Below are 113,396 nucleotides of genomic sequence, written 5' to 3'. Positions count from 1 at the left end.
CGGAGACCGGCACGCCGTTCGGTGAGTGGTATTCCTCGGCCAGCATGTCGATCTGGTCGATCGGCGTGCAGAAACGGGAGTTCGGATGCGCGGCCGGGTAACCGGCCTCCGGCGTCCATTCATTGCCCAGCCAGTCGGTCAGGTGCGCCGGGGCGTCGTCCGTCATGCCCTCCCACCAGACACCGCCGTCGTCGGTCAGTGCCACGTTGGTGAAGATGGAGTTGCCCTTGGCGATGGCACGCATGGCGTTGGGGTTGGTGCTCCAGCCGGTACCGGGTGCGACGCCGAACAGGCCCGCCTCGGGGTTGGTGGCGCGCAGTTCGCCGTTGTGGCCGAAGCGCATCCAGGTGATGTCGTCGCCGAGGGTTTCGACGTTCCAGCCCTCGATGGTCGGATCCAGCAGGGCGAGATTGGTCTTGCCGCAGGCGGACGGGAAGGCCGCCGCCACGAAGTAGTCCTTCTTCTCCGGGCTGGTGAGCTTCAGGATGAGCATGTGCTCAGCCAGCCAGCCTTCGTCCCGGGCCATGATGGAGGCGATGCGCAGGGCGTAGCACTTCTTGCCCAGCAGGGCGTTGCCGCCGTAGCCGGAGCCGTAGGACCAGATGGAGCGGTCTTCGGGGAAGTGCACAATCCACTTATCGTCGCTGCAGGGCCAGGGCACGTCCTGCTCGCCTTCGGCCAGCGGAGCGCCGACGGAATGCAGTGCCGGAACGAAGAAGGCGTCCAGTTCTTCCATCTTGCGCAGTACGTCGGTGCCGATACGGGCCATGATCCGCATCGAGGCCACAACGTAGGCACTGTCGGTGATTTCCACGCCGAACTTGGGATCCTCGGCTTCAAGGTGGCCCATGACAAAGGGAATGACGTACATGGTGCGGCCGCGCATGGACCCGGAGAACAGGCCGTCCAGCTTGGCCCGCATCTGCGACGGTTCCATCCAGTTGTTGGTGAAGCCGGCGTCCTGCTTCTTCTCGGAGCAGATAAAGGTCTGCTCCTCGACCCGGGCCACGTCCTTAGGATCGGAGAACGCGGCGAAGGAATTCGGGAAGAGTTCCTCGTTGAGCCTGGTCAGGGTTCCGGCTTCGACCAGCTCGTCGGTGAGGCGCCTGTTTTCCGCCTCGGTACCGTCGACCCAATACACGCGATCGGGCTGCGTCAGCTCGGCCACCTGCTGAACCCACGCAAGCAGGGCCTGGTGAGTGGTGGGTGCTTCCGCAGAGGCCCCCGGGGTGTTGCTGTCCAAATGGCTCGGAGCAGCGTTCTGGCCGCTCTCATCAAGAACTAGCTGACGCGCGTCATCGCCCATGACTCTTCCCTTCGTTGGGTCAGTGGTGTGTTTTTGATGCTAGTTGTCGGCCGGCCGCCGTCTCGGTCCAAAAAGGTAATATCAATAAGCGTGGACGTGCCGGGATCGCCTAGATTTCAAGGAACCTGTGTGGCCCAGCATACTCCGATGTGACGAAGGTCATATAGACCGGTCTAGTGTGTGACGTCACGCCTGCCGATTAGGCAGCTCTCAGAAACTGGGCTATAGTTATTTACGGCCAAACAGCCACGGACAAACTTTGAAGGAAAGGCCTCAACGGGGCCGGAAGTTCAAAAACTCCGAAATGCGTGCGTAGCTCAACGGATAGAGCATCTGACTACGGATCAGAAGGTTGGGGGTTCGAATCCCTTCGCGCGCACCAGCTAAACCCGGTTTGACTAGTAGAAATACTGGTCAAGCCGGGTTTTTTTGCGTCCCGGCACGGACCGGGTCCGGAACCTCCCGCGCCGGGAGCACCCGGTCGGGTCAGCGCGCCAGTTTCCGGAGTTCGACGGCGGGATCGGCAAGCTGGACAGGATCAACGCGGATCCGCCGGTTGATGATGCGGCGGGCGGCGCGCACCGTCAGCCCCCCGTCAACAGCAGCGCAGCCGGCGAGGTACCCGTCGCCGTCGAGCCGGAAACCTGCAACGGGAATGCCGTCCATCACGCGGTCAACAATGCTCCCCGGGCCCGCCATCGACCCCACTCCCTCGACATGCACGCCGTGGCGGTCGGACCAGAACCAGGGTGCGCCGTGCACCGGAAGCTCCTGCCCGAGCAGGGCAGCGGCCGCTGTGGTTCCGCTGTTCCTCGCATGTTCCCAGTGTTCGGCCCGGCGCAGCAGCGTACCGTCCGGCAGCCGGGTCCGCGCGGAATCGCCCACCGCGTAGATGTTGGGGTGGCTGGTGAGCTGGTGGTCGTCCACGAGGATGCCGTCGTCGAGGTCCAGGCCTGCAGAGGCAGCCAGCGAGGTTTCCGGAACGATGCCGATGCCGACCAGCACCACATCGGCGTCCACGGTTTCCCCCTCCAGCAGCTCGATGTGGTGGCCGGTCCGGTCCGCGGTGATGGCTGCGGGAATGCCGGTGATGACGCGGATGCCGCGTTCTGCGTGCATTCGGTGCAGGCGGTGCGCCAGCGCTGTCCCGACTGCCGGCACCAGCGGCGGATCCACCGGATCGATCAGCGTGACCTGCGCCCCCAGGCCCACTGCAGTGGATGCCGTTTCGGCTCCGATCAGCCCCGCCCCCAGGATCACCAGCCGCACGCCGTCATGCAGGGCGCTGCGCAGCCGGTCCGCGTCGGCGCGGTTTCGGAGGTGGTGCACCGAGTCCAGGGTGCCGCCGGGAATGCCGAGCCGGCGCGGTGCTGCGCCGGTGGCCAGCACCACCTTGTCGGCGGCCAGCTCCCGGCCGTCCGCCAGAACCAGGGCGGGAGAGTCTGCGCGCAGCTCCACTGCCGTGCCGGTGACGACCTCGATGTTCCGTTCGGCGTACCAGGCTTCGCCCGCCAGCAGAATGTCCGTGCCGCTGCGGCTGCCGCGCAGGTAGTCCTTGCTCAGCGGCGGCCGGTCGTACGGCAGCCCCTCCGGGTCAACAATCGTCAGCCGGCCTTCGAAGCCGCGCATACGCAATTCGCCGGCAGCGGCAAAGCCAGCCATGCCGCCGCCTGCGATGAGAACCGATTCCAATGCCATGTGTTGTGATTTCCTAGCCGAAGACCATGTGGTGGAGTACCTCAAGCCTAGGCGTGCCGGCGCGGGTTATCGGTACGCCGGCCGACCTGCAGCGACTCAGCGCCGCCGGGGTTCCGCGGGGCAGGCGCCCCGTGCCAAGCTCTCTGCATGACTCAAGACGGTGATATTCCTGGCCCGCAACGGATCGAAACCGACGTCGTCGTCCTCGGCGCCGGCGCCGTGGGTGAAAACGCGGCAGGCCGGGTGGTGCAGGGTGGTTTGGAAGCGGTCCTGGTGGAGCCGGCCCTGATCGGCGGTGAATGTTCCTACTGGGCGTGCATGCCCAGCAAGGCGCTGTTGCGGCCGGGCACCGCACTGCAGTCGGCCCGATCGGTGGCAGGGTCGCGGGAGGCGGTGACCGGCACCCTTGATGCCCGGTCCGTACTGGAGCGCCGCGACAGTTTCACCTCCCACTGGGACGACGCCGGGCAGGAAGAGTGGGTCCGGGCCACCGGGATCGGGCTGGTGCGGGGGCGCGCGGTTCTGCTGGGCCCGCGTGAGCTGCGCGTGGAGACCAACGACGACGGCGGTCCGCTCACCCTGGTGGCGCGCCACGCCGTCGTGCTGGCTACCGGCTCGACTCCCGTGGTTCCGCCGATAAAGGGGCTGGACGGGATGGATTATTGGGGCACCCGGGAGGCCACCTCGGCGCATGAAGTGCCGCAGCGGCTGCTGGTCCTGGGTGGCGGAGTGGCCGGCACCGAACTGTCGCAGGCCTGGGCCCGGATCGGTTCCACGGTGACCCTGGTGGCGCGGCACGACGTGCTGGACAACTATCCGGAACCGGCCCGCGAGCTGGTCAAGGCCGGTCTGGCCGCCGACGGCGTCGATGTCCGCACCTTCATAGGGGCGGATTTTGTGCGCGGCACAGTGGACGGCGGGGTGGAAATGGGGCTGGCCGACGGATCCGTGCTGGCCGCGGACAAACTGCTGGTGTCCACCGGCCGCACCCCCGCACTGTCCGGGTTGGGGTTGGAAGGGCTGGGGTTGGACGCCGTCCGGCTGGCCTCCGATGACACCGGGCTGGTGGAGGGCACCGACTGGCTGTACGTGGTCGGAGATGCCGCCGGAAAGGTGCTGCTGACGCACCAGGGCAAATACGAGGCCCGGGCCACCGGCGCCGCGATCACCGCCCGGGCCCGGGGAAGCCTGTCCGGGGCCGGGGCCCCGGCCCCCTGGAGCCGGGAGGTCTCGACGGCAAACCATTACGCGGTTCCGCAGGTGGTTTTCACCGATCCGGAAATCGCCATGGTCGGCAGGACGCTGGAGCAGGCACGGGCGGACGGCGTGAATGCATCCGAAACCTCGCTGGAGCTCTCGGTGGCCGGGTCCGCCCTGTTTGCCGACGATTACCGCGGATGGGCGCAGATGGTGGTGGATGAAGACCGCAAGGTCCTGGTGGGAGTGACTTTCGCCGGGCCCGGGGTGTCGGAGCTGCTGCATGCGGCCACGATTGCCATTACCGGCGAGGTGCCGCTGGAGCGGCTGTGGCACGCGGTTCCGTCGTATCCAACGATCAGCGAGGTGTGGCTGCGCCTGTTGGAGAAGTACGGGTTGTAATGAGGCGCGGGCTTAGCCGCGGCGGACCACAAAATCCGTGATGCGCGCATCGCGCCCGTCGAGCTCGGCCCAGGGCTTGGCAGTTTCCATGACGGTCAGTCCGGAGGTCGGATAGTCAGTGGCCATCTCCATCACGGCATCCTCGTCGGATTCGACCGAGGCCAGCCGCATGGCCAGGTCCTGGACGCCGGGCAGATGGGTAATGACCAGCAGGCTGGTCACGGTTTCCGGAACATTGTTGATAACACTGAGGATCTGCGCTGCGGTGGCGCTGTAGAGGCCGTCCTCCAGCTTGGGGGTGGGTCCTTTGTCGCCGAGTTCCTCGCAGATCCAGGTGCAGGTCTGCCGGGTGCGCAGCGCCGAGGAGCACAGGATGAAGTCCGGAATGGAACTGTTTTCCACCATCCATCGGCCGGCCAGTGGGGCATCTCGGTGGCCCCTGCTGGACAACGGCCGCTCGTGGTCTGACACGTCCCGGGGCCACGCCGCCTTCGCGTGCCGCAGGAGCATCAGCTTTTTTAGGTGGTGGCCGCTCATGGGGCCAAGTCTATCGGCGGTACCGGCACCGGATTTCCAGTGCCGGCACCGCCTGCCGCATCAGATGCTGTATTCGGGGGCGGCCCAGACGACAACTTCGGGGTGCTCATAGAAGCGGTACCCCTGGCCACGGACCGTCCGCACGGTGTTGGCCAGGCGTCCGAGCTTGGAACGCAGCCGGCGAATGTGGACATCGATGGTGCGCTCGTTGGGCACTTCCTCGGCGTTGCGCCACAGCCCGGCCAGCAGCTCCTCGCGCCCGACCGTCCGGCTGGCGTTCTCCACCAGGTAGTTCAGCAGCTCGAATTCCTTGAAGGTCAGGTTCAGGGTGTCCCCGTCGAGGTGGACCTCGCGCCGGGCCAGATCGATCAGGACGCCGGAGGGCCGCGGTGCGCTCTGGGGCTGCACGGGCGGGGCAGTCTCGGGACGATGGCGGCGCGCGGTCGGATCGCCCAGCGCCTGCCGGACGACGTCGATATCGGCGCCCGCCGCCTCGGCCGGTGCCAACGCAACGGCGGCGTGGCTCTGGGCTCCGGGAACCAGCGTCTGGATATGGGCCCGCATGTCCTGCGCAAGTTTGGTGAGGGACGTGCCGTTGGCTGCGGCTGTGTCCTCATCGAGGCCTACGTAAATGACGAATCCGCGTGCCACCGTGTCATTGCTGACCGACTGGGGTCCGGGAACTCCGTTGCCCGTCACCACGGGCATGGGCGCCGTCATGGGTGACGTCTCGGATACTGACTGCAGCGGGCGGAGCGGCTGCTGGCCGAACCCCTGGATCCCGTACTGCTGCTGGGGGGCGTACATCGGCGCGCCGTACTGGCGGGGGAACTCCCCTGCCGCACCCTGCCGGGCTGCACCGGCGCGATTCTGCGCATTGCGCAGTGAAATGTGGACGTACCCTGATGCTACTGACATGTTGCAACCTCATTGTGAATGACCGTCATCACGGCTCGAATGCTGGGGGTGGGCCCGGTCGAGATGGCGCGGTTTTCGCCCGTCATTGGGCCTGAGTGGTGCCTGAGAAATGGGGGTGGGTAACTCAGGCGTGCATTCGACAACAGCACATCTTCGTCCCGGCGGGGCCGGTGGGAAGGAGTGCGGCAGGTGCTGCCGTGTGGATGTTCACATTACGGATTATTGCATGTAACAAAGGCGTACGCGCAAGTAACAATGCCCACATTGTCTCAGCATGTGGACAAACTGGGCCATTTGTGACCCAGCTCACGCCATAGCCCCCGTCTTACCCGGGCGCGCAGCGGGTGCAGGCAATTTCCCTCTGCGATGCGGAATCACCGGATTACAGGGCCTTAGGGGACAAAAAAGCGCACCCGAAAATAAGTGATCTTATCTTCGGGTGCGCGTCAAGTAATTTCCGGGGTGTCCACATGCTGGACATCCCGGAAACCCTCCCGGTAAGGCTTTTAGTCGACGACGCCGTACAGTCGGTCGCCGGCATCGCCCAGGCCGGGCACAATGTAGGACTTTTCGTCGAGCCGCTCATCAATGGAAGCCAGCACGATCGTGACGTTGGCGTCAGCCAGCTCCTCCTGGAGTACAGCCAGCCCCTCGGGTGCCGCCAGCAGGCAGATGCACGTGATGTCTGCGGCGCCGCGCTTGAAGAGGAACTTCATGGCCTCACGGAGGGTTCCGCCGGTAGCCAGCATCGGGTCCAGGACGAAGACCTGGCGTCCGGTGAGGTCATCGGGAAGCCGTTCCGCATAGGTGATCGCTTCGAGGGTTTCCTCGTTGCGTGCCATGCCCAGGAAGCCCACTTCTGCGGTGGGGACCAGGCGGGTCATGCCTTCGAGCATGCCCAGGCCGGCGCGGAGGATCGGCACCACCAGCGGGGTGGGCTTAACCAGGCCGGTGCCGACCGTTGCCGTGACCGGAGTCTCGATCTGGACGGGCTCAACGCGGACGTTGCGGGTGGCTTCATAGGCCAGAAGGGTTACGAGTTCTTCCGTGAGCTGGCGAAACACCGGTGAAGGGGTGTTTTTGTCACGGAGAACGGTGAGTTTGTGGGCAACTAGGGGGTGATCCACTACGAGTACGCGCATGCTTCAAAACTACCATTGAGCGGCGGGTTCCCTCTGTGCCCGGGCACGGTTCCCGGCCCACTCGCCAACTGCGGGAAGATGGGACCATGATGCCCCCCACAAAGCAGCACGAGGCGTGGATGGACCTGGCCCTGGCCGAGGCGCGCAGCGCCTTGGATACCGGCGATGTGCCCATCGGGGCCGTCGTCGTCGGTCCGGACGGCACGGTGATCGGCACCGGACGCAACGAGCGCGAAGCCACCGGTGACCCCACGGCCCACGCCGAGGTGGTGGCGATCCGACAGGCCGCGGCCGCGGTGGGCGAATGGCGGCTGGCCGGCTGCACCCTGGTTGTCACGCTGGAGCCCTGTGCCATGTGTGCCGGCGCCATAGTGCTGGCACGGGTTCCCAAAGTGGTGTTCGGCGCCTGGGACGAGAAGGCCGGGGCTTCGGGATCCGTTTTTGACATCCTGCGCGAACGCCGGCTGAACCATTGGGTCGAGGTTTTTCCGGAGGTCCGTGAGGCAGAGTGCGCCACGCTGCTCACCGACTTTTTCGCTGTCCGGAGGCAGAGCTGACTGCTGACAGGGCCGGACACCCTCAGTAGGCTTGCTATCTCAGAGCCCGATACCTAAGGAGTTCACCCATGAGTTCATCCATCGGTTCAGAGTCGGACGGACTGGATACTGTCATCAAGATCCTCGAAAAAGCGGACATTGCCCAGCTCACCACGGAGGACCTCAAGGGGAACCTGGTGAGCCGGCCCCTGCAGCTGCAGGAAACGGATTCCGACGGCAATCTGTGGTTCTTCACCCAGGACCCTTCCCCCAAGGCGGAGGAAATCAGGGCAAACCCCAACGTGAACGTCTCCGTGCACGATTCCAAGGGCTACCTGTCGATCAGCGGTACGGCATCCCTGACCAAGGATGAGGCCAAGATCGACGAGCTGTGGAAGACCTCCGCAGCGGCCTGGTTTGAAGAGGGCCGGGAGGATCCGTCGATCGCCTTGATCAAGGTGGATGCCCACACGGCCGAATACTGGGCATCGGACGAGCCGCGGGTGGCCACCATGTTCAAGATCGCCAAGAGCGCCGCTACCGGGGACACCCCAAATATCGGCAAGACCGGCATCGTCGACCTCTGATCCAGGCGGCTGGTTCGCCGTCGGCCGCCGGCTGGGACCATTCCAGGCAGTGGCCTGAGCCGTGCGGACGGCTGCCACTGCGGCCGTTTTGGGTTGCAGGCCCTTTAGCCGGTAAGGTTGACGAGTTGGTGACGTGTCCGAGCGGCCGAAGGTGCAACACTCGAAATGTTGTTTGGTGAAAGCCAACGTGGGTTCAAATCCCACCGTCACCGCCAGCGAAAACCCCCGGGAAACCGGGGGTTTTCTGCATTTCCAAGGTCTTTTTGGTGCGACATGCGCTCCCAACGTCCTATCCAGAGAGTGTGCAGCTGGAAGGGATCGTATCTGTCGAGAGGTGGTGTTACTCGTTGGGGGCTCTATCAGTCCATACGCCGAAGGACACCCCACATGAATCCAGGAACGTTGCGAACCAGCGGTCATCGCCGCCGAGGTCAGTTCTGCTTCGTTCGACTTGGCCGCCGAACTCCCGGACTCGTGAAAGGAAGCTTTCGAGACCATCAGTTTCGAAATAGACCCGGGTTCCGGCCGTAGGCGCTGTTCCTTCGGTTGCGCGCTGAAGACCTCCAATTCCCGACTCGCCACTACTGATGATCCAATAGCTCGCGTCGAACTCTGAATCCTCGAACGCGGGGGCGAACGTCCAACCGTGGAGATCGCGATGGAACGACATGAACTTCTCGGGGGCTTCGGTTTCGACTTCCCACCAGACGATGTTCATGTTCATCATGGGGGCAGCCTAACGGACGGCCAGAGGTCTTGGTACCGAGGTCTTCCGGCTCATTGGAGGTACTCGGAAGCCCACACCCGATGAAGTGTTGCTAACAGACAAGCAGATCGAAGCCTTGACTCAGTCGATCTTCCGGTATGACAGAACTTCTGGCTTCATGCCGACGGAATCAAAAAATCCCTGCAATGCCCGGGTCGCCGCCCCCATCTCAAACTCGAACTTTCCCCCCTGTGCCAGCTCCTCGGCCATAGCATCATTGGCCGTCTTGCCAGAGCCATGCACCAGCGATAAAGTCCCGCAGTCAGACGTGCTGATCATTACGTCTGGTGTGGCCCAGGAACGACGACCCCTGGGATTGTCGTCCTCCGCTATGGCATCGGTTACATTGCATTCGATTCGATCCCGGTGACTGTCGTCGTACGCACCGAGGGTCAACGGAAAAACCGTGACCAATAAGAGGAATACCACAAGCGTTGACATCGATCCCCAAAAAACCAAATTACTCAAAAACGATCGTTGTCGTTTCTTTGGCCGATCCGCTGACAGCTCACCCTCGGTTGGGCCTTCCAATGCATTCCTCTTTCGATCGCTCAATTTTCGTGTTCCCCTCCCATACTAATTTGATGCTTCATGGCGCCGGACTACGGGTCCTCCAGAGCCATTTATCACACCTCCAACAACGGCTGGCATAGCGCTAGGGAATTCCAGACTGCCACCTGCATCGTCCCCCTCCTCAACTGCCGTTTAGACAACCCCACTATGCGCCCTACAGTCACCAACCTGCAGAGGGGGAGCCGATTCGCGATCGTCATCGAAAACTGGGACAACGCGTTCGATATGGAGAACACGTACGGCATCACCTTCAACGACGTTTCGACGCTTAAAACGGACGAGTCAAACATCTGGTCCCGCGAACCCGGATTCCCGCTGACGGGCGAGGTGACAACTGGGGTTTGGACTCATGTCCGAGGCTCCTGGGACCTAACTAAGAGCGACACCAACAAGCTTCCCACCACCAACCAGAATTGCATACGCGAAGGCCAACTGACCGGTACACAAAGGCCGGGACCAGCGTTGTTCCGAGCACATACAAAAAGCGACGACGCTTTTTTCCCATACGATCCGGCTCAGGCTTCCTGCCCGTCCGCCACATAAAAAGAAGGAAGGAATAGGAAGCAGAGCGAGCGCAACCGCAGAAGTAGTGCTCACATACTTAGTGGCCTTTTTCCCCAGTCGGAGATCCAACTCAGTCAATCCACTCTGCTCTGCTTTATTCCCACTATTGGACCCCGCACCATTATTTACCACGGCACCAATCCGTATCTTCTAGCTCGGGTTTTGTTTCATCGATAGCACCGGTTCATGACCGAGATGTTATTGCATGGAACAGTGCATCCCGTGTGTACGCACGCCCCTTCCTAGTTGCCCGAGCGGCGGAGAAGTATCGGGGGTGTGTAAATCGATTGGATGCACGTTATGGAACTAAGAAAAATGCCACATCTCACTGCCCGCAGGAGTACCGCAGTTCTCGCGCTGGCCCTGTCGTCCCTGCTTGCATTTTCTGCCTGCGCGAGTCCCGCTGAGGAGGAACCTAAGACGGAATCCACTGCAGCAGCGGCGGAAGCACCCACGCCGGAAGCGGTATGGCCGGAAGGTGATGAGAAGGGAACGCTGGCGAATTCCTACAGTATCGGTGAGGAAATGGTCGACGGCGACTGGTCACTCACGATCGACAGCGTCAACTTGGACGCAAACGCCGAGATTGCCGCCATGGACAGCATTATCGCCGAGGTGGCCCCTGACGCCGGCAATACATGGGTGACTCTTACCGCGACGTGGAAATACAACGGCGATGAACCTGCGGAAGGAGGAACCAGTTTCAAGGTGGTAAACAAGAATTGGAAGGACGTCTTCGATAACGACAACAGTTACCTCACGACGTTTAACGACATTTCAACACTTAAGCCGACCGAGTCCAAGGCAGGACCCGCGGAGCCCGGTTCCTCCGTGACCGCCGACGCGATCCTGCAGATGCCGGTGGGAACATGCGAACACGTCGAGTATGATCGTGGCGCAATTCGGTCAGGAAAATTCTCATGATTTCCTGGTGGCCCTCGACTAGCTCGAATACAGCCCCCGGGTCTACGGTGCTCTGCGCAGTGCTCTACGCACCAGGACCATGAGATATGGCAACGCCCCGACCTAATGGCCGGGGCGTTGCCCATAACCGCGCGAAATTCAGGCCGTAGATGATCCTGCACAGGTAGCTTGTCCCGAAAGGTAGCAATTTATGTTCATGGAAAAAGTTTCAGAATTGGCCCAGCAGGACACTGAACCCGGCGGCTCATTCCTGCTTTGGCTGGGGGTAGCTGCAGGCGTGGTGGCGTTGATTTTCGTGCTCTCAAAGACGATGAAATCCAAGGGAGCCTCCGGCACCAAATCGGGGGCCGAATTCCGGCCTTCCCTGACCGCCGAAGACGTCGAGGCAGTCAGATTCCAGCCCCCGAAATTGGGGGAACGAGGGTACGAACCGGAGCAGGTCGGGCAACTGCTGGATCAAGCAGTGCGTGAACTGCGGCGACTCGCCGACGAAAACCGACGCCTTCAGCTGAAGAGATCCGATCCCCTGAGTCAGCCGGTCCTGTTAGGCAATCCTGTTCTCACGCCTGATCAGGTAGTGAACCAGAAGTTCTCGACAATGAGATTCCCGAAAGGTTGTTCACCGAGCAAAGTGGATGATTTTCTGGACCGGATTGTGGTGGGCCTTCGGCAATGGAACGCCGCCAACGAGCAGCTCAGGTCCGAGATTTCCGGTAACACCTTGGGAGGTTTTTCCTCAACCGGCCGGAACTGACATGCGCCGATAGGGGCAACCGGCCTATGTCTGGCCAGAATCCAGCGAACCCGATGCACTCCGCTGCGCCGTGCTGCGAGACACCGCTGAAGAGGAAGGGTCCACCCGAACGGGTGGACCCTTCCTCGAAGCTGGATGCTGCACCCTGAAACGGCCTTCGGGGAGCCGGATTTATATACAGCCTGCCTGGACTAGGCCGGCGGCGTCACCTCACACACAGCTGCTGGCTGATTCAGCCGATCTTCTCGTACGAAAAGACAGTTGGGTTCATGCCCACGGCATGAAAAAGTCCCTGCAATGCCCGGGTCGCCTGCCCCATCTCAAACTCGAACTTTCCTCCCTGTGCCAGCTCCTCGGCCATAGCATCATTGGTGGCCTGGTCAAATCCGTGCAGCAATGACAACCTCCCGCAGTCAGACGTGCTGATTGTTAGATCTGGCCTGGACCCGACAGTACGACCGGCTGGACTATAGGTGCCACCTGTGGCATCGGTTACATTGCATTCGATTCGATCCCGGTGGCTGTCATCGTACGCACCGATGAGCCACGTACCAACCGTGACCGATAAGAGGAATACCGCAAGTGTTGACACCGATCCCCAAAAAACCAAATTCGATATCAACGATCGTGGTGGCTTCCTTGGCAGATCACCTGACGCCGCACTCCCCGGTGGAATACTCATTCAATTCTCCTGTTATTCACTCAATCCCATTGTCCCCTTTTATACTAGTTTGAAGCTGAATGGTGCTGGACTACGGGTCCACCGGAGCCATCCAGTGCACCTCCGATAATGGCTGGAATAAGATCTTCCTTCCTGTGGATGCCACCTTCATCGATCCCCGTCTCAACCACCGCTTGGGCAATCCCCACTGCGCGCCCTGCAACATCTTGCACCACCGGCGCCCAAGGCGAAACGACCGCCTCAGGTAGGGCTATCCCTGCCGGCGGTGCGGGTGGAATAGGCAACCTCGAGGTGGCTGCATCCGCGAGCTTGCCGCCGGCATAACCGAACGCCGCGTTCGTCACAAAGCCTATTCCTGCGGCCTAGATATACCCCCGCGGTCTTTTCTCCCTCGGTGTTGAGGCGGTATTCAGCGGCGCCGGATGTCGCTCCGGACTCGCCCGCTGGGACCACACCACGCGCCCCCGCCCGAGCCGCTATCGGGGCGGCTTTGGCCAGAACTCCTGCCGCGACCCCGCCGGCAAGTCCTCCAATGCCACCGATGACGGCCTCTTCGCCGGCTTGGGCTCCAATCCACTGTCCCGTCCTGGGCCTTCGTAGCCTCGGTCATTCCGGAACCTGGTGTTGCGGTAACCGGTCCGGGTGCTTCCGGGATGTCCGGTGGCTTGCCGGCCGGGATTAGCTTGACCGGTAACGGCGGACTGGATGTTGCCAGCCTGGAATGGTTGGGCGCGCGGGCGTATGACCCGGGTGTCCGCGGTTTCCTTTCCAGTCCCACCAGTCACCTACGGCAGCCCCGGCGTCGGCCAGCGCGCCGCGGTGGGCGACGGCGGGCGGCGTCGTACGCCTTCAGATCCTCATCGGCCAATGGGCGCGCAGGCCCGTCGGGTCGCTGGCGTTCAACGGGTTGTTCCCGGCGTACGCGTAAGGGTTGCCGTCCCAGCCCGCACCCAACACCGGGGCCAACGGATCGAAGCCAAGCGGGTCGGTGATCCGGATCAGCCGGCCCCGGACGTCGTACTCGAACAGGGTCCGCCCGCCCACACCGTTAATGGACTCGGTGAGTTCTCCGGCGGTGTTGTATTTGAACCGGCGGGTCCGGTACCAGGAGTCCTGCGAGAAACTCAGCCGGCCCGCCTTGTCATACCCATAGCGGGCGGCACCGTTGCCAGTTGCCGGGGGCCAGGCGCAGGACCAGGCGGCCACAGGGGTCGTACTCGTCGAAGCTGATGGTCCAGGAGGAGAACGCGTCGGCGACGGTGGCGGTGCTGGTCCTGCGGTCCGTGGCGGCATCAGTGCGGACGCCGGTGGGGTCGACGACGGCGGTGAGCTTGCCAATCTTGTCGTACTCCCGCACCCAGTCGTGACCGGCGGGGTCAGCAATTCCTGCCAGGCAGGAGAGGTGGCTCCGTGGGTGAAACCCCAGCGGGCGCCCTCGGGCAGGACGGCTACGGTCACTTATCGTGCTTGTCGAAGACCAGCTCGGTGCCGGCGGGCTCCGAACCGCACCTAGCCCGCTGACAGCCGCGAGCCTTCTGCCATGTCACCCATCACCCATACCGGCCCCACAGGCTCAACTGCCGGATTCTGGAAGAAATCATCCATTGCCAATTCGACCGTGGCGTAGTCATTGACCAGAGCAACAGGAATCGATCCAGTAACACGTCCCATCGGCACATCCATGACACCATCCACCTCCCTACCGCGATCCCAGGCCGCCAAAATGCACTAGCCCGGAAGAGCCCCACCTTCGACCAGGATCGATTTGGCAAGTACACACTGGCCCCATACAGCCCCGACAATCATCACGGGTGCTAGGACGTAGTAAAGACCGCGGGACACTCTACCCATATGGTGGGCAGTCGGCTTTTTGCCAACACGCCAAAAAATGACCTGACTTAAAATGCACATAGACATGGCGACCTGCATGGGAAGGCCGTTCCTCCCGTATTGCCCTTCATAGGGCAGCCTGGTTTCCCAAGGAACGCTCATAAAGACAAAAACAGTGATGCCGATCGACACGGCTAAAGCAACGGCAGCAAGAATGCTAATAATCTTGACTGCCTTTTTCCCCAGCTCCAAATCCTCTGCCGTTAGTCCACCGACCCCGTCCTTATCGTCGCCGACACTTAAATCACTATTTATCAAGGCGCCCATCCAAGTTCGTACGTATAAAATTCCCGCTGCCAACGATAGCGTCTGCGTGTGCCGCACCATATGCAGCTCTAACATGAGCTCCCCAGCTGGGGGTTTGGACTCATGGCCGAGGCTCCTGGGAACTTCTAGCTGGCGTTTTCTGCCTGAGCGAGTCGCGCTGAGGAGTCGCCTAAGACGGAGGCCACTGCAGCGGAGGAAGCACCCACTCCCGAAGCGGTATGGCCTGATGGTGACATGAAGACGCGGTGAGGGAGTTATCCCTGCAGACCCTTTTCCGGTCGCTTCCTTAGATCTATCAGTGCCGCTCCCGGACCATCGACGTCGGAAAGCTGGATCTCCTGTGCTCGGTCAGGGCGGGGAACACCCCGCTTCTTCCGGATTCTCGAGGCCCGGAACTCATCCCGGCAGAACACGAAGGCCGGGCGCCCCGTGACGATGAAGGCAACAACTCCGATGAGCAACACCCAGTTCAGCGGTTCGCCCCGGACCAGCTGGCCGACAACAAGCCCCGCAATCAGAACCGCAGCACACGCATACCCCACTGCGACAGGAATACCGACTGACAGCGATCTGAGATTATACCGATCGTCACCCGGTGCCACATGCTCATCCTTGGCATAACTGTACGGTTCACCCGTCACCGTCCAACGCAGTGCGCGCTGCTCGCCCCGCGCTATAGCCGCCCTGTGCTCGGCATACACCGCAGCATCATCACGACGCATCCCGGCCTTGTGTGTTGTCGGGTCGTCATCCCCCGGACGGATAACGAAAGGATGAATGCGAGGCGCCAGCCTGGGCCTTGCAGCCGCCAAGAGAACAACGATCCCCAAGCTCAACAGCATGGGGTGGACCCCCTGGTATACGGCTAGCAACGCGCCACCGCACAGGGCCACCCAGAAAGCCCCTATCGCTAACGCCAACGCAGCGAAACCCCTGGCGTTGACCCGCACCCTTGCTCCGGGCACCGCTTCCCGGCGCAGTTGTTGAGTCGTCGCCCGGTGGAGAACCCACAGGAGCAGAACGAACAGTACTACGGCAACAATTGTGAATGTCACCATGCCAGCTACCACAATTAAATCCTCATCGGTTTTTCGTTACTTTCTGGGACTGCATTTATGTGGCGCCTATCCGGTCAGTCCCGCTGCTTCAAACAGGGAATGGGCTACCCCTGCCTGACCGACAACCATCAGCACCGGAATTACGCCGGCGAGGACATACCGTCGGACGAGGGCATTCTTTCCTTGGCGGAGTGGGCGTCGCCTAAACACCCGCCAGATCAACACGGCAACTATCGGGGGCATGCACATGACATAAGGCGCCGGGTTGCCGTTGCTGCCACGCCTTCCGCTGCCCGGCAACACCGTATCCAACGGCACGTTCTGGAAGACATAGACCGCAAGTCCGATGCACATCAATAGGGCAACCGCATAGTAGAAATCACGCACGAGGACAGCCTTTTTCAGGGATCGCCGCTCCGCGTCCGAGCGCCCCTCCAATACACGTACGCGCCTCCCGGACGATTGCTCGCTGTGGCTCATCTTGTTTTTACTCCTGCTCTTCCCAAGGAAGCTAAAGTTCTGCTTTCCCAGACGGGCCACATCACACGTTTACCCGGAAGGCACGCCGCCCTCAACCAGAATGGATTTCGAAAAACCCCACTGGAGAATCACACATTAGCACCGGCATTATGGGAAGGGTCCGTCGATTGCACTTACACGGGATCCCAGTTTTTAGTGACTCGACTGGCTGAACCTGTAGGTACGCACATCCTCACCCGACGTCCACGGAAGCTCCGGATCCGGACCGCGATGGTGGAAGAAGCCCAGCAAGGCCTTTCGAGTGCCTTCCAGATCGGTGAGAATCCCCTTAGGCGCATACGCAGGACCGGACAACAACCGAATCTCGACTACATTCGCATCGTCCGCACCAAGGATCCTCCACTCTCCCTCATCCTCGGAATTGGGCGTGCAGTGCACAATGAAACCCGTCACCGGATTTCCCACCGCCTCAAACACACCACCGTTGCGCTGCACGTAGAACCGACCCGAGTCCCCCTCATCCCATGAATACAGCGCAGAAACAGACTTTTCTTTGGCGATGGCCGTACTTGGAATCTCAACGCCGTTGAGATTCCAAACGTCACGGGGCTTGGGCTTGCTCGCGAGGATTAGCCGATGGGCTGCAGTGCCCACCATTAGGCCCATGCCATTGCTTGGAACGAGCAGAAGCCACATTCCGGACCAAGGCTGGGGAGCTTGGGAAAGCAGAACGACCTCTGCTGCGACGAGAATGACGAAAACAAGGGTCACTCTCTTTTCGCGCACAAAACCCCTGATCAGGCCTCCCCCCAGGATACCGGCGAGCATTAACGCAGCGATTTCTATCCCATGGGAACCGTCAAGTTCTGAATAGATAACCCAAAAAATGACAGCCCCTGAGATCGCTGCGACCCCCAGCATCGCCAGCGCTTCTTGCGCGGCGGGCTTAATTCTCAATGAACCCTTCATCAATTGGCTCCATGTTTGGCCGGTCTTCCCCCCCAGTCCACCAGTCCTTGAACTGCTCCCACCCATTGCGGTCCAAGTATTCCCGGACATACTCATTGTTCTCCCGGCGCCGGCGGTCTTCTTCTCGGGCCAGCGAAATCAAGTCCCGCACCAGCCCCGCCGCGGTCTGCAGCGCCCCCGCAAGGTCTCCCACGCCCTTGGCCGCGATAATGGCGTTAGTCGCGAAAATCTCAGAAAAACGTCCTTCGAAGTCGGCTTTAGCCGCATCCACCAGCTTCGTCCTTGAGGAGGAGAAACTATAAAGCCTGGATGCCTCGGAATCGAGAGTCATGACCAAGTCATCGGCCACGCTGTATTTGAACGGTCCGCCACCGTAACCGCTATCCGACTCCGGCAACAACCGCATTTCGACTAAATTATCCATAGTCAGGGCCCCCACTGAACAAGAACTGGAAAAGAAGAACAGATCAACAACACCGCGCCCCGCCCAGGAAAGAGCCACCAGGACAAGCAACAGCAGGAAATATGGCCCCGCAACCAGGCCGGAATACCAAAGACCGGGCCGGAATACCAAAGACCGGGCCGGAATCCCCGGTCCGAATACCTCGTATTGACCGGGTAGCCGCCCGCTCACCAGAGCGGTGCGGCTACCCGGCTATTTCGCAGAACAACTAAACAGAAAAGCGGATCAGGCGCCGCCACCGGCGGAGAAAATGTTCTGGGAGATCTTCTCCAGCTGCGTGCGCAGCTGTTCCAGTTCTTCCCGGGCCTTATCCAGGGCAGCCTTTGTTTCGGGCCATGTTGAACCCCGGAACTGCGCAGCCAGCGGGCCATCCCAGACGTTCGGATCCGACAAGAGCTTGCCCTGCGCATCAAGCGCTGAGATCTGGTCGGTGAAACCACCGTTGACAATGGACTGCACCTGCTGGATCGCAGACTTGGCCTGCTCGGTAGACAACACACGCGACATAAGAATTCCCCCAATTGAGACTGCTGTTTCTCCGTTGAATGTAGCACTTACGGATAGCGGACGATCGAGAGGCTACCAATGTCGATCCAAAAATCCAACAACAGGCTAAAAACGCTGGGGATTCACCGACCCCCTAAGGTCCGGCGTCTGCTCCATGGAGGTTCAATTGCGGTTGGGGAGATCGCGACAGTGAAAAAGCCCCGTAACCTCTCAGTGGTTTTGCCATCGAAAACAACTCAGGGGACCGGACAATTTAGTTTCGTCGCAGCCGCTTCCTGTACCGGGAATTCTCTCTTGGCTCACTCCGACGGTGCATCGCTGGCGATCCGCCCGCGCGAGCCAACCGGCCAATCAGGTCGGCCGCCGCTGCGGCATGCACTCCTGTGGTTGCGGGTCCGTTGCGCAGCGTCCCTTGCCGCCCCTCTCCATAAACCCGTCACCCGGCGAAAGGTCAGCCGAATTTTAGGTCCAAGACCTGCTCACCTGAGGTCCAATGAAGGTCTGGGTCAGGCCCGCGATAGTGGAAAAAGCGGAGCAGCGCCCTGTTAGTGGTTTGCAGATCGGAGACAACGCCCATGGGTACCAGGACCGGGCCGAAGGGCATCCGGATCTCGGTCTCGTCCCGGCTCGTAAGGCTGCCGAGCACTCGCCACGCGCCGTCGTCGTGGTAGTCGGCGGTGCAGTGCACGATGAATCCCGTCGCCGCGCTTCCGACCGCCTCAAAGAGCCCGCCGTTGCGGCCAACGACAAACCTGCCCGTTGTTGCGCTGTCCCACCCCGCCAGGTCCTCGATCGCGGAGGCTGTGGCCCGGTCTGTCTTTTTCTGCTCGTTGCCGTTGATAACCCAGGCATCCACGATCGCCGGCCGCCGCTTCGCGGCCCGCGCCTCGCCAACGACCTGGCCCAGGATAGCGCCGGCACCGTTGGCCGGGATCAGAAGCGCCGATAGCGAGGACCAGGGTTCGGGGGCCTGGCCAAGGAGGACGTACTCCGCCACGACCAGTACAGCGAGCACTGCCAGTCCCCTGCCGGACGGAAGAAATCCCGTCGCAGCGGTACCGCCGACCAGCCCTGCGGCAAGCAGAATCCAGGCTTGGCCCGGCGGAGGCCCCCCAACAGCGATCGACATGCTGACCAGAAGCACCACTACGGCCAGGGCAACGAGCGTTATCCGCGGCCATGCGAACGGCGCTACATTGCGGAGCCAGGCGGTGTTCTTGCGAGCTCGGCCGCAGCGGACTTTAGGACCCACTTGCCTCACACAACCTCCTCAGTACTGCTGATGAGCCAGACATCAGGAGGGCACCGGCTTGCTAATGCGGAGGCCCTGCCGGGTGACGCTGCCGATCATCACGCCAATGGCGTTGGCCGGAATGAGGACCGCCGACAGGCCAGACCATGGGGCGGGAAGCAACCGGGAAACCAAAGCGCACTCCGCTATGACGAGAAGGAGCAGGAGGACCGTGACCAGGTTTTCACGGACCAAGCCCCGGAGCAGGCTGCCGCCCAGCAGGCCGGCCAGGATCAAAACCACCGTCTCTCCGCCGGATGCGCCCTCCGCGCTGAGGAAAACAGTGAAAAACAGTGCGACCGAGAAAACGATGGCAATCCCCAGCGGAATTGCTGCGTACCGAACAAAGTTCCGGCGCTGGGACAGGCTGTGCATCTTAGTCATTCCCTACCTCTTTGGCGGCTACTTCACGTGGCAGCTACTTCACGGCCAAGCGCGTGCCTTCTGCTTCGACGCCGGTGACCCATTCCGGCCCCAGCTCCGCAGCCCCCGGGTTCCTAAGGAAGTCACCCAAGGCTGCTGACGCGGAGTCAAAATCGTGCACCAGCTTCACCGGTATGTGGCCCACGATCTTTCCCATGGGGACTTCTACCGTCTCGTCCCGCAGCTGTTCTTGACGCGTCAGCACCGCCCACGAGCGCTCGTCGGCCGCATCCCTGCTGCGATGGCACACGAACCCTGTCTCGGGGCCGCCGGCCACCTCCAGGCGAGCCGGGCCCCGGGCAACTGCCAGACGGCACCGGGACTTGCCGTCCAGGGCACGCAGCGCCGTACCCGCCGCCAAGCGGGCCTCGGCAACAGCGCCGAAACCACGCCCGTCGACCTGCCATGCCGCCTTCTTGACGGGCGCCTTTCGGCGCTGCGCCGCTGTCCGCCAGGCGACGCCGATATTCGATCCGCCGACAAGCGCGCCCATCCACGCCACTCCCGCAGACCCGAAGGCCTCCACATTGGCCAGCAGGATGACACACACCACCAGAGCTCCAACCAAGCACACCAGGGTCATCCAGGCATGGCGCGCTCCGAACCGGAACAGCCAGACGCCCAGGACTGTCCCGGCCGCCAGGGCCGCCAATGCGAGCGATGTGACTTCAAGCCGCCCGAGGAACACCATGGCAATGGTGCCGCAGAGAATGGCGCCGCCCAGGACAAGGTAACCCAGCCCTGATTCCTGCTTGGACTTGGATCGCTTAGGTGTGTTGTTCATCAATCCTGCTCATAGTTACCAGCCCATCATGTATCTGACCGCGTCACCGCCACCGACCACGGCGAGACCTCCGGTGACGCAGCTCCACATACCAAGGGTATTGGGCTGGGTGAGGTTGAACGCCCCAGACAGGGTTTGGGGGGCGAAATACGGCATCTGCTTAAGGGTATTGACGCCCGTTTGCTCGAAGAAGCCGCCCACAACCGGAAGTTTGTTAATCGGCATGGCCGTGGTGACGGTGCCAAAGCCGGCGCTGGTAGCAATGTTGACCAGATCGACAGGTTTGCCGGAGACTGCACCGTCCAACGCGGCGCCCCCGCCGGACCCCAGTCCGCCGATGCCGGCAGTCATGGTCGACGCCAGGACACCGGTGGATTTGCTGCCAAAGGCCATGGCCAGCGATCCGCCTGCCGGCACCGCAAGTGCTCCGACAGCACCGGCGAATCCACCACCCACAATAGATCCGGCAAAGTGCCAGCCGTTCTTGATCTGCCAGTCATTTTTCGCCAGATAGGTGATCCCTCCTGCTCCGGAGCCGAGGGTGCCTCCGACGCCGGCTGCGGTCCTGAAGGCTGCCGCGGCCTGCCCGGGCGCTGCTGACACAAGACCCTTGCCCCAAAGCATTGCCCCACCACCGGCAGCACCCGTGATTCCGCCGACGGCCGCATTGCCCAATACCGACCACCAATCGACGGAACCGCTCTGCAAATCCTGGGAGATCATCGAGATGCCGCCCGAGGCCAAGGTCCCTGCGATGGCTCCCGCGGCAATGAGGTTGAGCCCGGGGACAAACATCGCCCCGACCGCGCCGGCCACGGCGACGGCCCCCAGCACCGTCTCCCAGTGGCTCCCGGCAGATTTGTCGTAGCCCTGCAGCTCCTCATCGGTCAGCGGGCTAAGGCCCGTGGGGTCGGTGGCGTTCAACGGGTTGTTGCCCGCATAGGAGTACGGGTTGCCGTCCCAGCCCGCACCCAGGACCGGCGTCAGAGGGTCGGTGGAGAGGAAACCACGGGTCGCCGGATCATACGCACGCGCGCCCAGCCACTCCAGTCCGGCAATGTCCAGCCCGCCGTTGCCCGTCAGGCTGATGTCGGCCAGCGCTCCGGCCGCGCCGGACACCGCGCCCATTCCCGGCGCAGCATGAACGGCGGCCGCGGAGCTGCCCGGCGCAGGAATCACGGTGGCTCCGATGGCGGCCCACGGATCGGTCGCATCCGTGGGGCGGGCGGCCCGCCAGCCCGGTACCGTCCAGGCGTCCCCGATGCCCGTGACGCCGCCGGGCAGGGACAGGACCTGCTCACTGGCAAGGCCGGCCAGAGCGGGGAACGGGCTGGCGGTGTCCCACCACAGCGGAGCGCCGTCGACGGCTGACAGCTCCCCCAGGGCATCTACCCAAAGCCGGTGCCGGGAGGCCTCCACCCCGTCCCAGGTCCGGTCCACGGTTCCCTGCAGGTATCCGGTCTCGCCCCAGGCGTATTCGGTCCAGGTCCCCTCCGGGCGGATCAGGCGGGTGCGCCGTCCGAGCCCGTCATAGACAAACTCGGTCCGGAATCCGTCCGGGTCGGTGACAGCGATCAGCTGCCCGGCGGCGTCATACCCGTACGTCCGGTGCCCCTCCGGTGTGACTTCGCGGACCAGCCGCCCGCCGGCGTCGTAATGCCATTCCGAAACCGAGGCCTGCCCCGGGCCGGTGGTGCCGCTCCTGGTGGAGGCGGCGGCCAGCTGTCCGGCCCCGTCATAGGCGTAGCGGGTCACCGCACCGGCACGGGTCAGGCCCAGGATCCGGCCGTCGTCGTCCCGGCCGATCAGGGTGATGTCGGTGGCGTCCGGGTCTGAGCGGTTGGTGCGGATGTGTTCGGCCAGGTACCCGTCGCGGTAGGACCATTCCTGCACCAGATCCCCGGCGGTGGCGGTGGCCAGGCGGCCGGATGCGTCGTGCGTGAACGCCGCCTCGCCCAGCAGAGGGTTGGCCACGCTTTTCAGCCGGCCGACGGCGTCGCGCGTGTAAGTGGTGGTGGTTCCGTGGGCATCGGTGAAGCCGGTCCGGTTTCCGTCCGCGTCATAGCTCCAGGACAGTCCCTGGGCCCCGCGGGTGCGGGAGGTGAGTTGACCGCGCCGGTTGAAGCCGAGTTCGTGCTCCACCGTCAGCCCGTCGCCGCCGGTGTGATCGGCGATGACGACGCGCCGGGTCAGGGGGTCGCGGCGGGCTGTGGCAAGCAGTTTCCCGTTGTGGGAGGTGCTCTCTTCCCGGCCTGCCGCGTCGTAGGTCCAGGTGGTGGTGTTGCCGTCCGGATCGGTTTGGGACAGCTGCCGTCCCGCCGGGTCATAGGTCGCGGTGGTGACCCGGTCCAGCGGGTCGGTGACGGATTCCACTTTGTCGGTGGCGGTGTAGGTGCGGGTGGTGATGCCGCCGAGCGGATCGGTGATCCGGATCAGCCGGCCGCGGAGGTCGTACTCGAACCGGGTGCGACCGCCGACGCCGTTAAGGGACTCGGTGAGTTCTCCGGCGGTGTTGTATTTGAACCGGCGGGTCCCGTACCAGGAGTCCTGGGAGAAGTTCAGCCGGCCGGCCTTGTCGTATCCGTAACGGGCCGTCCCGTTGCCGGGAGTGAGGCGCAGGACCAGCCGGCCGCAGGGGTCGTATTCGAACGTCTCCACCTCGCCGGTGGGCAGAATCCGTGCGGTAATCCGCTGATCGGCGTCGTAGACCAGTTCCGTGACCGCGCCGAGGGCGTCCATGGTTTTCCACGGCCGGCCACAGAGGTCGTATTCATACCGGGTGACCGCGCCGGAGGGTGAGGTGATGGAGGTGACTTTCCCGGACAGGTGCCGTTCCAGGCGGGTCAGCCCGCCGTCGCCGTCGAGCAGTTCCACCGGGTTCCCGGCGGCGTCATAGGTGACCAGCTCCGAGGAGCCGTCCGCTTCCTCGACCCGGGTGGGGCGGCCATATTCGTCGAAACTGAAGGTCGAGGAGGTGAACGCGTCAGCGACGGTGGCGGTACCGGCCCTGCGGTCCGTGCTGGTGTCGGCACGGACGCCGGTGGGGTCGACGACGGCGGTCAGGTTGCCGATCTTGTCGTACTCGCGGATCCAGTCGTGCCCAGCCGGGTCAGTAATGCCGGTCAGGCGGGAAAGCGTGTCATGGGTAAAGCCCCAGCGGGCCCCGTCGGGCAGCACCGCGGCGGTGATGTTGCCGAGTTCATCGAAAACGCGCTCGATGGCGCGGCCCAGCGGGTCGATGGTGCGGCTCAGTTCGCCGTTGGCCGCGTATTCCAGTTCGGTCCGGCCGCCGTCCGGGGCGATGGAGGCGGTGATCCGGCCCGCGGCGTCGTGTTCGAAGGACCAGAGCGCGCCGTCGGCGTCTTCGCGCCGAATGAGCAGGCCGGCGGTGTTGTAAGTGAAGCGGGTGGTGGCCCCGGACGGGGTGACGGTGGCCGTGGGCCGGCCGGCCTCGTCGCGGAGGATCCGGGCGGTGTCCCCGACTGCGTTGCGGGTGGCGATCAGGTCGCCGAACCCGTCGTAGTCGAACTCGACCGTTACGCCGGCCGGGTCCGTAACGCGGGTCAGGAGCCCGTTATCCCAGACCAGTTCCGTGCGCCCGCCCAGCGGATCCACAATGACCGAGGGGTCGCGGGTGAGCTGGTCGGCGTACTCGTAGCTGACGACGGAGCCGGATTCGGTGACCAGGGTGGTGATGCGGTCCTGTTCGTCCCAGCCGTAGGTCAGGTCTGCGCCTTCCGGGGTGACGGTGCGGGTTTTCCGGCCGCGCTCGTCGTAGGCGTGGACGGTGACGGCGCCGTCGCGCTCAGTGAAGGAGACCAGGTTTCCGTGTTTGTCGTAGGCCATGGACTGGCGCTGGTCATGGGAATCCAGCACGCCGACCAGGCGGCCTTTGGCGTCGGCGATCCAGGAGTTGGAGCGGGTGCCGTCCTCATCGGAGACGGCGGTGACGCGGCCGGGCAGGTAGGCGAAGCGGGTGCGGCGGCCGTGCTGGGTGAGCTGCAGGATCACCCTGCCCTGCTCGTCGTAGGTGTTTTCGGCTTCGAGGACGCCGGCGGCGGAGTAGACGGCGTCGATCAGGCCCTGCTCATTCCACCGGTAGGTCCGGGTTCCGTTCTCGGTGGTGACGGTGATCAGCTGGCCGGCGTCGTCGTACCCGTACTCCACCCGTCGCCCGTCCGCGGACCGGATCACCGCTGCGAGCCCGTCCACATAGTCGATGTCCAGGAACCGGCCGCGCACGTGCGCGAACCGGGTCACGAGGCCCGCGCCGCCGTCGGGCGTGCTTTCCCGGGTCACCGAGACGGTGCGGCCGGGCGCTCCCCCGGAGCCCAGCCAGGTGCCGGCGAGGCTGTAGGCCCACCAGGATCCCTGGTTATCCCGGACGACGAGGACGTCGGAGCCCTCGGGGGCCGATTCCAGCTCCGTGAATACAGCGGCAGTGGCCGGTTCGCGGGTGAGCCAGTAGTTCTCCCCAACCGCCCGGCCCCAGCCTTCACCCTGGCGGGGGAAGTCCACGGCGCGGCCGTCGGCAACGACCCAGCGGCAGCCCTCATCCGAGAGCACCAGATGCTGATCCAGGACGGAGGCCCAGCCGGGGCCGAAAACACCCGGAGTTTCCAGGCCCGAGGCCAGCGAGTTATACATCCGGGAAAGCACCAGGTTCGACGCCGTTCCGGCGAAGCCCAGATCGGTTTCAGGCTCGATGAAGTTTCCGGTCGCGGTGTTCACCGGATCATTCGCGTAGCCCGTGGTGGGCAGCGCACCGGCAGCGGTGGGCGGATCGATCTGCAGGGCGGTCCGGCCCACGCTCACCCCTGCCGCTGCCAGTGAAGCGGCCAGCGCGGCATCAGATACGGTCGACACGGCCCCCTCGCCCCCGGCGGCAGCAAACGCATCGGCGATGGTGGTGGCCCATTTCGCGTCGTTCTCATTGGCCGCCAGGTAGGCCCGGTAGGCGCCGACGACGCCGGATGCCTCGATCTGGCCCCAGTTGCATCGGGAGGCGAACGAGGACAGGTGCCCCTGCAGGACGCCCGGGGCGGCGGCTAGACCGTCGTCCAGGGAGCGCGAGCCGTCAGCGAAGGTCCGCAGGTTTTCCGGCCGCGCCGAGGAGGTCCCGCCCCCGTATCCGCCGCCGGGGGCCGGGTTTTGCCTGGATCCTGTGCCGGGAGCAGTCTGGGGGAACGACGGAGCGGCGCCCCTCTCGGCGTTGGGGCGTGGTTCCTCGCCGCCGAGCCAGTCGCCGATCTGTTCGAGCCAGTTGCGGTTGTTGTGCCGCCAGACCCATTCGTTGTTTTCCCTGCGCCGGGCGTCTTCCTCATGTGCGAGGGTGACCATCTGTCCCACGTAGCCGGCAACGGTCCGCAGCGCCGTCGTCAGCTCTGCTGAGTCCTTTGCTGCGGTGGCGGCGTTCGTGGTGAAGACCTCGGAGAAGCGTCCCTTGAAGTCCTCGCTGCCCTTGGAAACATATAAGGACCGCGAAGAAGATTGCACCTCGAGCCGTGCCGCAGCATTCTCGAACGCGGCCTTCATTTCCGTGGCCACGGCGTAATCAAACCGCCCGCTGGCATCCTCCGGCAACAACGGCACTTCAACGAAACTGGTCATAATCAGCCCCCACTGAATACAAAAAGGGAATGGAAAACCTGCCTACACCCAAAGGTACCCGCACGGGCAGGAACAACCCCGGTGGGAACAACGGCGGGCAGCCGCCCACTCGCCCGGAGTGGTGCGGCTACCCGTCCTTTGGAAAGAGCAACTGCATAAAAAAATAAAGGCTTGGGATCAGGCGCCTCCGCCTGCGGAGAAAATGTCCTGCGAGATCTTCTGCAGCTGTGTGCGCAGCTGTTCGAGTTCTTCGCGGGCCTTGTCCAGGGCAGCCTTGGTTTCGGGCCACGTCGAACCCCGGAACTGCGCCGCCAGTGGGCCGTCCCAGACATTCGGGTCCGACAAGATTTTCCCCTGCGCATCCAGCGCGGCGATCTGGTCGGTGAAACCACCGTTAATGATCGACTGCACCTGCCCAATTGCAGACTTGGCCTGTTCGGTGGACAACACGCGTGACATAAATTCCCCCTTGACTGACAACTGATTCCCTGCCGGGCGCGGGCGCCGGCGACGCTGGAGAGGCTACCAAAAAGCGCCTATGTAAATCCACCAAGAGAAAACACCCTCAGCTCACGCGACCGCCGACTTCCCGGGCGAAACGTTATCAAATTGCGATTGACCGGGTTTATGAGTACTACCCCTTATGATGCTCAAGGCACAGCGAACGGAATGAGGGGGTTCATCCACGATGCCCAGACGAACTAAGACCAATACGAACAACCCGGGACGCCGGTCTGCGTCCGGTCGACGGCTGGGCGCCGTCCTTATTACCGCAGGGTTGATCGCGACGACATCCTGCACCCAGAATTCCGAGCCGGAGCCCGTGTCCAACCCGGTCAAACTTCTCCAGAGCGTGCATGTGGGTCTTTCCCCGGCCGCCGGAGTCCAGACGGTTCAGGGCACCACTATCTCCGTAGCTGCGGATGGCGCTTCCTCCGCAGAAGACACAACATACGACGCCGCCGAGGTGGTGGGGGAGCTGCCGGTGCGGGTGAGCCTGCAGTACCGCGCCGGCGAGAAGTCCGGCTCCGACCTCACCGATCTGCAGGGCCACACCGGGCCTGTCGAGATCAACCTGACGTTGGAGAACCTCACCGTCAAGCCGCAGGTGATTCAGTACGACGCCGCAGGCCAGTCCCGCTCCGAAACCGCCCTCGTCGGTGCTCCGCTGACGATCGCGGCGTCGACCACGCTTCCCGGTGTCCGGGCCGACGACATCACTCCGGGCTCCGCCGACGGCGCCAGCGGCACCAACGGCGTCCTGAGCAGCACCGCAGACGGCGCCACCGTGGTGCAGTGGGCCACGGTTCTGGCCCCGCCGCGTTCCGGTGCCAGCACCACGCTGCGCCTCGTTGCTGATGTCAAGGACTTCCAGGCCCCCTCGTTCGATATGGCTGTCCAGCCGGGCCTCAATACCGATATGAGCGCGGACGGCGTCGTCGCCGGCGCTTTCTCCTCCGGCTCGGGTTCCGAGATGGAACTGCAGCAGCGCACCATCTCCCTGGTGTCGGACGTCAACACCGTGCTGATCAAGGCCGGATCCACCATCACCGAGATCCGCCAGAACCTGCAGGAGGCGTCGCAGACCCTGGGCGTCCGGACAGCGGAGGAGCTCCGCGACAATTCCGAGGCCCTGGCCGCGACCATGTCCTCTCTGAAGGAGCAGCTGACTGCACTCGGCGCCGATTTGGAAGGCGCAACGAACGCCACGCAGTCCACCACGATGTCGCAGCTGCAGCAGACTGTTTCCGCTGTGGATTCGATGCTGGGTGATACGTCGGCTGTGCCGCGGACGGCACAGATCACCGGCGATGGTTGCGAAGCCACAGTGGCCAAGCCCGAGCAGGGCGCCACTGTGTACTCCAACGTCCTGACCATGGCTTCGCAGCTGGATGCTTATGCAACGGTTAGTGAGGATTGCCGCGACTTCGTGGCCGGACAGATCACCGTCGCTATCGGTCCGGAGGCCCCCACTGAGGAGGTTTGCGAAGCCGAGGCAGCAGAGGCAGCACAGGGTTTGGCGGACATCTCGATGACCTGTTCCCTCAAGGGCTCCGAGCTCATCATCGCCGGCGCTTTGGCGGGTTTGGTAGACGAAGGTGAGGAGCTCGTGAAGAACCTGCAGCCAGAGTTGGTAGGTGGCGCTATAGACCTCCAGAACGCCTCTTCCGCGAAACTGTTGACGGCGCAGACCGCCGTGGAGGAGATCCTGGAAGGCGTCGAGACTACAGACGGCTACGATGCGGCCCTCTTGACGGTGACAGACGCGATTACGGCAGGCAGAAAGACCGTCGACGCGACCGGTGATGCCTCAGCGGCGGCCCGCGAAAGCATCGACGGACTGCGGCAGCAGCTGATCGGTATCAAGGAAACTGCGCAGGGTGCCAGCAGCGAGGTGGATAAGGGTTCTCTGCTGAGTGGCTCCCTGAAAGATCAGAACCAGAAGCTCGCCGACGAGCTTTGCGCGATGATCGACAATGGCTCCCCCCAACCTGGCAAGCTCTCCGGCAGGCAGGTGGAGGAGCTTCGCTCATATTTGACAGGCGTTCCGTGCGCGGATGAACTCCCGGATGAAGAGGGCGGCCCGGCCGAGATGCTTGACAGACCATTCGGGTTCCCGGTTCCGCTAGACCGCCGGTTGGATGCCCAATTGACCGCCTGGGACTCGGTCATCACCGCCACCGATACCACAGCCACGGACGCAGCGATCGGCCAGGCCTTTACGACGCTGGACGGGAAAATCAAAGACAGCGATCTCAAACTGCAGGCGATCGAGGCGGCAGTTCTGGCGCTCAACGAGGCAGCGACGTCCGAAGTCTCCGGTACTCAGCGCGAGCTGGTTGAACTGAAGGCCGCACTCAAGGCTGCTATCGACTCCTCCAGCCAGGTCAGCGTGAGCCTTGACGGACTGAAAACGCAGCAGGAGATGCTCGCTGAGCGGATCTCAACCTCGCTCGCCGACATCGAGAAGGAGACAGCAGACAAGGTCCAGGAGGCCATTGACGTGCAGGTGCGCAAGGTTTCCGATATCGGCAACAACAGCTCCGAGTCCGTCGTCACCGCGTTCAACACGTCCATCGCCGGCCTGAAAACCACCTCCGACGAGGTGGTGGTAGACGCCAAGGGCACCGTAGACAAGCAGCGCGGCGAGCTGAACGAGCGAAGCGGCGCCCTGGCAGCAGCCCTGGCCGAGAGCACGGAGTCCTCGCTTGCAGCCATCGCGGCCAACACGTCCGGCTCGACCCAGGATGTCGACGGTGCCAACGCCCTCCTGGCCGCAAGCCTGAACAAGGTGATGCTGGACCTGGGCGACCGGTCCGTGAACGGCTCCGGCCTGCTCGGTTCCATGGCCACCAGCGCCGCCAAGGCCGACACCGCCGACTACCAGCTGGCACTGGCCGCCCAGAACACTGAAGGCTACGGCAACATCCGGTCCCGGGACGTGGCAGGGCTCCTGCTGCGCCAGGCACAGTTCAAGGCATCCCTTGCCGCGATCAACGAGCTGCCCGCCTTCCACCTCGAGGTGCCTGCCGGCGCAACGTCGCAGACCCTGTACACCCTGAAGATCGGCGGCGGCGAATGAACACCCGCACCAGGCTCGTAACCCTGATTGTCTTGGGGGTGGCCGTGGTAGTCGCCGTGGCCATCGTCCTGACCATGACGCTGAACCGTCCCAAGGAAGCCATCAAACCGGATCCGGTCGCCGCTACGGTTCCCGTGGCACTGAGCGCCGAGGGCCTGCCGAAGGACTTCAAAATCGGCGTGATCTTCACCTTCGGCCAGTCCGGCGAGCCCGGCTCCGAGTACAACCGGGCAGTCCAGGGCACGGTGGTCGCAGCCGAGCGCTTCACGCAGGGCGGCGCCGCCGTCGACCTCCGGACCCAGAACGACCGCGGCACGGAAGACGGCGCACGTGCCGCCGTCGCCGCACTCGCCGATCAGGGAGTTTCCGGCATCGTCGTGGCGAGTACCGGCCCGCAGGCCAGCGCCGCAGCGAAGGCCGCCGGTGAGCGTGGCCTCGCGGTGATCCTGCCCTACGCCGACCCGGCAGAACCCGGACCGACCATCTGGACCACCACGCCGTCGGCCGCTTCCGTTGACGCTGCCCTGGCAACCTCGCTGGCAGGGAAGAGCAAAGTGATGCTGGTGAGCGACGGCGGTGCAATCCCCGCCTCCATCCAGGCCACGCAGACCCTGAATCTCCAGGACTTCGAGGACGTGACGGGCCTGGCGCAGGAGGCTGCCATCAGGACCGGCGACCAGCTGCTGCCGTTGGCAGAGAATGCCCCCGCAGGCTCGGAATCCGTGCGGGTCTCCGATCCGGCCGACGCCGTGGTTGTCTCGGCTGCCACACCGCAGCGGCTGGCCCGGCTGGTCCAGGCCCTGCAGTCCCGCGATGTGTCGGTTCCGCTGATTCTTAGCGACGGCGCCACCGCCCCGGCGTTCGCCTCCGCACTGGCTGAGCTCGATGGAAGCGCGTCCGGACAGCTGGTCAGCGTGGCAGCTGCCGGCGGGGACGGCGCAGCCCTCCAGCAGGACGCCCAGGGCCGCGGCATGTCGGCGTTCCTCTCCGCCCTGCGCCTGGCCTCCGGCGACGCGCAGATCAAGAACCTGACCGGTGATGCCCCGTTGTCCACCGACGCGTGGGCCGCGGATGCAGCCAGCCACGACGCCGTCGTCGCGCTCGTCCGGGCGGCAGCCCTGGCCGGCAACGGTGATCCGGCGAAGGTCGCAACGGCTCTGCGCAGCGTCTCCCTTGGCGCCGGCGAAGGCCTTGCCGGTTCCACGCTGGACTTCTCCACCCCCGAGGCCCTGACGTCCAAGGCCATGCCCGTCTACGCATCGGACCAGGACCTTGGCCTGCGCCCGGCGGACGAAAAAGCACCACGGCTGGTTTGGGTAGCTGCGCCGGCAACCCCCTAACCGGCCAGCATCCCCCCCAATTAGGGGAACGTCTAACCATCCTCACCGGCCCGCCCCCTAAGGGGCGGGCCGCCATCTTCACCACGGAAGGTACGCCACGGTGCGTTTGCTGATCGATCTGGACGAGCGTCGTTTTGAGTGCGACGTTTCGCACGCGGCTCCGGCCACCACGTTGACCGATCTGGTGGAAACCGCCGGCGGCCCGCGCCTGGCACCGGATGAGACCGTGTTCGTGGACCAAGCCGAAGTGCGTGGTTCCACCCCCGTCTCGGAGCTGGTGCTCTTGGAAGGCACCCGGATCTCCCGCTCTCCCTGGCAGACCCCGCTCCGCGTGCGCGGCTGGAGCGTGACGCTGGCCGGTGGCGAACGTGCCGGCAGCGTCATCGAGGTGCCGCAGGGGCGCGAGATGCTCATCGGCCGGTCCCCGCACGCCGACCTCACCCTTCCCGCCGAAAGTGCGTCCTGGGACCACTGCCGCCTGCGCCGCGAGGAAGACGGGCTGCGGGTGCTCGACGGCGGCTCGACCAACGGCACGCTGGTGAACGGCGAGAAGGTCGGAGAAGAAGGTGTCCTGATCAGCGACACCGCCACGATCACGGCCGGCGGCACGGTGCTGCTGGTGCGTCCTTCCTTGGACGAGATACCGGCCCCGGCGCCCGGAACCCTGCACAACCTCACCCCGGCCGCCACAGCACCCTTCAACCGGCCGCCGCGGCCCGGCACCGCCCCTCCCGGCGACTCCCTGATCCCGCCGAGCCCCAAGGACGTGCCGCCGGCCAGCAAGTTCAGCTACATCACCGTGCTGGCGCCGCTGGTTATGGCCGGGGCCATGGTGGCGGTCCTGGGCGATATGCGCTTCGCCATGTTCGCCCTGCTCAGCCCGGTCATGGCCGTGGGCATGTGGTTTGAACAGAAACGGCGCTACACCCGCGGCCTGAAGGACGAAGAAGCACGCTTCAGCGCCGCCATCGAAGAATTCGAGCAGCAGATCCGGGCGGCAGCCGAGGCCGAAACCGCCCGCCGCCACCGGATGATCCCGGATCCCGCGACGGTGGTCCGCCGCCCGGCCCTGCCCGCCACCTCGCTGTGGCAGCGCCGCGCCGATGCGGACGACTTCCTGGCCCTGCACGCCGGCACCGGCGACGTCCCGTGGAAGCCCGAAGTGGACCGGGCCGGAAGCAGCCGGCTGGACGAGAAGGTCAAGGAATCCCTGGCCTCCGCACGGCTGCTGGCCGCACCGGTGCTGGTGGACCTGACCGACGCCGGGGTGGTGGGCATGGTCGGCCCCCGCGAAGGAGCCCTCGCCCTGGCCCGGTCCCTGCTGGCCCAGGCCGCAGTCCATGTGGGTCCGGCGGACCTGACCATCGGTGTCTTCTGCGACGCCGGGCGGGCCGAGGAATGGGAATGGGCCTCCTGGCTGCCGCACACGCGCCAGGCCGGCAGCAGCACCGGCCAGCGCTGGATGTCCGCGCACCGGGAAACGAGCCTGGCCATGCTGCGCACACTCAAGGACACGGTCCAGGAACTGCCCACACCGGCCATGCTGGTGGTCCTGGACTCCGAAGTGCTCACCGAAGGCCGGGACGCCCCGGCACGTGCACTGCTCGGCATGGGCCGCTCCATTCCCGGCGTCCACATCAACCCGCAGCAGCGCCCGTCCCGGGTCGCCGCCATCGTCATCGCCACCTCGGAAGAGCAACTGCCGGCGTCGTGCACCACCATCATCCGGGTGGGGACCGACGCCGCCGCCACCGTGGAGCAGCCCGAAGACCTGACCCGGGTGGAGGACGTCATCCTGGCCGGCCTGGACCAGGAGGAAGCCCTGCGCTGCGCGATGCGCCTGGCGCACTTCGACGATCCGGAACTGAGCGTGCCCGGCGCGTCCCTGCCCTCCCTGGTCCGGCTGCCCTCCCTGCTGGGCTACGAACGCCCGGACCCTGCCACCGTCCGCCGCCTCTGGCAGGCGAACACGGGAGTCTCCACACCGATCGGCACCGGCGAGAATGGCGACCTGACCCTCGACCTCGTCAAGGACGGCCCGCACGGCCTGGTCGGCGGCACCACAGGCTCGGGCAAATCGGAGTTCCTCCGCTCGCTGGTGGCCGGCCTAGCGGCGCGCAACGACCCCACCCGGCTGAACTTCATCCTCGTCGACTTCAAGGGCGGCGCAGCCTTCAAGGCCTGCGAGCGCCTTCCACACACCATCGGCACCATCTCCAACCTGGACGAGCAGCTGGCCGACCGCGCCATTGTGGCCCTGGAGGCGGAGATGGAGCGCCGCCAGCGGGTCTTTGCCCAGGCCGGCGAGGGAATCGACAACCTCAACGCCTATCTGGCCACCAACCCCGCCGAGCCCATGCCCCGGCTGCTCCTCGTGATCGACGAGTTCGCCATGCTCGCCAAGGACTTCCCCGACGTCCTCAAGGCCCTGGTCAGCGTGGGAGCGGTGGGCCGAACCCTCGGCGTCCACATGATCCTCGCAACCCAGCGTCCGGCCGGCGTGGTCAGTGAAGACATCCTCGCGAACACCAACCTGCGGGTGGCGCTGCGTGTGCAGAGCCGCGAGGATTCCAGCAACGTCATCGGCGTCCCTGCTGCCTCGGCCATCGGCAGGGCCCAGATGGGCCGGGCCTACGTAAAGCTCGGCCAGGACGACATCACGCCCGTGCAGACAGCCCTGGTCACCGGCCGCGCGCAGCTCGGCAGCGGCCCCGCCGTCGACGTCCGCGAGATCCGCCAGTTCGGCGTCCCCGTCCCCGCGCCGGCCATGCCGCGCTCGGCCGCCACGGACGAGAACGACCTGGACCTGCTGATCGAGGCCATTGTCGAAGCCAACACCGAAGCCGGGCACGCCCCGCCGCGGCAGGTCTGGCCCGAGGCCTTGGGCGAGCGGGTGGAGTTGGACGGTTTCCTGGCCGTGCCCGACGACGCCGGCCTCGCCGCCGTCGTCGGCTCCGCTGCTGCCGAGGCCCTGGATGCACCGACCCTGGCTGCACAGACGCTGGAGGAAGCCCGGTCCCTGCCCACGGTGGGCGGCGTCCGCGGCGACTCCGTCCTGGTGACCCTGATGGACGAACCCGAGCTGCAGCGCCAATCCGCTGCGGGCTGGGACATGTCAGTGGGAAACCTGATGCTGATGGGCGTGGCCGGCTCCGGCACCACCACCGCGCTGACCTCGATTGCGTTGGCGCTGGCCAAGGACACCGACCCGGCAGACCTGGACCTGATGGTCCTGGACATGGGCTCCCGCGGGCTTGAAGCCCTCGAAGGCCTGCCCCACACCGTTGCCTACGTGGGAACGGGGGCCGGCGCCAAGGAACAGCAGGCCCGCTTCCTGCGCCACCTGCACACCGTGCTGGAGAGCCGACGCGCGGACCCCGGAAACCACCGCCGCACCGTGGTGCTGCTGGACGGCCTGGCCTCGCTGCGCGATGAGTTCCAGGACTTCGAAGGACAGCAGCTGCTGGATCTGCTCTACCGCGCGTATGCGGACGGTCCGGCCCTCGGGCTCTCCTTCGCCGTCTCCACCACCCGCGCCAAGGCCATACCCACCGCCATGAATGAGGTGACGCTGCAGCGCTGGCTCTTCCGGCTCGCCGACACGTACGACTACTCCTCCCTCGGCGTCCGGGGCAAGCAGATTCCGGCCGAACTGCCCGGTCGCTGCGTGGATCCGCGCACCAAGCTCCAGATGCATGTGGCCACTCCCGCCGTCGGCGTGGAAGCCGCCGTCGAGCAGGTGCGCCAGAGCTGGGCGCACGCCCCGGCGAAGACCTCCGCGATCAGGCGCCTGCCCACCGACGTCACGCTGGCTGAACTGGGCGTGGAGCCCCGGCTGGCGGCCGAGCCCTGGCTCGTCCCCGTCGGCATGCGGGAAGCGGACTTCGCTCCGGCGTTCCTGGAAATCTACGAGGGCGAACACGTGCTGGTCGCCGGTCCGGCGCGTTCGGGGAAGTCCACGCTGCTGCTGGCCCTGGCCACGGCCCTGCGCGGTGCGGCCAGTGCCCAGGGTCCGGCGCAGGTGTGGGGCATCTGCGACCGCCGCTCGCCGCTTGCCTCAGCCGATCTGGACCGCGTGGCGGTGGGCGCCGACGAGGTGCCGGCCATGCTGGCCTCGCTGCGGCTCGAGCGAGGCCCCGTGTTCCTGCTGGTCGATGACGCCGAGCGGATGGACGACGCCGATCAGTCCCTGGCGGGAGTGGTGTCCTCCGGGCAGCCCGGCTTGTGCGTCATTGCGGCCGGACGGGCGGCGGATCTCCGCAGCCTCTACAGCCACTGGACCAAGACCCTGCGCAAATCCAGGCTGGGTGTGCTGCTGCAGCCGGATGTGGATTACGACGGCGACCTCCTCGGCGCGACGCTGCCGCGGAAGGCACCGGTGGCGATCACCACCGGACGCGGTTACATCGGTGTGGGCGGCCAGATGTCGCTGATCCAGTCGATCAGCGCCGTCGAGTCCTGATCCCCGGCGTCGGGCACCTACGATGGCAAGGGAGGCCGGCTCGGCGGCCTGGGGGAATCAGATCAATGGCGTTGGGGAGTAAAGGTATGCAGCTCGCACAGACGGGAGAGGCGCTGGGGGCGTCCTACCGCTTCGGGGAACGGGTAGGCTCCGGCGCGGTCGGCGAGGTGTGGACGGTGACATCCGCCGACGGCCAGACGCTGGCGGCCAAGGTCCTGCGTCCCGAGCATGCCGACGACCCCTCGCTCATCGAGCGGTTCGTCCGAGAACGCTCCGTCCTCCTTGCACTGAAGGACTCCTCCATCGTCACGGTGCGGGACATGGTGGTCGAAGGTGCGCGGCTGGCCATTGTCATGGACTACATTGCGGGCGGCTCGCTGCGCGATGTGGTCAAGGGAAGCGGTCCGCTGCGTCCCGCTGACGCGTTCGACGTCGCCGCCGAAGTTTTCGATGCCCTGGCCTTTGCCCACTCCCGGGGCGTGACGCACCGCGACATCAAGCCCGACAACGTGCTGCTCAACCGGCCCTGGTCCGAACGGGCCACGGGCGACGTGCGGGTCTCCGACTTCGGCATCTCCGACGTCGTCGGCGAGAAGCTCCGCCAGACCACCGGCTTGGTGGGCACACCGCATTACATGCCGCCCGAGCTCATCAGCTCCGGCCGCTCCGGCCCTCCCGGGGACGTGTACTCCACCGGTGTCCTGCTCTACGAACTCCTGGCCGGCCGCACCCCGTTTGCCGGCGCCGGACCTGATTTCAGTGTTGCCTACCGACATGTTTCCTCGCGTCCGCCGCGGATCCCGGTGGACGACAAGGTCTGGGAGTTCCTGGACCTCCTGCTGTCCAAGGACCCTGCCCGCCGCCCCACCGCCGCCGACGCCGCGGCCACGCTGCGGCGCCTCGCCCCGCGCGTAGCCGACCACGCCCCCTTGGCGCGGGTGGAAGCGCCCGAGGACTTCGACGACGTCGAGCGCCCCGCCACGATGGTCCGGGGTTCCTTCACCGACGAAGACCTTAGCGCCCTGGCCTCCGCCCCTGCGGTTCAGGAGGATGTTCCGCTTCCCGATCTTGGGGAGGCCGGCAGCGCGACCATGGTCCGTTCGCTCCCGCGCCGTGACGTGCGGCCCCGTACCGTGGCGCGCGTCGACGAGGAGGAGGCCCCTCCGTTCTGGCGCACGCGCAAGGCGCTGCTGCTGGCCGGCGGTGCGGTGCTCCTGATCGTGGCCATGATCGTCGGGTTTATGGTCCTCTCCCCGGCGGATAAATCCGCTGAGGCGGCCGGTGCCGGCGAACAGCTGTCCGCACAGCTCCAGGACCCTGCCCTTCCGACCGGCCTGACCATCTCCCGCAATGCGTCCTACTCGCCGTCCTCCGGGGAAACCCGGCTGACGATCGCCTACTCGGCGCAGAAGGCGCCGCTGTCCGGCGAATTCCTCGAGGTGATCCCCGGCCTGAGCGAAGGCGATTCCTGCCCGGCAGCCACCTGGGAGGGCGCCACGGTGAGCCGGAACCAGGGCTCGATCACCGGCGTCGACGTCGAATGCGGCTGGAAGCTCTCGGAACTGAAGATCCCGGCGGGTGGACGCGTGGAGGTGACGGCCACGGTGCCGGTGGCCCCTGCGGACCAAAAGGCCCTGGACACGTGGCTCAGCGGCGGGTCCGAGGCAACGACTGCCGCCATGCAGGAACCGGCCGTCATGGGCACTGCCTATCCGGTCCAGCGCCTGCTCGGCGTGGAGGTCCGCACGCCGTCCCGCGTTGTGACGCCCAGCCCGCTGAAGATCACCCTGGTGCCGGTGTGGGCCGGCGGTCCGGACGAGCTGAACCCGCTCTATATCAGTCCCGCATCGGGCAAGCCCTCGCAGATGCTCGCCGCGGTGACCGGCGGCGAGCAGGGGCTGCGGTTCTCCGACGGCTGCGGCGGTGCCCTGGCAGTGGACAGTTCCGGACTCACCGTGACTGCCCTGCAGATCACTCCCCAGTGCACCGTGCGGGCCAGCGTCGGGAACTTCACCGAGCTGCAGTCCCCCAGCTTTGGCATTACCTCCCGGGAAAACGCCGGGGACTGATTCGGGCCGGGCGATCGGGAGGGCCGGGGTCTGGGCAACACTGCTCCCCGGGCTTTATTCTGGGCGGCAGGACCGGCATGCCCCGAGTGCCGGCCAGCAATCAGCATCGGAGGCCCGCCATGTCCGTACGCATCCAGAAAGCCGAGGGGCCTGCAGAGGAGCTCGAGGACAGCGAAGAGCTGAAGTACTCCTATCAGGTACCCCTGTCCGGAACACTCGTCATCCTTGAATCGGCGGATGAGGGGCGCTGGCTGGTGAGGAAGGAAATCTCCGCCACCCGCTGGAGCGAGGTCTCCGGACGGAGATACATCGGCGATACCGGTGTTGCCGGCGGCGTTGAAGGCGGCAAGGCCGAGGGCCGGCCCAAGACCAAGCTGCCTCAGCGGGTCTAGTCTGCGCCCCAGAACGCCTTGACGTCATCCGCGACGGCGGCCGCCTGCCGCTGGCCGGCCTCAGCGGACGGCCTCCGCGTGGACTGAAGCAGGAGGTTGGTTCCGAACGCCGCCAGGCTGGCGGCGTCGGCGTCGATCAGGAACGTCTCCGTTCGACCCTTCAGCTGCTCCAGCACCTGCGGCAGCGTGGGACCGAACGGGCTGTCCGGCGCTTCCGGGCCGCAGGAGAGCACCAGCACCTTGTCATAGTCCCCGGCGATGTCCGCGTTCGTTGCCGAGCGCATTCCGCCGTCCATGTACGGGGCGCCGTTGATGTGGACCGGCGGCCATGCTCCGGGAACACAGCAGCTTGCCGCCACGGCCAGCGCCAGGTCAACGCCGGAGGCGGCGTCGAACACTGTGAACGCGCCGTCGTCGGCGTTTACCGCCGTTATCTGCAAGGGGCGCTCCGGCCACTGCTGCGCCGGCAGCAGTGAGCGGATCGTGGTGACCCAGTCCTCTTCGGAGAGCTCTCTACCCGCAGCCAGGGCTTCCCGGCCGATCCGCGCCCGGGCGGCCTCCTCGCCACCCGGGCCGCGGGCGGCGTCGGCCATCATGTCCATAAACGCCTCCGTGCTGAAGTGGGACAGCTCCCCCTGCTCCATGGCGGTTTCCGCCGGGTCATCCTCGCGGAACTGCGCCGCCAGGACCTGCCGCAGCACGCCGAACCGCAGCACTGCACCCACCACGGACCCCGCAGAGGTGCCCACCACCAGGTCGGCGTCGTCCAGGTCGATGCCCTGCTCCATCAGGGTGGCCAGCACCCCCATTTCCCAGGCGATGCCCGCCACTCCCCCGCCACCAAGAACCACTGCCCGCGTCCGCACCGAATCAGTCATCCGGGCAGTCTAGTGGCCAGATTGGTGATTGCAGTCACTCGTTTTCGGCGCGGGGAGCCGGAGGTATTCAATGGAGGCATGGCATTGCGCGTACTTGTGGTTGGCCGGAAGCACGAAGACTGGGTTGTCGACGGCATCCGCCGGTATGAGAAGAGGCTGAAAAAGCCCTTCGACCTGACCTGGGTCTCCATTCCCCATTCCGCCCGGGAAGGCGACGCCGCGCGCAAGGAGGAATCCGAGCGGCTGCTGGGCAAGCTCGGCAGCGACTATGTGATCCTGCTCGACGAGCGGGGCAAAGCGATCACGTCTCCGGCCTTCGCCAAGACACTGCAGAAGCCGCTGGACAACGCCCGCAACGTCACCCTGATCATTGGCGGCGCCTACGGCGTGGATCAAAGCGTGCACGACCGCGCCGACTTCATCTGGTCCCTCTCCCCGCTGGTTTTCCCGCATCAGCTGGTGCGCCTGATCCTGGCCGAACAGGTCTACCGGGCGCAGGAAATCGCCGGCGGACGCCCGTACCACCACGAATAGCAGCCGGCTTTCCTTCCGGGTCCCCTCCCCGTGATCCCGGTACAGTGGAAGCGCCCCAACCCCACCGGCATGCCACCATGCCAGCGCCGCGCCTCGTGCGCCCCGAAAGGTCTCCTCCATGCGTCAGCTCCTTCTTCGTTCCCTGACAGCCGCAGGCGCAACCGCCGTCCTCATGGCTGCCGGAATGGGCGCCGCTTCCGCCCACGTGCACGTCCATCCGGATTCCACGGCGGCCGGCGAGAGCGCACTGCTCACCTTCGAGACCTCGCACGGCTGCTCCGGCTCGCCGACGACGGCGGTCACCGTCACTCTTCCGGATCAGGTCACGGACGCCACGCCGACGGCGCATCCCGGCTGGACAATCAGCAAGGTCACCGAGGACTTTGCCGAACCGCGGGTCCTGGACAACGGTACGAGCATCGCGTCACGGACCAGCCAGGTGGTCTTCACCGCCAAGGAACCGCTGCCCGACGGCGTCCGCGACACCTTCTCGCTGACCGTCAAGCTTCCCGACGCTGCCGGCGAGACGCTGGCCTTCCCGGTTCTGCAGTCCTGCGCCGAGGGCGAGACGGATTGGGCCCAGCTGCCGGCCGAGGGGCAGACCGACGCCGACCTGGAATCCCCCGCTCCGGTGATCACCGTGACGGAGGCGTCCCACGCTTCTGACGGGCACGGCGGCGGGCACGGGTCCGGGTCCGGGTCCGATGACGCGGATCAGCTGGCCGACGAGGACGACGTAGAGGCCGCCGCCGTCGCCGGCTATGCGGGTCTGGGTGCCGGCGTGCTGGGGCTTCTCTTGGGTGCCGTGGCCCTGTTCAGGACCCGCAAAGCGTAACGTTTGCGGCGTCATTTTCCGCCTGCCGGGCGGGGCTTATTTGACCCTGCCCGGCGGTGCGGAGAAAGTGAGGCTATGAATACCCGGTCTTGGAAATCCTCCTCAGTATTTGCCCTTGCTCTCGGCGCCGTTCTGGCGGTCAGCGGCTGCGGCTCCAGCGGTGATGAGGATGATGCGCCGTCGTCGTCGCCCTCTTCATCCTCGCCCAGCGCCAGCGCCTCCCCCAGTGCTTCGGGAGGTGCCGTCCGCAGCTCGCCGGCCCCAACGCCTTCTCCTACAGATGCCGCTCCGGTGCCGGACAGCCCTGTTGCCTGCTCGGCTGCCCTCCTGTCGGGCTCCGCGGAAGACACTGCCGGCGGCGGCGCTGCAGGCAGTGTCTACCGGACCTTGGTCCTGACCAATGTTTCGGCCGCACCCTGCACTGCGGCGCCCGGCTACCCGGGGGTTTCCTACCTCGACGCGGCAGGCCAGCAGATCGGCGCCGCTGCTACCCGTTCCACCGATGGTCCTGCCGCCGGCGGCTCCCTTGTCCTGGAGCCGGGCCAGTCGGCAGTGGCGGAACTGCGCGAGACCCGGGCCCAGAACTACGGTGATTCCTGCCAGGCCCAGCCCGCGACGCAGCTGCTCGTTTATCCTCCGGAGGACCTGGAGTCGGTGGCTATCGCGCATGAAGCCCTGGCCTGTGCCAACTCCGATGTCGAGCTGCTCAGCGTCGGGACCCTGCAGAAGCGGTAGTTTCACCCGGGCGGGCCGGGCGGCCTAGACGAACCCGGGCGGAGTAGCCGGCGGAGAATCCGGATGAGTAGCCGGATTTGCTCGCTCAGGGCCACGACTGTCCTGTCCTCCACAGGAGTTGTCAGAGGAGTGTCGCTGGAGGTCATTCCACATCTGGAGGGTTCTTCGGATCGGTACTGGTGTTCTCCGGAAAACTGGTTCCATGACAGCAGCAGTTGGGGTGGATGCACCCACAGGACCGGACTCATCCGGCGCGCCACCCTGGGAGGGCAGTTCGGCTGACCGTGCTGATCCCACGGATTTTCTGGGTTCGGTGACGGAACTCGGTGAGGCGCTGGATATTCTCCGACCCGACGCCTTGTCGGCCGCCGCTTTGATGAGTACAGGCGCCGCGGCAATCCTCGCTGCCGAGGTGGAGGCCATCTCACGCACGGTCGAATACCTTCAGATCGTCTGTGCCGGCGCTCTTGAAACCCATCGGGTTGCCTCGTCGCTGGGCGTAACTCGGGCAGCAGCCTTGGTCCCGGACGTGGCGGATCTGCCCGGTAGCGATCCCGTTGCAGCCGGGACCGCCGAATTTGCTGCTGGGAAGGTCCATGCCGAGTTCCGTTCCACCGCCGACTATCTCCGCAGCCGCCTGCGCATTGGGCGGGGTGAAGCTCAGCGGCGTTTGAACCTCGCATCCGCCCTGCTGCCGTCAAGCACTGCCACCGGACAACCGTTGCCGCCGGCCCTGCCGGCCCTTGGCGGGGAACTGGCCTCCGGAACAATCTCCTCCGCTGCGGCCGCCGTCATATCGGACGCCGTGGAACAGATCAGGCACCGCACCGATGCCGAGACCGCCGGAGTCGTGGAGGCGGATCTGGCTGCCCTCGCTGCACACCAGGACCGGGACTTTCTGCTGCAGGTTGCCCGCCGCTGGGTGTTGCTGGCGAACCAGGACGACGCGGAGCCGTCGGAAGAAGAACTGCGCCGTTTCCAGGGGATATTTCCCGGCAGGAAGAAGAACGGTCTCAACCACTTGAAGATCTATTGCACCGATGACCAGCACGAAACACTGCTCACGGTTATGAATGCAGCTGCCGGTCCTCGGATCCAGGACCGTGCTGCGTCCGCTGCAGACGGAGATGGTGCTGAAGGAAGCGGCGGTGTTCCGGAAAACGTCAACGCGGAACCCCCTCACGCTGAAGGCATCGACGGCACACCCGCTGACCCAGGTACAGTCTCGAGACTGGACCAACGAAGCCGCCCCCAGCGTCTACTGGGCGGGCTGGTCGATGCTGCGAAAGCTGCTCTGGCTGCCGGTGGCGTTCCGGCGGCTGGAGGACTTCGCCCGCAGGTCATGGTCACCATTGATGCTGCCTCGCTTCTGAAGTCACTCGACTACGGTTCGGCCTTGAAATCCACTGCTGACCTGGACCGGGTGGAGTGGGTCAGAGGCAAAGGAGCAGGCGCGTCCGGTGCCACGGATCCTGTACCCGGCTTCAGCCTCGGTTCAGGGTCCCCCGGCGCAGGGTCCCTCAGCTCAGGGTCCTTTGGCGCAGGGGCCTTTGCGTTTGCCGGTCCCGTAGCAACGGCTACGGTGCGGAGGATCGCCTGTGACGCTGACCTGCTGCCTGTAGTGCTCTCGGGCGAGGGACGGATTCTGGATGTTGGCCGGGAACAGCGCCTCTTTCCACCCCACTTGAGGAAAGCTCTCCATGCCCGGGACCAAGGGTGCGCCTTTCCCGGCTGCTCCATTCCCGGACCGTGGACGGAGGCGCACCACATTGACTTCTGGAGCCGGGGCGGACCTACCTCCACCGACAACGGCGTCCTCCTGTGCTCGCACCACCACCATGAAATCCACAAGGAAAACTGGCTCATCAAAATGCAGTCGGGCATCCCGTGGTTTGTTCCGCCTGCCTACGTCGATCCGGACCGCGTTCCGTTGCGGAACTTGTACTTCCGGGGGTTGGTGGGCTCCGGATCGATCCTGACCGGCGAAGGCCTGGCTTCATAGCGGCAGGGGCAGGAATTCGGCCCGCAGCCAAACCTCGCGGTGCAGTCCAAAAGTGTCGGGGCAGTGCGGAACAATGGTTCCCATGACATCGGGACCGTCGGTGCTGCAGAAGTTCACGCCCGCCACCAGGGAGTGGTTCGAGGGCGCCTTCGCTGCGCCGACGCCGGCCCAGGCCGGAGCGTGGGAAGCGATCTCCGAAGGATCCAACGCCCTTGTGGTTGCCCCCACCGGGTCGGGCAAGACTTTGGCGGCCTTCCTTTGGGCGCTGGACAGTTTTATTGCGTCGGCAGCCGCTGCTCCTTCCACACCTGCCGGTCCTGGAGTTTCCGCCGATTCAACGGCTGCGGCTCCTTCCACGGCTTCCGTGCCGGTAGCTTCCGGCTCCGCAGCTCCCGGCCCCGTCGAGCCTGCCAAACCCGCCAAGGCGCCCGGACGCAAGCGCAGCACCGAGCCCAAACGCATGACCAAAGTCCTGTACATCTCGCCGCTGAAAGCCCTCGGCGTCGACGTTGAACGGAACCTGCGCGCACCGCTCATCGGCATCACCCAGACCGCCAAGCGCCTGGGCCTGCCAGCCCCGGCCATCACGGTCGGGGTCCGCTCCGGTGACACGCCGCAGAATGAGCGCAGGGCGCTGCTGACCAGACCGCCGGACATCCTCATCACCACGCCGGAATCCCTGTTCCTCATGCTGACCTCGCGGGCGAGGGAGACTCTGGCCGAAGTGGAAACGGTCATCGTGGACGAGGTCCATGCCGTCGCCGGAACCAAGCGTGGCGCCCACCTGGCCGTAACCCTGGCCCGGCTGGACGCGATGCTGCCCAAACCGGTCCAGCGCATCGGCCTGTCAGCAACCGTGGAACCGCATGAAACCGTGGCCCGGTTCCTCGGCGGAAACGCCCCCGTGCACATCGTGGCGCCGTCCTCCACCAAGTCCTGGAACCTCACCGTGACCGTGCCTGTGGAGGACATGTCCGCCCTCGGAGGGGCACCCGCGGCCGAAGACACCGCAGAGGGCGGCTTCGCCCCGCAGGCCAGCATCTGGCCGCACGTCGAGGAACGGATTGTCGACCTCATCGAGGCCAACCGCTCCACCATCGTGTTCGCCAATTCGCGCCGCTTGGCGGAACGGCTGACGGCACGGCTCAATGAAATCCATGCCTACCGCCAGGAAGCAGCGGCCCTCGCGGTGGCCGATTCTGCAGCGACCGGAACCGACGGGCAGACGCTTCCCGCCCGCCCTCCTGCACAGCTGATGGCCCAGGCCGGAGTCTCCATCCGGTACCGCGAGCCGGAGCAGGCTGCGGTCGAGGACGATAACCCCGTGCTGGCCCGCGCCCACCACGGGTCGGTGTCCAAGGACCAGCGGGCCATGATCGAAGATGACCTGAAATCCGGACGCCTTCGCTGCGTCGTCGCGACCAGCTCCTTGGAACTGGGCATTGATATGGGTGCCGTGGACCTGGTGGTCCAGGTCGAATCCCCGCCCTCGGTGGCCAGCGGCCTGCAGCGGGTGGGCCGCGCCGGACACCAGGTCGGGGAAACGTCCCAGGGCGTTTTGTTTCCCAAGCACCGCGGCGACCTGCTCAACTCCGCCGTTGTCGCCGAGCGGATGCTGGCCGGGCAGATTGAGCCTCTCTTCATCCCCGCCAATCCGCTGGATATCCTCGCCCAGCAGACCGTTGCGGCAGCGGCACTGGGTTCCATCGATGTGGAGGAATGGTTCGACGTCGTCCGGCGGTCTGCGCCCTTCGCCGGCCTGCCGCGGTCGGCGTTCGACGCCACCCTGGATCTGTTGGCCGGACGCTACCCCTCCGACGAGTTCGCCGAGCTGCGCCCCCGCATTGTCTGGGACCGCACCGAAGGCACCATCACCGGACGTCCGGGGGCGCAGCGCCTGGCCGTCACCTCCGGCGGAACCATTCCGGACCGCGGCCTGTTCGGCGTGTACCTGGTCGGCGATTCCGAGGGGAAAAACAGCCGCCGCGTCGGTGAGCTCGACGAGGAGATGGTCTACGAGTCCCGGGTCGGAGACATTTTCGCCCTGGGCGCGACCAGTTGGCGGATCGAGGACATCACGCATGACCGGGTGCTGGTCTCCCCCGCCTTCGGCCAGCCCGGAAAGCTGCCGTTCTGGCGTGGAGACACGTTGGGCCGGCCGGTGGAACTGGGCCGGGCTCTGGGCGCCTTCGTCCGGGAAATGGCCGGCAGCGACGACGCGAAAGCGGCCGAACGCCTCACCGCCGTCGGGCTCGACGAGTGGGCGGCCGGAAACCTGATCGCCTATCTGCGCGAACAGCAGCAGGCCACCGACGTCGTCCCCAATGACCGCAGCCTGCTCGTGGAACGTTTCCACGACGAGCTCGGCGACTGGCGGGTAGTCCTCCACAGCCCCTATGGAATGCCGGTGCATGCACCGTGGGCTCTGGCGGTCGGTGCACGGCTGAACCAGCGGTACGGGCTGGACGGTTCGGCAATGGCGTCCGACGACGGCATCGTGCTGCGCGTGCCGCTGATGGAGGATGAGCCACCAGGCGCCGAGCTGTTCCTCTTCGACCCGGAGGAACTGGAATCGATAGTGACGGCAGAGGTGGGCGGATCCGCGCTTTTTGCTTCCCGCTTCCGCGAATGTGCTGCCCGGGCCCTGCTGCTGCCGCGGCAAAACCCGGGAAAGCGAAGCCCGCTGTGGCAACAGCGGCAGCGGTCGGCACAGTTGCTGGACGTCGCCAAGAAGTACCCGACGTTCCCCATCGTGCTCGAAACGGTGCGTGAATGTCTGCAGGACGTCTACGATCTGCCGGCCCTGAAGGACATTGCGGCCGGAATTGAACGCCGTGAAATCCGGCTGGTGGAGACCACCACGCCCTCGCCGTCGCCGTTCGCCCGCTCCCTGCTTTTCGGCTATGTCGGCGCGTTCCTGTACGAGGGCGACTCGCCGCTGGCCGAACGCCGCGCCGCCGCCCTGTCGCTGGATCCGACGCTGCTGAACGAGCTGCTGGGCCGGGCTGAACTGCGTGAGCTGCTGGATGCACGGATCATCGCCGAAACCGAACGAGAGCTGCAGCGGCTGGCAGTGGACCGCCGCGCCCGCGGAATCGAAGGAGTGGCCGACCTGCTGCGGCTGCTGGGTCCGCTGACGCCGTCCGAGGTGGCGGAACGATTGCAGCCTGCTGCCGAGACGGCGGTGGAGGGTGCAGATTCGCAGGACCTCCCAGCCTCCCTTGAATACGCCTCCAACCTGCTCGAGCAGCTGGTCCGGTCCAACCGCGCCCTGAAGGTCGGGGTCGCTGGAGCCACGCGCTATGCCGCAATCGAGGATGCGGCACGGCTGCGCGATGCCCTCGGCGTGCCGCTGCCGATGGGCGTTCCCCTGGCGTTTATCGAGCCGGTCGCCGATCCGCTGGGCGATCTGGTGGGCCGCTACGCCCGAACCCACGGGCCGTTTACTGCAGCGGAAGCCGCCGCCAGGCTGGGACTCGGTGTCGCCGTCGTCAATGCCACTTTGCAGCGCCTGGCCGGAGAGGGCCGGGTGGTGGAAGGGGAATTCCGGCCCGCGGAAACCCAGATCCTGGACGCTGCAGCCGGCGTCGACACCACCCCGGGGGCCGTCATCACGATTCCCGGTGCGCCTGCGGGAACCGAATGGTGCGATGTGGAGGTGCTGCGCCGGCTGCGCCGTCGTTCCCTGGCCGCCCTGCGGTCCGAGGTGGAGCCGGTGGATCCGGCCACCTACGGCCGTTTTCTGCCGGTCTGGCAGAACGTCGGATCTTCGCTGCGCGGGCTCGACGGCGTAGCCACCGTGATCGACCAGCTCTCCGGAGTGCCGATTCCGGCATCGGCCTGGGAGCCGCTGATCCTGGGATCCCGGGTCCGCAACTACACACCGTCGATGCTCGATGAACTCACGGCCACCGGAGAGGTGCTCTGGTCCGGAACCGGCTCCCTGCCCGGAAACGACGGCTGGATAGCCCTGCACCTGGCCGAAAACGCCCCGCTGACGCTGGCGCCTGCGGCCGACTTTGAGCCCACTGACCTGCAGCTACAGCTGCAAAACCTGCTGTCCGGCGGTGGAGCGTACTTCTTCCGCCAACTCGTTGATGCCCTGGCTGCAGGCAGCCCGGAGGGTTCCGCTGCCTCTGACGGTGCCGTGATCAGTGCACTGTGGGATCTGGTCTGGGCCGGACGCATCAGCAATGACACCTTCACTCCGGTCCGTTCCCTCCTCTCCGGCGGCAAGACGGCGCACAAGCAGCGGGCTGCCACTCCACGGGCCCGCACCGCACGGCTGGGCCGGCTGGGCCGGGCACCCGGCGCGTCGCTGACCGGAAGCTCGATGCGGCTGGCCGCAGGCAACCAGCCGGCCACCCTGCGGAATGCTCCGGCACTCGTGGCCGGGCGCTGGAGCCTGCTGCCTCCGGTGGAGCCGGACACCACCATCCATGCCCACGCCACCGCCGAACTGTTGATGGACCGCTACGGCATCCTCACCCGCGGCTCTGTCGCCAGCGAGGGGACCCCGGGCGGTTTCGGCCTGCTGTACCGGGTGCTCGCCCGGCTGGAGGAGATGGGCCGCTGCCGCCGCGGATACTTCATTGAGCAACTGGGTGCCGCCCAGTTTGCCGTGCCGGCCACCGTGGACCGGCTGCGCTCCTTTTCCGAGGACGGGCAGCTGCGGAAGTCGGAACCCACGGCAGTGGCCCTGGCCGCGACAGACCCGGCCAATCCCTACGGTGCGGCGCTGCCGTGGCCGCCACTCGACGGTGGCCACCGGCCCGGACGGAAAGCCGGAGCGCTGGTGGTTCTCGTGGACGGCGATCTGGCCCTGTACGCAGAACGGGGCGGAAAGACACTGCTCACCTTCACCGAAGACCCGGCAGCGCTGGAGCTTTCCGCCACCGCGCTGGTGGGCATCATCCGGCGGGGAGCTGCGGAAAAGATGGCCATCGAAAAGGTCAACGGCACTGAAATCCTCGACACGGACGCGGCGCGGGCCCTCATCCACGCCGGTTTTTACACCACACCCAAGGGGCTGCGCTACCGTGCCTGAGGGGGATACCGTCTGGCGTGCCGCCCGGGAACTGAATGCCGCACTGGCCGGCGAAACCATCACCCGGTGCGATATCCGGGTGCCCAAATTCGCTACGACGGATTTCAGCGGCCGGACCGTCTCCGGAGTCGTCTCCCGCGGAAAGCACCTGCTGATCCGGATCGGCCCGTTGGATGTCGCCCCGGTGGATGAGCACGCGCCAGACCGGGCCGCGAGCGGACCGGAAGACGGCTGGCTGCTGCATTCGCACCTGAAAATGGAAGGGCTCTGGCACGTCTACGACCGCGGGCAGCGCTGGCGGCGCCCGGCGTTCAAGGCCCGCTGCATCCTGGAAACAGCGGCCAAGCAGGTGGTGGGCTTTGATCTGGGCTTCCTCCGCGTCCTTCCACAGGCCGAAGAGGACGACGCCGTCGGTTACCTTGGCCCGGACCTGCTGGGACCGGATTGGGATGCGGCCGAAGCACTGCGGCGGATCGAATCGGTACCCGAAAGGCCCATTGGCCTGGCGCTGCTGGATCAGCGTAATCTCGCCGGAATCGGGAACGTCTACCGGTGTGAAGTGTGTTTCCTGGCCGGAGTGCATCCGCTGACACCGGTGGCGCAGGTACCCAACCTGCCCCGCATCGTGGACCTGTCCAAGCGGCTGCTGGAAGCCAACAAGCTGCGCAGCCGCAGAATCACCACCGGAAACATGCGCGGCGACCCGCTCTGGGTCTACAACCGGGAGACCCGCGGCTGTCTGCGCTGCGGAACGAAGGTGCTGCACGAACTGGTCGGCGACAACGCCCTGGAATTGCGGGACCTCTACTACTGTCCGCACTGCCAGCCACTGCCGGCAACCTAGGCCCCTCCCGTCGTCGTGCGCTGGCTTCCCGGCACACCTGGCTGAAACCAGCCCTGCCGGGAACTCGGTAGGCTGGAAGGGTGATGTCATCTCCTCTTCCCGTGCGCAACGGCGTGAATGCCACCCGTCTGCGCCTGCCGGTGGAGGGCCCGTGGGAAACCGCCATGGACTATGTCCTTGACCGCTTCGGCCACGTCGATCCGGACGGCATCGTGGACCGCTTTGCCCGCGGTGAAGTGGTCGGTCTGGGCGGTGTCCCCCTCAGCCAGCGCACCCTCCTGAACGAGCACACCTTCATCTGGTACTACCGTGAACTGCCACCGGAAAAGCGGCTTCCGGTCGAGATCAATATCCTGCACCAGGACGAAAACCTGCTGGTCGTGGACAAACCGCACTTCCTGCCCACCACACCCGGCGGGATGTACGTGGCCGAATCGGCCCTTGTGCGGCTGCGGGTGCAGCTGGATATCCCCGATCTGATCCCCATGCACCGTCTGGACCGGATGACTGCAGGAGTACTGCTCTTCTCCACCAACCCCCAGACCCGGGGTAAGTACCAGACCCTGTTCGAGAAGCGCCGCATCAGCAAGGAATATGAGGCGGTTGCCCCTGTCCGCAGCGATCTGGAGCTGCCCCGGGTTGTCCGCAGCCGGATGATCAAGTCGCGCACCTATCTCCTGGCGCAGGAGGTGGAGGGCGAACCCAATGCGGAAACGCGCGTCGAGCTGCTGGAAGAGCACGACGGCGTGGGCCGCTACCGTCTGCAGCCCCACACCGGTAAGACCCACCAGTTGCGGGTGCACATGGCCTCGCTGGGACTGGGCATCCTGAACGACTCGTTCTATCCCGAGCTGCTGCCGCAGGCGCCGGACGATTACACGCGGCCGCTGCAGCTGCTGGCCCGTTCCGTGGAATTCGTGGACCCGCTGACCCGGGCACCGGTGCAGTACCGCAGCGGACTCACGCTGGCGTTCGCGCCCGGGAGCCGGCCCGCCACGGCCTGACCGGCCGGGAGCCGCCCTGACCGGCGGGAGCCACTGGGAGCCTAACCAGCCGGAGGGAGCCGCCACGTAGCCACTGCCCTAAGCGCCAAATCTTTTTCTGGCCGACTGCCGTGGCGCTGGGTAGGGTGAGGGGAAATATCCCGGGGCACGACCTGCGGATACTCTCCAGCAGGGGAAGGACCCTGATGCTTCCGCAGTCCACGCCCCGGCAAACCGCTCCCGTGCAGAAGCGGGTCCTGACACCCTCAGTGCCTCCACGCCCGCCTTCAGTATCCGCACCGCCTCGACGTTCTCCGCTGTCCGGCCCGACGCCCCTAACGGCGTCGATGTCCCCCGGACTTGTCCGCCGTGCCACGGTGTCGGCTGCTGCCGCGGCGACTACGGGCTGCGCGCTGGTCCAGGTTTTCGGCGACGGCGGAACCCTGAAAGATCGTGGCACCCTGAAGAACGGAACGCTGGAGGTGCTGGACCCCGGCGGTTCGCTGATGGCTCCGGCAGCCGTGTTCTGGTGGCTGTGGCTGCCGGTCGCTGCTCTGTGGCTGGGCTATGCCGTATATCAGTGGCTTCCCCGGCAGCGGCAGAATCCGCGGCACAACCGGTTGGGGTGGGTCGTCCTGGCTGCCAACACCACAGCCCTGGGCTGGCTGATGGCGGTTTCCCTGGACAGCGCCCCAGCGGTGCTGTCTGTCGCTGCCCTCCAGGTGGCGGTCGGGCTGACCGCAGTCCATCTCATCAACCGGGAGCCCGCCGGGTCCTGGACGGAGGGCGCTCTGACCGATGTTGCCCTGGGCTGGTTCCTTGCCCTGGCGGTGCTGACCTTGACCACTGCCCTCTCTGTCCTGTTGACGGGACACGACGTCGATCTCGGCGGCTGGGGCGGTACGGTCTGGACACTGGTGGCCCTGATTAGCGTCACGGTGGGCCTCACCGTGGTCTGCATGACGGACCGGGGCCACCTGCCCGTGGCACTGGCGGCTGCAGCGGGATTGGTGTGCGTAACGGTGGAGCGGCTGGCTGGTTCACCGGGGTCGTTCGTCATCGCTTCCTCGGCTGCGGGTGCTGCTTTTCTGGTGGTGGTCTCCTCCGGCTCGCGGCGTCATCACGTGGACCACGAACGGCGGATCAGCGCCCGTCGCAGCGCCGGCGGTAACGACGACGGCGTGGAAGATCCGGGCGACACGCCGGGCGACCAGGCCGACAGCAACAGCGACGGCGGCGCAGACCGTCCGGAATAGTCCCGCAGCCGCTGTGGTTGCCGCCGGGTATGAAGATCATTGGCGTGGAGAAATTCGGCGGGCCGCAGGCCCTGACTGTCCTTGACGTTCCGGAGCCGCATGCCGGCCCTGGCGAGGTCCGCATCAGGGTTCATGCAGCGGCCGTCAGCCCGACGGATACCGTGCTGCGTTCCGGCGGGCAGGCACCCGACACGCTGCGGATGCCCGCCATTCCCGGAATGGACGCTGCGGGAGTCATCGACGAAGCCGGACCGGACAGCGGCTGGGAGGTCGGCGAGCAGGTCATGGCCATCGCCCTGCCCCTGGGCGAACATCACGGTGCGTATGCGCAGTACCTCGTCAGTCCGGCAGATTCGCTGGCACGTATCCCAGCCGGCGTTGATTTCGCCGAAGCTTCCACCCTGCCGATGAACGGGCTGACCGCCGTGCAGACACTCGAAAAGCTCGACCTTAAACCGGGGCAGTCCCTCGCCGTGACGGGAGCTGCGGGAACGCTGGGCAACTACCTCGTGCAGCTGGCCAAGCACTCCGGCCTGGTTGTCGTCGCCGACGCCGCGGCGAAGGACCGCGACCTCGTATCGAGCCTGGGCCCGGACTACGTGGTGGACCGGGGAAATGACTTCGCCGGCCACGTCCGCGAGCTGTTTCCCGACGGTGTGGATGCGCTGGCGGACGCAGCGGTGATGAACGGGAAAGCGGTTTCGGCAGTAAGGAACGACGGCGGATTCGCCACCTTCCGCTGGTGGAGCGAGGAGCCGGGCCGCGGCATTACGGTCCATCCCATTGCCGTCCGGGAGGAATACCATTCAGCGCGGAAGCTGGAGACGCTGCGGCAGCTGGTTGAAGACGGAACGCTCACCCTGCGGGTTGCAGACCGGATGCCGGCCGAAGAGGCCGCTACGGCCCACGCGCGGCTCGAGGCGGGCGGAGTCCGCGGGCGGCTTGTACTGCTCTTCTAAGGTGGAGTGCCGGGCCGCTGGTGCTGGTTTTCCAGGGCCGGCTGCACTTCTTCTAGCGCCCTGGCCGGCTTCTAGCGCCCTGGCCGGCCAGCTACAGCGGAACCCACCGGCCCCGCTGACGGCGCAGGACCTGGAGCCGTTCCGCGTCGGCGATCTCTTCCACTGCATGGCGCATAGTGGCTGCCGCGCGCTTGGCCTGGGAGTTTTCCATTGACCATTCGTTGTCAGGCACCATGAACCGCAGGGTGATCCGGGGTATCCCCGCCACAATGTCGAGTTGGTTCGCTTCCACATGGTGGCTGGAGGCCAAAGCCGCAGCCGCCGTTTCCATCACGGCTTCCGGAGCAGCTCCGGGCTTCAGCCCCGTGATATTCAGCTGGGCTCGGAAAGAAGGCATACAGACAGGTTAGACGGTTGCCCCGGACTACCGGCCGCAGTCTGCCCGAACAGGCTAACCGGCCGAGCCTACCGACGGCTGGCTAACCGACGGCTGGCTAACCGGCGGCAGGTCCCCTGCCTTCAACGGCAGGGGTTCCTGCGGCCGGGAGATTCCGGGAGATTCTCAGAGTTCGCGGTCTTCAGGGTCAAAAGCGGCCAACGGGTCCCCGCCCAAGTGGGCCGGGTCATCGCTGGCGTCTTCCTCATCGGCAGAAGCCGGGTCGTCAAAGTCGACGTCAAGGGCCGCCTCGCCAATGGTCGGTACCTCCGGCGGGACCTGTGCGTCGCCGTCCTCAAAACGCTCCTCGGCGGTTTCCTCCCGGAGCGTCTGGTCGGACAACATACCCGGTTCATTCAGCGGCTCTTCGTCGATCAGCGGATCCTCGCGCCAGTTCTCCGGGTTGTCCTCGGCGGCTCCGGGGTAGCTGAGGTCGGCAGGATCAAGGACCTCACCGGTGTTGGGAAGGTCTGCGGGATCGACTATTTCATCGGTGTTGCTCAGGTCGTCGGCGTCCATCAGGTCGTGCAGGGGAACATCTGCGACTTCGTCGGGCGTGGCCACATCGGCAATGCCGTCGGCCAGCACCGGATCGTCGCCCAGCTCGGGGTCGGGAATGCTCTGCTCGTCCATCAACTCTGCCTTTCCGTCATCGTTTTGGCTGCCGTATTGCCCGGTCCTGGCCGGTGGCCACAACCGGAAAACCCGGCAGCCTTTCAACTAGTAAGCCTACTGATCTTGCCTGTCCTGTTCCAGTCGGAGACGGCCGGGCACCGCCCGCGCCGGCAAGGGAACCGGCGAACCTAGCGCAGCGCGGAAATTCCCGTGATGTCGCGGCCCACAATGAGGGTATTGATCTCGTAGGTGCCCTCATAGGTGTAAATGGCTTCGGCATCGGCGAAGACCTTGGCCATGCGGTAGTCCGTCAGGATGCCGTTGCCGCCGAGGATGCCGCGGCCCAGCGCCACTGTCTCGCGCATTTTGCGGGTGGCGTAGGACTTCGCCAGGGCTGCCTGCGCCATGCCGCCGCCGGGGGATCCACCGGAAGTTCCGCCGCGCGATCCCCCGCCAGACCTGCCGGGCGCTCCGCCAACGGCAGCCCCGTCCCGGCTGGCCGCGGACGGATAGCCGCCGCGTTCCAGCTCGGCGACCCGGGCCAGCATTCCGGTGCTGGCTACCGTGTTGCCCAGCATCCGCACCAGTTGTTCGGTCACCAGCTGGAACGAGGCCAGCGGGCGGCCGAACTGCTGCCGTTCCACGGCATAGGCCCGCGCGATGTCGACGGCGGCCAGCTGGGTGCCGACGGCCTGCCAGCCGACCATGATCCGGGAACCGCGCAGCAGGTGCTTGATGTCGTCAAAGCTGTCGATTCCGGCCAGCCGGTCTGCTTCGGAGACGCGGACGCCGGTCAGGGTGATGTCCGCGTTCTGTACAGTGCGCAGCGCCGTCTTGTTCTCGATCCGCTGGCGGTGCACCCCGGGAAGGGAGGCATCCAGGAGGAACCCGCGGACCCTGCCGGTCTCCGGTTCGCGGGCCCAGAGCAGCATGTAGTCGCAGAAGGTGCCGTTGCCGATCCAGCGCTTGCTGCCGTTGAGGATCCAGGAATCACCGTCCCTCACTGCGGTGGTTTCCAGGCCCCCGGCCACATCCGATCCGTGCCCGGGCTCGGTCAGGGCAAAGGCTCCGGTGATCCGCAGCGCCAGGGCATCGCCCAGCAGCCGGTCCTTCTGCTCCTGTGAGCCGAACGCATGCAGTGCCTCCACGAAGAGGTCGTGGTGGACCATGAAAAAGGTCGCGATGGAGGTATCGGTCCGGGTCATTTCCGCGATGACGAGCCCCGCGAACAGCGGGCTGTAGCCCTGCTGCACCGGGGTGGAGAGCTCCAGGGCGGCGAGCTTGGGCAGCAGTTCGGTCGGGAAGTACGCGTCCTGCCACCAGCGGGCGGCATGGGGTGCAACCTCCTGCGCCAGGAAGCACCGCAGCTGGGCAAGCTTTTCCTGCTCGCGTTCGCTGAGCAGGTCTTCGAAGCCGTAGAAGTCCGCGTCCGGCAGACGCATTTGTGGATCAACAGCCATAAAGGTCAGCGCGGTCCCATCCGGATAGCGCCGTCCAGACGGATGGTCTCTCCGTTGAGCATCTGGTTTTCAATGATGTGCGCGGCCAGGGCGGCGTATTCATCCGGCCGGCCCAGCCGGGAGGGATGTGGAACCTGCGCCGCCAGCGAGTCCTGGGCGTCCTGGGGCAGGCCTGCCATCATGGGCGTTTCGAAGATGCCGGGCGCGATCGTGACCACGCGGATCAGGTGCCGGGCCAGTTCCCGGGCCAGCGGCAGGGTCATGGCCGCTACTCCACCCTTGGACGCGGAGTAGGCCGGCTGTCCGATCTGCCCGTCGAAGGCCGCCACGGATGCGGTGTTGATGATGACGCCGCGCTCAGCGGTGCCGCCTTCGTCCACGGGTTCGGTCTCCGCCATGGCCTGCGCCGCGAGACGGATGACATTGAACGTTCCGACCAGGTTCACCTGGATGACCCGGGCGAAGTCCTCCAGCGGCAGGACCCCGTTGCGTCCCAGGACCTTCCCCGGAGTGGCAATGCCGGCACAGTTCACTGCCACGCGCAGCGGCCCGGCGCTCATGGCCGCCTCCACGGCCGCGGCCATCTGACCGGGGTCGGTCACATCCCCCGGCACAAAGCGGGCATCGCCGCCCAGCTCGGCGGAGTAGGCCAGCCCGCCCGACGACGGCAGGTCCACCAGGATCACCGATGCCCCGGCGTCGTGCAGCCTGCGGGCAGTCGCCCGGCCGAGCCCGGAGGCCCCTCCGGTGACGAGGGCCGATGCGCCTGAAATGTCCATGCCTGCTCCTGCGGAAGATTTGAGCTGCCGCCCGTGCGGCGGCGCATAGTGAGCCTACTGTGATCCGGCGCACAGTGCATCCCGGCCGGTGCCAGACCGATGCGGCATCCGGAAGACCGCAGCACAGCCCGCGGCTGTGAGCTGGACCCGGAGCGGTCTAGGCTGGGCCGCATGCCTGACGAGGAACCGCTGCATGACATCCCGGCCCGGGCCTCTCACGCTGCCGCTTCCGTCACGGCCGCATTCGCCCGCCCGGTGTTCGGCCTGCCGGGAACCAGGCTGGCCGCGGTCCAGAGCCCGGCGCCGCGGCGCATCCTGCCCGGCCCCTGGCACTACTGGTGGCAGGCGCACTATGTGGATGCCCTCGTGGACGCCGCGCTGCGCGGAGCACCCGATGCCGCGGCGCAGGCCCAGCTGGCGGTCCGCAGCATCCGGCTGCGCAACGGACTGCGCGCCACCAATTGGTTCTTTGACGACATGGCCTGGCTTGCCCTGGCGGTAGGCCGCTTGGATTCGCTGCAGCCGGACGGCCGGCCCGGGCGAACCCTGCCGGACACCTATCAGGAGGGCGACGGCGGCGCCCCGGCAGCGAAGGCGCGTCCCCATCCGCAGATGATGGCGGCACTCACCGAAGCCCTCCGCTCGGCCCATACGCCGGAATTTGGCGGCGGCCTGTTCTGGAACCGGAAGCGAACGTTCAAGAACACTCCGGCCACTGCGCCGGCAGCATTGCATTTCGCGCGCACCGGAGACCGGGAACGGGCGCAGTCACTGGTGGACTGGCTCAATGCGGTCCTGCTGGACCCGCAGCGCGGACTGTATCTGGACGGCATCAAGGCGGCCGGCCCCTCCGGCGGCACGGTCCTGGAAGGGGCAGTGTTCACCTACAACCAGGGACCGGTCCTGGGCGCACTGCTGGAATTGGGCGGACCGGCGAACCTCTCCCGGGCCGCGGAGCTGATCGCTGCCGTGCGGACCCGCCTGACTCATCCCGGCAGTGCCGTGCTGCTCACGCATGGAACCGGTGACGCCGGGCTGTTCACCGGAATCCTCTGCCGCTATCTGGCTCTGGCCGCGGTCTCCGCGACCCTTCCGGCCGAAGCGCGGAAGCAGGCAGCTGAGCTGGTCAGTTCAACCGCCGACGCCGTCTGGGCAGGACGCGCAGCCCGGAACGGGCACTCCGTGTTTTCCCCGCACCCGCTGGAACCGGCCGGACAGCACTATCCGGCGGGAGCCGCCGTCGGCCTCTCCACCCAGCTCTCCGCCTGGATCATCCTGGAAGCGGCAGTGCGGGTGGAACGCGGACAGTCCTGAAGCACCCCGGCAGGCCCCGCAGACCCCGGCGCACCCCCGGCCCACCCCCGTCACATCCGGCAGGCTCCCGGCCCCTCTAGACCCATCTAAGCCGTCGGCCCTGCCGCCCCGGCGTGCAGCGGCTTCTGCGAGGCCGCGGCGCGCTCGTCCAGGTCCTCCAGGGTCAGCGGATAGCGCGGCGCCGCCGGCAGCGGACGGCTGCTGTGCACCGCCAGCGAACTGTCGACGTGGAGGACCTCCCCGGAGTCCATCAGCCGCCAGCCCGGATTGTCATCCATCTTCTCGGTGGCGAACAGCACGGCAGGGCGCTGTCCGGCCGCCAGTTCCTCGCTGCGGACGCTGATCCGGTGGGTCTGCATGCCGCCGCGCATGTCCTGGCCGGACAGCTCCAGCACATAGAGAGGGTGCGTGTCCGGATACCGGACGGCCCAGATGTCGGTGGCATTGGCCAGGAGAATGTTCACGGCGAACAGCCGCAGGTTTTCCGCCACCCACCCCAGGGCAGAGGCAATGGCGGCCTCAACGTCGCCCCCGTTGCTGCGGATCTCCGCAGTAATCAGTGCAAACACCCGCTCACTGTCCGTTTCCCCCTTGACCAGGTCCATCACGCCCAGCTGCCTAAGCCGCGCATCGAGCCGGTCCAGGTCCTGGACCACGCCGTTGTGGGCCAGCAGCCGGTTGTCCTGCTCGAACGGATGGGTGTTGACCTTCAGGTTTCCGCCGGTGCTGGCGTACCTGACGTGCGCGATGAAGGTGATGCTGGCCAGATCGCGTGCTTCCGCGGCGAAGGCCTTGTCCTCGTACGCAGCGATCGGCGCCTTTTCAATCACCGGCCTGCCCTCGGCGTCGTAGGCTCCGATCCCGAAACCATCGGCCTCGCGCCGGCTCTGCTGCGCCAGGCTGTCCGGCGCTGTAAGGAGCCAAAAGGTGGCCGTAACCGGAACATGGCCGGCGTGCATACCGAAGAGACGACACATGATTGACCTTCCGAAGGCGGAGAAGCGATGAATTTAAGGCTCGCGCCGCCACGCACCAAAGGCAATGGTCCGGCCACTCAGGGGGCCCGCCTCCGCTGAGGATACGGAGTTTCCCCGTTGGCGAGCATGCGGACAAACTCCGCAATCCTGCGTTCCCTGGCGGCGGGAGTCTTGAGGCGGTCGAGCCGGAAGACCAGTGCGTACCGGTTCTGTGCCGTCAGCACGTTGTACATGGCCTGGGCCCGGGGCTCCCGGGCGATGGCCGCGAGCAGGTCTTCCGGAATGGTGGCCGTGGCAGAGCCGGAATACGCCGTTTCCCAGCGCCCGTTCGCCTTGGCCTGTTCGACGGCGGCGCGGCCGGCGGGGCGCATCTTTCCTTCGGCTTCGAGCTGGGCTACGTAGCCGACGTTCCGCAGGCTCCAGATGCTCCGCGGGGTCCGGGGAGTAAACCGCTGCAAGTAGCTCTGTTCATCGCGCCGGTTGGCCTGACCGTCGATCCAGCCGAAGCACAGGGCCTCCAGCAGCGCACCGGCATAAGTCAGGCCGGTCACGGTTCCACCCTTGCGGCCCAGGACCAGCTGCACCCCGGGCGATTCCGTGTGGTGGGTTTCCAGCCAGGTGCGCCAGGCGGCAGCGTCCGGCAGCAGGAGTTCGGGCAGCGGCGCCTTGCGCGGGGTGGGCTTATTCGTGCCGCTCATACCCACGAGGGTAGCCCCGCATACCCCAGTCCAGAAGGCCGCCGCACAGTTCAGCCGAGGGCCAAAGAGCCGCGCGTCGGTGCCATGGCCCTGCCGGATTGCGGTAGAACACTGCTATGAGTGTTCGTACCCCTGATCCTTATCCCGGCTGGCTTTCCGAAGAAGATCTGCACGAGGCGCGGCAGCGGCTGCCCATGGTTTACGTGGAAGCCGTTCCGGTCCGCTGCGACCCTTTGGGCTACGTGACGGAGGTGGGGCTGCTGCTGCAGGCTACAGATGAAGGCAAGATGGTCCGCACGTTTGTCTCCGGACGGGTGATGTACCGCGAAACCATCCGCGCGGCCCTCCTGCGCCATCTCGAAAAGGACCTCGGGCCCATGGCGCTGCCGCAGCTGCCGCCGGCCCTCACCCCATTCACCGTGGCCGAGTATTTCCCGTCGCCCTCGCAGTCCGGACTGACCGATGAACGCCAGCACGCCGTCGCTCTGGCCTACCTCATCCCTGTCACCGGCGAATGCGACCCGCGGCAGGATGCCCTCGAACTGTCCTGGCTGACTCCCGAGGAAGCCCTGAGCCCGGAGATCTACGCCGAGTTTGCCGGCGGGCGCGGTGACCTCCTGCGGCAGGCGCTGGCCTCGGCCAGCTGGGGCCGCTGAGTACCCGTTACCCTTTCTTTATATACTGGGGGCCGACTGACCGATGAAAAGGAACGCCATGCCAGAGAGCCAACCGGAATCCTATACATTCCGGGTCAATGCCGAGCTGCTTGCGCCGGGGCAGATTCCGGTGCATGAGAGCACCTCGCTGGCAGCAGTACGGGAGCGCTCCGTGGAGAACGACGACTTCGGGGTGCCCGCACTGGTTCATCTGGTGCTGGAGGACGGCATGGCGCTGCGCCTGGCTTACGGTTCCCCGGTCCGCGTCCAGGCTCCGCCTCCCGCCGGCGCCCCCGCCGATGCAGTGCGCGTGGAGCCGGCGGATGAGGAGAACTTCGCCGCCGTCGTCGCAGCTGCAGCCGCCGCCCATCCGCAGGACCCTAGAGTGCAGGAGTTCGCGACACGGCTGGGGCGCGGCCTGAACGTGAAATCCGGCAGCAACCTGCAGGACGTCCGGGATCTGGCGCACACGCTGTATGTGGATCTGGATGACGCGGAAAACGCGCTGGCGGTCTGCAACATCATCACCGGGCTGCCCTTCGACGGGAACTTCGGCCGGTGGAACTGGATCCAGAGCGCACTGTCGCTGGCCGCGCACATCTCCTCCGAAGCAGGTGACGACGAGGCCTTCACGGCGTATGCGCAGGCCGTCCGGGCCGCGGACTCAGCGGAAACCGATCCGCTGAAGGCCAAACTGGCCGCCGAGATGCTGCAGCGCCAGTTGAACGAGCCCAATCTTTACGACCGCGAGATCCATCGCTCCGCCGAAGCCGGAGATGAGAGCACCGAACGGGACTGGCGCACCCTGCGGCTCGACGCGCTGCTGTACCTGCGGGCACATGGCGGCTCGCAGACCCTCGCGGAGGCCGAGCTGGACCGGCGGATCCGCAATGAACTCATTGCCGTACGGGGCTTGAACCTGGATCTTTAGTCCGGCTCCGGCTGGTCCGCATCCGGCTGGCGTGCAGGTGTACCAGCAACACCATCGTCATGCCCACGGCGGCTCCGATGACGGTTTCTATTGCCCGGTCCTGGACCAGATCCAGGGGATTGCTGGGATGGGCCAGCTCGGTACTGACCAGGGCCAGCGGTGTGACCACCACCTGGGCCAGGGCGTACTGACGCACCACCAGCATTTCCGCTCCGAACTGCAGCAGGGCAATCACCACCACCATCTGCCACGGCTGGAGTCCCGGCAGCAGGATCAGCGCCGTGAGCAGCAGGCCTCCGAAGGTGCCCAGGACGCGGTGGATCCCGCGGTACATGCGGTTGCGGACGGTCGCGCCCACCAGGGGTACGGTGGCCGCCACCATGGCCCAGTAGTTATGCCCGATCCCCATCAGAGTGGCAATCGATCCGGCCACCACGGCCACGACGGCGTACTGCAGCGCGTCGATGCAGACGGCCCGCCGTTGGGTGGCGGAGAAGCGCGGACGGACGGGCTTCTTCCAAGGGGTGCGGTGCTTCGCCCAGAGCCGGCCGGAGAGGCCCAGCAGCAGGGAAAGTGAAATGGTGGCTGCCGCCGCAAGGAGCCCCTGCCACAGCGGCGGATGGTTCGGCACGGAAGCAATCGCTGCGTAGCCAAAGATGTGGAACAGCGATCCCGTGGGACGCAGGCGCCAGAAACCGGCAACCAGGGTTCCCAGCCCGGCCACCGCCGTCGTGCCCCAGACGATGCCCCAGGCATCCGGTTCCAGCCGTGAGGTCAGGGCGCCGGCGGTGATGACGCCGAACATCAGCGCTCCGGCGCGCAGCTGGTGTCCCAGGCGCTGGCGGTGCGGTTCATTGCGCCCGTAGATCCCGGTGAAGGCACCGAACGTGGCGAAGATGGCCAGATCGATCCGGCCAAAAACCAGCAGCACCGCCAGGGGAAGCCCCACGCCCACCGCGCAGCGGATGGCCACCTCGTGGTCCTTGTGGGCGGGGCCGATCCGGAACATTTCGCGCAGCTGGTCCAAGGGTCCGGGGGTACCTTTCGGTGCAGGGGATGTGACGGACTTCGGCCGCCTTTTCCAACCTACTCTGCGCGGTTCGCGGCCCGGGAAAAATGTGGGGAGCGTCCCACCAGCCCCGGCGCACCGCCTGCGGCGTCCGGTAAGGCAAAATGGAAGCGTGTCTTCCTCAACGTTCTCCTTCGCCCTCGGTAAGCGCCTGCGCGAAACCACTGCCCCCACCGCCGAGCAGACGCAGGCCAACGGCGGTGAGTTCCAGGGCCGCACCGGGACGATCACCACGCCCCACGGCGAGATTGCCACGCCTGCGTTTATTGCCGTAGGCACCAAGGCGACGGTGAAGGCCGTTCTGCCCGAATCGATGGCGGACCTCGGCGCGCAGGCTCTGCTCGCCAACGCCTACCACCTGTACCTGCAGCCCGGCCCCGATGTACTGGATGCCGCGGGCGGCCTGGGCAAGTTCATGAACTGGTCCGGCCCCACCTTCACCGATTCCGGCGGCTTCCAGGTCATGAGCCTGGGCGCTGGCTTCAAGAAGGTCATCAACATGAACGCCGACGGCACCACCCACGCCACCGGCGCGGACGACGCCGTCGCGCCCGGCAAGGAACGCCTCGCGCATATTGACGACGACGGCGTCTGGTTCAAGTCCCACCTCAACGGAGACAAGCACCGCTTCACCCCCGAGGTCTCCATGCAGGTCCAGCACCAGATCGGCGCCGACATCATGTTCGCGTTCGATGAGCTGACCACGCTGATGAACTCACGTGGCTACCAGGAGATGTCGCTGGAACGGACCCGGCTGTGGGCCGAGCGCTGCATCATCGAACACCGCCGGCTGACCGAAGAGCGTGTCGGCAAGCCGTACCAGGCCCTGTTCGGCGTGCTGCAGGGCGCGCAGTACGAGGATCTGCGCCGGCAGGCCTCGCGCGACCTGGGCGCCATGGACTTTGACGGCTTCGGTATCGGCGGTGCCCTGGAGAAGGAAAACCTGGGCACCATTGTGCGCTGGTGCACCGAGGAGCTTCCCGAGGACAAACCCCGCCACCTGTTGGGCATTTCCGAACCGGATGACATCTTCACCGCGATCGAAAACGGCGCCGACACCTTTGACTGTGTCTCCCCCACCCGGGTGGCCCGCACCAGTGCGTTCTACACCCCGCACGGGCGGCTGAACCTGTCCAACGCCCGCTTCAAGAAGGACTTCACGCCGCTGGTGGAGGGCTGCGACTGCTATGCCTGCGCGCACTACACGAAGGCCTACATCCACCACCTGTTCCGGGCCAAGGAAATGGTCGCGTCCACGCTGGTCTCCATCCACAACGAGCGTTTCACCGTAAAACTGGTCGACGACGCCCGGCTGGCCATCGAGGACGGCTCCTTCTTCGACTTCAAGGCAGAGACCCTCGGGAAGTACTACAGCTCCAAGGTCTAGGCTGCCGGTGGCGCTTCGGTGACAGCTGCGTAGCTCGGTTCGCGCTTCTTGATCGCTTTGATGACCGCGGCCGTGACCGGCACGAAGAGGAACTCGATAAGCGTTTTGTACACGAAGCCGAAGATCACGTAATTGATGAAGCTGCCCGGGTCGGAAATCCCAATCACGGGGGCAGCGACAGCGCAGAAAATCAGCGTGTCCGCGAACTCGCCCACGCCGGTGGACGCCATCAGCCGGCCGGCCAGCGCCTTTTCCCGGAACTTCTCCTTCATCTTGACCAGGACCCAGGAATTCAGTGTCTGTCCGGCCAGGAAGCCCAGGAGACTGGCCAGCACGATCTGCCACACAGGACCCAGCGCCAGCTCCAGCGCAGCCTGCTTGGACTGCCCGTAGTCGTCGTCGAACCCCGGCAGCGCAATAATGACGGCAAAGCTGACCGCCGCCAGGGCCGCCACCGCAAAACCGGTGAAAATCGCCCGGCGGGCCGCCTTGAAGCCGTACACCTCGCTGATGACATCCCCGAGGATGTAGGCCAGCGGGAAAAGGAAGAACCCGCCGTCGGTCACGATGCTGAAGTCTCCGACAATCGGGCCCAGCGCGATCGGACCCAGCACCACACCCTTCGTGGCTCCGATGTTGGAAATGACGATCACCACGCACATGAGCGCCAGGATGATGTCGTAATGGGAGCTGCCCCGCTGGGCAAAGGCCGGAGCGGGAGCCGTTTCGGCGCCGGACTGCGTGTGCATGGGTCTTCCGTTTCAGTAGTGGTTCGCCTGGCGATCCGCCGGCTGTATTAGCACTGTGCCCGCTGCACCGGGCGGCCCTGCGTGGGCCGCCGTCAATTCTGCCATGTTCCGCCCCGACTCCGCTCCCTGCCCGCCCGGACACCCCTGTGCGGTGCGTTTTTGAACACGTTCAAAACCGTGATGTACTTGCGGGCGGGCAACCCCGCAACCGGTGCACGCCAGGGCCGGCCCCCTTCAGCCTGCGTACCACCCACAAGCGGCGCATAACGGAAACCAGGAGCGTTGATGGCCGCGACGGACAAGAGCGAACAGACGCGTCGGCTTCTGCTGGAAACAGCACTGGAACTCTTCCGCTCGCAGGGGTACGCCAAAACCACGATGCGCAGCATTGCCGAGGCAGCTGAGGTCTCCGTCGGCAACGCCTATTACTACTTCCGCTCCAAGGACGAGCTGGTGGCCGAGCTATACCGCTTCCTCCAGGACGAACACCGCACCCGCTCCCTGCCGCTGCTGCGCGAAGGCCACAATCTGGGTGAACACCTGCGGCTGATCCTGCTCGCCAATCTGGAGGTCATGGGTCCGTACCATGACTTCGGCGCCCACTTCATGCGCACGGCCATGCCGTCGTCGGGCAGGGCACCCGCCTACAGCCGGCACGCGGCCGGCGCCGGCGTGGGCCGCGCCAAATCCATCGCCCTGTTCCGGCAGGCGGTTACCAGGTCCCGCCCGCAGCCGCCGCTGGCCATCCGCGACGACCTGCCCGAACTCCTGTGGCTGGTGCACATGGGCGTGACCCTGTTCTGGATTTATGACCGCTCCCCCGGCCAGCACCGCTCCCGCCGGCTCGTGGAAAACGTGGCACCGCTGGCCGCGAAGCTGGTGATCCTCTCCCGCCTGCCCGTGGTCCGCAATATCGTGGAGGATGTAGTACGCCTATTCCAGGGAGCCAGGGCCCATGATTGAACGCGGGGACGACGACGTCGCACCCCCCGCGCTGCCCGGCGCCACCGCCATCCCCCGGCCCCGGGTACTTCCCGGGCCGGTTGCCGTGGCACTGGGTTACACCGTGGCCTGCCTGGTCCTGGCCGTGATTGCCACCCTGGTCATCGGCTGGGGAACCGCACGCGACTTCTGGGGCTATGTCTGGACGATCTTCGCCGCTGCGTTTTATGCCGCCGGATTCGGGCTGTTCACAGCCCTTCCAGTGGCTGTGGTCCTGGGCTGGGCGATGCGGCGCGTGCTGAACCAGGGCCTCCATATCCTGGCGTTTTTCCTTGTGCCAACCCTGCTGGGGTGGGTCGTCATCGGGCTGAGCGTGCACACCGTGCTGGTGCCGCTGCTGATGGCCGCAGCGATCGGCACGTCCCTGGCCGCAGGACGCGCCGTCATCTGGCCGCTGGCCCGCCCGGCACTGTGACGGTGCGCGTGCGCGCCGCTGGCACCGCTGATCGGTTTGGGTGGAAGATGGAACCATGTCTGCTAACACACACTCCGCCGCGACATCAGCTCCGGCCATCACCCTGACCATCGCCGGTTCTGAGGCCACAGGCGGGGCCGGTGCCCAGGCTGACCTCAAAACCTTCCAGGAACTTGGCACCTACGGGATAGCCGCCCTGACGTGCATCGTCTCCTTCGACCCGAAGGACAACTGGAACCACCGCTTCGTTCCGGTCGAGGCCCAAGTCATCGGCGACCAGCTCGAGGCAATCCAGACCGCGTACGACCTGACCACGGTCAAGATCGGCATGTTGGGAACACCTGCCACCATCGATACCGTCGCCAAGGCGCTGCAGAGCCAGGAATGGACCAACATCGTCCTGGACCCCGTACTCATCTGCAAGGGCCAGGAGCCCGGCGCAGCCCTGGACACCGACCAGGCACTCAAGGCCCAGATCCTGCCGCTGGCCACCTTCGTGACGCCCAACCACTTCGAATCCATGTCATTGTCCGGCATGGATTCCATCGAAAGCGTCGAAGACCTGCAGGAAGCGGCCCGCCGCATCCACGAAGCCTCCGGTGCGGTGGTCCTCGCCAAGGGTGGAGTCCGGCTCGAAGGCGACGACGCCGTGGACGTTTTCTACGACGGACAGACCATGGAGGTGCTCCGGGCGCCGAAGGTCGGCGACGTCGCAGTATCCGGCGCCGGCTGCACGCTCGCCGCTGCCATCACCGCCGAACTGGCCAAGGGCGCCACCCCGCTCGAGGCAGCCAAAACCGCCAAGGCCTTCGTCACCGAGGGCATCCGCAACCGCGTCTCCTCGCACACGCCGTTTGATGCCCTGTGGCAGGGCAATGCCGGCAACGGCCCCGCCCTGTAGGCACCGAAAAACCGAAGCAGGAGCCTCCCTCTGGGAGGCTCCTGCTTCATTTAAGCGGCCGAAAAATATCAGCACACCACCCGCCAGTCAAGGGTTGTTCGCAAGAATCGCGCCCTGAGACGCCAATCTATGCACCTCGGGGTTGCTCCTCTAGGGTGACCCCAACGGCTGCAACGCAATGGGGGCCGCCAAGTGCATGCTGACACTCCATACGGGGGTTTGGAGGCACGACGGAAAAGCTGCCGCAGTGTGTCAGCAGCCGGTAGGCATGTCTGTGGGACATGGCCCGGTAGCGCTCGGTGGAAATGTTCAAGGAGCGTTATGAGAAGGTCCATTCATCACAGATCCGGCGCGGTCGTCACTGCCGCGCTAGCAGGCCTCGCACTCACGGCGTCCCTGGGCGTACCCGCCCAGGCCACCGAAGGCACCACAGGCGACGGGCTTGCTGCCGGCGTCGCCGTCCAGAAATTCGCCACCCAGAAGGTGTCGTCAAGCCTGCGGGAGGCCTCCGGCCAGGTCTCCGTCTATGTCCAGTTCACCGGCGAGGGCGCCTTTGAACAGACGCAGCCTGAAGCGGTCAAGGAGGGCAAGGCAGACCCGGTCCTCAACCAGCCGCTGGTCGAGGAGATCCGCAGCAACATCTCCTCCCAGGCCGAGTCCGTGGCCGCCGAAGCCGACGCCAGCACGCTCTACACCACCACCAACACCCTTCCCGGCGTGGCCATCGTCGGCGATGCCGAGGCGATCCGCGGTCTCGCTGGACGCGCGGACGTCGCCCGGATCACCAAGATCGTGCCGAAAACCATCGGCAACAAGGGCGCCGACATCGACACCCGCGCCCTGAACACCTGGGTGGAGCGGAAGCAGACCGGCAAGGGCATCACCATCGCCGTGCTGGATACCGGCATCGACTACACCCACAGTGATTTCGGCGGCCCGGGAACTGCCGAGGCCTACAAGGCAGCCCAGGCATCCCCGGGCATCCCCGCCGCCGACAGCGGCCTCATTGACTCCGCGAAATTCATTGGCGGCTACGACCTGGTCGGCGACGACTACGACGCCGACCCGTCCTCACCCACGTACCAGCCGGTTCCGAAGCCGGACCTCAATCCGCTGGACTGCGGCGGACACGGCACGCACGTGGCCGGAACCGCAGCCGGTTACGGCACCAACGGCGACGGCTCCACCTTCCGCGGCGACTACTCCACCCTCACGGCGGAGCAGGTCAACACCATGCGGATCGGCCCCGGTTCCGCTCCCGAGGCACAGCTCGTCGGCATCCGCGTCTTCGGTTGCGCCGGCTCCTCGGAAGTGGTCGGACAGGCCCTGGACTACGTGCTGGATCCCAACGGCGACGGCGACTTCTCCGACCGTGCACAGGTAGTGAACATGTCGCTGGGCTCGGACTACGCCCCGGCGGACGACCCCGAGAATGACATCGTCAACAAGCTCACCGAGCAGGGCATCCTCTCGGTAGTGGCCTCGGGCAACGCCGGAGACGTCTACGACATCGGCGGCTCCCCCGGCAACGCCAAGTCAGCACTGACCGTCGCCAGCACCATCGGCTCCCAGGTGACCCTGGACCGCGCCGATGTCCTGGCCCCGGCCGACCTGGCAGGAAGCGTCGCCGGCCAGTACTCCTCCAGCTTCAACTACGCCGACCCGGCACTCACTCCCGAACGGCTCACCGGCAGCGTCGTCATGGCTCCGGCCGACAACGCCTTCGGCTGCAACGCCTTCCCCGCCGGTTCCCTCACCGGCAAGTGGGTCTGGATCCAGTGGGAAGAGAACAACGCCTTCCCCTGTGGTTCCGGCGTGCGCTTCAACAATGCCCAGGCCGCCGGCGCCACCGGCGTCGTGCTGGATTCTCCGCGCTCGGTGTTTGACGCCGGCATCGGCGGCAACGCCACCATCCCGGGCATCCAGCTCAATGCCGCCTCCTCTGACCGGCTCCGGCCGGCCGCCCAGGCCGGAACACTGACGCTGCGCCTGGATCCGTCCTACCGCGCCACGGCTACCGGGCCCTCCGGTGCCGGCGACACCATCAGTTCCTTCTCCTCCCGCGGCCTGCACGGCTCCAACGGTGTGGTGAAGCCCGACGTCGCCGCTCCCGGCTCGTCCATCGGCTCAGCCGCCGTGGGCTCGGGAACCGGAGCATCCGTCAGCAGCGGCACCTCCATGGCCACCCCGCATGTGGCCGGCATTGCAGCCCTGGTCTACGCCGCTACGGACCTGAACCCGTACGAGGTCAAAACCGCCATCATGAACACCGCAACCCACGACCTGCTCACCGCAGAAGGCAACGTGCATGCTCCGAACCGCGTCGGTTCCGGCCGCGTGGACGCCCTCGACGCCCTGAACACCAAGGTCCTGGCATATGCGGCGGACGACCAGGCGCTGACCAGCGTCAACTTCGGCGTGCTGGAACTGGGCAAGGAAGCACTGATCCAGACCAAGCAGGTCACGGTCGAGAACAAGTCCGACAAGCCCGTGTCCTATGACGTGAGCTACTTGGAAGCGTCCACCATGCCCGGCGTCGTCGTGAGCACCACCCCCAAGGTGAGTGTTCCCGCCAACGGCAAGGCCACGGTGGACGTCACGCTGAGCATCACCGATCCGGCCGCATTGGCCAAGACCATGGATCCGGCTGCAGCCGCCTCACAACTTGGCCTGGCCCGGCAGTTCATCGCTGACGTCTCCGGCCGGGTGCAGTTTGCCGGCGCCGGAACCCCCACCCTGCGCGTTCCCGTCTACTCGGCCCCGAAGCCGACCTCGGAGATGACCGCAGGCACGGAGATCGCCTTCGCTGATTCCGAAGCGCTGAAGAGCACCGTGACCCTGCAGGGCCGCGGCCTGGATCAGGGCACCGGGGCATCCCGCTACCTCTCCCTGGTGGCTCCGCTGGTGCTCGGTGCGCAGAGTCCGCGCCTGGACTCCGTGAAGATGGATTCCATGTACGCCATGGACCTGCAGTCCGTCGGTGCCTCCTCAACCGTTCCCACCCTCAAGGCGGCCGGCGGCGATGTTCAGGGAGCCGTGGTGAACTTCGGCGTCAGCACCTGGGCCAACTGGCCGATCCTGGGCGGTGCCACGGAAATCGATGTGGAGATCGACACCAACGGAGACTCCGTGCCGGACTTCGTCACCTTCACCACGCGCGCCGATGACCTGGACCTGGTCCTGGCCTCGACCTACCAGCTGAACGCTGACGGAACCGCCAGCATGGTGGACCAGACGGGCGCCAACGGGCTGCTCGGCGACACGGATTCCAACCCGTTCGACACCAACGCCGTCACGCTGCCCGTTTCGGCCGCGGCCTTGGGCCTGGACCTCAACGCCGCGAGCGCTCCGCTGCAGTACCGGGTCACCACCTGGAGCCCGTACAACGTGGACGATTCCGGTAACAGCGTTCCGGTGGACACCACGGAGTACATCCCGTTCGACGCCGCCAACCCGGCGCTGAGCTTCTCCGGAGCCACTCCGGACGCCCTCTTTGCCGACGTCGAAGGCGGCAAGCTGGACGTTACCCGCGCCGCGGGCACCACCGACGCCAAGGCACTGTTCCTGCACCTGCACAACGCCACCGGCGACCTGAGCGGTGCAAACGGTGACGGCGGCCGGGCGGAAGTACTGCCCATCAAGGTACCCGCCAAGGTGGTTCCGCCGGTGACCCCGGCCAGCCCCGTCAGTGCGGTCAGCAAGTGCACTGCCGACAAGGCCGAGATCGCCGTGACCGTCAAGAACCCCGGCACCCGCCAGGCGAACGTCGAGGTCACGTCCGAGTACGGTTCGGCCAAGACCAACCAGCTGAAGCCGGGCGAGTCGAAGACCGTGGTCATCAAGACCAAGGAGTCCTCGATCAAGGCAGGCGAAGTCACCGTGAACTTCACCTACACCGGCAAGGGCAAGCCTGAAAAGGCCAGCTACAAGGCAGCCTTCGACGCGCAGGACTGCGGCAAGCCGGGCAAGGGCGACGACAAACCCGGCAACCCCGGAAAGGGCGACGACAAACCCGGCAAGGGTGACGACAAGCCCGACAAGCTGGGCAAGGGCGACGACAAGCCCGGCAACCCCGGCAAGCCCGGCAACGGCAACGGCTGATTCCGGAACCTGAACGGGGCACCTTGAGCAGTGCCTGACTGACCTATAGCTGAATATAAGTAACCGGCTGAGCCGGCTCCCGATCTCCGGGGGCCGGCTCAGTCCGTTTCCGGATGATCCGGCCCGGCCTACTTCAGCAGCCGGGAGAGCCTCCGGTCAGCGAGCAGCTTGCCGCCGGTCTGGCAGGTGGGACAGTACTGCAGCGACGAATCGGCGAAAGAGACCTCCCGGACGGTGTCCCCACATACCGGACAGGGCTCCCCGGTCCGCGCGTGCACCCGCAGCGCCCGCCGCTTGGAGTCCTTCAGCTCTGCGGCCGGACGTCCCGACGCACCGGCGATCGCTGATTCCAGGACGGCCCGCAGTGCCTCATACAGCCGGGAAACCTCTTCGGGCTTCAGCTTTGAGGCGTTGGCGAAGGGCGAGAGATGGGCAGCGTGCAGGATCTCGTCGCTGTACGCATTGCCGATCCCGGCGATCACCGACTGGTCCCGCAACAGGCCCTTGATCTGGCCCCGGTGCGCGGCAACCAGCGCCGCGAAAACCTCCTCGTCGACGTCGAACGCCTCCGGTCCCAGCCGCGCGATTCCCGGGACGTCGTCCGGATCCGTAACCACGTAGACGGCCAGCGACTTCTTCGTTCCCGCTTCGGTGAGATCGAACCCCGGCTGATCCCCGCCGTCGTCCCGCTCGCCGTCCCGCTCGCCGACCAGCGGCGCGAAACGCACCCGCAGCGCCATCCGCCCTTTGCCCGGCCGTAACCGTCCAGGCTTCAGGGCATCGGACCAGCGCAGCCACCCCGCCTTGGCCAGGTGCATCACCAGATGCACACCGCCGGCGGTGATGATCAGGAACTTGCCGCGGCGCTCCACCGCGGTCACCGGTCCGGCAGTCAGGGCCTCCAGCGGTACGTCCGCGGTTTTCAGCACCGAGAAGGACAGCACTTCCACCTCGGCGATCCGTGCCGGTGCGGCGTCGGGCGGGAGCAGCTTGGACCGGAGGAAGTCGACCAGTCCCTGCACTTCGGGCATCTCAGGCATGGCATCACCCTAAACCCAAGGGGTCCGTTCCGGTCAGCGTTTCTACACCCCCAGGCCAGCGTCAGCCCGCCGAATGCGCCTGCAGGAAGCTGTACACCTCGGTCTCGTCCACGCCGGGGAACGCACCGGGAGGCAGCGCCGCCAGCAGGTGCGAATGCGCCCGGGCGCTGGGCCAGGCATAGCCGGACCACTCTGAGGCCAGCTCGCCCGGAGGTGTGCGGCAGCAGTCCGGATCGGGGCAGCGGGACTTGGACCGCTCGGTGGTTTCCCGCCCGCGGAACCACTTCACATGCGCATACGGCACGCCGATGCTCAGCGAGAACAGCCCGCCGGAACTGCGCTCGGTGCGGGCCGTGCACCAGTAGGTCCCGGCCGGGGTGTCGGTGTACTGGTTGTAGGCGCTGAATTTGTCCGGCACCGAGAAGACCTCGCGTGAGGTCCAGTACCGGCAGATCGGCTGGCCTTCGATGGCCCCGGTGTGGTCGGCGGGGAAGGTCACGCCGTCATTCTCGTAGGCCTTGTAGACAATCCCGGACTCGTGGACCTTCTGGAAGTGCGTGTTGATGCCCAGGTGCTCCGTGGCCAGGTTCGTGAACCGGTGCGCCGCCGTCTCGTAGGACACCGCAAAGGCGTCACGGATGTCCTCCACCGCAATCTCCCGGGCCGTCTTGGCCCGCTGCAGGAACTCCACCGTGGCCTTCTGCGGCAGCAGCAGCGCGGCAGCGAAGTAGTTGGTGGCCACCCGCTGGCTCAGGAACTCCCCGTAGCTGCGCGGGGTCTGATGCTCCAGCACGTAGTGCCCCAGCGCTTGCAGCAGCACCGAGCGCGGATCGTGGTCCGAGCGCTGGGACTGGGTCAGGTAGATCCGCCGGTTCTTCAGGTCCGTCACCGAGCGGGTGGAATGCGGCAGGTCCGAGACGTGGTGCAGCGAAAAGCCCAGATGCGCGGCAATATCGGCGATCACGTGCTGGGACAGCGGGCCGGAGGTGTGCCCCACGGAATCCAGCACGCGCTGGGCGGCTTCCTCGTATTCGGGGAAGTAGTTGTTGCACTCGCGCATCATCTTCCGCAGTTCACCGTTGGCCCGGCGGGCCTCCTCGGGGGTAGCGACCTGCTCGTTCAGCCGCCGCTCCAGTTCGGACTGCAGCCCCACGAGGGATTCCAGGACGTCGATGGGCAGCCGGGAGCTGATCCGCACCTTCGGCAGCCCGAGGGATCCGTACAGCGGCCCGCGCTGCGCCCGCTCCAGCTCGATCTCCAGCGCGGCACGCCGGCTGGGCGGTTCGGACCCGAGCAGCTGGTCGATGCTGACATCCAGTGCCGCGGCCAGCGCCTGCATCATGCCGAGCTTGGGTTCGCGCTTGCCGTTTTCAATCAGGGAGAGCTGGGAGGCCACGGTTCCGACGGCGGCGCCCAGGTCATCGAGGGTCATCCCCTTGGCCTTGCGCAGGTGCCGGATCCGCCGGCCGAGGCTGATGACATCCAGCGTCCGTTCGGCCTCGGAACCCGCTTTGGAGGGTGCCGGAGACGGCCGGTTCCATGTTGTGTCGGTCACATTTTCAGATTACGCGAAGAACTGCGTTTCTTGCCAGAGAAAAACCCTAGAAAGGGGGTTGTTATTGCCGCAGTGTTGGTTGCACAGCAGAAATCACCGGTTGAAGCGGCCGGTGAAGCAGCAGACTTTCAAGGAGACGTTGGTTATGACGCAGGAACAGAACACGGCCCCCACCGCCGAGCAGCTCACCTCCGAGTGGGCCACCGATCCCCGCTGGAACGGCATCGAGCGTGACTACACCGCCGACGACGTCGTGAAGCTGCGCGGACGTGTCCAGGAAGAGCACACCCTGGCCCGCCGCGGCGCCGAAAAGCTCTGGGACCAGCTGAGCACCGCCGGCGACGAGGGCTACACCAACGCCCTCGGCGCACTCACCGGAAACCAGGCGGTGCAGCAGGTCAAGGCCGGCCTGAAGGCCATCTACCTCTCCGGCTGGCAGGTCGCTGCCGACGCGAACAACTCCGGCCACACCTACCCGGACCAGTCGCTGTACCCGGCCAACTCGGTTCCCACCGTGGTCCGCCGCATCAACAACGCCCTGCTGCGTGCCGACCAGATCGAATTCGCCGAAGGCATCCAGAGCGTCGATGACTACATGGTTCCGATTGTGGCCGACGCCGAGGCCGGCTTCGGCGGCCCGCTGAACGCCTACGAACTGATGAAGTCCATGATCCAGGCCGGCGCTTCCGGCGTTCACTGGGAGGACCAGCTCGCCTCGGAGAAGAAGTGCGGCCACCTCGGCGGCAAGGTGCTCATCCCCACGTCCCAGCACATCCGCACCCTGAACGCCGCCCGCCTCGCGGCCGACGTCGCCGGCACGCCCACCGTGGTGATCGCCCGCACCGATGCCGAGGCCGCCACGCTCATCACGTCCGACGTCGATGAGCGGGACCAGGAATTCATCACCGGCGAGCGCACCGCGGAAGGCTTCTACAAGGTCCGCAACGGCATCGAACCCTGCATCGCCCGGGCCAAGGCCTACGCACCGTACTCCGACCTCATCTGGATGGAGACCGGCACCCCGGACCTGGAGCTGGCCCGCAAGTTCTCCGAAGCAGTCCGCTCCGAGTTCCCGGACCAGATGCTGGCCTACAACTGCTCGCCGTCCTTCAACTGGAAGAAGCACCTGGACGATGACACCATCGCCAAGTTCCAGCGTGAACTCGGCGCCATGGGCTTCAAGTTCCAGTTCATCACCCTGGCTGGCTTCCACGCCCTGAACTACTCGATGTTCGACCTGGCCCACGGCTACGCCCGCAACGGCATGAGCGCCTATGTGGAACTGCAGGAGAAGGAATTCGCTTCCGAATCCCGCGGCTACACCGCCACGAAGCACCAGCGCGAGGTCGGCACCGGCTACTTCGATGCCATCGCCACCGCACTGAACCCGAACGGCAGCACCCTGGCCCTGGCCGGCTCCACGGAGTCCGCCCAGTTCCACTAAACCCCTCGGTACCGCGCGGGTCGGCGGCCGTTACCGGAAAGGTAACGGCCGCCGCAGCACCACCGAACCCGGCAGCATCACCCCAGTCTTGATACACCCCCAAGGAGAACGCCATGAATGACCCGATCACCCTGAACGGCATTTCCCTGACCGCACCGACCGTGCGGCGCCAGGAGGAAATCCTCACCCCGCAGGCATTGGACTTCGTCAAGGCGCTGCACAAGGCCACGGCCACCCGCCGGCAGGAACTGCTGCAGCAGCGCCAGACCCGCCGGACGCAGATCTCCAACGGGGCAGACCCCTCCTTCCTCACCGAGACGGCACACATCCGTGAGGACACCTCCTGGAAGGTCGCTCCCACGGCCCCGGGCCTGGAAGACCGCCGGGTGGAAATCACCGGTCCCGTGGACCGCAAGATGACCATCAACGCACTGAACTCCGGCGCCAAGGTCTGGCTGGCGGACATGGAGGACTCCTCCACGCCGTCGTGGGCCAACGTCATCAACGGCCAGCTGAACCTGCGCGACGCCCTGGACCACAAGATCGACTTCACCTCGCCCGAGGGCAAGGACTACAAGGTGCAGGGATCCACCCTCACCGACCTGCCGACCATCGTGGTGCGCCCCCGCGGCTGGCACCTGCCGGAAAAGCACATGCTGGTGGACAACACCCCGATCGCCGGCGGCATCGTGGACTTCGGCCTATACTTCTTCCACAACGCCCAGCGCCTGATTTCGCAGGGCCGCGGCCCGTACTTCTACCTGCCGAAGATCGAGAACCACCTCGAAGCCCGGCTGTGGAATGACATCTTTATCCTGGCCCAGGATCTGCTCGGCATTCCGCAGGGCACCATCCGCGCCACCGTGCTGATCGAAACCATCACCGCCGCGTTCGAGATGGAGGAAATCCTCTACGAGCTGCGCGACCACGCCGCGGGCCTGAACGCCGGCCGCTGGGACTACATCTTCTCGGTGATCAAGAACTTCCGCACCCGCGGCCCCCGGTTTGTGCTGCCGGACCGCAATCTGGTGACCATGACTGCGCCGTTCATGCGGGCCTACACCGAACAGCTGGTCCGCGCCTGCCACCGCCGCGGCGCGCACGCCATCGGCGGGATGGCTGCCTTCATTCCCAACCGCAAGGACGCCGCAGTGAACGACGTCGCCATGGAGAAGGTGCGTGCCGACAAGACCCGCGAGGCGAACGACGGCTTTGACGGCTCCTGGGTGGCGCACCCGGACCTGGTGCCGGTGGCCATGGAGGTGTTCGACGGCGTCCTCGGGGACCGCCCGAACCAGCTCGAACGCACCCGCGAGGATGTTGTCCCCAATGACAAGGCCCTGCTGGACATCGCTGCCACCCCCGGCATCATCACCGAGGCCGGCATCCGCAGCAACATCGAGGTGGGCATCCGCTACATCGAATCCTGGCTGCGCGGCAACGGCGCGGCTGCCATCAACAACCTGATGGAGGACGCCGCCACCGCCGAGATCTCGCGGTCGCAGATCTGGCAGTGGATCCACGCCTCCGCCGTCACCGACGAGGGCGAGATCATCACTCACCAGTGGGTGGAGCACCTGGTGGATGAGGAATTCAGTGCCCTGGACCGCTTCGAGGGCGACCGGTTCGACGACGCCCGCGAGCTCTTCGAGGAAGTGGCCTGCGGCGAGCACTTCCCGACCTTCCTGACGGTCCCGGCCTACGCCCGGTTCCTGCACGAGTCGCAGGAACTGGCCGCAGCCTAGGTTCAGGGGGATAAACCGCAGCTGCAACAAACGGCAGGTCCGGCACCGTTACGGTGCCGGGCCTGCTGCCGTCTGCAGCGCGGCTGCCCGCGCAGGCCCTCCCCCGCACCGGCGTAACATGGATAGGCCGCTTGTTTAGCTTGCCTCTCCAATTCCAAGGTGTGTTTACTCAGATGTCCTCCTTTACCCAGGCCTTGGCCCGCGGACTGAATATCCGGCATATCCGGTTCATGGCGCTCGGTTCCGCTATTGGCACCGGCCTCTTTTACGGTTCCGCCTCGGCGATCCAGTCCGCCGGCCCGTCGGTGCTGCTGGCGTACATGATCGGTGGTGCCGCCGTCTTCCTGGTCATGCGCGCCCTGGGCGAAATGGCCGTGCGGCATCCGGTCTCCGGGTCGTTCGGCCAGTACGCCAGCCGCTATCTGGGCCCGTTCGCCGGCTTCATCACCGGCTGGACCTTCGCCTTTGAAATGGCGATCGTCGCCATCGCCGATGTGACCGCCCTGGGTATCTACATGGGTTTCTGGTTCCCCGAGGTGCCGCGCTGGACCTGGATCCTCGCCGCCGTCGCACTGATCTGTGCCCTGAACCTGATGAGGGTGAAGGTCTTTGGCGAGACCGAGTTCTGGCTCTCCATTCTCAAGGTCACCGCCATCATCGCAATGATCGTCGGCGGCGCGGCCATCGTCATCTTCGGCTTCGGCCTGCCGGACACCGCCAATCCGGGTCTGGACACCATGCTGGGATCGGGCGGATTCTTCGCCAACGGCTTCTGGGGCCTGCTGGCCTCCTTCTCCATCGTGATGTTTGCCTTCGGCGGCATTGAAACCGTGGGCATCACCGCCGGCGAGGCGGACAACCCCAAGAAGGCCATTCCGGCAGCGGTCAACACCGTGCCGGTGCGCATTCTGCTCTTCTACATCTGCACCCTGAGCGTGCTGATGATGATCTTCCCCTGGCAGGATATCGACGGCGCCACCAGCCCGTTTGTGCAGATCTTCGATTCCCTCGGCATCCCCGCCGCGGCCCACATCCTCAACGCGGTGGTGATTACCGCAGCCCTGTCCGCCATCAATGCCGACATCTTCGGTGCCGGGCGCATGCTTTACGGACTGGCCCAGCAGGGCCAGGCACCGGCGTCGTTCGCCAAGGTCTCCCGGCACGGCGTGCCGTGGATGACGGTGGCCACCATGGGCGGCGTGCTGCTGGCCGGCGTCGTCCTTAATGCCCTGCTGCCGGAGGACCTGTTCAAGATCATCGCCTCTATCGCCACCTTCGCAACGGTATGGGTGTGGGTGATGATCCTGCTCTCGCACATCGCGATGAAGCGGGAAATCAAGCGCCGTGGCCTGCCGGCCTCGGAGTTCGGCGTGCCGTTCTGGCCGATGGCGTCCTATGCGGCGCTGGCCTTCATGGTGTTCATCGTGGTGCTGCTGGGCGTCATGCCGGACACCCGGGTGGCCCTGGTGGTGGGCGGTATCTGGATCGCCCTGCTCTTCGTGGCGTACCGGCTGTGGGTGCGCGGCGACGGCCGGCTCCGGGCCGAACTGGATGATGAAACCGGCGTGGCCTGGCCGGGCACCGGCACCGAACCGGCGGCCGCCGCGGACAGCGCACAGCCCTCCGGGAATGCCGCCGGGCGCTTCTAGGTTGCACCGGGCATGAAGGTTGAAATCTGGTCTGACATTGCCTGCCCCTGGTGCTACATCGGAAAGCGCCGCTTCGAAGCCGCGCTGGCCGGTTTTGAGCACCGCGACGACGTGGAGGTCTCCTGGCGCAGCTACCAGTTGGACCCCTCCCTGCCGGAGGTCTTTGACGGCACCGAGGTGCAGTACCTGAGCGAACGCAAGGGCATCGACCCGGCCCAGCTGGCCGGGATGCTCAAGCAGGTCACCGAGCAGGCAGCGGGCGTGGGCCTGGCCTACGACTTCGAGTCGCTGGTGGTCGCCAACAGCTTCCCGGGGCACCGGCTGATTCATCTGGCCAAGGCCGAGGCGGGTCCGGCAGCGGCCGACGCCGTGAAGGAGGCGCTGCTGTCGGCGCACTTTGAACAGGGCCGCAACATCGGCAGCACCGATGTCCTCGCGGAGATCGGCGCCGGCGTGGGCCTGGATCCGGAGCGGGTGCGGGCCGTGCTGGCCACGGACGACTACACCGACGCCGTGAACCAGGACATCGCCGAAGCCCGGTCGCTGGGCGTGAACGGCGTGCCGTTCTTCGTCATCGACCGCAAGTACGGCATTTCCGGGGCGCAGCCGCCGGAGCTGTTCACGCAGGCCCTGGAAACCGCATGGGCTGAGTCACGCCCGCTGCAGATGTTGTCCACACCGGGCACCGGGACGGACGCCGGGACGGACGGCAGCACGGACGGTCCGGCCTGCGGCCCGGACGGCTGCTAGCCGTACCGAACTGGACTGGCCTGGGCTGATCTGGCCTGGCCTGACTGATCTGGACTGGCCTGGCTGATCTGAACTGACATGGCCTGATTTGCCGGAGAGACCCGCTTCACTCCCCGCGGGCGTGCACCGGTCGGGCGTTCGCTGGAGGTTCTCCGACCTCGTCGACGGTATGGCCGGTGCAAGCCGTCTTGGTGACGCTGGCCTGCTCGATGCGCGACACGGTGAACCATCGCATCGCGTTGCGCAGGCGGCACCACCCCACCAGGTACCACTGGCCGTTAGTGGAGGCGAACAGCACGGGTTCGACGTCGCGGGTGGTCGTTCTCCCGTCCTTCGCGGTGTAGCGAAGGCGGATCACCCGCTGCTCAGCCAATGCCTCCTCCAACGCCGACCGGATGATGCGCGGCGAAGAGGGAGCCGCGTTGACCCAGACGCGGCCGGCCAGCTCGTTGGCCTTGGCCCGGGTCCTGGGATCAAGGACGTCCAGGATCTTCTGGACCCCGGCTGCTGCCAGATCGGCGTAGGGGGCATCGGGGGCAGCTGACACGGCCGCCATGAGCGCCACCGCCTGCGCCGGGGACAGGCTGACGGGCGGCAGGGACGCACCTGCGGCCAATCCGTAGCCACCGCCTGGGCCCGGGCGCGACCACACCGGCGCGCCACTGTTCTCGAGCGCCGCGAGGTCTCTCTTGACGGTGCGCACGGATACGCCGAACTCCCTGGCCAGCCGCTCGGCGGAACAACCCCGTGATCCGTTCCGGCGCAGCATCTCGGACAGCGCATGGAGCCGTTCTGTCCGCTTCACCGGCCCGCCCGTTTCACCGTTCTGCCCGCTTCAAATTCATGACACAAATAGTGACATACACCTGCCCGCGGCGGCTACGAAGCTGGGTAGATGACAACTATTACGAGCAGCCCGAACATCATCCTCATCCCCGGCCACTGGCTGGGCGCCTGGGCGTGGGATGAAGTCCTGGCACACCTGAACACCAGCCAGTCCCGTGCAACCGCGATGACGCTGCCTGGTCTTGATAAGGACGATCCTGACCGCGTGGTGAAGACCCTCGACGATCAAGCCGCAGCGGTGCTGGACGTCTTCGCCGGACTCGGGGTCTCCAAGGAGCAGCCCGCGGTTATCGTCGCTCACAGCGGGGCGAACTTCCCCGTCAGCCTTGTCCTTGACCGGCACCCTGAGCTTGTTCAACGGGTGGTGTGGGTGGACTCCGGCCCGGTGGCGGCGGGAAGCATCTTCGCCCCGGACCTACCGGAGGGGTTGGAGGAGCTTCCGCTGCCGTCCTTCGACGTCCTCGGGCAGCAGGCGAGCCTCGACGGCCTGAGCGCGGAGGTCCTCGAGCGTTTTCAGTCCAGGGCCGTCCCCGAACCCGGACCCGTGCTTCGCCAGCCCCTCGAGCTCACGAACGACGCCCGCCGCCAGGTTCCGACCACCCTGGTGTGCTGCTCCATCCCGGGCGCCCAGGTGATGGAGCTGGCCGGCGCAGGTCATGCCATGTTTGCCGAAACCGCGAACCTTGAGCATCTCGACGTGGTTGACCTTCCGACCGGGCATTGGCCGATGTGGAGCCGTCCCCGCGACCTCGCCAACGCCATAACGTCAGCGGCTTCGCGGACCGACTGAACCGCTCGAACACCGCGCCCGGAGCCTCAAGCCCCAGGCATGGTACCGCCGCAGCCTTAGCCCGCCGGAGCGGGCGACGCGGCAGGAGATTCGGTCTTCCAGGGGCAGCTCATCGGACCAGTGGCGGCGGCTGAAACGTTCTCCGCGGGCACCAGTTCCGTATACGCGGAACCGAGCACCACATCCACGGAGGTATCGGCCCGGTCATCCTGGAGGTACTGCGTACCCGGAATCTGCTGCTGCAGCGTGAAGGCGGAGGCCTCGCCGCTCGGCCCGGAGACGACGACGGCGGTCATGTCCTCGCGGTTGATCACGTTGTTGCCCACGGTTCCCACAGCAAAGCCGCGGGCCGCCAGCGCGTCCGCCACCTGCGTGGCCAGTCCGGGGGTGGGGGTGGTGTTGTAGACGTTGACCGTGATGCTCTCCGGCGGCTGATAGCTGAACGGGCCGGCGGGGCACTCGGCGGAGACCTCCGGGCTCAGCTCCGGCTCGGAGAGGACAATCCAGCCGCGGAGGACGGCCACGGCAAACAGAGCGGCGGCCAGCAGCAGGGCCACCAGCACACCGATCACGATCCGGTGCAACCGGCGGCGCCGCCGGGCCACGCGCACCCGGACAGCCTCGTCCGCTTCGGCGTCGAAAACCGCGCCGAGGTCCCCTTCGGTGACGATCCGGTGGCCATGCCATTCGGTGGGGTCATACTTGGCAGCCCTGTTCCGGTGCGGGGCACCGGGGGGCTTCTCAGTCATCGATCACCAGGACGCGTGCATGCAGGATGGTGCGCTGGTGCAGCGCCGTCCTCACGGCCCGGTGAAGTCCGTCTTCCAGATACATGGTGTCCCTCCACAAAACGACGTGCGGAAATAGATCGCCAAAAAACGTCGAGTCCTCAGCCAGCAAGGCCCCCAGATCCAGGGTGGCCTTGGTGGTAACCAGCTCATCGAGCCGGACCTGCCGGGGAGGTACCGCTGCCCAATCCTTGGGAGTTACGTATCCATGGTCGGGGTAGGGGCGTCCGTCGCCAACAGCTTTGAAGATCACTCATACAGACTAAAGAAGTTCTGCACCCTTTGAAACAGCGCGCCCCGGCGGGGCGTCCGCATCCGGTTACATTACGGCCACAAAACCGACTCAGACTCGAAACTGCCCTCCCACCAGCGGCAATACACCGCCGTCCGGCAACAGGCCCGGTTTTCCGGCAGCATCGCGGCGGTGAAATACTGGCACCGTGACTTCTCCCCGCTTTGGCCTGCTGCTCGACGTCGACGGCCCGGTGGCCAGCCCCGTCTCCCGTTCCGTTCCTCCGGAAATCATTGCGGACCTCGTGTCCCTGGCTGCGGCCGGCTGGCCCGTCGTCTTCAATACCGGCCGGTCCGATGAGTTCATCCGCGAACAGGTGATGCGCCCGATGATCGCCGCCGGACTCTCCGCGGATACCACCCTGCATGCCGTCTGCGAGAAGGGCGCCGTCTGGTTCTCCTTCACCGGAGCCGGTCCCGGCGAGCCGCAAGTGGACGCGGAGCTGGCCCTGCCCGCTGACTATGCCGACGCCGTCCGGGCCCTGGTCGCGCAGAAGTACAGTGCCCACATGTTCTACGACGAGACCAAGCGCGCCATGGTGTCGGTGGAGCAGCATGTGGAGGTCGCCAACGCCGATTATCTGGAGGAACAGGCGCAGTTCGACGCCGATGCGCTGGCCCTGATGCGGAAGTTCGATCTGGGGGTCTGCCGGCTGGACCACCACGCACCGGACAGCGACGATTCGATCGACTACCGGATCGATCCCACCATCATCTCCACCGACATTGAGGCACTCGGCGTCGGCAAGGACCTCGGTGCCCGCCGCGCACTGGCCCTGCTGCGCGGGGCCGGCACGGAGATTCCGCGCACGTGGCGCACCGTCGGGGACTCCCGGACCGACTATGCGATGGCCAACGAGCTGCATGCGCTGGGATACAACGTCGCCCACGTTGATGTGCGGCCTGCAGACGGGGTTCCGGCCACGCCGTACCCGGTGCTGACCGCCGGAGACCGCATCCACGAGGATGCCGGCGGAGCGTTTTTTGCCCGCTGGGCGGCCATGGCGGCCGGGCAGGCAGCGGACGACGACGGCGTGAGCTAGCTGCGCAGCAGCCGGCCTGCCCGGCGCACCGCCGCCGCGAGCCGGTCAAGGCGCCCGGACTGGAGGGTCCAGGACTGCCAATACAGCACGACGTCGTGATGCGCGGCGGGGTCGAGCAGCACCAGCCGGCCGTCGTCGAAATCGGAACCGACCTGCAGCTCCGGCACCATGCCCCAGCCCAGCCCGGCCCGCACGGCAGCCACAAAGGCTTCAGAAGACGGGATCGTGTGCATCGGCGGCTGGCCGGCACCGCCGCGGGAGGCCAGGAACCGCCGCTGCAGATCGTCCTTGGTGTTGAACGCCAGCACGGGCATGGCACTCCAATCCGGGCCGGACGCCCCGACGAACCGGTCCCGCAGGGCGGGCGCTGCGGCCGGAACGTAGCGCATCGCCCCGAGCCGTACGGCCCGGCAGCCGTTCACCGGCGCCGGATCCGCAGTCACCGCACCCAGCACGTCGCCCTGCCGCAGCAGCCGGCTGCTGTGATCCTGGTCCTCCACATGCAGGTCCAGCGTGGTGTCCGGCCAGCCCGCGGCCTCCTCGAGCACGGGCAGGAACCATGTGGCCAGGGAATCGGCATTCACTGCCACGGGGGTGGAGGTCACCGCCGATGTCTCCGAACCCAGGGCGTGACGGGCCTCGGCTTCCAGCAGCTGCACCTGCCGGGCCAGGCGCAGCAGGGCCGACCCGGCGTGGGTGGGCGTACACGGCACGGTGCGGCGCACCACCACCTGTCCCACCGACTTCTCCAGGGCCTTGATCCGCTGGCTGACCGCGGACGGGCTGAGATGCAGCCGGTCCGCTGCTGCCTCGAAGGTGCCCTCGTCGACCACGGCAGCGAGCGCGCGCAGATGTTCAAAGTTCATGAAGGAAATCTAATGCATCCGTACAATCTTTCGTTTGTCTGCATCGGCGGAGGGAACTAGCGTCGAATCCATGTGGAGCATTTGGGGTACCGGCCTGCTGACCGGACTGGGACTGATCGTGGCTATCGGGGCGCAGAACGCGTTTGTCCTGCGGCAGGGCATCCGCCGCGAGCACATCGCCGCGGTGGTGCTGCTATGCGCGGTGAGCGACGCGATCCTGATCCTTGCGGGCACTGCGGGCATTGGCGCGCTCGTATCCAGCTTCCCGCAGGTCCTCGTTTTCCTGCGGTGGGCCGGTGCAGCGTATCTGGCCTGGTTCGGCATCAGGTCCTTCCTCTCCGCGCTGAAGCCCTCGGTCCTCACCGGCCAGGCGCCGCGGTCCAAAGGCTCGGTCATCGCCACCACGCTGGCGCTGACGTTCCTGAACCCGCATGTCTATCTGGACACCGTGGTGCTGCTGGGAAGCGTGGCCAACCAGTACGGCACGGACGCGCGGTGGATCTTCGCCTCCGGGGCAGTCCTGGGCAGCATTCTCTGGTTCTCGGGCCTCGGCTACGGTGCCCGGGCCCTGTCCGGAGCGCTCAGCAGGCCGCGCACCTGGCAGGTGCTGGACGTGCTGATCGGCGTCGTGATGCTGGCCCTGGCGGTGAAACTGGTCCTGGGCTGAACGGAGGGTTGACGGCCCGCCCTACACTGGTGCCTGACCGCCGGGTCCCAGTTCGCCGCCCCTACCGACAGGACAGAAACCTCATGGCTCTCGTTCCCAAGTTCTTCGCCGGAATACTCCTGGCCAATGCGGTCCCCCACGGCGTCAGCGCCGTCCAGGGCAGGGAGTTTCCGACGCCGTTTGCCACCCCTCCCGGCGTCGGGCTCTCCAGCCCCCTGGCCAACGCCGTCTGGAGCGCCGTGAACGCGGCCGGCGGCGCCGCCCTGCTGGGCCGGAAAACACCTGGCCCCCGGGACCGGGCGACGGTGGCGGCCGGAGCCCTCGCCATGACCTTCTTCCTCGCCTATTACTTCGGCAAAGACCAGGTCAAAGCGTAGCGACCGGCTGGTTCCACCACGGCTAGGCCGGTATGTGCGTGGCGGTGACCCAGCGCAGCAGCGAGTACAGCAGCTGCGAGGCTCCGGGCATGAAGCCCGAACCGTGGTGGTAGACCGGATCCATGGTGGTCACCAGCAGGCGGGCCGGCTGGTTCACCTCGTCAATGTAGAGCAGGGCGCCGGACTCGACGCCGCCCTCTTCCATGACCACCAGCTCCCGGGCCCCCGGGCGTGGATGCAGCAGCCCGTGGTGGTGCCAGGACACCGCGCGCTCGGTGAAGTACTCCCACAGCGGATCCCCCGGCAGACGCAGCCGGGTGCCGTTGTCCTCGCCGGTGCGCCACGTCCAGAACACGGTGGGCCGGAAGGTGTAGCCGACGCCGGGCAGCCAGTTCTCCACCTTGTTTTCACCCAGCACGATCACGGTCTTGTCCGGATCCTGCAGGGCCTCCCGGATCGCCGGGGCAAAGCGGGCCAGCTGCCCCTGGTGCAGCCGGTCCCCCACAATCACCGCGTCCAGACCGGCGAGGTCGGCCGGATCGGCGTGGGGCAGGTAGACGGACTCCAGCCGGTACGGCGCCAGCGCCGGATCGGCCAGTGCCCGCAGGGCGGGGAACGAACCGCAGTGCAGCAGCCCGATCCGCGGAGCGGAGCCCCGGGAACCGACCTCTGAAGGAGCAGCTGAGGGGGCCGCGGAAACACGGGCAGGGCCAGCTGCGGGTGCGGCACTCGTGGCGGCGATGGCCGCCCCGGCGGAACCCGTTCCGCCTTCAAGCCAGGCCACCAGATTGGGGCCGATGCCGGCGATGCTGTACCGGTCGTCGGCGAAGCTCTCCAGGTCGTTGCCGCCGTGGACCAGGACTTCCCCGTCGCCGAGCCGGTAGCTGTAATCCAGCGGCAGCCGGTACTGGCCGATGCCGGTGATGGTGCGGGCACCCTCGGGCAGGTCCAGATGGTAGCCGCGGCCATAGAAGCCGGCGACGCCGATCTCCTCCAGCCGCTCGTAGCTGTGTGTGCCGGGCACACCGGTGCGGTAGTGCAGGTCCGCATAGTCGACGCCTTCCCAGACAGGGTGGGCCTCAACGGGGTGCGGCCGCACGTCCTGCGGGCCGCGGAATTCCAGCTTGCGCCAGGGTGCCAGACCGTCAATGAACGGCTTCACGACCTGGCCGTTCACCAGCACGCGCCCGCCGGCGCGGACAAATCCGGTCAGCGCGGGCCGATGCCGGGCCAGCAGCAGATGGTCGGCACCGCCGCCAATGATCAGGCCCTCGGCAGCCAGGATGCGCTCGCGCGCGGCGTCGTCGTCGAGCTCGTACGCGTCAACATCCTGAACCGCCCCGCGCCAGGAGGGGTCACGCTGGCCGCGCATCGGCGTATCGCCGATCAGCCGGAAAATCATGGGAGGTCCTTTCGGAGCGGGATGGAGTGTACGGAACGGGGCGGCACGGGGCAGTCCGCCCGGCAGGAGGGGCCAAAGTCCGGCACCGCGATCACGCGGTCGCCGGAGACGGTGCCGACGGTGGGGGTGCAGATCGGCAGTCCGTAGACGGCCGACAGCGCGGAACCGGTCAGCAGTTCCTCGGTGGGGCCCCAGCGGGTGTCGTCGCTGCCGACAAACAGCAGGGCGTTGCGGGAAACGTGCAGCGCGTGGTCGGGATGGTGGGTGGTCATGATGACGCCCATCCCGTCGGCGGCCAGGCCGGACAGGACGGTCAGCACCCGGGACTGGTTATGCAGGTCCAGGGCGGACGCTGGCTCGTCCAGGATCAGCAGTTCGGATCCGGACGCCACGGCACGGGCAATCAGCACCAGCTGGCGCTGTCCGCCGGAGAGCTCGGAGTAGTTCCGCTGCGCCCAGTCGGCCACGCCGATCCGTTCCATGGCGGCATCGGCGGCCTCGTGGTCTTCCCGGCGCGGGGTCTGGAAGGCGTGCAGGTGCCGGCTGCGGCCCATGAGCACCATCTCGGCCACGGTGAAGGACGCTCCGCCGGCGCCGTGGTCCTGCGGCACGTAGCCGACGGCGGGGCCGCAGTCGATCTGCCCCTCGCGGGGTTTGAGCAGGCCGGAGAGGCACTTGAGCAGGGTGGTCTTGCCGCGGGCGTTGGGCCCAAGGATGGACAGGATCTCCCCGCGTTCGAGGCTGAATTCCAGGTTCCGGAACAGCCAGGGCCGCAGCCGGGAGTAGCGGAACCCGAGGCCGCTAACGGACATCAGGGGTTCGGTTCCGGCGGCCGAGGCTGGAACCGTCGCGGCAGGTACGACGGCGGCGGGTGCGGTGGGCAGGGCAGAGACTGCGGTCATGACACTGCGCCTTTCTTCTGGGATCGGGCCAGCAGGGCCACGAAGACCGGGGCGCCGATGACGGCGGTGAGGATGCCCAGCGGCAGCTCGCTGCTGCTGATGGAACGGCTGAGGGTGTCGATCAGCATCAGATAGGTGCCACCCAGCAACAGGGATGCCGGGAGCAGCACGCGGTGGTCCGGGCCGACCCAGAGCCGGGCCAGGTGCGGAACCACGAGTCCCACCCAGCCCACGGCACCGGCCACGGCAACGGTGCCGGCGGTCATCAGGGCCACGGCGCAGAGCAGCACCACGCGGGAGCGGTGCGGGTTCACGCCCAGCGCGGCGGCGTCGTCGTCGCCCAGCGAGAGGACATTCAGGCGCCAGCGCATCGCCAGCACCACGGCTCCGCCGATCGCCACCGGAACCAGGGCGGTGAGTACCTTGGTGTAGCTGGCGGCGGCAATGGAGCCCAGCAGCCAGTGCACAATCGAAGGCAGTTCGGAGTACGGGTCGGCTGTGTAGGTGATGAAGGAAACCAGGGCGTTGAAGAACGCCGCCACCACGATTCCGCCGAGCACGATCATCAGCATCGGTCCGCCGGCACCGCCCATCCGTCCCAGCGCGAGGACGACGGCGAGCGCGGCCAGGCCAAAGCCGAACGCGCCGCCCACCATCCAGCCGCCGGAGAGGCCAAGGGTCAGCACCAGTACGCCGCCGAAGGAAGCGCCGGCGGTGACGCCGATGATGTCCGGACTGACCAGCGGGTTGCGGAACAGGGCCTGCAGGCAGGCACCGCCCAGGGACAGCGCGCCGCCCACCAGGAAGGCCAGCAGCACGCGCGGCAGGCGGACATCCAGGACCACTGTGGCTTCCTGGTCGGTCCAGGTCCGGCGCAGGAGTCCCTCGCCGCCACCGGCGCCAAAGAGCGCCGTGGCTTCATTGGCGAGGATGCGCAGGATTTCGTTCGGCGGCACCCAGTACCGTCCGGCGGCCATGGACACCAGGGCCACGGCGAGCAGGATCAGCACGCACAGCAGCAGCGGCAGACGGTGGCTGCGCGGGGCGGGTTTGGACGGCGCAGAGTGGGCCGGCGCCGCCGTCGTTGCTGCGGGAAGCTGCGTCGTGCCGGCGGGCGCCGTCGTCTTCGTGCCGTCGGCCTTAGGCACTGAAGACGTCATAGCCGGCGCTTGCGCTGTTCAGTTCCAGCCGCAGGGCTGCATCGATCTGGGCTTCGGAGACGTCGTAGCCGTAGAGGTAGGCGATCTTCTCCTTCATGGCGGCGCGCAGGTTGTGCCCGGTGCGGTCCGGGTGGAACAGCTCGGCCGCCCACTGCCACATCAGCGGGGACTCGGCGCACGGGACTTCCCAGCGGTAGCCGCCCAGCGGCGCCTTGTACACGCGCCGGTTCCGGACCGCGGAAAGCGAGGCCAGCGACTTGTCGGCATACACCTCGGCCGGCATACGGGCGTCGAAACCGCCCAGCGTGATGACCTCGGGGTCCCATTCGATGAGCTGTTCGGCGCTGACCACGTTCTCGGGCGAGATATTGTCGGCGGCCATGTTCTGTCCGCCGGCCAGTTCCATCCAGTAATGCATGTAGGAGGTCTTGTTCGACGCCGAGTAGCCGTCGCCGGACTGGCCCAGGTGGACCACCCGGACCGGAGTGGTGACACCGGAGAGTTCCTTCTTCAGCCGGTCGATCTCGGTGTGCATCCACTGAACGATCTCCGTGCCGCGCTCGGGCTTGCCCAGGATCGTGGAGAACAGCTGCATCCAGGTTTCCAGATATTCCTGCGTGCCGTAGAGCAGGCAGACGGTCTTGAAGCCAGCGGTTTCCAGCGGCTCCACCAGGCCGTCGCCCTGGTCCGCCCATTGGAACACGACGTCGGGTTCCAGGGTGGTGATGGTTTCAATGTTCGGGGTGAAGCTGGAGGGGGAGATGGTGGTGGTCGTCTTCGACTCCGGGTACATCTCGCCGAACAGGCCCTGCTGGTTGGCCTGCTTGGTGGATTCGTTGATGCCCACGATCTTGCCGTAGCCGCCGTCAACGGCCGCCAGCATGGAGGGCGAGGGGATGACGGTGGTGGCGATGCGCTGCACCGGGGCGTCAAAGGTGACCTGCACACCGCGCATGTCGGTGACGGTGAATCCGGAGGACCCGGTTGCGGTGCCTGCGGCAGCAACGGTTTCGCGGGACGAGCAGGCGCCGAGGGCGAGGGCCAGGAAGCCGAGTCCGGCACCTCCGAGAAGGCTGCGACGGGTGGTTCCACGTGGGGGGTGGGGTGCGGACAACGACGTTCCTATCACTTGCGGAGGTAAGGCAAACCTAAAATCGACCTTCATCATCAGACCACATCCGAACGATTAGCGCACATTTCCATGACGTAATAGCCCCGATGGAACTCCCGGGTGGTGGTGGAACCCATCCGCTACGATCACCGCCATGAGTTCCCAGCCGCCGCCAGGCGTGCCCGCGCTGGCCTCCGACCGCCGCCGGAGCCTCACCGCCCTGGCGGTAGCGCTGCCCAGCGGTGCCGTGACGTTCACGGCATACATCCTGGTGAATCCTGTCCGGCTAACCGTCAACACTGCGACACTCACCGCCTTCATCTTCTGGATCGCCTACGCCGCCGTCTGGCTCACCCTCACCCACCGGGTATTCGCCCCTGCGGATTCGTCCACCCTGCGGGCCTGGCTGCAGGCCTCCGCCACCCGGACCGGCAGGCTGCCGACGGTCAATATCCAGGCATCCCTCCTCGCCACTGCCGCCGTCGCCCTCGACCTCTTCCTCCCGGGGCTGGTCACCAGCAACCTGGCGAATGGCCTGACGGTCGTCGTCGTCCTTAGCGCCTGGCTGGTTACCGTTTCCACCTACGCCGTGCATTACGCGCGGCTGGATGGCGCCGGGGATGCCTTCGAACTGCCCGGTCCGGCGTCCGCGGTCTTCACCGATTACTACTACCTCGCGGCACAGATCGCGACGACGTTTTCTTCCTCCGACATCAATGTCCTGACCGCCCGGGCCCGGGCGGCCGTGACCGGCCAGGCTTTCATTGGATTCGCCTTCAGCACCTTCATCATTGCCCTGCTTATCGCGATCCTCTTTCCCTGATCAGGGGAGGTCCCGGTCATGGGTGGCCAGGCCCTGCCACATGTCGCAGCGCGTCGTTTTGTTACACCAGCCCCGTCCGGCCGATGACCAAACACGCAGGTCAGGAGGCTCTTGTGCGTTTCTACGTAACATTGGGATCCCAGTTGACAGCGCCCGGTGATAACTTCGCCACCATGACTGCGATCCCCACCTCCATTCCTGTCCTGGACCTGAGCACCGCCCGCAACACGGACGGTTCCTTCAATGCCGAGTTCATCCTTGCGCTGCGGGAAGCAACCCATCGGATCGGCTTCTTCCAGCTGGTCGGATACGGCGCCGGCGAGGCCAAGGTGGACCAGCTGTTCAACGTCACCAAGCGTTTCTTTGACCTGCCCCTGGAGGACCGGATGGCACTGGATAACCGGAAGTCTCCGCACTTCCGCGGCTACACCCGGCTCGGCACCGAGCTGACCCAGGGGCGTCCGGATTCCCGTGAGCAGATCGATTTTGGTCCGGAACGCGCGCCGGTGGAGAACTACCCGGCGGACCAGCCGTTCTGGCTGGTCCAGGGCCCGAACCTGTTTCCCGACAATGTCCTGCCGGAGCTTCGGCAGCAGTCGATGGAATGGGCGGAACTGATGTCAGGGGTGGGGGCCGAACTCCTCAGCGCGATCGCCGTCTCACTTGGACTCCCAGAGGACCACTTCGCCGAGCCGTTCGAAGGCACCCCGGCATGGATGGCCAAGCTGGCCCATTATGTGGGCGGTGAGGTGAAGGAAGCAGGCACGCAGGGAGTGGGCTCGCACGCTGACTACGGCTTCGTGACGCTGCTGCTGCAGGATTCGGTGGGCGGACTGGAGGTCCGGCCGCACGAGTCCGACACCTGGATTCCGGTGGAGCCCATCCCCGGGGCGCTCGTGGTCAACCTCGGCGAGATGCTGGAGGTGGCCACCCAGGGGTATCTCTCGGCCACGATCCACCGGGTGACCGCGCCGGCTCCGGGCGTGGACCGCTACGCCATTCCGTTCTTCTGGTCCCCGCGGCTGGACGCCGTCATTGACCCGGTGGAGTTGCCCGCCGAACTCGCGGCGCAGTCCCGCGGCATCTCCGACGATCCGCAGAATCCGATGCTCGCGTCCTACGGTTCCAACGTGCTCAAGGGCTGGCTGCGGGCCCATCCGCAGGTCGCCACGCTGCATCACCCGGAGCTCATCGGCGCCAAATAGGAAAGCCAAACAGGAAACCTGCTCCCCCACCGGGACTATCCGGGACTCCCCTGCTCCGGCGCGGACGGCTGCGGCTGTGCGTGGGCGAGCGTCCACTCCAAGGCATAGTCGGCGACGTCTTCCCACCCGGGTTCGGCGCAGGTCCAGTGGGTGCGGCCGTCAAACTCGTGATACTCCGTCAGCGCCGGCGATTTGGCCCAGTGTTTGGCGTTGGACCGGTTCACCGACGGGGGCATGATGTGGTCCTCGCTGCCCCCGATGAACAACAGCGGCGCCCTGTCGGCGGAGTAGTCCACCCAGGTCTCCTGGTGCCCCGGCTGGAAGTTCGCGAGCAGTCCGTAGGCCCAGACCCAGTGCCCGGGGGCGGCGATGGCGTAGCGCTCGTAAGCGGCATCGGAGTCCTCCCGGCTGAGCGAGTTGGTGAAGGCGTAATGCCATTCCTCCGGCGTGAAGCCCACGGCCCTGTGGAAATTTGCCGGGTTCTTCAGCGCGGGAAAGAGGGACCGGGCCTGGGACAGCGGAGTGACCCGGACACCCTCGGTGGGGGCTGCATTGATGGCGGCGCCGGCGGCCCCCAGTCCGCGGGCCAGGAGCAGCTGTGTCAGGAGTCCGCCGAAGGAGTGCCCCATGATGATCGGCGGTTCGGGCAGGTCCTCGATGATGCCCGCGAGGTGAGCCACGGTTTCCGGCACGGTGAGGTTCGCGATCACGTCGGGGTTCTCCCGCAGCGTCTCGACCTCGATTTCGAATCCGGGATAGGCCGGCGTGAGGACGGTGAAGCCCTGGGCTTCATAGCGGGCCTTCCACTCTTCCCAGCTGCGCGGGGTTACCCACAGTCCGTGGACCAGCACGATGGTGTCGGGGGTATGGGAGCTGTCCATGATGGCGCGCCTTCCCTGGGTGCGATGGGCTTTGGCAGATCGGATCAGGACGAGAGGGCAACAAGCATCACGGCATGACTTGCCGCGCACAACACAAGGACCATGAAATGGTCGGCCGCCACGGCAGACCGGGGCCAGGTAATCCAGCCGCGCCGAGAAGGTATGGCACCGGTATCCGCCTCGGGGAGGTTTAGGGCACACTGGTCGCGTGAGTGGAAACCGGTGGGTGCTGCACGTGGATCTCGACCAGTTCATCGCGGCGGTCGAAGTGCTCCGGCGGCCGGAGCTGGCGGGCAAGCCGATCATTGTCGGCGGCCGGGGCGACCCCACGGAACGGGCCGTGGTGTCCACCGCGTCCTACGAGGCCCGGGCGTTTGGCGTGGGTTCGGGCATGCCCCTGCGCATCGCGGCACGGAAAGTGCCCGACGCCGTGATCCTCCCGGTCGATCACGAGGAATACCTTGCGGCGTCCGAGACAGTGATGGCCACCCTGCGCAGCCAGCCCGGCGCCGTCGTGCAGGTCCTGGGCTGGGACGAAGCCTTCGTCGGTACGGAAACCGCTGACCCGGAAGCCTACGCACGGCAGATCCAGGCCGCCGTCCTGGACCGGACCCGGCTGCACTGCAGCGTCGGCATCGGCGACACCCTGGTCCGGGCCAAAAATGCCACCGATTTCGGCAAGCCGGCCGGCGTCTTCCGCCTCACCGCGGCAAACTGGCTGGAGGTCATGGGAGAACGGCCCACCAAGGCGCTGTGGGGCGTGGGCTCCAAGGTATCCGGCCGGCTGGCCAAGCTCGGCATCAACACCGTTGCCGAGCTCGCTGCCGCCGATCCGCAGGGCCTGGTCCCGGAGTTCGGGCCCAAAATGGGCCCCTGGTACGCGGAACTCGGACGCGGGGACGGCGCAGGCACGGTGGACGACACCCCCTGGGTTGCGCGCGGGCACAGCCGGGAGACCACGTTCCAGCGCGACCTGACGGAGCCCGTCCAGGTGGACGAGGCCGTGCGCGAGCTGACGGCGCAGGTGCTGAAGGATGTCGCGGCGGAGGGGCGGCCGGTGATCGGGCTGACCCTCAAGGTCCGGTACGCCCCGTTCACCACCAAGACCCACGCCAAGAAGATTCCCGAGACCTTCGACCGGACTGAAGTCCTCGCGCGGGCCCTGGACCTGGCCGGCGCCATCGAGGCCGGCCGGCCGATCCGGCTTCTGGGCCTGCGGGCCGAAATGACCATGCCCGACGACGCCCGGAAGGGACATACACCCACGCGCGGCGGATGGTGAAGGGTAAACGGCGTCATTGGGATTTAAAGAGCCTGCATACGGGTCACAAGCTCCCGGGGCGGCGCAGGATGGGGTGTATCAGACCGGGGCCGCTGCACGGCGCGCGCCGGGTCCTAGACAGGAAGGGCAGAATCCCATGGCAGATCTAGGCGGTATGGCAGACAAGGCAAAGGACGCAGCCAAGGACAACCCGGAGAAGGTTGATCAGGCAAAAGAAAAGGCAAAGGACGCCGTCAGCGGGAACAAGGACGACGACGACCAGAAGTAGAAAAACCAGCACAGAAGCCGGGCCACCCCCAGGCGATGGCCCGGCTTTTTCATGTGGCTATGCGGTTTCCTCCCCGGTTCCTTCCCCCACCCGGATGAGGACCTTACCGGTGGTGCCGTTTTCGACGGCGTCGTGCGCGGCGGCGGTCTCCTCGAGCCCGAACCAGGTCAGCGGCAGTCCGGCCGACTCCCCGACCGGCAGGGCGCCGTCGCGCAGTGCGGCCGTGATGTCCTCCGCTGCTGCGTGATGCGCCTCCGACCCCACGGTGTAGACCAGCACGCCCTGCCAGCGGACGTTCTTCGCGAAGCTCGCGACGATGGGCACGCTGAACTCCTCGCCGTTGTTGTTCGCGTAATAGGCAATGGAACCGTGGTTCGCGATCACCTCCACGTCGAGGGCCGCGTTCTGCGCCGGGGAGACCTCCACAATGTGGTCGACGCCGTCCGGGGCGATCTCCCGGATCCGGTCGGCCTCCGCGTTGTCGGGATAGCGGACCACATGGTGGGCGCCGGCGGCGCGGGCCAGGTCCGCCTTGGCGTCGCTGCTGACCGTGGCGATCACGGTGGCCCCGGCCCAGACCGCGAGCTGGATGGCGGCGTGGCCCACTGCACCGGCACCGCCCTGGACGAGGACCACGCGGCCGGTGAGGGCTTCGGGAGCCAGCCGGGACGGTCCGTTTTCGTGGACGGTCAGCGCGCGGTGCGCCGTCATCGCGGGAACACCGAGGCTGGCAGCGACGTCGAACCCGATGCCTTCGGGCAGCGGCACAACCCGGTCTGCGGGCAGCACGGCGAACTCCTGGGCGGTGCCGGTGGGGCGGCCGTGGGCGGCGAGATAGATCCACACCCGGTCCCCCACCTTCGGCTCGGTGACGCCGCCGCCCACCGCGTCGACAATCCCGGCACCATCCTGGTTGGGGACCATCTCGGGGAACGCGGTGCCGGCGGCGCGGGCCTTCCAATCGGTCGGGTTCACGCCGGAGGCCACGATGCGGACCCGCACTTCACCCGGCCCGGGGGCGGCCGCTTCGCGGTCGACCAGCTTGAGGACGGACGAATCACCGGCTGTGGAGTACACGATTGTCTTCATGAGCAGTAGAAGTTGCCCAGTCTGCTTTCTATTCCCCGTGTGCCGCGCCGGGACGTTCTGCGGCAGCCACGGCCCCGGGCGGATGAGGGCTGTTGAACGCACTGCCAAGCGGCACTAGGCTTTTCAGCCACAAGGGCGGGCGGAAACGCGAGGTATGACCATGGCTGGGAGGAGTCTTCAGATGACCCGACGGATCGGGGTCATCCTCGGACACCTCCTGGTCTACCTCCTGACTTGGGCGGGACTGGTGCTGCTCATCGCCGGCGCCGGGATCCGTTTTTACTGGGGCGAAATCTCGGTGAACCAGATGCTCCTGAACCTCGTTTCCGTGGAAACCGACGGCGGGGGCGGAGCCCTCGTCTGGATGGGCATCCTGGGAATCGGCGTCGCTCCCCTGCTTATCACCGCACTGATTGCCGCGTGGCGGTTACGCCGCCGCAGGCGCCGCCACAACGGCGAGGGCCTGCGCACGCACCGCGCGGAGTGGCTGGTCCGGGCAGTTTCGGCTGCACTGGTGGCCGCGCTGGTGACCGGCGGTACAACTGCCTTCTCCACCGCTGTGGGCATGGCCGACTACCTCCGGGCGGCGGTGTCCAAATACAACCTTGGCGACTACTACGTGGAACCGGCGGTCACCGGCGGCACGGACAAGCGGAACCTGGTGCTGATCTATCTGGAGGCCGGCGAAGCGACCTTCGGCGATGTCCAGCTGTTCGAAAAGGACGCGTTCGCTCCCCTGAACGAAGCCACCCCGGCCGCAGAAGGCTGGCAGAGCGTGGAAGGCTTCCAACAGTACGAGGGCGGAGGCTGGACCATGGCCGGTTTCGTCGCGACCCAATGCGGCATTCCGCTGAAGGGAGCGGGCTCCAGCACGGGCAGCGGGGCCACCGATTGGCTCAGCGGCAATGTTGCCGGCTACCTGAGAGGGTCGGTGTGCCTGGGCGACGTCCTGGCCGGACACGGCTACACCAACGTGTTCCTGGGCGGTGCCAATGGCGCCTTCGCCGGGAAGGACACCTTCCTGAGCAGCCACGGCTACTCCGAGCAGAAGGGCCTCTCCGACTGGCGCGCTGCCAACGAACCGGAGACGAGCTTCCGCAGCGACTGGGGCCTGAGCGACGAACGCCTGATGGCCCACGCCAAGGACGAAATCGACGAACTGCATGCGGAGGCCGAGCGGACCGGCCAGCCGTTCAACCTCACCATGCTGACGCTGGACACGCACGATCCGGTGCACCGTTTCGACTATTGCCCCGTGGACACCCAGGCCGAAGCCCTCTCCGTGTTCTCCTGCTCCATGGCCCAGGTGGCGGGGTTTGTGAACCACATGAAGGAAAAGGGCTACCTCGACGACACCGCCGTGGTGATCATGGGCGACCACCTCAAGCCGATGAGCGCAGGCGATCCCTTCCACGAGCAGCTGGACGGAAACGGGAACCGCACCATCTTCAACCGGATCTGGATCCCGGGGGCGGGATCCGGGGCTGCCCCGGCACCAATTCCGGGAGCGGTTCCGGCGACGGTTCCGGGGACAGGGAACACCATGCTGCGCCCGCACATAGACCAGCTGAACATGTACCCCACCATCCTGGAGGCCGCCGGCCTGACCCTCCAGGACCACGAGGCCGGGCTCGGCGTCTCGGCCTTCGCCGCGGAGGTCCCGGACCGGTCGGCACAGTCACTGGAGCCTGACGTTTACGCCGAACTGCTCCACTCGGCATCCCCGCAGTTCTACGCGGACGCCTGGATCCTTAAGGACCCGCCGTAGCCGTCCGCCATCAGCCCACGTCACGGAGACGCTTAACCTCCCGGGCGACCTTGTCATCCTGTATCCGGAAGGGGAATTTCCGGTATAGCGCCAGGCCCCACACAACAGCGGCCACAGCCAACCCCAGGATCGGCCAGACAGGCCAGAAATAGCCGTTCGGCGTCGTCAGCCACCAAATAAGCAGCATGGCGGAGATAGCAATCAGCCACACCACCAGTACGGCCTTGTAGACGGTGCGGGCTATGACGATAGCGCGGGCACGCTGTTCGATTTCCTCATCACGGGTCATCACGGTCCTCCTGTGCTGGTCAAGCTCCGTGGATCTCCACCGGCCCCTCGAGCGAGCCCGTGCGCTCACCGGGCGGCGATCTGGAACGATGGCTGACATGAAGACAGCAGCATCCCTGGAGAAGGCGTCAGCGCCGGACGCCGGGTCCACCGCCCGCGCCGGCGCGGTCATGGCGGCCGGGACCGTCGTTTCCCGGCTCCTCGGCCTCATCCGGACGGCACTGCTCGCCACTGCCATCGGCACCAGCGCCAGGATGTCGGATCTGTTTACGGCAGCGAACGACCTGCCCAACTTCATCTACCTGATGATTGCCGGCGGCGTCTTTAACGCCGTTCTGGTGCCCCAAATCGTTCGGGCCAGCCGGCGGCCGGACCGTGGGGCCGACTATGTGAGCCGGCTCCTGACCCTTGCCGCGGCGGTGTTGCTGGTCCTCACGGTGCTGGCGACACTCGCCGCCCCCGTCATTCTCCGGGTAGTGACCCCGTTGGCGGGTGCGGAGCTCGCGCTCGCCACGGTCTTCGCCTATTGGTGCCTGCCGCAGATCTTCTTCTACGGGATCTACGCGGTGGTGGGCCAGATCCTGAACGCCAACGGTTCCTTTGGCCCGTATATGTGGGCGCCGGTGGTTAACAACATCGTGTCCATCGGCACCCTCCTGGCCTTCCTCACACTGATGGGCTCAGAACAAGCGCAGGGGCACAGCCCCGAGACGTGGACGCCGGCGCAGACGGTCCTCCTGGCCGGGGGCACCACGGCCGGCATCGCCATCCAGGCCCTGGTCCTGTTTCTTCCGCTTAAACGGCTCAACCTGGGCTTAAAGCCGAAGTTCGGCATCCGCGGGATGGGCCTGGGCCGCACCGCCAAACTGGCCTCCGTCACCATCGTCACCATGCTCGTTGGCAACGGCCTGTACTTCGTGAACCTCTACGTGGCCACGCTCGCCACCAAGGCCCGGGACGGGCTCCTTGCCCAGGATCCGCCCGTACTGATCGCAGGCCTGACGAACCTGAACGTCGCGGTCCTGGTGTACCAGTTGCCGCACGCCGTGATCGCGTTGTCCCTGGCCACCGTGATGTTCAATCAGCTGTCCTCAGCCCATGCCGCCAGTGACCTGCAGACCGTCCGGGCGATTCTCTCCCAGGGCCTGCGCCTGACCGGTGTAGCCACGGTGTTCGGGGCCGCTGCCCTGCTGGCCTTCGCCGGTCCGCTGGGCATGCTCTTCAGCGAATCCGCCGGGGCGGCCGCCCTCAACGCCACCATCATCGCCATTCTCGCCGTGGGGGCCCCGTTCCTGAGCGCCAATTTCCTCCTCGGACGCGTCTTCTACGCCGGTGAAGATGTAAAGACACCACTGAAGATCCAACTGATCCTGTCCGCGGTGGGCGTGAGCTTGGCCGTGGTGGCAGGGATGTCGGATCCCCGGCTCATCGTCCCGACACTCGCCGTCGCCTATTCCCTCGGCAACGTGACGGCCGTCGTCGTCAGCCATCTCTTTCTCCGGCGGACCATCGGCTCCTACGGCGCCGGAGAGGTCTTTGACGCCCACGTCCGGTTCATCATCGCCGGAATGGTCGCGGCCGGTGCCGGTTCGGCGCTCTGCTGGCTGTTTGGCGGGTACGACGACGGCGGGTACCTGTGGCAGTCAAAGCTCAACGCCGTCGTCGTGCTGGTTGTGGGCGGCGTGCTCATGTCCGCCGTCTATGCGGGCATGCTGCGGCTGCTCCGGGTCGACGAACTCCACCAGCTGACCGGCTCACTGCGCGCCCGGTTCCGGCGATCCTAGACCCCCTCGGTTGCCGCCAGGCGGCCCGAGCGGACCGCAGCGGCAAAACCCTGGTAGTCCCGTTCGTTCTGGTCGGCGTAGCGCTCGGAAAAATCGGTGATCGACAGATCGAATTTGTCCTTCTTTCCCAGATAGGCGGCGATCGCTATCGGGTCTCCCGAGCGGGCATGCGCCCGGGCCAGGGTCCAGCCGCAGGCCTGGGCGTAAAACGCCATGCCGGACGGGCGCATCGCTTCCACGTCGGCGGAGCCCTTCATGTCCCGCAGCTGCCGCCAGTACAGATACCGGTTCTCCTGCACACCCTTGGTCCAGCCCAGGAAGATGTCGCTGGCCGCCTGCATCATCCGCTGCCCCTGCACCACGCGCTGGCCCGGCTGGGCGTACCTGCTCCTGGGGAGATGGTCTTCGAGCACTGACCGGGTGGCTTCCTTGATCTGGAGGAACAGCGGGTCCTCCTGGTCGCGGCCCTGGAGCAGCACGATGAACGCCCGGGTGCCAACGCTGCCCACGCCGACCACCTTGCGTGCGGCGTCGATGATTTGGTAGCGCTCGAGCAGGCTGCGCCGGTCGGCCTGCAGCGTGGCGCGGTAGGACCGGAGCTGCTCATGGAGTGATTGCTGGACCTCGTCCGCGGACATCCCGAAGGCGTCTCCCAGCTCCCGAAGCGGAACCACGATGGGCGGCTGGCTGACGATCCGGTAGTTTCCGTCCACATGCTCGGCGAGCTTGGACAGCGCCTGCAGGCTGTCCCGGGTACGTGCCTTGGCGGCGGACTTTTCCACCGCTTTTTCCGCCTTCCGGGCCTTCTTGGCGGACTTGCCCTTTTGGGACGCCTCGCCCGCCAGCATGGTTTGCAGCAGGTCCTCGGACAGCCGGGCATACCAAATATCCAGGGTCCGCATCTGCGCGAACCCGGCCATCGCTTCCCGGTAGGCCCGAACCGCCGTGAGCGTGACGGTGCGCGTTTCCTTGTTGCTGAACTCGTTGTTCCGCGCCGCGATGGTGAAGCTCGCAGCCATCCGCTCGACGTCGTATTCAAACGGCCCCGGAAGGGTTTCGTCGAAGTCGTTCAGGCCGAACAGCAGGTTCCGCTCCGGGGAGGCAAACAGCCCGAAGTTGGACAGGTGGGCATCACCGCAGAGCTGGACGCCCAGGCCGGCCCGCGGTGTGTCCTTGAGGTCGGCGGCCATAACCTTGGCGGCACCCCGGAAGAAGGTGAAGGGGGAGGCCAGCATCCGGCCGTGCCGCACCGGCACCAGGTCCTGGTCCCGGGTGAGGTTCTGTTCCTCCAGCAGGGCGAGCGGATCGGGCCGGTCCGGCGCGGGCAGCCAACCCGTGTGACTGGACACCGGCGTCGTTTCCCTCAGCGCCTTGCCCGCGGCGACCCGTTCCTGCACGCCGGGGTGCTCAACTTTCGTCTCGGCCATGATCAGCGCCTCACTGTGCCGCGGCGGGCTTTGGCCGCACGACCAGGACCGCTCCCGGGGCATGGTTGACGACGTGCGTTGTCACCGAGCCGACGCGCAGGCCGGGGAATCCGCCGTGGCCCCGGGAGCCGATGACCACAAGATCCGCCTCCTGGGCGGCCTGCAGGATCGCCGACGCCGCCGAATGCGTGTGGATGACCTGCCCGGTGGCGCTCACCCCCGTGTCCGCCACGGACTTCAGCGCCTTCGCCTGGACGGTCGCGGCGTCTTCCTCCGGAGAGTCAACCACGGCTATGCCGCCGGCCGCCGTTTCCAGCACCGCCGGATACCAGGCCATGGGCTGCTTGGTCCAGGCGGTGATCAGGTGGAGCTGGCCGCCGCGCTGCCGGGCCTCATCCACCGCCCAGTCCAGCGCGGCCTGGGAGTCTTTGGAGCCGTCTAAGCCGACCACAATCGTGAATGAACTGTCTTTGGTCATTTGTGTTCCCTTTCACCGCCGCTCGTGAGCATCGTAGCCCCGGCGTCTGCCGGCCCGTCAGGGTCGACGGCGCCCCGGCCCGCGGAAGCGCCAAAGTCGTCGGGCGGCGTCCCTCCGGCTCGGCGGAGCAGGAGCTGGGTCGGCGTCCCGATCACCTGCCGCGTAGGCTGGAAGCGTGCGCAAAGAAACCCTCTGGGAGACCAAGAAACGTTCATCACCGGGCCATTCGGCCTGGTACATCGCCCGGTTCGCGCAGATGCGCGAGCAGGGCGCGGACCTGCACGGCGAGGCCCGGCTGATCGACGCGCTGGTGCCGCGCGGCGCGCGGATCCTCGACGCCGGCTGCGGCCCCGGCCGGGTGGGCGGCGAGCTGGCAGCCCGCGGTCACGACGTCGTCGGCGTCGATGTTGACCCGGAACTCATTGAAGCCGCCCGGCAGGACTTTCCCGATATCCCCTGGCTGGTAGGCGACCTGGCCGAACTGGATCTGCCAGCGGCCGGCATCGCCGAGCCGTTCGACGCGATCGTGTGCGCCGGAAACGTCCTGACGTTCGTGGCGCCGGGCACCCAGCAGGAGGTCCTGTCCCGGATGAAGGACCACCTGGCCGACGGCGGACGCCTGGTCACCGGGTTCGGTGCCGGCCGCGGGTACGACTTCGGGCAGTTCCTCGAAGACGCAGCGGTTGCCGGATTGGAATGCCAGCAGAAGTTCTCCACCTGGGACCTGCGTCCGTTTGCACCGGATGCCGATTTCCTCGTGGCCGTTTTCGGCCGGAAATAGCAGTCCCTCCTGCGCTGACGAGCTAGTCGACGACCACCAGTTTCGTTCCGTCCGCGTGGTCGGCCATCGCCACGCTGTGGACCGCCGGGTCGTCGTAGGTGTTCCAGTAGTAGGTCATCGTCCGGGAGGAGAAGAGCCCGGTGTAGGTGGTCTTCTCGAACTCGCCCGAACCCATGGCCGCACTGCCGTCCACCATGGCGACCTGCTGCAGGGTGTGGAACGCGCGGCTGACGTTCTCTTCCTCGGTGGTCTTGTCCGGATAGTGCGCGTGGACGTAGGCCGCCCGCACGAACCGGGACGGCGAGTAGTAGTCGCCGGGGATCCCCCGCATCAGGGAGCCCGAGCCGAACGGAACCAGATCCGCCCGGTTCAGCACGACTTTCTCCGGAAAGTCGGGCGCGGTATTGAGGTAGTTGCGCAGGTTTTCGTGGTGCCAGCCGAAGCCGGGCTGGTTCGCGAGCACATCGACGTCGTCATCGAAGACGTGCATGCCGGTACTCGTGTACTCCACCACGATGGCTCGGTTGGCGTCGCCGATGATCCAGTGCAGCAGCGAGCTCGCGTACTTTTCGTTGATCGGCCTGTCGACAATGACAACATCGGCGAGCGCTGCCTCGACCTCGTCAACACTGGAGAACTGGGAGGCCACCCAGAGCGGGAACTCGAACGCGGCGACGTTTGTCGCGCCCTCCACCGCCTCCGGCGCGTACTCCGCGTACCCCGGGAAGTTCAGGCCGGCGACGGCCAGGCCGGCGTCGTTGCCGCAGTCGAAGTACAGCGGCGTGTCTTCCTGCACAATGCCCATGCCGATCACCGCATGCCGGATCTCCGGCACAGCACCGAATGGCGATTTTGTGGCGTATCCGGTGGGCGTCACCACCACCCGCTCCCCAAAGTCGGAAGTCCAGTCGAGGTTGCGTGCGAGATAGAGGTTGCCGCTGCCGTCCGAGAATCTGATGCCTGTGCACATGTGGTGCTCCCTCTGATTACGAAGCTAGGGCTTCGGTGTCTGGCTTGCCCTCTCCAAGTTAGGCCCGGACCCCGGGCCGGCGGCAGTGGGTTCCCGCCGAACCCGGGCTCCGGACACTCAATTGGCTCACCTTCGCCCCGGGATATCAGCCATTGGAGGAGGTCTCGACGTCGATCACCCAGGTCACGCCGAAGCGATCGGTGAGCATGCCGCCCATCTCGTTCAGCTGGACCTAAACCACGCTGGTCAGCACGCCGCCGTCCACGCGCACGGCGGCACCGTTGGTCGCGGACGCAAGGGGGCTGGCCAGGAAGGTGACCATCGCGGCGATCTCCCCGGGCTCGATAAACCGCTCCAGCAGCGAGGTCTGGTTGGCCCCGATGATCGCCTGCTTCATGCCGGCAACGGACTGCCCGGTCGCAGCGGCGAAACCTTCCACCGTGGCGGCGACGCCGTCGGAATACGTGGGTCCACCCAGCACCGAGTTCACGGTTACCCCGGTGCCCCGGGTGAGCTTGGCCAGGCCGTTGCCCACGGCCATCATCGCAGCCTTGGACGCGCCGTAGTGGATCATGTCGGCCGGCACATTCACGCCCGATTCGCTGCTGATAAAGACGATCCGGCCCCATCCGCGCTCCAGCATGGCCGGCAGCAGGCGGCGGGCCAGCCGTGCACCGCTGAGGGTGTTTACCTCGAGGTAGCGGCGCCACTCCTCGGCGGAGATGTCCTCGAACGGTTTCAGCTCGAACAGGCCCACGTTGTTGATGAGGATGTCGACGTCGGGCAGTTCCGCGCAGAGCCGCTCCACCTGCGCGGGCACCGCGAAGTCGGCGGCGATGCCGTCCACTACCGACCCCGGCACCTCGCGCTGCAATGCCTCCACGGCGGTTGCGAGCTTTCCGGCGTCCCGGCCGTTGATGGTCACGGCCACGCCCTCGCGGGCCAGCATCGTGGCCACGGCGTAACCGATCCCCTGGGTGGAACCGCTGATAAACGCGGTCTTCCCTGTGAGCTGCAAATCCATGGTGTTCCTTCCTTGCCGCACGGTGGAACCCGCGGCTCTCACCGGCGTCGGTCCTTCCGGCGTGGTTCACAGTTGACGATTCCAGAGCCGGATCAGCGCCCGATCAGCGCACCGGGGCGAACTAGAATCAAAAAAGTGAATAAGCTGCGGATCCGCGTTCTTGGCCCCATTTGCGCCGGGCGCGGGGATACTCCGCTCCGCCTGTCCAAGGCCCGGCACCGCGAGATCCTCGGCATCCTGGTTGCTGCCCGCGGCAGGACAGTCTCCACGCAGCGGTTGATCGACGAGCTGTGGGAGGACGCCCCGGCCGGCGCGGTGGGCGCCGTCCGCACCTTCATCGGCGAGCTGCGCCGCCTCCTCGAACCGGACCGCCCGCCGCGCACTCCCCCGGCGGTCCTGCTGACCAGCGGCGGCGGCTATGCGCTCTCCCTCGCGGCCGACGACGTCGATCTCTGGCGTGTTGAACAGGCCCTCCAGGGTGCGGCGGGGTTGAACCCGGACGCCCGCGAGCGCGAGCTGGCTGCGGCGCTGAAGGAGTGGCGCGGCACAGCGTTTGAGGAATTCGGCACCCGTCCCTGGGCATCCGGTGAACGGACGCGGCTGGCCGGGCTGCGGGCGGTTACGGTGGAGCAGCTGGCGTCCGCCCGGCTGGACCTCGGCCGCCCACAGGATGTGCTCGCGCTGCTCGATGCCCACGTCGCCGAGCACCCGTGGCGGGAGGAAGGCTGGCGGCTGCTCGCGCTGGCCCTCTACCGCTCTGCCCGGCAGGCGGACGCCCTCGCCCTTCTGACCCGCGCCCGTTCCACCCTGCGGCATGATCTGGGCCTGGATCCCGGGAACCAGCTGGCCGAGTTGGAGCAGCGCATCCTGCGGCATGATCCGGCGTTGGATCTTGTGCCCGACGACGGCGGCTCGCTGCTTGCGCGGACCGTTACGGCTGCGGGACGCACCGGGCAACGGGCTCAGCTGGAAAGCGTGGCGAGCCTGCTGCCGGTGCTGGCGGTGTCCGGGTCGGTCCGGTTGGCGGCCGAGCAGCGTATGGCAGCGATCGCCGCCGCGGAGCAGTTCGGCGATCCGGAGCTGGCGGCGCGGGTTATCGGCGGCTTTGAAGTCCCCGGGAGCTGGACCCGTTCGGATGATCCGGCCTTCTCTGCCGCGATTGTCGACGCCGCCCTGCGGACGCTCAAGGTCCTGCCGGCCGGGGCGTCGGCCCGGGTGCGGGCGCGACTGCTGGCCACCATCGCCATGGAATCCCGCGGAACCGCGGACCGGCTGGCGGAGGTGCTCGAGGCGGAGCGGATTGCCCGGGACCTGCACGATCCGTCACTGCTCTGCTTTGCACTCAGCGCCCGCTATCAGCAGACGTTTCCGACGGCGGGCCTGGCCGGCGCGCGGGAGGCCATCGGCGTCGAAATCATTGCCCTGGCCCTGGACACGGAGTTGCCGACCTTCGAACTCCAGGGCCGGTTGATCCGGATGCAGGCACTGTGCGCCCTCGATGACATCCCCGCTGCCTCCCGGGAAGCCGACCGGATCGACGAGCTGGCTGCCCGGTTCGACCGGGCGCTGGCCACGGTCTTCACCGGCTGGTTCCGGTGGACCTTCCTGCAGGGTCCGCCGCCGCCCGCCGGAGACGAGATGCCCGGGTTCCGGACGGGGTTGACCGCCCTGGCCGGACTCGCTTCTGCCATCCGGAATGGGACGGTGCTTCCGGATGGCGACTTTGGTCCGTATGAACCGTGGGTACGCCCGCTTCTGCTGGCACGGACCGGCCGGCTGGCTGATGCCAGTGCGGCCCTCGACACCCTGCCGCAGCCGCCCCGTGATCTACTGCTCGAGGTGTCGTGGTTCCTGATCGGTCTGGCGGCGATCGAGAGCGGCAACCGGCAGATGGCCCGCCGTGCGCACGCCGCTCTCCTGCCGGCGGCGGGCGAGCGTGCCGCCGGCAGCGGGGCAGTCGATCTGGGAGCGGTCCGCCCGCTGTTGGATGATCTCGCAGGTTTCTGCGAAGGGTGGATCAGCTCCCGGAGTGATTAGCCGCGCCCGGGTGGCCGTGTCCCCAAAGCGTCCCGACGCGTGAGCTACCCGGGCTGCTTTGCCGGACGCTTTTTCGTTGGTCCCCGGTGTGCCACGATAGCGAACACAACAAATGGGGAACCAAATGGGGGACGCGATGATGCTGAAAAACCGAGTTGCCGTGACCGCTGGTTTCCTGACGCTACTCGTCGGAGCATGCTCGGCCTGCGCCGCGGAGAGTGCAGCTACTCATGATTCGCCTGATGACCTGCCCTCGGTCAGTTCATTGGAAGAGGCCCGGCAGGCGGTGTCCGGGCAGCTCGAGTGCCTGGACGATCCGCCCGCATCCACCGCTGTCATGGGTGACGCCGGGCAGATACCCGCCGAATCCGTGAAATGCACTCAAACCGTCGAGATCTTTTACTTTGACTCGTTAGATGCGCGAGACGAAGCGTACGCGTTGATGGCCGGCGCGGCGCAGCCGGACGGCTCCGTGTATTTTGCCGAGGGCAGGAACTGGTTTGTTGTCGACTATTCCGAGGTCGGAGTCGGCACCACAGCTCCTGAGCCCATGGACCTCTCTGTCCTTTCGGAACCGCTCGGCACCCGCTTCACCGAGGTGAAATAGGGCCGCGCAAAAGCCCGCAAATTGGAGCGGTCTCTCTTATCAAGAGGTTTGGTTCAGCTTCCGCACAAACATCGCGGCGCCGGCACCGGAGAACTCCTCCTCAGCGACGGGGCGGCCCGAAACGGCCAAGAGAAGCACCAACGAGCTTCCTCTGACCACCGGACCGGAACCGTGCTCCAGCCCCGTATCGGAAGCCTGCAGACGAAAACCGGCGGCGCGTTCCTTGCCGCCACCCATCGAGACGCCGGTCTTGAGCTGATACCGCAACGCCGCATCGACCGACGCGCCGGGGTAGGAATGCAGGATCCCCAAAGGACGCCGAATGTCCTCACCGTGGACAATCGCCTCGACGAGCCGGGTTGCCGGAGCAGCGGGCGGCGTCTTCGTTTCGTCCCGTATGCGGCGGAATTCAGCCAGGGTCGCTTCCGGAGTCGCACCACGGGCCCTGGCGATCCCGTTCGCATTCTGTTTGTCGAAATCAAACTTCGCGGCGATCAGCCCACGCAGAAAGCTAAGGCGGGTCGTCTTCGCGGAATCCACAAGATGGGCGACGACGTCGTGAATGTCCCAGCCGGGGCAGAGCGAGGGCTGTGCCCATAACTCCGGGGCCAGCGTTTCGAGGTCCCTGATCAGGGCTCGGCGTTCGCTATGGACGGCTGGCCACACGGGCGCCGAGCGTCGGAAAGGCATGCGGCCATATAACCACGCCTTCACTTTGCATCCGGTGAGCCTATGCGCCTCGGTCAGGGAGTCAACCCGAGCATTAGCCGCAATACTCCCCCAGAGCCCGGATCACTCGGCGGACGCGTCGTCGAATGCTGTGCGGGCCTGCTCGATTTCCTCGAGGTTCTCCGAGGCCCACTTCAGCAGCGCATCCACGGGTTCGCGTGCCGACTTTCCCAGCGGGGTCATCCGGTACTCCACGGCCACCGGCCGGGTGGCCAGGATCCGGCGCTCAATCACGCCGTTGCGTTCAAGCCGGCGCAGAGTGGTCGTCAGCGATTTCTGCGTGACCTCGGGGATCGCACGGCGGAGCTCATTGAACCGGCACGGTGCCTTGCACAGCTCATTCAGCACGCTCAGCGACCACTTGTCCAGCACCTGGCTGAGCAGTTCGCGGTGCGGAGCGTCCATGCTCAGCCCCTGTTCCAAGGGCAGGTAAGTATCGGTCATGACACCTGGTTTCGTTGAAGTTCCCTAAAGATACCTAGTATAAACAGACTCCTAACTTGAAGTCTTAAACCAGGAGGACCCAATGCCCGTTCAACTATTCAGCCCTGAAGGCATGTTGCCCAACGCGCCCTACCACCACGTGGCCTCGGCCACGGGAACACGTTCCGTGTATGTGGCGGGGCAGGTGGCCCACATGGAGGATGGCTTGCCGATTCCCGAGGATCTCGCCGGCCAGGTGGCCCAGGCGCTGCGTAACGTGGCCCGCGGTCTGGCCGGAGCCGACGCGCGGTTCCAGGATGTGGTCCGGATGACCTTCTACGTCACCGCCTGGCAGCCGGAGAAAATCGGTGAACTCATGGCGGGGATCCAGCTGGTGGCCGAGGAGATCGACCTGCCGCTGCCCCTTCCGCCGGCGTCGCTGATCGAGGTGGTGCAGCTGTACGAGCCGGGCATCCTCGTCGAAATTGAGGCGACCGCCGTCGTGGATTAGGAATCCATTCCCGGACTAGGGTGAGGCAAGTGCCCTTTCACCGTCGTCAGGAGTCTCGTGCGTGCTTTCACCACAGCGGCCACCGCTTTCACCTTGCTGCTGGTCTTGGCCGGCTGCAGCAACGATCCCTCACCCGAGGCGTCTGGGCCTGAGACACCGCCGCAATCTGCAGCGACAGCCAACGCCTCCGCAGAACTCGCCAAAACTCTGGACATCACGGCAGGAGACCCGCGGCAGCTGTTGGCGGAGGACGGCGTCTATTCCTTCTATGCCATCGTGTCGGACACGCCAGAGCAGAACTCGGTGTGCGCAGTCATCGAAAATGTGGAGACGAGCCTGACCTCCACGGGATGTGGCGGCGAGATTCCGGGTGTAACAGTGCAGGAGCCCGGGGTCCCGGCGGTAGAGGCGAAGCTCATTGACAATGATTACGACGCCGGCAGGGAACTGGCGGAGGGCTGGCGGCAGCTGCACCCGAACCTGCTGGTGCGCTCCTAACCAGCTCGGCGGAGGCGGAGGCGGCCGCCGCTCGCGGCCGCTACGCCAACGTCAGAGGGCGTGGACGACGTGGCTGATGAACATCCCGATCGAGAACGCGGCCGACACACCAGAGATCCACAAGGCCGCCTTCTGCAGCGTCCGGTTCCCACCATTGCGCCTGATCCTCACGATCGCCCAGACGAGCATCGCGATCGCGAACAACGGGAACACAAAGAACATGAGACTCACAACGGAGCCCACGAGCAGCCAGATGTCGCTCCAGGAACGCGGGGCCGGGGCGGAGGCCGGGGCGGGCATGGGAGTGGCGGCGGCGGCAACCTGCTCCACCGGCCCGAAGTCGCCGATGACGCGTTCAGCGGTCTCCTCCGACGCCCCATACCGGTGGAGCATCTCGGCCGCGTGCTCGCGCATCGCCTGGACCGTCTCGGCGCGCTCCCGTGCATCGGTGCCGATCAGCGCCCGATCAAGATCGGCGAAGTACGCCTCCAACAGGGCCGGCATCGGTTCGGTGGTGTTCATGAAGTCTCCTTGATCATGGTCGTGACATCCGCGGCAAACAGGTTCCAGGTCTGGGTAAAGACCCGCAGGGCGCTCTCGCCCTCTTCGGTGAGGTGGTAATAACGCCGGGGCGGCCCCACGGGCGATGGCTCCAGCGTCGTCGTCACCCACCCCTGCTGCCGCAGACGCGAAAGCAGCGGATAGAGGGTGCCGCCGCTGGCGAACAGGACTTTCCCCTCCCCTAGCCGCTCGGCAATTTCCAGCCCGTACGCGGCCCCGGAGCGCAGGCAGGCGAGAACGCAGTAGTCCACGGTGCCCTTGCGGAGCTGCGTCAAAACCGATTCAGGTGAAGGTGCCATGCACTGCACGCTACCGGTAGCGTGCAGTGCATGCAACCAGCGGACGACGGCGGATCGCGCGTAAGTTCCTCGGCCCGGGGAGCGCTCCTGCCCCCATGAGCCACCAACGCAGCACGCCATTTTTTGTGGTCGCGGCTAGACTGCAGTTCTGTCCCGCAACCCATTCCCCGAGAGGATAACGATGTCGCGTCTCACTGTGGGGAACATCTTCAAGGTCGCAGTTGCCGTTTTCTTTTTTCCCTTTTTGCCGCTGCTGGTACTCATGATCGGAGTCCGGCGGAAGAACTGGAAAGTCACCCTCGAGGGTGCCGTTTACATCGCCCTGCTCATTGGCGCCTTCGCCGTGCCCTCCGACAGCGCGTTTTTCATCACGGCGGGCTTAATAGGACTCGGGACCATCCCCGTCTCGGCCATCCGGTCCTATCTGCTGCGGGACCTCTGGCTGCACCGCAGGGTCCGGGGACGGCAGCACCAGGTCATGACGCCGCACCCTGCAACCACCCAGCCGGCCCAGCCGGCCCAGTCGACCCAGCCGGCCCACTACGCACCGCCGTCAGGGGCACCGACGGAAGGGCCCACCCAGGGACTGTCGCAGGCCCTGGTTTGGACGGCCACACTCGCGAAGCAGAACAAGAACCGGCTTCCCACGGACTCGTACATCAGCGTCCTGGAAACATGCCAGACGCTGGACGCCGTCATCGACACGGAAACCCGGCAGCCAATGGGCGATCCGCAGTTTGAGTACGAGCTGACCGCCACTGTGCGTGAATATCTGCCGGCCGTTCTGCGGAATTACCTGGCCATCCCGCCCGGCATGGTGGATACCCGCCAGGTGAACGGACGAACTCCCAATGAGGAACTGGTTGAGCAGCTGCAGCTTCTGTCCAGGCAGGCCGAGACGCTGCACTCCAGCCGCCACCGCCACACCTCCGCGGAACTGTCCAACATGGGTAACTTCCTCCGCGAGCGCTTCAGGAACAATCAGGGCGGCCCCCTGGACCTCGGCAAAAAATAACGAGGCTTATTAGCGGCGGATTGGCAGGTAGTTGCCCACCCCGGCATGGGGCACTACCGTCTTGACCATCCGCCGCAGCGCGACCGGGGAGTGACGATGAACGACGTCGATCAGCCGGCCTTGGCCATCCGGGGACTCTACAAGACCTATGGGTCCCAAGTCTCGGTCGACCGGGTGGACCTGGACGTGCCCCGCGGGTCCTTCTTCGGGCTCGTCGGCCCGAACGGGGCCGGCAAGACGACTCTGCTTTCAATGGCCGTTGGACTGTTGCGGCCGGACGCCGGAACATCGGTGGTGCTCGGCGCGGACGTATGGAGTGACGGGTTGCGTGCCAAGACGCAGCTGGGCGTGCTGCCTGATGGCCTGGCGATGCCGGAATTCCTGACCGGGCGTGAGGTCCTCACCTTCCTGGGGCGGCTGCGCGGACTTGACCCCACAGTGGTGGACGCTCGGGCACAGGAACTTCTCGAGGTGATGGATCTGCTGGAGGCCGAGCGGACCCTCGTGGTGGACTACTCCACCGGCATGCGGAAGAAGATCGGGTTGGCCACCGCGCTTCTGCATGATCCCGGGGTGCTGGTGCTCGATGAACCGTTCGAGGCGGTCGATCCGGTCTCGGCGTTGATGCTTAAGCGGATTTTGGTGCGACTGGTGGCGCAGGGACGGTCCGTCGTGTTGTCGAGCCACGTGATGGCCTTGGTCGAAGAGTTGTGCGACGCCGTTGCGGTGATGTCCGATGGCAGGATTGTCGCCAGCGGCCCATTGGCACAGGTACGCGGAGAAGGAACCCTGGAGGAGGCATTCGTCGCGCTGATCGATCCCCTGCGGGGCGGTGCCGAAGGGTTGTCGTGGTTGGAGACCTGATCCGGCTGAAACTGGCGCTGACCCGCAACCAGGTTGTCGGAGGGCGGGCGGCGTGGGCGTGGACGGGCGCCGCGGCGGGCGGATCCGCTGCCCTGCTGGTGGTGGCCCTTGCGGCCTGGTCGGCGCCGGCGATCGCCGGGGACCTGCTCGCGGCCGCCTACCTCATCTGGCTCGTCGGGTGGGTGGTCGGACCGCTGATGTCGCCCGCACAGCCGCTGCACCCCGGCTATTTCGCGACGCTCCCGATACCGCGGTACCGACTGGCCGCGGGGCTGCTGGTGGCCGGATTCGTCGGACTCGCGTCGGCCGTGACCATCCTGCTGTTCGCCAGCCTCCCCCTATACGGTGCCCGCCTGGGCGCCTGGCCCTTCCTCCTGGCCGTGCCGGTGGCCGCCATTCAGCTCGGCTTGGTGGTGCTGATCTCGCGCACGGTCCACCTGGTGTTCGGCCGTCTCGCCCGCGCCCGTGCCGGCGCGGCCCTCAGCGGACTAACGCTGGCCACAGTACTCGTACTCACCCAGTCCGGTTGGATGGTCCTGGTCGGCTTGATGGTCTCCGGGATCTTCGAGCATGGCTTCCCGTCCGGCGTCGCGTCGGTACTGCGGTGGGCGCCGTCCGGATGGGGGCTGGCCGCAGTGGAGGCGGCCGGAGCAAGAGACTGGGGAAAAGCGTGGAGCATCGTCATGGCGATGCTGGTCCTGGCGGCGGCCCTGCTCGCCGCGTGGGGCACGGCGCTGGGCCAGGCGCGCGGTGCGCGGACGGTGGTCCGCGGAACCTCCGGGCGTCCGACGCCGCGACGCTTCCCCTTCAATGGGCCGACCGGCGCAATCGTCCTGAAGGAGTTGCTTTCCTGGCGGCGCGACCCCGCCCGCACCACGGCCGTCGCCGTACCGATCGTTTGGGGAGTGCTCACCGCCGTCTTGCCGCTCTCCTTCGGTGCGGCGCAGCTGCTGCCCTGGGCCGGTACGCTCATCGCACTCATGGCTGCCACCTGGCTGGCCAACATGTACTCGTTCGACGGAACCGGTCTTTGGATCACGGTCCAGACCGGCACTGAGCGGGCCGATGTCCGGGCACGGCAATGGGCTTACCTCATCGTCTTCGGCCCCCTCGCGATCGCCGTCACGGTCGCGTTCACGGCATGGAGCAACCTGAGCTGGGCGTGGCCGTGGGCTCTCGCAGCCGTGACCGCAACCCTCGGTGGCGGAGCAGGGCTGGTCGCCTACGCTTCGGTGACCGCGCCGGAGCCCGGCCCGGATGCGCACGAGCGCAGGAACAGCCCGGGCGGGGGAACGGAGGGGGTGGGCACCGCCTTCCTGGTCTTCTTCGCGGCATGCGTACCACCGGTGCCTGGTCTCGGCATCGTCCTGTACGGGACCGTCGGAGAAAACCCTGTCGTTCAGTGGGCCGGAGTGCTGATCAGTATCGCCGTCGGCGCATTCGTAGCCGTGGGGCTGGGCCGGGCAGCCGCTGCCCGCCTGGAGCGCACCGCCCCCGAGGTGTTGCTGCTTATGCGCTCCGGGCGGGCCGCACCGGGCGTGGTGAAGGCGCCTGCTCCCGGGAACGAACCTGTCCCGTCGGGCCGGGAACGTGCCGTGGTGCTCGTCGGCCTCGTCCTCGGCCCGCTCGCCCTCTTCGCGCAGGGCCTGGTCCCGGTTGTTCTGAAACTGACCGGAAACCACGACGTGCGGGTGTGGTTCCTGGCGATGTATCTGCCGGACCCGTGGGGATGGCTCACCTGCACCGCCATGATCCTCATCGGAGGAACACTGATCTGGCTCGCAGTCAGCGTGCTGCGACAGCATGGCAACCCGAAGCGGAGCCTTCGGCCCTCGTCATGGAGCGCCCCGTCCACGCCTGATCCGCCGGGCAGACTCCAGGTGGGGCGGGCCGAACCGGAATAGGCGGGGCGGATGGCTAGGCTGGGGAGATGGCAACAGTAATCCTCGTGCGGCACGGCCGCACCACAGCGAACGCCTCCGGCCTGCTGGCCGGCCGCACCCCCGGTGTCGACCTCGACCAGGTGGGCCGCGACCAGGCGGCCGCGACCGGGGACCGGCTCGCCGTCGTGCCCCTGGTCGGAGTGGTGTCGAGCCCGCTCGAGCGCTGCCGGCAGACCGCTCAGTACATCCTGGACCGCCAGTCTGGCACCCCGCATACGCCGGTGGAGCTCGATCTCACCGAGTGCGATTACGGCTCCTGGCAGGGCCGCACGCTCGAGGAGGTCGCGAAGGAGAAGCTGTGGGCGACGGTGCAGTCGCAGCCCTCCGCCGTCGTCTTTCCCGGCGGCGAGTCCATGGCCGCGATGCAGGCCCGGTCGGTAGCGGCGATCCGGCGCCTCGATGCAGGCTTCGAGGCCGAGCACGGGCCGGGGGCCGTGTGGGTGGCGGTGAGCCACGGCGACATCATCAAGTCGGTCCTCGCCGACGCGCTCGGCATGCACCTGGACCTGTTCCAGCGCATCAATGTGGGGCCGGCCTCCGTGTCGATCGTGCGCTACGGCCCGGGACGCCCCACCGTGCACGCCACCAACACCGACGCCGGGGACCTGTCCTGGCTGGCGGCCAGCCCACCATCTGAGGATGCACCGGTCGGCGGTGGCGCAGGGCACGCGGCGCCACCGGCCCGGGGCGCCTAAAGTAGTCCTATGCCTACAACCGTTCACGAATTCGCCTGGCCTGACCGCGTCGTCGTCGGCACTGTCGGCGTGCCGGGGCAGCGCACGTTCTACCTGCAGGTGCGGACCGGGAAGCAAATCGTCAGCATCGCCCTCGAGAAGCAGCAGTCGGCCCAGCTCGCCGAGAAGATCGACGAGATCCTCGACCAGCTCCTCACCCTCGACGGCAACCCCTTCCACGTGCCCACCAGCACTCCCCTCGAGCTGGTCGACAATGACGACCTCGAGCCGGTGGAGGAACAGTTCCGCACCGGCATGATGAGCCTGGGCTGGGACCCGACGACGGCGCAGCTCGTCATCGAGGCCTACCCCCTGGCCGAGGTGGAGGAGGACGACGACGGATTCCTCGCGGACGAGGACGACGAGACCGACGACGCCGAAGAGGTGCTGCGGGTGAAGATGCCGGTGGGCACCGCCCGGGCCTTCGCCAAGCGCACGCGGGAGGTTGTGGGCGCCGGGCGTCCGATCTGCGTGATCTGCGGCCAGCCGATCGACGCCGACGGGCACACCTGCACCTTCCCCGAGAACTGATGCCGGCGCCCGACCTGGTGACCGCCGAGCTCACGCTCACCGGCCGCATCACGACGGCGTCCAACGCCACCTTCCTGGGCAGCATCGGCGACGCCGCCGTCGTCTACAAACCGATCGCGGGCGAGCAGCCGCTGTGGGACTTCCCCGACGGCTGCCTGGCACACCGCGAGGTGGCCGCCTACCTGGTCTCGGAGGCGCTGGGGTGGAACATCGTGCCGCGCACCTGGCTGCGCGACGGCCCGTTCGGCGAGGGCATGGTCCAGCTGTGGCAGGAGACAGACCCGGAGCAGACCGCGGTGGACCTGGTACCGGCGGACGACGTGCCGGAAACCGGCTGGAAGCAGGTCCTGGAGGGTGAGGATCAGAACGGGCGGGCCGTCGCCCTCATCCACGAAGACACCCCGGCACTGCGG

The 113,396-nt window shown here is 66.3% G+C and carries 104 protein-coding genes and 2 tRNA genes (2 of these 106 cut by a window edge); 54 read left to right on the top strand and 52 right to left on the bottom strand.

The features are described 5' to 3' along the window. Nucleotides 1–1,306, bottom strand: partial view of a phosphoenolpyruvate carboxykinase (GTP) gene (locus KKR91_RS02020; protein WP_210231355.1) — the 5' portion only. The gene continues 587 nt to the left of window position 1, outside the view; only the first 1,306 of its 1,893 coding nucleotides appear in the window; it begins with the start codon at nt 1,304–1,306; its stop codon lies off the left edge, out of view. A 306-nt stretch (nt 1,307–1,612) separates the two neighbouring features. Between KKR91_RS02020 and KKR91_RS02015 the strand changes: the two genes are divergently transcribed. Further along, nucleotides 1,613–1,688: transfer RNA gene (locus KKR91_RS02015), tRNA-Arg, on the top strand. 104 nt (nt 1,689–1,792) lie between these two features. Here KKR91_RS02015 and KKR91_RS02010 read toward each other — a convergent pair. Then, complete coding sequence (locus tag KKR91_RS02010) at nt 1,793–3,004, bottom strand: NAD(P)/FAD-dependent oxidoreductase (protein ID WP_210231356.1); 1,212 nt, start codon at nt 3,002–3,004, stop codon at nt 1,793–1,795. 147 nt (nt 3,005–3,151) lie between these two features. On the opposite strand from KKR91_RS02010, the gene KKR91_RS02005 reads away from it, so the two are divergent. Further along, nucleotides 3,152–4,603, top strand: a complete 1,452-nt coding sequence (locus tag KKR91_RS02005; RefSeq protein ID WP_210231357.1) for a dihydrolipoyl dehydrogenase family protein — start codon at nt 3,152–3,154, stop codon at nt 4,601–4,603. Between the two features lie 12 nt (nt 4,604–4,615). Here KKR91_RS02005 and KKR91_RS02000 read toward each other — a convergent pair whose 3' ends face one another. The 3 genes from KKR91_RS02000 to upp all read right to left on the bottom strand — a co-directional run bounded on the left by KKR91_RS02000 (nt 4,616) and on the right by upp (nt 7,200). Next, on the bottom strand, nt 4,616–5,140 hold the full coding sequence (locus KKR91_RS02000) for a SixA phosphatase family protein (protein ID WP_210231358.1): 525 nt from the start codon (nt 5,138–5,140) through the stop codon (nt 4,616–4,618). A 60-nt stretch (nt 5,141–5,200) separates the two neighbouring features. Continuing rightward, entirely contained in the window at nt 5,201–6,058 is an 858-nt protein-coding gene (locus tag KKR91_RS01995) for a winged helix-turn-helix domain-containing protein (protein WP_210231359.1), read from the bottom strand. A 506-nt stretch (nt 6,059–6,564) separates the two neighbouring features. Continuing rightward, nucleotides 6,565–7,200, bottom strand: a complete 636-nt coding sequence (gene upp, locus KKR91_RS01990) for a uracil phosphoribosyltransferase (RefSeq protein WP_210231360.1) — start codon at nt 7,198–7,200, stop codon at nt 6,565–6,567. Nucleotides 7,201–7,286: 86 nt separating this feature from the next. Here upp and tadA point away from each other — a divergent pair, with 86 nt between their 5' ends. The 3 genes from tadA (at nt 7,287) to KKR91_RS01975 (ending at nt 8,538) form a co-directional block, all read left to right on the top strand. Further along, nucleotides 7,287–7,757, top strand: coding sequence for a tRNA adenosine(34) deaminase TadA (tadA, locus tag KKR91_RS01985; protein WP_420481413.1), 471 nt, complete (start codon nt 7,287–7,289; stop codon nt 7,755–7,757). A gap of 68 nt (nt 7,758–7,825) precedes the next feature. Then, complete coding sequence (locus KKR91_RS01980) at nt 7,826–8,323, top strand: pyridoxamine 5'-phosphate oxidase family protein (protein WP_237687450.1); 498 nt, start codon at nt 7,826–7,828, stop codon at nt 8,321–8,323. Between the two features lie 127 nt (nt 8,324–8,450). Next, nucleotides 8,451–8,538: transfer RNA gene (locus KKR91_RS01975), tRNA-Ser, on the top strand. Between the two features lie 125 nt (nt 8,539–8,663). Here the strand turns inward: KKR91_RS01975 and KKR91_RS01970 are convergent. Together KKR91_RS01970 and KKR91_RS01965 are read right to left on the bottom strand one after the other, a co-directional pair. Continuing rightward, nucleotides 8,664–9,050: a VOC family protein gene (locus KKR91_RS01970; RefSeq protein WP_210231361.1), complete on the bottom strand. Its 387-nt coding sequence runs from the start codon at nt 9,048–9,050 to the stop codon at nt 8,664–8,666. Nucleotides 9,051–9,170: 120 nt separating this feature from the next. After that, nucleotides 9,171–9,644 carry a hypothetical protein gene (locus tag KKR91_RS01965; protein WP_210231362.1) on the bottom strand — a complete coding sequence of 158 codons (474 nt, stop codon included), beginning with the start codon at nt 9,642–9,644 and terminating at the stop codon, nt 9,171–9,173. Nucleotides 9,645–9,680: 36 nt separating this feature from the next. Between KKR91_RS01965 and KKR91_RS01960 the strand changes: the two genes are divergently transcribed. From KKR91_RS01960 to KKR91_RS01950, 3 genes are all read left to right on the top strand, one after another. Further along, nucleotides 9,681–10,205: a hypothetical protein gene (locus KKR91_RS01960; protein WP_210231363.1), complete on the top strand. Its 525-nt coding sequence runs from the start codon at nt 9,681–9,683 to the stop codon at nt 10,203–10,205. 336 nt (nt 10,206–10,541) lie between these two features. Next, nucleotides 10,542–11,150: a DUF4352 domain-containing protein gene (locus KKR91_RS01955; RefSeq protein WP_210231364.1), complete on the top strand. Its 609-nt coding sequence runs from the start codon at nt 10,542–10,544 to the stop codon at nt 11,148–11,150. Nucleotides 11,151–11,340: 190 nt separating this feature from the next. Continuing rightward, nucleotides 11,341–11,904 (top strand): DivIVA domain-containing protein, encoded by a 564-nt coding sequence (locus tag KKR91_RS01950; RefSeq protein ID WP_210231365.1) that lies wholly within the window; start codon nt 11,341–11,343, stop codon nt 11,902–11,904. A gap of 232 nt (nt 11,905–12,136) precedes the next feature. Here the strand turns inward: KKR91_RS01950 and KKR91_RS01945 are convergent, their stop codons facing one another. The 15 genes from KKR91_RS01945 to KKR91_RS01875 all read right to left on the bottom strand — a co-directional run bounded on the left by KKR91_RS01945 (nt 12,137) and on the right by KKR91_RS01875 (nt 26,787). Then, nucleotides 12,137–12,586, bottom strand: coding sequence for a hypothetical protein (locus KKR91_RS01945; protein ID WP_210231366.1), 450 nt, complete (start codon nt 12,584–12,586; stop codon nt 12,137–12,139). Nucleotides 12,587–13,435: 849 nt separating this feature from the next. Continuing rightward, on the bottom strand, nt 13,436–13,792 hold the full coding sequence (locus KKR91_RS01940) for an RHS repeat-associated core domain-containing protein (RefSeq protein ID WP_210231367.1): 357 nt from the start codon (nt 13,790–13,792) through the stop codon (nt 13,436–13,438). Continuing rightward, the gene (locus tag KKR91_RS01935) at nt 13,728–13,943 is read right to left on the bottom strand and encodes a hypothetical protein (RefSeq protein WP_210231368.1); all 216 of its coding nucleotides are present in this window, start codon (nt 13,941–13,943) and stop codon (nt 13,728–13,730) included. The genes KKR91_RS01940 and KKR91_RS01935 overlap by 65 nt, the downstream gene beginning before the upstream one ends. A 152-nt stretch (nt 13,944–14,095) precedes the next feature. Beyond that, on the bottom strand, nt 14,096–14,269 hold the full coding sequence (locus tag KKR91_RS01930; RefSeq protein ID WP_210231369.1) for a hypothetical protein: 174 nt from the start codon (nt 14,267–14,269) through the stop codon (nt 14,096–14,098). Nucleotides 14,270–14,314: 45 nt separating this feature from the next. Continuing rightward, nucleotides 14,315–14,818 carry a hypothetical protein gene (locus KKR91_RS01925; protein ID WP_210231370.1) on the bottom strand — a complete coding sequence of 168 codons (504 nt, stop codon included), beginning with the start codon at nt 14,816–14,818 and terminating at the stop codon, nt 14,315–14,317. A gap of 179 nt (nt 14,819–14,997) precedes the next feature. Continuing rightward, a complete protein-coding gene (locus KKR91_RS01920; protein WP_210231371.1) occupies nt 14,998–15,801 on the bottom strand; it encodes a hypothetical protein in 804 nt (267 codons plus the stop codon). Nucleotides 15,802–15,867: 66 nt separating this feature from the next. After that, nucleotides 15,868–16,281 (bottom strand): hypothetical protein, encoded by a 414-nt coding sequence (locus KKR91_RS01915; RefSeq protein WP_215057257.1) that lies wholly within the window; start codon nt 16,279–16,281, stop codon nt 15,868–15,870. Nucleotides 16,282–16,473: 192 nt separating this feature from the next. Then, nucleotides 16,474–17,250, bottom strand: coding sequence for a hypothetical protein (locus KKR91_RS01910; RefSeq protein ID WP_210231373.1), 777 nt, complete (start codon nt 17,248–17,250; stop codon nt 16,474–16,476). Then, nucleotides 17,228–17,824 (bottom strand): hypothetical protein, encoded by a 597-nt coding sequence (locus KKR91_RS01905; RefSeq protein ID WP_215057256.1) that lies wholly within the window; start codon nt 17,822–17,824, stop codon nt 17,228–17,230. The genes KKR91_RS01910 and KKR91_RS01905 overlap by 23 nt, the downstream gene beginning before the upstream one ends. Nucleotides 17,825–17,938: 114 nt before the next feature. After that, nucleotides 17,939–18,220, bottom strand: coding sequence for a pyrophosphorylase (locus KKR91_RS01900; protein ID WP_210231375.1), 282 nt, complete (start codon nt 18,218–18,220; stop codon nt 17,939–17,941). Between the two features lie 451 nt (nt 18,221–18,671). Next, nucleotides 18,672–19,235 (bottom strand): hypothetical protein, encoded by a 564-nt coding sequence (locus KKR91_RS01895; protein ID WP_210231376.1) that lies wholly within the window; start codon nt 19,233–19,235, stop codon nt 18,672–18,674. Between the two features lie 279 nt (nt 19,236–19,514). Then, entirely contained in the window at nt 19,515–19,895 is a 381-nt protein-coding gene (locus KKR91_RS01890; protein ID WP_210231377.1) for a hypothetical protein, read from the bottom strand. A gap of 34 nt (nt 19,896–19,929) precedes the next feature. Beyond that, nucleotides 19,930–20,718 carry a hypothetical protein gene (locus KKR91_RS01885; protein ID WP_237687449.1) on the bottom strand — a complete coding sequence of 263 codons (789 nt, stop codon included), beginning with the start codon at nt 20,716–20,718 and terminating at the stop codon, nt 19,930–19,932. Nucleotides 20,719–20,733: 15 nt separating this feature from the next. Further along, entirely contained in the window at nt 20,734–26,328 is a 5,595-nt protein-coding gene (locus KKR91_RS01880; RefSeq protein ID WP_210231378.1) for a DUF6531 domain-containing protein, read from the bottom strand. 177 nt (nt 26,329–26,505) lie between these two features. Further along, nucleotides 26,506–26,787, bottom strand: coding sequence for a pyrophosphorylase (locus KKR91_RS01875; protein ID WP_210231379.1), 282 nt, complete (start codon nt 26,785–26,787; stop codon nt 26,506–26,508). A 229-nt stretch (nt 26,788–27,016) separates the two neighbouring features. Between KKR91_RS01875 and KKR91_RS01870 the strand changes: the two genes are divergently transcribed. From KKR91_RS01870 to KKR91_RS01850, 5 genes are all read left to right on the top strand, one after another. After that, nucleotides 27,017–29,911, top strand: coding sequence for a hypothetical protein (locus KKR91_RS01870; protein ID WP_210231380.1), 2,895 nt, complete (start codon nt 27,017–27,019; stop codon nt 29,909–29,911). Next, nucleotides 29,908–31,251: a hypothetical protein gene (locus tag KKR91_RS01865; RefSeq protein ID WP_210231381.1), complete on the top strand. Its 1,344-nt coding sequence runs from the start codon at nt 29,908–29,910 to the stop codon at nt 31,249–31,251. Before KKR91_RS01870 ends, KKR91_RS01865 begins: the two co-directional genes overlap by 4 nt. 100 nt (nt 31,252–31,351) lie before the next feature. Beyond that, nucleotides 31,352–35,713 (top strand): FtsK/SpoIIIE domain-containing protein, encoded by a 4,362-nt coding sequence (locus KKR91_RS01860; RefSeq protein WP_210231382.1) that lies wholly within the window; start codon nt 31,352–31,354, stop codon nt 35,711–35,713. A gap of 86 nt (nt 35,714–35,799) precedes the next feature. Further along, nucleotides 35,800–37,782 (top strand): serine/threonine-protein kinase, encoded by a 1,983-nt coding sequence (locus KKR91_RS01855; protein ID WP_210231383.1) that lies wholly within the window; start codon nt 35,800–35,802, stop codon nt 37,780–37,782. A 119-nt stretch (nt 37,783–37,901) separates the two neighbouring features. Continuing rightward, a complete protein-coding gene (locus tag KKR91_RS01850; protein WP_210231384.1) occupies nt 37,902–38,174 on the top strand; it encodes a hypothetical protein in 273 nt (90 codons plus the stop codon). Here the strand turns inward: KKR91_RS01850 and KKR91_RS01845 are convergent. Then, nucleotides 38,171–39,052 (bottom strand): patatin-like phospholipase family protein, encoded by an 882-nt coding sequence (locus tag KKR91_RS01845; RefSeq protein ID WP_210231385.1) that lies wholly within the window; start codon nt 39,050–39,052, stop codon nt 38,171–38,173. The two genes, KKR91_RS01850 and KKR91_RS01845, sit on opposite strands and share 4 nt — an antisense overlap. A 78-nt stretch (nt 39,053–39,130) precedes the next feature. Here KKR91_RS01845 and KKR91_RS01840 point away from each other — a divergent pair, with 78 nt between their 5' ends. The 9 genes from KKR91_RS01840 to KKR91_RS01800 all read left to right on the top strand — a co-directional run bounded on the left by KKR91_RS01840 (nt 39,131) and on the right by KKR91_RS01800 (nt 52,247). Then, nucleotides 39,131–39,586: a 23S rRNA (pseudouridine(1915)-N(3))-methyltransferase RlmH gene (locus tag KKR91_RS01840; RefSeq protein WP_210231386.1), complete on the top strand. Its 456-nt coding sequence runs from the start codon at nt 39,131–39,133 to the stop codon at nt 39,584–39,586. A gap of 118 nt (nt 39,587–39,704) precedes the next feature. Continuing rightward, nucleotides 39,705–40,421 carry a YcnI family protein gene (locus KKR91_RS01835; protein ID WP_210231387.1) on the top strand — a complete coding sequence of 239 codons (717 nt, stop codon included), beginning with the start codon at nt 39,705–39,707 and terminating at the stop codon, nt 40,419–40,421. Nucleotides 40,422–40,496: 75 nt separating this feature from the next. Then, a complete protein-coding gene (locus tag KKR91_RS01830; protein ID WP_210231388.1) occupies nt 40,497–41,156 on the top strand; it encodes a DUF4232 domain-containing protein in 660 nt (219 codons plus the stop codon). 202 nt (nt 41,157–41,358) lie between these two features. Next, on the top strand, nt 41,359–43,158 hold the full coding sequence (locus tag KKR91_RS01825; RefSeq protein ID WP_210231389.1) for an HNH endonuclease signature motif containing protein: 1,800 nt from the start codon (nt 41,359–41,361) through the stop codon (nt 43,156–43,158). 73 nt (nt 43,159–43,231) lie between these two features. Beyond that, nucleotides 43,232–48,205, top strand: coding sequence for an ATP-dependent helicase (locus tag KKR91_RS01820; RefSeq protein WP_210231390.1), 4,974 nt, complete (start codon nt 43,232–43,234; stop codon nt 48,203–48,205). Beyond that, on the top strand, nt 48,198–49,049 hold the full coding sequence (locus KKR91_RS01815; protein WP_210231391.1) for a DNA-formamidopyrimidine glycosylase family protein: 852 nt from the start codon (nt 48,198–48,200) through the stop codon (nt 49,047–49,049). Before KKR91_RS01820 ends, KKR91_RS01815 begins: the two co-directional genes overlap by 8 nt. An 83-nt stretch (nt 49,050–49,132) precedes the next feature. Beyond that, nucleotides 49,133–50,053: an RluA family pseudouridine synthase gene (locus KKR91_RS01810; RefSeq protein ID WP_210231392.1), complete on the top strand. Its 921-nt coding sequence runs from the start codon at nt 49,133–49,135 to the stop codon at nt 50,051–50,053. A gap of 326 nt (nt 50,054–50,379) precedes the next feature. Then, on the top strand, nt 50,380–51,288 hold the full coding sequence (locus KKR91_RS01805) for a hypothetical protein (protein ID WP_210231393.1): 909 nt from the start codon (nt 50,380–50,382) through the stop codon (nt 51,286–51,288). A gap of 29 nt (nt 51,289–51,317) precedes the next feature. Next, the gene (locus KKR91_RS01800; protein WP_210231394.1) at nt 51,318–52,247 is read left to right on the top strand and encodes an NADP-dependent oxidoreductase; all 930 of its coding nucleotides are present in this window, start codon (nt 51,318–51,320) and stop codon (nt 52,245–52,247) included. A gap of 91 nt (nt 52,248–52,338) precedes the next feature. Here the strand turns inward: KKR91_RS01800 and KKR91_RS01795 are convergent, their stop codons facing one another. From KKR91_RS01795 to KKR91_RS01780, 4 genes are all read right to left on the bottom strand, one after another. Next, entirely contained in the window at nt 52,339–52,644 is a 306-nt protein-coding gene (locus tag KKR91_RS01795; protein ID WP_210231395.1) for a hypothetical protein, read from the bottom strand. A gap of 165 nt (nt 52,645–52,809) precedes the next feature. After that, a complete protein-coding gene (locus KKR91_RS01790; protein ID WP_210231396.1) occupies nt 52,810–53,316 on the bottom strand; it encodes a hypothetical protein in 507 nt (168 codons plus the stop codon). A gap of 170 nt (nt 53,317–53,486) precedes the next feature. Next, complete coding sequence (locus KKR91_RS01785; RefSeq protein ID WP_210231397.1) at nt 53,487–54,758, bottom strand: acyl-CoA dehydrogenase family protein; 1,272 nt, start codon at nt 54,756–54,758, stop codon at nt 53,487–53,489. A gap of 5 nt (nt 54,759–54,763) precedes the next feature. Then, nucleotides 54,764–55,537 carry a 3-hydroxyacyl-CoA dehydrogenase gene (locus tag KKR91_RS01780; protein ID WP_210231398.1) on the bottom strand — a complete coding sequence of 258 codons (774 nt, stop codon included), beginning with the start codon at nt 55,535–55,537 and terminating at the stop codon, nt 54,764–54,766. A gap of 171 nt (nt 55,538–55,708) precedes the next feature. Between KKR91_RS01780 and KKR91_RS01775 the strand changes: the two genes are divergently transcribed. Next, nucleotides 55,709–56,851, top strand: a complete 1,143-nt coding sequence (locus KKR91_RS01775) for a glycoside hydrolase family 76 protein (protein ID WP_210231399.1) — start codon at nt 55,709–55,711, stop codon at nt 56,849–56,851. Between the two features lie 86 nt (nt 56,852–56,937). Here KKR91_RS01775 and KKR91_RS01770 read toward each other — a convergent pair whose 3' ends face one another. Next, nucleotides 56,938–57,828 (bottom strand): class II glutamine amidotransferase, encoded by an 891-nt coding sequence (locus KKR91_RS01770; protein WP_210231400.1) that lies wholly within the window; start codon nt 57,826–57,828, stop codon nt 56,938–56,940. Nucleotides 57,829–57,905: 77 nt separating this feature from the next. After that, entirely contained in the window at nt 57,906–58,526 is a 621-nt protein-coding gene (locus tag KKR91_RS01765) for a YdeI/OmpD-associated family protein (protein WP_210231401.1), read from the bottom strand. 116 nt (nt 58,527–58,642) lie between these two features. On the opposite strand from KKR91_RS01765, the gene KKR91_RS01760 reads away from it, so the two are divergent. Then, complete coding sequence (locus KKR91_RS01760) at nt 58,643–59,182, top strand: NUDIX hydrolase family protein (RefSeq protein WP_210231402.1); 540 nt, start codon at nt 58,643–58,645, stop codon at nt 59,180–59,182. Between the two features lie 58 nt (nt 59,183–59,240). Then, nucleotides 59,241–60,113 (top strand): DUF6707 family protein, encoded by an 873-nt coding sequence (locus KKR91_RS01755; protein WP_210231403.1) that lies wholly within the window; start codon nt 59,241–59,243, stop codon nt 60,111–60,113. On the opposite strand, the gene KKR91_RS01750 is transcribed toward KKR91_RS01755, so the two are convergent. Further along, complete coding sequence (locus KKR91_RS01750; RefSeq protein WP_237687447.1) at nt 60,079–61,140, bottom strand: FUSC family protein; 1,062 nt, start codon at nt 61,138–61,140, stop codon at nt 60,079–60,081. The two genes, KKR91_RS01755 and KKR91_RS01750, sit on opposite strands and share 35 nt — an antisense overlap. Before the next feature lie 154 nt (nt 61,141–61,294). Here KKR91_RS01750 and tgt point away from each other — a divergent pair, with 154 nt between their 5' ends. After that, on the top strand, nt 61,295–62,569 hold the full coding sequence (gene tgt, locus KKR91_RS01745) for a tRNA guanosine(34) transglycosylase Tgt (RefSeq protein WP_237687446.1): 1,275 nt from the start codon (nt 61,295–61,297) through the stop codon (nt 62,567–62,569). Here the strand turns inward: tgt and KKR91_RS01740 are convergent. Then, nucleotides 62,566–63,318 (bottom strand): queuosine precursor transporter, encoded by a 753-nt coding sequence (locus KKR91_RS01740; protein WP_210231404.1) that lies wholly within the window; start codon nt 63,316–63,318, stop codon nt 62,566–62,568. The two genes, tgt and KKR91_RS01740, sit on opposite strands and share 4 nt — an antisense overlap. Before the next feature lie 285 nt (nt 63,319–63,603). Between KKR91_RS01740 and KKR91_RS01735 the strand changes: the two genes are divergently transcribed. The 4 genes from KKR91_RS01735 to KKR91_RS01720 all read left to right on the top strand — a co-directional run bounded on the left by KKR91_RS01735 (nt 63,604) and on the right by KKR91_RS01720 (nt 69,737). Beyond that, on the top strand, nt 63,604–64,281 hold the full coding sequence (locus KKR91_RS01735) for a TetR/AcrR family transcriptional regulator (RefSeq protein ID WP_210231405.1): 678 nt from the start codon (nt 63,604–63,606) through the stop codon (nt 64,279–64,281). Then, the gene (locus KKR91_RS01730; RefSeq protein WP_210231406.1) at nt 64,274–64,735 is read left to right on the top strand and encodes a hypothetical protein; all 462 of its coding nucleotides are present in this window, start codon (nt 64,274–64,276) and stop codon (nt 64,733–64,735) included. The genes KKR91_RS01735 and KKR91_RS01730 overlap by 8 nt, the downstream gene beginning before the upstream one ends. Nucleotides 64,736–64,790: 55 nt before the next feature. Next, complete coding sequence (gene thiD, locus KKR91_RS01725; protein ID WP_210231407.1) at nt 64,791–65,636, top strand: bifunctional hydroxymethylpyrimidine kinase/phosphomethylpyrimidine kinase; 846 nt, start codon at nt 64,791–64,793, stop codon at nt 65,634–65,636. 321 nt (nt 65,637–65,957) lie between these two features. Beyond that, nucleotides 65,958–69,737, top strand: coding sequence for a S8 family peptidase (locus KKR91_RS01720; protein ID WP_210231408.1), 3,780 nt, complete (start codon nt 65,958–65,960; stop codon nt 69,735–69,737). Nucleotides 69,738–69,865: 128 nt separating this feature from the next. On the opposite strand, the gene KKR91_RS01715 is transcribed toward KKR91_RS01720, so the two are convergent. Beyond that, nucleotides 69,866–70,777, bottom strand: a complete 912-nt coding sequence (locus KKR91_RS01715) for an Fpg/Nei family DNA glycosylase (RefSeq protein ID WP_210231409.1) — start codon at nt 70,775–70,777, stop codon at nt 69,866–69,868. A gap of 61 nt (nt 70,778–70,838) precedes the next feature. Beyond that, nucleotides 70,839–72,332 carry a helix-turn-helix transcriptional regulator gene (locus KKR91_RS01710; RefSeq protein WP_210231410.1) on the bottom strand — a complete coding sequence of 498 codons (1,494 nt, stop codon included), beginning with the start codon at nt 72,330–72,332 and terminating at the stop codon, nt 70,839–70,841. A 145-nt stretch (nt 72,333–72,477) separates the two neighbouring features. Here KKR91_RS01710 and aceA point away from each other — a divergent pair, with 145 nt between their 5' ends. The 4 genes from aceA to KKR91_RS01690 all read left to right on the top strand — a co-directional run bounded on the left by aceA (nt 72,478) and on the right by KKR91_RS01690 (nt 77,920). Then, complete coding sequence (gene aceA / locus KKR91_RS01705; RefSeq protein WP_210231411.1) at nt 72,478–73,776, top strand: isocitrate lyase; 1,299 nt, start codon at nt 72,478–72,480, stop codon at nt 73,774–73,776. A gap of 113 nt (nt 73,777–73,889) precedes the next feature. Further along, complete coding sequence (gene aceB / locus KKR91_RS01700; protein WP_210231412.1) at nt 73,890–75,521, top strand: malate synthase A; 1,632 nt, start codon at nt 73,890–73,892, stop codon at nt 75,519–75,521. Nucleotides 75,522–75,694: 173 nt separating this feature from the next. Then, nucleotides 75,695–77,170, top strand: coding sequence for an amino acid permease (locus KKR91_RS01695; RefSeq protein ID WP_210231413.1), 1,476 nt, complete (start codon nt 75,695–75,697; stop codon nt 77,168–77,170). A gap of 12 nt (nt 77,171–77,182) precedes the next feature. Then, nucleotides 77,183–77,920 (top strand): DsbA family oxidoreductase, encoded by a 738-nt coding sequence (locus tag KKR91_RS01690; protein ID WP_210231414.1) that lies wholly within the window; start codon nt 77,183–77,185, stop codon nt 77,918–77,920. A gap of 106 nt (nt 77,921–78,026) precedes the next feature. Here the strand turns inward: KKR91_RS01690 and KKR91_RS01685 are convergent, their stop codons facing one another. Further along, nucleotides 78,027–78,725: a helix-turn-helix transcriptional regulator gene (locus tag KKR91_RS01685; protein WP_210231415.1), complete on the bottom strand. Its 699-nt coding sequence runs from the start codon at nt 78,723–78,725 to the stop codon at nt 78,027–78,029. A 90-nt stretch (nt 78,726–78,815) separates the two neighbouring features. Here KKR91_RS01685 and KKR91_RS01680 point away from each other — a divergent pair, with 90 nt between their 5' ends. Next, a complete protein-coding gene (locus KKR91_RS01680; RefSeq protein WP_210231416.1) occupies nt 78,816–79,556 on the top strand; it encodes an alpha/beta fold hydrolase in 741 nt (246 codons plus the stop codon). Between the two features lie 56 nt (nt 79,557–79,612). On the opposite strand, the gene KKR91_RS01675 is transcribed toward KKR91_RS01680, so the two are convergent. Next, nucleotides 79,613–80,305: a LytR C-terminal domain-containing protein gene (locus KKR91_RS01675; protein ID WP_210231417.1), complete on the bottom strand. Its 693-nt coding sequence runs from the start codon at nt 80,303–80,305 to the stop codon at nt 79,613–79,615. Continuing rightward, on the bottom strand, nt 80,298–80,597 hold the full coding sequence (locus KKR91_RS01670; RefSeq protein ID WP_210231418.1) for a type II toxin-antitoxin system VapB family antitoxin: 300 nt from the start codon (nt 80,595–80,597) through the stop codon (nt 80,298–80,300). The genes KKR91_RS01675 and KKR91_RS01670 overlap by 8 nt, the downstream gene beginning before the upstream one ends. Nucleotides 80,598–80,784: 187 nt before the next feature. Here KKR91_RS01670 and KKR91_RS01665 point away from each other — a divergent pair, with 187 nt between their 5' ends. Beyond that, complete coding sequence (locus KKR91_RS01665) at nt 80,785–81,678, top strand: Cof-type HAD-IIB family hydrolase (protein ID WP_210231419.1); 894 nt, start codon at nt 80,785–80,787, stop codon at nt 81,676–81,678. On the opposite strand, the gene KKR91_RS01660 is transcribed toward KKR91_RS01665, so the two are convergent. After that, nucleotides 81,675–82,544 (bottom strand): LysR family transcriptional regulator ArgP, encoded by an 870-nt coding sequence (locus tag KKR91_RS01660; protein ID WP_210231420.1) that lies wholly within the window; start codon nt 82,542–82,544, stop codon nt 81,675–81,677. The genes KKR91_RS01665 and KKR91_RS01660 overlap by 4 nt on opposite strands. A 70-nt stretch (nt 82,545–82,614) precedes the next feature. Between KKR91_RS01660 and KKR91_RS01655 the strand changes: the two genes are divergently transcribed. Beyond that, nucleotides 82,615–83,211: a LysE/ArgO family amino acid transporter gene (locus tag KKR91_RS01655; protein ID WP_210231421.1), complete on the top strand. Its 597-nt coding sequence runs from the start codon at nt 82,615–82,617 to the stop codon at nt 83,209–83,211. An 83-nt stretch (nt 83,212–83,294) separates the two neighbouring features. Next, nucleotides 83,295–83,588 (top strand): hypothetical protein, encoded by a 294-nt coding sequence (locus KKR91_RS01650; protein WP_210231422.1) that lies wholly within the window; start codon nt 83,295–83,297, stop codon nt 83,586–83,588. Between the two features lie 22 nt (nt 83,589–83,610). Here KKR91_RS01650 and KKR91_RS01645 read toward each other — a convergent pair whose 3' ends face one another. From KKR91_RS01645 to KKR91_RS01630, 4 genes are read right to left on the bottom strand one after another with little or no spacing between them, the layout of a single operon-like run. Beyond that, the gene (locus tag KKR91_RS01645; RefSeq protein WP_210231423.1) at nt 83,611–84,990 is read right to left on the bottom strand and encodes a type 1 glutamine amidotransferase family protein; all 1,380 of its coding nucleotides are present in this window, start codon (nt 84,988–84,990) and stop codon (nt 83,611–83,613) included. Next, a complete protein-coding gene (locus tag KKR91_RS01640; RefSeq protein ID WP_210231424.1) occupies nt 84,987–85,892 on the bottom strand; it encodes an ABC transporter ATP-binding protein in 906 nt (301 codons plus the stop codon). The genes KKR91_RS01645 and KKR91_RS01640 overlap by 4 nt, the downstream gene beginning before the upstream one ends. Then, nucleotides 85,889–87,052, bottom strand: coding sequence for a FecCD family ABC transporter permease (locus tag KKR91_RS01635; RefSeq protein ID WP_237687445.1), 1,164 nt, complete (start codon nt 87,050–87,052; stop codon nt 85,889–85,891). The genes KKR91_RS01640 and KKR91_RS01635 overlap by 4 nt, the downstream gene beginning before the upstream one ends. Then, nucleotides 87,033–88,166 carry an ABC transporter substrate-binding protein gene (locus KKR91_RS01630; RefSeq protein WP_210231425.1) on the bottom strand — a complete coding sequence of 378 codons (1,134 nt, stop codon included), beginning with the start codon at nt 88,164–88,166 and terminating at the stop codon, nt 87,033–87,035. Before KKR91_RS01630 ends, KKR91_RS01635 begins: the two co-directional genes overlap by 20 nt. Nucleotides 88,167–88,317: 151 nt before the next feature. Between KKR91_RS01630 and KKR91_RS01625 the strand changes: the two genes are divergently transcribed. After that, a complete protein-coding gene (locus KKR91_RS01625) occupies nt 88,318–88,986 on the top strand; it encodes a DUF1345 domain-containing protein (protein WP_210231426.1) in 669 nt (222 codons plus the stop codon). Nucleotides 88,987–89,159: 173 nt separating this feature from the next. Further along, the gene (locus KKR91_RS01620) at nt 89,160–90,191 is read left to right on the top strand and encodes an isopenicillin N synthase family dioxygenase (RefSeq protein ID WP_210231427.1); all 1,032 of its coding nucleotides are present in this window, start codon (nt 89,160–89,162) and stop codon (nt 90,189–90,191) included. A 35-nt stretch (nt 90,192–90,226) separates the two neighbouring features. On the opposite strand, the gene KKR91_RS01615 is transcribed toward KKR91_RS01620, so the two are convergent. Further along, a complete protein-coding gene (locus tag KKR91_RS01615; protein ID WP_210231428.1) occupies nt 90,227–91,072 on the bottom strand; it encodes an alpha/beta hydrolase in 846 nt (281 codons plus the stop codon). 208 nt (nt 91,073–91,280) lie between these two features. Here KKR91_RS01615 and KKR91_RS01610 point away from each other — a divergent pair, with 208 nt between their 5' ends. After that, nucleotides 91,281–92,354, top strand: a complete 1,074-nt coding sequence (locus KKR91_RS01610; protein WP_475558897.1) for a DNA polymerase IV — start codon at nt 91,281–91,283, stop codon at nt 92,352–92,354. Nucleotides 92,355–92,679: 325 nt separating this feature from the next. On the opposite strand, the gene KKR91_RS01605 is transcribed toward KKR91_RS01610, so the two are convergent. Beyond that, entirely contained in the window at nt 92,680–93,711 is a 1,032-nt protein-coding gene (locus KKR91_RS01605; RefSeq protein ID WP_210231429.1) for an NADPH:quinone reductase, read from the bottom strand. Between the two features lie 181 nt (nt 93,712–93,892). Here KKR91_RS01605 and KKR91_RS01600 point away from each other — a divergent pair, with 181 nt between their 5' ends. Continuing rightward, a complete protein-coding gene (locus tag KKR91_RS01600; RefSeq protein WP_210231430.1) occupies nt 93,893–95,479 on the top strand; it encodes a sulfatase-like hydrolase/transferase in 1,587 nt (528 codons plus the stop codon). Nucleotides 95,480–95,489: 10 nt separating this feature from the next. On the opposite strand, the gene KKR91_RS01595 is transcribed toward KKR91_RS01600, so the two are convergent. Next, entirely contained in the window at nt 95,490–95,768 is a 279-nt protein-coding gene (locus tag KKR91_RS01595) for a 2TM domain-containing protein (RefSeq protein WP_210231431.1), read from the bottom strand. Between the two features lie 97 nt (nt 95,769–95,865). On the opposite strand from KKR91_RS01595, the gene murJ reads away from it, so the two are divergent. After that, the gene (murJ, locus tag KKR91_RS01590) at nt 95,866–97,551 is read left to right on the top strand and encodes a murein biosynthesis integral membrane protein MurJ (protein ID WP_237687444.1); all 1,686 of its coding nucleotides are present in this window, start codon (nt 95,866–95,868) and stop codon (nt 97,549–97,551) included. On the opposite strand, the gene KKR91_RS01585 is transcribed toward murJ, so the two are convergent. Both KKR91_RS01585 and KKR91_RS01580 read right to left on the bottom strand, forming a co-directional pair. Next, nucleotides 97,548–98,978 carry a DUF2252 domain-containing protein gene (locus KKR91_RS01585; protein ID WP_210231433.1) on the bottom strand — a complete coding sequence of 477 codons (1,431 nt, stop codon included), beginning with the start codon at nt 98,976–98,978 and terminating at the stop codon, nt 97,548–97,550. The genes murJ and KKR91_RS01585 overlap by 4 nt on opposite strands. 10 nt (nt 98,979–98,988) lie before the next feature. Then, nucleotides 98,989–99,456: a universal stress protein gene (locus KKR91_RS01580; RefSeq protein ID WP_210231434.1), complete on the bottom strand. Its 468-nt coding sequence runs from the start codon at nt 99,454–99,456 to the stop codon at nt 98,989–98,991. Between the two features lie 175 nt (nt 99,457–99,631). Here KKR91_RS01580 and KKR91_RS01575 point away from each other — a divergent pair, with 175 nt between their 5' ends. Beyond that, nucleotides 99,632–100,237 (top strand): class I SAM-dependent methyltransferase, encoded by a 606-nt coding sequence (locus KKR91_RS01575; RefSeq protein WP_237687443.1) that lies wholly within the window; start codon nt 99,632–99,634, stop codon nt 100,235–100,237. Nucleotides 100,238–100,259: 22 nt separating this feature from the next. On the opposite strand, the gene bsh is transcribed toward KKR91_RS01575, so the two are convergent. After that, nucleotides 100,260–101,207: a choloylglycine hydrolase gene (gene bsh / locus KKR91_RS01570; protein WP_210231435.1), complete on the bottom strand. Its 948-nt coding sequence runs from the start codon at nt 101,205–101,207 to the stop codon at nt 100,260–100,262. A 232-nt stretch (nt 101,208–101,439) separates the two neighbouring features. After that, nucleotides 101,440–102,231, bottom strand: a complete 792-nt coding sequence (locus KKR91_RS01565; RefSeq protein ID WP_210231436.1) for an SDR family NAD(P)-dependent oxidoreductase — start codon at nt 102,229–102,231, stop codon at nt 101,440–101,442. A gap of 135 nt (nt 102,232–102,366) precedes the next feature. On the opposite strand from KKR91_RS01565, the gene KKR91_RS01560 reads away from it, so the two are divergent. Both KKR91_RS01560 and KKR91_RS01555 read left to right on the top strand, forming a co-directional pair. Continuing rightward, nucleotides 102,367–104,268, top strand: a complete 1,902-nt coding sequence (locus KKR91_RS01560; RefSeq protein WP_210231437.1) for an AfsR/SARP family transcriptional regulator — start codon at nt 102,367–102,369, stop codon at nt 104,266–104,268. 124 nt (nt 104,269–104,392) lie between these two features. Beyond that, entirely contained in the window at nt 104,393–104,875 is a 483-nt protein-coding gene (locus KKR91_RS01555) for a hypothetical protein (protein WP_210231438.1), read from the top strand. A gap of 39 nt (nt 104,876–104,914) precedes the next feature. Here the strand turns inward: KKR91_RS01555 and KKR91_RS01550 are convergent, their stop codons facing one another. Both KKR91_RS01550 and KKR91_RS01545 read right to left on the bottom strand, forming a co-directional pair. Then, nucleotides 104,915–105,565, bottom strand: coding sequence for a maleylpyruvate isomerase family mycothiol-dependent enzyme (locus KKR91_RS01550; RefSeq protein WP_210231439.1), 651 nt, complete (start codon nt 105,563–105,565; stop codon nt 104,915–104,917). Nucleotides 105,566–105,667: 102 nt separating this feature from the next. Then, nucleotides 105,668–106,048 (bottom strand): winged helix-turn-helix transcriptional regulator, encoded by a 381-nt coding sequence (locus tag KKR91_RS01545; RefSeq protein ID WP_210231440.1) that lies wholly within the window; start codon nt 106,046–106,048, stop codon nt 105,668–105,670. A gap of 82 nt (nt 106,049–106,130) precedes the next feature. On the opposite strand from KKR91_RS01545, the gene KKR91_RS01540 reads away from it, so the two are divergent. Next, the gene (locus KKR91_RS01540; protein WP_210231441.1) at nt 106,131–106,538 is read left to right on the top strand and encodes a RidA family protein; all 408 of its coding nucleotides are present in this window, start codon (nt 106,131–106,133) and stop codon (nt 106,536–106,538) included. A 57-nt stretch (nt 106,539–106,595) separates the two neighbouring features. Beyond that, a complete protein-coding gene (locus KKR91_RS01535) occupies nt 106,596–107,036 on the top strand; it encodes a hypothetical protein (RefSeq protein ID WP_210231442.1) in 441 nt (146 codons plus the stop codon). A 51-nt stretch (nt 107,037–107,087) separates the two neighbouring features. Here the strand turns inward: KKR91_RS01535 and KKR91_RS01530 are convergent, their stop codons facing one another. Together KKR91_RS01530 and KKR91_RS01525 are read right to left on the bottom strand one after the other, a co-directional pair. Next, complete coding sequence (locus KKR91_RS01530) at nt 107,088–107,558, bottom strand: HAAS signaling domain-containing protein (protein WP_210231443.1); 471 nt, start codon at nt 107,556–107,558, stop codon at nt 107,088–107,090. After that, a complete protein-coding gene (locus KKR91_RS01525; protein WP_210231444.1) occupies nt 107,555–107,896 on the bottom strand; it encodes a PadR family transcriptional regulator in 342 nt (113 codons plus the stop codon). Before KKR91_RS01525 ends, KKR91_RS01530 begins: the two co-directional genes overlap by 4 nt. Before the next feature lie 181 nt (nt 107,897–108,077). Between KKR91_RS01525 and KKR91_RS01520 the strand changes: the two genes are divergently transcribed. The 6 genes from KKR91_RS01520 to KKR91_RS01495 form a co-directional block, all read left to right on the top strand. Beyond that, entirely contained in the window at nt 108,078–108,911 is an 834-nt protein-coding gene (locus KKR91_RS01520) for a hypothetical protein (RefSeq protein ID WP_210231445.1), read from the top strand. A gap of 96 nt (nt 108,912–109,007) precedes the next feature. Continuing rightward, complete coding sequence (locus KKR91_RS01515; RefSeq protein WP_210231446.1) at nt 109,008–109,775, top strand: ABC transporter ATP-binding protein; 768 nt, start codon at nt 109,008–109,010, stop codon at nt 109,773–109,775. Further along, entirely contained in the window at nt 109,760–111,679 is a 1,920-nt protein-coding gene (locus KKR91_RS01510) for a hypothetical protein (protein ID WP_210231447.1), read from the top strand. The genes KKR91_RS01515 and KKR91_RS01510 overlap by 16 nt, the downstream gene beginning before the upstream one ends. Before the next feature lie 26 nt (nt 111,680–111,705). Further along, on the top strand, nt 111,706–112,413 hold the full coding sequence (locus KKR91_RS01505; protein ID WP_210231448.1) for a histidine phosphatase family protein: 708 nt from the start codon (nt 111,706–111,708) through the stop codon (nt 112,411–112,413). A 9-nt stretch (nt 112,414–112,422) separates the two neighbouring features. Further along, the gene (locus KKR91_RS01500) at nt 112,423–112,983 is read left to right on the top strand and encodes a DUF3090 family protein (RefSeq protein ID WP_210231449.1); all 561 of its coding nucleotides are present in this window, start codon (nt 112,423–112,425) and stop codon (nt 112,981–112,983) included. Continuing rightward, nucleotides 112,983–113,396, top strand: the 5' portion of a protein-coding gene (locus tag KKR91_RS01495; protein ID WP_210231450.1) for an SCO1664 family protein. It continues 354 nt past the right edge of the window; 414 of the gene's 768 nt are visible here — the first part of the coding sequence; its start codon is at nt 112,983–112,985; its stop codon lies beyond the right edge, outside the window. The genes KKR91_RS01500 and KKR91_RS01495 overlap by 1 nt, the downstream gene beginning before the upstream one ends.

Origin of the sequence: Arthrobacter jiangjiafuii (assembly GCF_018622995.1) — a bacterium.
GTDB lineage: Bacteria > Actinomycetota > Actinomycetes > Actinomycetales > Micrococcaceae > Arthrobacter_B > Arthrobacter_B jiangjiafuii.
Note: the sequence above shows the minus strand (reverse complement) of the source record. Positions and strands in the feature narration are given on the sequence as shown.

Coding starts and splice junctions, on each gene's coding strand:
- KKR91_RS02010 (WP_210231356.1), bottom strand. CDS start 3,004: ATGGCATTGGAATCGGTTCTCATCGCAGGCGGCGGCATGGCTGGCTTT.
- KKR91_RS02005 (WP_210231357.1), top strand. CDS start 3,152: ATGACTCAAGACGGTGATATTCCTGGCCCGCAACGGATCGAAACCGAC.
- KKR91_RS02000 (WP_210231358.1), bottom strand. CDS start 5,140: ATGAGCGGCCACCACCTAAAAAAGCTGATGCTCCTGCGGCACGCGAAG.
- KKR91_RS01995 (WP_210231359.1), bottom strand. CDS start 6,058: ATGTCAGTAGCATCAGGGTACGTCCACATTTCACTGCGCAATGCGCAG.
- upp (WP_210231360.1), bottom strand. CDS start 7,200: ATGCGCGTACTCGTAGTGGATCACCCCCTAGTTGCCCACAAACTCACC.
- tadA (WP_420481413.1), top strand. CDS start 7,287: ATGATGCCCCCCACAAAGCAGCACGAGGCGTGGATGGACCTGGCCCTG.
- KKR91_RS01980 (WP_237687450.1), top strand. CDS start 7,826: ATGAGTTCATCCATCGGTTCAGAGTCGGACGGACTGGATACTGTCATC.
- KKR91_RS01970 (WP_210231361.1), bottom strand. CDS start 9,050: ATGATGAACATGAACATCGTCTGGTGGGAAGTCGAAACCGAAGCCCCC.
- KKR91_RS01960 (WP_210231363.1), top strand. CDS start 9,681: ATGGCGCCGGACTACGGGTCCTCCAGAGCCATTTATCACACCTCCAAC.
- KKR91_RS01955 (WP_210231364.1), top strand. CDS start 10,542: ATGCCACATCTCACTGCCCGCAGGAGTACCGCAGTTCTCGCGCTGGCC.
- KKR91_RS01950 (WP_210231365.1), top strand. CDS start 11,341: ATGTTCATGGAAAAAGTTTCAGAATTGGCCCAGCAGGACACTGAACCC.
- KKR91_RS01945 (WP_210231366.1), bottom strand. CDS start 12,586: ATGAGTATTCCACCGGGGAGTGCGGCGTCAGGTGATCTGCCAAGGAAG.
- KKR91_RS01930 (WP_210231369.1), bottom strand. CDS start 14,269: ATGGATGTGCCGATGGGACGTGTTACTGGATCGATTCCTGTTGCTCTG.
- KKR91_RS01925 (WP_210231370.1), bottom strand. CDS start 14,818: ATGTTAGAGCTGCATATGGTGCGGCACACGCAGACGCTATCGTTGGCA.
- KKR91_RS01920 (WP_210231371.1), bottom strand. CDS start 15,801: ATGGTGACATTCACAATTGTTGCCGTAGTACTGTTCGTTCTGCTCCTG.
- KKR91_RS01915 (WP_215057257.1), bottom strand. CDS start 16,281: ATGAGCCACAGCGAGCAATCGTCCGGGAGGCGCGTACGTGTATTGGAG.
- KKR91_RS01910 (WP_210231373.1), bottom strand. CDS start 17,250: ATGAAGGGTTCATTGAGAATTAAGCCCGCCGCGCAAGAAGCGCTGGCG.
- KKR91_RS01900 (WP_210231375.1), bottom strand. CDS start 18,220: ATGTCGCGTGTGTTGTCTACCGAGCAGGCCAAGTCTGCGATCCAGCAG.
- KKR91_RS01890 (WP_210231377.1), bottom strand. CDS start 19,895: ATGACTAAGATGCACAGCCTGTCCCAGCGCCGGAACTTTGTTCGGTAC.
- KKR91_RS01885 (WP_237687449.1), bottom strand. CDS start 20,718: ATGAACAACACACCTAAGCGATCCAAGTCCAAGCAGGAATCAGGGCTG.
- KKR91_RS01880 (WP_210231378.1), bottom strand. CDS start 26,328: ATGACCAGTTTCGTTGAAGTGCCGTTGTTGCCGGAGGATGCCAGCGGG.
- KKR91_RS01875 (WP_210231379.1), bottom strand. CDS start 26,787: ATGTCACGCGTGTTGTCCACCGAACAGGCCAAGTCTGCAATTGGGCAG.
- KKR91_RS01870 (WP_210231380.1), top strand. CDS start 27,017: ATGCCCAGACGAACTAAGACCAATACGAACAACCCGGGACGCCGGTCT.
- KKR91_RS01865 (WP_210231381.1), top strand. CDS start 29,908: ATGAACACCCGCACCAGGCTCGTAACCCTGATTGTCTTGGGGGTGGCC.
- KKR91_RS01855 (WP_210231383.1), top strand. CDS start 35,800: ATGCAGCTCGCACAGACGGGAGAGGCGCTGGGGGCGTCCTACCGCTTC.
- KKR91_RS01850 (WP_210231384.1), top strand. CDS start 37,902: ATGTCCGTACGCATCCAGAAAGCCGAGGGGCCTGCAGAGGAGCTCGAG.
- KKR91_RS01845 (WP_210231385.1), bottom strand. CDS start 39,052: ATGACTGATTCGGTGCGGACGCGGGCAGTGGTTCTTGGTGGCGGGGGA.
- KKR91_RS01840 (WP_210231386.1), top strand. CDS start 39,131: ATGGCATTGCGCGTACTTGTGGTTGGCCGGAAGCACGAAGACTGGGTT.
- KKR91_RS01835 (WP_210231387.1), top strand. CDS start 39,705: ATGCGTCAGCTCCTTCTTCGTTCCCTGACAGCCGCAGGCGCAACCGCC.
- KKR91_RS01830 (WP_210231388.1), top strand. CDS start 40,497: ATGAATACCCGGTCTTGGAAATCCTCCTCAGTATTTGCCCTTGCTCTC.
- KKR91_RS01825 (WP_210231389.1), top strand. CDS start 41,359: ATGACAGCAGCAGTTGGGGTGGATGCACCCACAGGACCGGACTCATCC.
- KKR91_RS01820 (WP_210231390.1), top strand. CDS start 43,232: ATGGTTCCCATGACATCGGGACCGTCGGTGCTGCAGAAGTTCACGCCC.
- KKR91_RS01810 (WP_210231392.1), top strand. CDS start 49,133: ATGTCATCTCCTCTTCCCGTGCGCAACGGCGTGAATGCCACCCGTCTG.
- KKR91_RS01805 (WP_210231393.1), top strand. CDS start 50,380: ATGTCCCCCGGACTTGTCCGCCGTGCCACGGTGTCGGCTGCTGCCGCG.
- KKR91_RS01800 (WP_210231394.1), top strand. CDS start 51,318: ATGAAGATCATTGGCGTGGAGAAATTCGGCGGGCCGCAGGCCCTGACT.
- KKR91_RS01795 (WP_210231395.1), bottom strand. CDS start 52,644: ATGCCTTCTTTCCGAGCCCAGCTGAATATCACGGGGCTGAAGCCCGGA.
- KKR91_RS01790 (WP_210231396.1), bottom strand. CDS start 53,316: ATGGACGAGCAGAGCATTCCCGACCCCGAGCTGGGCGACGATCCGGTG.
- KKR91_RS01785 (WP_210231397.1), bottom strand. CDS start 54,758: ATGGCTGTTGATCCACAAATGCGTCTGCCGGACGCGGACTTCTACGGC.
- KKR91_RS01780 (WP_210231398.1), bottom strand. CDS start 55,537: ATGGACATTTCAGGCGCATCGGCCCTCGTCACCGGAGGGGCCTCCGGG.
- KKR91_RS01775 (WP_210231399.1), top strand. CDS start 55,709: ATGCCTGACGAGGAACCGCTGCATGACATCCCGGCCCGGGCCTCTCAC.
- KKR91_RS01770 (WP_210231400.1), bottom strand. CDS start 57,828: ATGTGTCGTCTCTTCGGTATGCACGCCGGCCATGTTCCGGTTACGGCC.
- KKR91_RS01765 (WP_210231401.1), bottom strand. CDS start 58,526: ATGAGCGGCACGAATAAGCCCACCCCGCGCAAGGCGCCGCTGCCCGAA.
- KKR91_RS01760 (WP_210231402.1), top strand. CDS start 58,643: ATGAGTGTTCGTACCCCTGATCCTTATCCCGGCTGGCTTTCCGAAGAA.
- KKR91_RS01755 (WP_210231403.1), top strand. CDS start 59,241: ATGCCAGAGAGCCAACCGGAATCCTATACATTCCGGGTCAATGCCGAG.
- KKR91_RS01740 (WP_210231404.1), bottom strand. CDS start 63,318: ATGCACACGCAGTCCGGCGCCGAAACGGCTCCCGCTCCGGCCTTTGCC.
- KKR91_RS01735 (WP_210231405.1), top strand. CDS start 63,604: ATGGCCGCGACGGACAAGAGCGAACAGACGCGTCGGCTTCTGCTGGAA.
- KKR91_RS01730 (WP_210231406.1), top strand. CDS start 64,274: ATGATTGAACGCGGGGACGACGACGTCGCACCCCCCGCGCTGCCCGGC.
- thiD (WP_210231407.1), top strand. CDS start 64,791: ATGTCTGCTAACACACACTCCGCCGCGACATCAGCTCCGGCCATCACC.
- KKR91_RS01720 (WP_210231408.1), top strand. CDS start 65,958: ATGAGAAGGTCCATTCATCACAGATCCGGCGCGGTCGTCACTGCCGCG.
- KKR91_RS01715 (WP_210231409.1), bottom strand. CDS start 70,777: ATGCCTGAGATGCCCGAAGTGCAGGGACTGGTCGACTTCCTCCGGTCC.
- aceA (WP_210231411.1), top strand. CDS start 72,478: ATGACGCAGGAACAGAACACGGCCCCCACCGCCGAGCAGCTCACCTCC.
- aceB (WP_210231412.1), top strand. CDS start 73,890: ATGAATGACCCGATCACCCTGAACGGCATTTCCCTGACCGCACCGACC.
- KKR91_RS01695 (WP_210231413.1), top strand. CDS start 75,695: ATGTCCTCCTTTACCCAGGCCTTGGCCCGCGGACTGAATATCCGGCAT.
- KKR91_RS01690 (WP_210231414.1), top strand. CDS start 77,183: ATGAAGGTTGAAATCTGGTCTGACATTGCCTGCCCCTGGTGCTACATC.
- KKR91_RS01680 (WP_210231416.1), top strand. CDS start 78,816: ATGACAACTATTACGAGCAGCCCGAACATCATCCTCATCCCCGGCCAC.
- KKR91_RS01675 (WP_210231417.1), bottom strand. CDS start 80,305: ATGACTGAGAAGCCCCCCGGTGCCCCGCACCGGAACAGGGCTGCCAAG.
- KKR91_RS01660 (WP_210231420.1), bottom strand. CDS start 82,544: ATGAACTTTGAACATCTGCGCGCGCTCGCTGCCGTGGTCGACGAGGGC.
- KKR91_RS01655 (WP_210231421.1), top strand. CDS start 82,615: ATGTGGAGCATTTGGGGTACCGGCCTGCTGACCGGACTGGGACTGATC.
- KKR91_RS01650 (WP_210231422.1), top strand. CDS start 83,295: ATGGCTCTCGTTCCCAAGTTCTTCGCCGGAATACTCCTGGCCAATGCG.
- KKR91_RS01645 (WP_210231423.1), bottom strand. CDS start 84,990: ATGATTTTCCGGCTGATCGGCGATACGCCGATGCGCGGCCAGCGTGAC.
- KKR91_RS01640 (WP_210231424.1), bottom strand. CDS start 85,892: ATGACCGCAGTCTCTGCCCTGCCCACCGCACCCGCCGCCGTCGTACCT.
- KKR91_RS01635 (WP_237687445.1), bottom strand. CDS start 87,052: ATGACGTCTTCAGTGCCTAAGGCCGACGGCACGAAGACGACGGCGCCC.
- KKR91_RS01625 (WP_210231426.1), top strand. CDS start 88,318: ATGAGTTCCCAGCCGCCGCCAGGCGTGCCCGCGCTGGCCTCCGACCGC.
- KKR91_RS01620 (WP_210231427.1), top strand. CDS start 89,160: ATGACTGCGATCCCCACCTCCATTCCTGTCCTGGACCTGAGCACCGCC.
- KKR91_RS01615 (WP_210231428.1), bottom strand. CDS start 91,072: ATGGACAGCTCCCATACCCCCGACACCATCGTGCTGGTCCACGGACTG.
- KKR91_RS01605 (WP_210231429.1), bottom strand. CDS start 93,711: ATGAAGACAATCGTGTACTCCACAGCCGGTGATTCGTCCGTCCTCAAG.
- KKR91_RS01600 (WP_210231430.1), top strand. CDS start 93,893: ATGACCCGACGGATCGGGGTCATCCTCGGACACCTCCTGGTCTACCTC.
- KKR91_RS01595 (WP_210231431.1), bottom strand. CDS start 95,768: ATGACCCGTGATGAGGAAATCGAACAGCGTGCCCGCGCTATCGTCATA.
- murJ (WP_237687444.1), top strand. CDS start 95,866: ATGAAGACAGCAGCATCCCTGGAGAAGGCGTCAGCGCCGGACGCCGGG.
- KKR91_RS01585 (WP_210231433.1), bottom strand. CDS start 98,978: ATGGCCGAGACGAAAGTTGAGCACCCCGGCGTGCAGGAACGGGTCGCC.
- KKR91_RS01580 (WP_210231434.1), bottom strand. CDS start 99,456: ATGACCAAAGACAGTTCATTCACGATTGTGGTCGGCTTAGACGGCTCC.
- bsh (WP_210231435.1), bottom strand. CDS start 101,207: ATGTGCACAGGCATCAGATTCTCGGACGGCAGCGGCAACCTCTATCTC.
- KKR91_RS01565 (WP_210231436.1), bottom strand. CDS start 102,231: ATGGATTTGCAGCTCACAGGGAAGACCGCGTTTATCAGCGGTTCCACC.
- KKR91_RS01555 (WP_210231438.1), top strand. CDS start 104,393: ATGGGGGACGCGATGATGCTGAAAAACCGAGTTGCCGTGACCGCTGGT.
- KKR91_RS01550 (WP_210231439.1), bottom strand. CDS start 105,565: ATGCCTTTCCGACGCTCGGCGCCCGTGTGGCCAGCCGTCCATAGCGAA.
- KKR91_RS01545 (WP_210231440.1), bottom strand. CDS start 106,048: ATGACCGATACTTACCTGCCCTTGGAACAGGGGCTGAGCATGGACGCT.
- KKR91_RS01540 (WP_210231441.1), top strand. CDS start 106,131: ATGCCCGTTCAACTATTCAGCCCTGAAGGCATGTTGCCCAACGCGCCC.
- KKR91_RS01530 (WP_210231443.1), bottom strand. CDS start 107,558: ATGAACACCACCGAACCGATGCCGGCCCTGTTGGAGGCGTACTTCGCC.
- KKR91_RS01525 (WP_210231444.1), bottom strand. CDS start 107,896: ATGGCACCTTCACCTGAATCGGTTTTGACGCAGCTCCGCAAGGGCACC.
- KKR91_RS01520 (WP_210231445.1), top strand. CDS start 108,078: ATGTCGCGTCTCACTGTGGGGAACATCTTCAAGGTCGCAGTTGCCGTT.
- KKR91_RS01515 (WP_210231446.1), top strand. CDS start 109,008: ATGAACGACGTCGATCAGCCGGCCTTGGCCATCCGGGGACTCTACAAG.
- KKR91_RS01505 (WP_210231448.1), top strand. CDS start 111,706: ATGGCAACAGTAATCCTCGTGCGGCACGGCCGCACCACAGCGAACGCC.
- KKR91_RS01500 (WP_210231449.1), top strand. CDS start 112,423: ATGCCTACAACCGTTCACGAATTCGCCTGGCCTGACCGCGTCGTCGTC.